Raw genomic sequence first — 105,052 nt, forward strand, 5'->3', positions numbered from 1 at the left:
CAACGAGCGACGACCGCACTCGGCGCTCGGTTACCTTACTCCCGCGGCCTATGCCGCGACCCTGACCGCAACGCACGATCGGCTGCGCAACCCCGACCAGCTCCGCCGATCGTCCGTTGCTCAACCGGCGCACATGCGCCAATCTCAACCATGGACTCCAGCCTCAGCCGGATGACAAAACGGGGTCACAGCAGCATTCTCAGCTCTTTGCTGGTGGCCATCGCTTGTGCCTGGCGCTGTAGCGCAGACGTCAGCGTTTTGTTCGAGAGCCTTGAACACGCTTTCGCCACTAGAGAAGGAGAAGATCTATGATCTTATTTCCGAAAGCGCGACAGACGGCCTTACCGGCACGATTCAATTGTGGGATACTCTGACCATCCCATATATTTCCGACCCGGGACTTTCAGATGACCTAAAAAAACGATTCAAGCAAGCCGCGAAGGAGATTTATGACAAGACAGAAGTTCGCCTAGTAAGCTGCAATCAAGATGCGATAAAAAAGAAAAGTGTCCGAGCTTTCATGTATTTAGGAAAGTTTTCTGATTTTTGTAAAGAGCCTGGAGCAGCGTGTTCCAAGGGCATAGGAATGAAACTCAAGACTGGCCTTGATAAGCTGAGCAAGCCAGATGAGGAAGCAGAAAAGGCGTTTGCAGCGTCTGGAGCTCCCATGGGCTTCAAAGAGTCAAACAACGTTATGGTAATTGCTCACGAATTTCTACACCGCCTCGGTTTAGCTCACCAGCATCAGAGCCCGTATGCCAACAAGTTCATAAAGGTTGACCAAAGTGATAAGGATAACTGTGCGCCTAATGGAATTTACTGGCTTCCTTACTACGACCCTGCGTCGGTAATGCACTACGGACTTCAGGAATGCAACAAAATGGAGTTGGACTGTGAGTCAAGCCCGAAGGGGGGCAATCGGTACAACCTGAAGTGCAAAGCCATCGACGAGCAAATTTCCAAGTATGTTTGCCTCTACGGGACACAATCTAGCGGGAACAAATGCTTCCAGCGGCCGGAGGAGTTGCTAGGTGGCCCCAAGCTGGGGCCCGCCATACGTTACTCTGACAACAAATTTGGGCAGCGGGAATGCTTATCCATGCTGGATCAGGCTTGGCTTCTCTCTCGTTACGCGATCGTTGAAAAGGACGAATACGGATTGGAGAAGATGATAGCTGATGGCCTGTGCGAAGCAAACTAGTGCATCGGTCGAAGGACCGCGCTGTCCCGGGAGAAATGTCCGCACCGGCCGGCGATTACGCTATTCTAGCGCCACCAGTTCGACCCTGCGCGACGGTGGGGCTTGCTTTTCGAGATTTGGGCGTTCGAATTGGCGTTCCCCGCGGGCGCGCGACAGCAGTTTGTGCAAGGGATAACCCAGAGAAATCATATGTTCACGGACAACTTCTGCACGGGCAGTAGTGAGTGCCATATTGAGACCCTCTTCGCCGGCGGGGTCGGCATATGCATCCAGTATGATAGTCGGTTGATTGGCCAATCCAACCAGCGCCTTTTCAATACCTGATTTCGCTTGGGCGCTGAGTTGCGTCGATCCGCTGGCAAAGGCAGCGCTGTACAAAACTCTCGTCATGAAACCATCCCCAAGCCCGGTCAAGATGCCGAGTTTAGCGCGCGTAGGGCCAATCTGACTACATGTCCGCGGTCTTGCCGAGCGATTTTCTCACGAAAATTGCGGATCCTTCTCCGCCCTCGTGACGCGGCATTGTTGTGGGCCTGCCCTAAGCGCGACAGGATCCATTGCAAGCCGCGATTGTTGGACCTGCTGTCAGCAGCCGGCGCTAGAGGATGTCACAGCGGAACTTCGCGATACTCGGCATCCAAGCGGCCGTAGCACGAACGAATGACTGGGCGGTCCGTTCGCACTTCTGCTTGCAATATCGGGTGGCAGCGGAAGAACGAAAACAGAAAGGAATGAGAATCTGCCTGTGCAATTTTTGCACACGCCTATCCGTAAACTCTTGATTTTCTTAGTTAAACGACGCCATCGATCATGGGTGCCACAGCGACTACAGGAGCCCCGAAATACCTGCGATCTTCCTTGTCTTCAGGCTCTTGAGCCACTCAGTTCTCCAAATCTTCCGTCTTCCTCGCGTTCGGCTTAGACCAAATCCGCCAGTTTCAACGCTGGACCCGGTAGAGACATCAAAGGCTTCCCATTTACCAAAGAATGAGGAAAGCAGGCTTTTGGGCGTTTACCGAGCGCAAGTGCGAGCGTGGTACCTCTCCGCATTATGCGGATGGCGCGGCATACCACGAGGCGGCGACATTTGACAGACTGCCGACGGCGGTCGTCCGGGACAGTGCGATGTCTGGGCCATATCCGCGAGAAACTGATGGCGGGAGAAGCGCGCGCCGCAGCTGGCTCGGATATGGTGCCAATACCATTGTCCCCGGCGCCGCAACGGGACGCCCCTGTTCAAAAACTCCAGATCAATGGGACGATGAACACCGACACCACGAAGAACCAGATCAGCAACGGCAGTCCTAGTTTCCAGTAGTCGCTGAACAAATAGCCGCCGGGTCCCATCACCATCAGATTGGTCGGCGTGGCGATCGGCGTCAGGAACGCGGCGGCCGCCGCCACTCCCGTGCTCATCAGGACCGGGCGCGGTGACACGCCCATGCTGGCGGCGGCGGCAACGCCGATCGGGATGACGATCAGCGCAGTCGCCGTGTTGCTGATGAGCTGCCCCATGATGGCCGTGAGCACAAAAAGACCGGCGAGCAGCGCCAACGGCCCGGCGTCGCCAACCAGTCCGACGAGCCACTCGGCCATGAACTTGGCGGCACCGGTCTCCACCATCGCGGTGGAAAGCGGCATCATCGCGCCGACGAGGATCACCGTCGTCCAGCCGATTGCCCGGTAGGACTGCTCTACCGTCATGATACCGGAGAGGATCGTGGCGCCGGCTGCCAGCAGACCGGCAACGGCGGGCGGAACAATCCCGGTAGCGAGCAGCAGGACCATTCCCAACAGGATTGCCACCGCCTGCTTCGCGCCAGGCCCCATCGGCACGGCCTGGCGGCGAACCAATTCGGGCGAACTCACGACCAGCACGTCGGGGTCGTCGAGATGCACGTCGAGGGCTTTCCACGTTCCCTGAAGCAGCATCGTGTCGCCGGCCTGCAGGACAATTCCGCGGACATCGCCCGCGGCTTTCGGAGCTTCGATTTCGACGCCTGCGCGCTGCACGGCGAGAATGATCAGGTCGCCGCTCTCTGTGACCATGCCTGGAAAGACGGCCTGGCCGATCAGGCCGGAACGCGGCGGAATGACCACCTCCGCGAGACCGGACTGGCGGTTGAACAGCGTCTCCTCGCCCTTGCCGGGCGTTGCCCCCTCCTCCCGGAAGGAAAGATGCATGTCGGCGGCAAAGTTAGCGACGGTGTCGGGATCGCCGCGCACCAGCATATGATCGCCGACGGCGATCAGCGCCCGGCGAAGCGGCCCAGCCGATTCGCCCTCCTGCACGCCAACCAGTTGCAGGCCCGGATAGGCGGCAAGGTCGATCGCTGACGGCGCGGCACCCGCGTAGGATGAATTGGGGCGCACGCGCATGCGATAGACCCCGCTGGCGAGGCCGTATTGCTCGACCAGCGTCCTTGCGTGACGGCTGAAGTCGGCAGGCATGGTCGCGCCGTTGCGTTCGGGCAGCAATTTTTGGCCGAAAAGCACGATGATCGCCATCGATCCAACGAGAAGCGGGACGCCCACGAGGGCGAACTCGAAAAAGGCGAAACCGCCGACACCTGCGTCGAACCCCGCTTCGGACACCAGCACGTTCACGGGCGTGCCGGTCAAGGCAAGCATCGAACCGGCATGGGCGGAGAAGACCAGCGGCATGAGCAATTGCGAGGAGTTCCGCTTGAGCCTGACCGCGATGACCACAACAACCGGCAGCAACGCGGCCACGGCGCCATTGACGCTGATCAGCGCGGTCAACAAAGCGACAAGGCTCATCATCAGAAGGAGCAGGCGCGTCCGGCTCTCTTCACCGGCACCACGGATCAGAAGCTGTCCGGCCCAGGCGGTGACCCCGGTGACCTCGAGCCCGGAACTGACGACGAAGAGCGACGCTATGAAGATGACTGCGGGGTCGCCGAAGCCTGCCAGCGATTGACCGAGCGTGAGTATCCCGCTCGCCCAAAGTGCCAATCCCACCATCATGGCGACGACGACGACAGGCAGCTTGTTCCAAACGAACAGAACAACGGCGATGACGATGATGAGTGTGATGGAGGCTATCGGGCTCAATCGTTCGGTTCCTTATCGGGTCGTCCTGTCGATTGTCTTTTCCGATCCAGCCGGCCGCATCTCATTGCCGGCATCGCAAGCGATCGTTGCGAGGTCGATCAGCCGGGAGAGGTGTGATTATAGGTATATGCCAACGTGCGCGGTGAATGTGCCGCTAGTCCTCCATTGTCGCCAACAGCACGCCCAGACGACAGCCCTTCTCGTATTCGGACAGGTTGACATACTCCTTGATCGTATGGATCTCGGCCTGGCCGGCGCCGATGGTGACCGTGGGCACGCCATGTTTGTCGAGCCAGTTGGCATCGAGGCCGCCGTTGGAGAACAGGTATATCGGCTCGATGCCGAGGACATTGAGTGCTTTTGCGGCGCGCTTGACCACCGGTGCGTCCTGGCCGAGTTCGAAGGGCGGATAGGCCGGCTGCCGGAGGAACGTCACTTCGGCGGTTTCGCCCTCGTGATCCCTCACCGCTGCCTTTGCCTTGGCGAAAGCCTTCTCATAGCCGTCGACAATCTTCGTCGCGAAAGCCAATTCGGGGCTGCGCGCCTCGCCCCTGATGAAGGTGAAGTCGGTTACGACATTGGTGGCGTCGCCGGACGGCTTGCCGTCCTTGCCGCCGAAAATGCCGACATTGCTGGTTCCGCGTCCATCCTGCGTGACGATCTTGCCGAACCACCCGGCCTCACGGACCTCGGCCAGCGCTATGGCGCCGACCATGGTCGAGGATATGCCCTTGTCGGGAGCGACGCCGGCGTGGGACGCCTTGCCCTTGATCTCGACCTCCCAATTCTCCTGCCCGACCGCGCCGATGATCAGCTCGGCGGCGAGCTGGCCGTCGACGTTGATGCACATGACCGGGCCTTTGAGATCGGCCGGATCGAGTTCGCGGGCGCCGTGCAGGCCGCTTTCCTCGCGGACGGTGAAGAGCAGGGTGATCGGCGGATGCGGCAGCTTGTTCTTGAGCAGGGTTTCCGCGACCACGATGAGCAGAGCCACGCCGGTGCGAGCGTCGCCGCCCAAAGCGGTCGTGCCGTCCGACACGATCCGGTCGCCCTCGCGTCGCGGCTTGGCGCCGGCGCAGAGGGGCACCGTGTCGAGATGGGTCGAGAACAGCAGGCGCGGTCCCGGCCTGGTGCCGGGCAGGTCGACGATCAGGTTCCCGGTCTCGGTCGGCAGCGGTATGCGTTTGTTGGCGTCGTCGAAGCGGATTGCCGAGGCGGGCACGCCGACATTCCTCAGCGCCTCGCTGACAGCCGCCGCGATGTTTGCCTCGTGGCCGGTGACGCCCTCGACCGACAGAACGTGCATCAGGTGGTCGATTGCAGCTTCGGCGTCGAGGGGAATGGTGGTGCCGTTCATTGTATCCACCCGATCGTTTCCATGACCCATACGAGAACGCGCGGCCCCTTCTACAGCCCCCAAGGCAGGCCCAGAAACTGCCAGACCGCCAGCAGCGCGGTCCACAGAACGAACATCCACACGACATAGGGCAGCATCAGCGATACGATGGTGCCGACGCCGGCGGTCTTGTCGTATTTCTGCGCGAAGCCGACGACCAGCGCGAAATAGGCGTTAAGCGGCGTGATGGCATTCATGGGGGAATCGCCCACCCGGTAGGCCGCCAGAACCGCTTCCGGCTCGACGCCGAGCTTCATGAGCAGAGGGACGAAGATAGGAGCGAAGATCGCCCACTTTGCGATCGCCCCCGTCAGCAGCAGATCGATGATGGCGACGACGACCACGAACCCGAGCAGCAGCGGAAGCGCGCCGATATTGGCGGACTGCAGGGTCCCCGACAGGCTGAGAGCCATGACCGTGCCGATGTTTGTGTAGGTGAAGTAGGCGACGAATTGGCTGAGCACGAAGAACAGGAATATCGTGCCGCCCAGATTCTTGATCGACTTCTCGATCGCCGCGATAACCTCCGGCAAGGTCCGCAATGTGCCCGCGCCGATGCCGTAGGTCCAGCCCGACACCAGAAATACCAGCATGATGAACGCGATCAGCCCATTCATGAAGGGCGAATTGCCTATGAGTTCACCGGTGGTCGGGTTGCGTAGCGGCGCTCCGGAGGGCAGCGTCAGCAATAGGAAGACCGCGATCAAGGCGAGCAGGCCGAACCCCGCGAAGCGCAGGCCGCGCGATTCCTGTTGGGAAAGCGAGGCGTCCTGGCTGGTCGTGGTGCCCTCGGCGGCCAGCTTCGGATCATAAGCGCCCAGGCGCGGCACGATCATCCGATCGGTAATGAAGGCGATGATGACCGTTAGAAACAGCACGGATGCGATCGAAAACCACATATTCGATGCGAGGCCTATCGACCGGTTGGGATCCACCAGATGCGCCGCGTCATTGGTGAATTCGACAAGAACCGCGTCGAGAGGTTTGATCAGCATGTTGACCGTGAAGGCTCCGGCCACCCCTGCGAAGCCGAGCGCAAGGCCGGCAAGCGGGTGGCGCCCGACAGCCAGATAGGCGATGCCTGCGAGCGGGATCAGGACGAGGTAGCCGGCATCCGCCGCAACGCTGGCGAGGATGCCGACAAAGGCCAGGATGTAGGTCAGCGCCCATCCCGGAGAGACGATGACGAGCTTTCGGATCAATGCGGTGACCAGGCCCGATTCTTCGGCGACGCCGGCGCCGATCATGGCGGCGATCATCAATCCGACCGCGGTGAAGCTCATGAAATTGGGGACGAGCGACGAGTAGATGAAACGAATGCCTTCGGTGTTCAGCAGGCTCCGTATCTCGGTGGTCGCTTTCTCGATCTCATGCGTGTCGGCATTGATGCGGTCGAAGGTAACGGCGGCCCCGAACGCGCTCAGCAATGCCGACAGCACGATGACAATGCCGATGAGGATCAGAAAGATGATGACAGGATGGGGAACCATGTTCCCCACTTTCTCGACAGCGTCGAGAAACCTTTGCATGGTCGTTTTCGGAACTGTGCCTGCCGCGGCCATACCCCATTCCCCTCTGCCAAGATGCGTGAGGGCGGCGCTCGACACCGCCAGCCGGTCCCGGCGACTGCGCTCGGAGATTATTCCCCCATGGCGATAAGTCATGAGCGCAGAATCCAAAACCTGGGCTTTCTGTCCCGAAATTGTAGGTTGAACGTGTTTTCCCGTGCGGCACCGGTGACGGCAGGAAAATCCCCTCGCACGTGGCGTCGTGCGCCTTGTTTGATTGGATGGCCGCTACCGGGGAGACGGGACCGCTGATCCACCCCGTGATCATCATGCGAAGGACCCAGATTCACCCAGAATGGGATCAGTGGCGCAGAGTTGGGATTCTAAGCTCATCCGTGTTGTCCGGACAGTTGCTAGCGTCCATCGCGTGCGGCTCCCGGGATCTTGCGTGTCGTATATGGCGCGCCGGTTACCTGACTTTCGACAAGCCGCCCGAGAAAGGCATCGAGGTCTTGGAAAATGACGTGACGATGTCATCGTTCAAGCGTTCTATTGAGATGGGCATACGGGACGCCTGACGAAATTAATCAGTCCCAATAAAAGGAAATTACGATGAGCGATCTTGTTTTCATTGGGTTCCCTACTGAGGAGAAGGCCGAGGAAGTGCGTCAGAAGGTGCTTTCCCTGCAACGCGAATACCTCATCGAACTGGGCGATGCCGTCGTCGTGGTCAAGAACCAGGAGGGCCACGTAAAGCTCAACCAGATGGTCAACCTCACGGCCGCCGGCGCCGCTTCGGGTGCATTGTGGGGCACGCTGATCGGCTTCATCTTCCTGATGCCGCTCGTGGGAGCGGCATTTGGCGCGGCTTCGGGCGCGATCGGAGGGAAGTTCACCGACGTCGGCATCAACGACCAGTTCATGAAGGACGCTGCCAGCGCCCTGCAGCCCAATACGGCCGGCCTCTTCCTTCTGATCCGGAAGATGACGACCGACAAGGTGCTGGCCGACCTCAAGGGCATTGGCGGCGTTTTAATCCAGACCTCCTTCGACGAGACGAAGGAAGCTGCGCTGCGCGAGGCGCTGGCAGCCGTGCAGACTGAGGCGGCGGCGCCCCCGACCACGTGATCGGTATCTGAGCCTGGGTCCAGACGGCGGTTGGGCCTACCGGCCCACCGCAACAGCGCGTCTCGACGATTTCCGGGACGCAGGCGACATCCGGAACGGCGATGTTCGGCGGCTGTGCAAGCGTTCGGAATGCGAAAACTCAAACGGAGAGTGCTTGCAGCAGATGCGCAAGTCGGAGTTTTCGGTCTGCCGAATGCCGGAAATGCTGTCCCGGGAGACTTCCCCCGCCGACCCAACCCTCCTCGCGGGCTTCGCTCGGCGAGATGCCGAATTCATGCCTGAAGGTTCGGCTGTACGCGGAGGGGTCCATGAACCCCCACTCTTCGGCGATGCGGGAGATGGATCGCCTATCCGAACTGTCGGCCAGCGCATCGCGCGTCCTCCGCAGCCGCTGGTGACGGATATAGGTGGAAACGCCGCCAAGCGGCTCGAAGAGCCTGTAGAGGCGGGAGCGCGAGAGACCGAGTTCCGAACACAGCATTTCGGGAGTCAAACTCCGGTCGGCCAGTCTCAGGGCGATGGTCTTCCGGACTTGATCCAGGAGCACCGTATCGATCGGTCTCTGCGCTTCGGCGAACCGATCCCGCGACGGCGTCAGACAGGCGGCGACCAGATGGTGTGTTGCCTCGAAGACATGCGAAGCCTCTGCAAGCGTCAATTCAGGCAGCGAGCGCTGCAGAAGAAGAAGATAATTTGCCATGAGCGACCCACAGCCTCCGTCCACCCGCATGTCCACCATTTCCTCAAGCCCCGGTAGCGAGGACAAAAGGTCGTGCGGCATGAAAAGGGTCAGGAAAGCGTCGTCATCGGTCACGGCTTCGAAAGGCCTGGCCAGACAGTGGATGCTTGGAGTTGCAGGTTTGAGCTCGCGCGCCAAGCGTCGTGAGCCGCGCAACGGCACGCTGACATACCAATGATCGAGCGCGCCTCTCCTCAGATGCCGTCGGCGGTGGGCGTAGCCCGCGCCGGGCAGTTCTGTCGATGTGAAAATCAGCCGGCCAAGGTCCCAGGCCATCTGGCGAGCTGGAAACGAGCCATCCCGGCTCCTCACGAGATCGACCTCCACTACATTCAGGTGTGCATCCCGAAAAACCTCGAATTGTTCGGAGGCTGGAAATTGACCGGTATTGACGTCGACCGCGCATATGAGTCGATCGTCTACGTATATTGCAGAAGAGCCATTCGGCTGCGGACTTCTCTGAGCCATAATTTTAGTCAATTCTATGCTGTATTTTCACCTTCACTTTAGTACAAAACTCAGGATCACAAAGTCCCGTTCACCGAGTCGAACGAGAACATAAGATCGCTATATTGCGGGATGAATTGTGGTATGTCTAAGCCGCATTTGGCAATTCGAAGGCGGAGCGGTGCAGGTCACGACCGACCAATCCCCACGCCCTCATTTGATCCGTTCCTCCGCATGAATTTCTGCGCTCGAACCCGGCCGATCCGGATGGCTGACCATGCCGCCTGATGCTAGCGTGTCCGCAATGCCGTTTCCGCCAGCGTGAGATCGTAACCCATCATGACAGAACGAGCGCTCGTGGCGCCTATCACCATCCTGGCAATCATAGCCGTGGTGTCGGCGCTTCAGATAGGGGCAGCAGTGTTCGCGCCGGTCGCTTGCGCGCTCTTCATCATCGCGATTGTCTGGCCCCTACAGCGCAATTTGCAGCTTTTTGTCCCGAAGCTCGTCGCACTGGCAGCCGTGGTCGGCATGATTGTCCTGGCGTTTTTCGTCGTCGCTTCGATCACCACCTGGGGGTTCGGGAGGATCGGCCGATCGATCATCGCGGACAGCGCGCGATTCCAAGTGCTCTACGATCAACTTGCGGAATGGCTGGAAGGACACGGCATCGTCGTGGCCGGCGTGTGGGCCGAGCATTTTAATGTAGGCTGGCTCGTGCGCATACTACAGGGTTCGGCCGTGCGTCTGAACACCATGATATCGTTCTGGATCGTCGTTGTCGTCTATGTGCTGCTGGGCCTTCTCGATACCGAGGCGGCCGCCCGCAACGCCAAAGTCGCACTGAGCCCGCGTTCGGCGAGCATATTGATCGATGGCAGTGCGCTGACGGCGTCCAAGCTGCGCCGTTACATGGTGGTCCGGACGCTGATGAGCCTTGTGACAGGTTCGATGGTGTGGGCGCTCTCCGCGGCTTTCGGCCTGAGATTTGCCGCCGAATGGGGCATCATCGCTTTCGCGCTGAACTACATTCCGTTCATGGGGCCATTCATAGCAACGCTTTTGCCCACGCTTTACGCCTTCGCCCAATTCGGATCGCCACAATCGGCCATCGTGATCTTTGCGGGTCTCAACGTCATCCAGTTCGTCATCGGCAGCTACATAGAACCGCGCGTGGCGGGTTACGCATTGGCGATCTCACCCTTCGTGGTCTTGTTCTCGGTGTTCTTCTGGTCGTTCCTGTGGGGCGTCTTCGGGGCTTTCATCGGCGTCCCCATAACCATCGCGGTGCTGACCTATTGCGCGCAATCGCCGTCGACAGTTTGGATCGCCCGGCTGATGGGCTCGCCGGCCGGGAGTTCCGAGGCGCAGGTGCAGAACGTGACCCAATAAGGGTCAAAGGCTGCTTCCAAGATAAAAAGGCCGAAAGCAACATCGACCATCCGTTGCCGGGCAATGGCCGGAATTAGACCTGCGCCCTCCATCCGACAGGGGCCGAGGGCACAGGCAACAATCATGGTTCGGAAACCAAGCCTACCGACCAAGCCTACCTTCGAATACGGCGCACGTCCGCCACCCGGCCGGTGCGTGAGTTGAGCGCCACCTCGAAACGGTTGCCGCCGCGGCGGGCGTGATAGACGAAGAACCGCCCCCTGCAATCCACGCGGCGGACATCCCGAAAACCACGGTTGCGAAGCAATCTTTTGCCTTGATTGCATGTGATCGCCCGGCCGTTGTTGAGGCTGGACCCGACCGTAATGTTGATGGTTACCGCCTCGGCCGGCGCGGGTGCCGCCAGCGGCGCGATCAAGCTGATAGCGAGGCCCAAAGCCGCCAATGCATGTTTACGCATGTTGTTCCTCGATCACGAAAGCCTGTAAGCGACATGACCTCACAGACCCACGAATTGTCAAGAAATAGGCAGGGTATACCGATACGTTCGGTACGCGGGGCCCAGATTCTGGATTGCTCGCCTATGCCCGACCGCCTCACGGCTTGGAAGCCTGCGGGTATAGAGGTCGCCGTCGTCGGTCCCGGCTAGCGGAACGTCGCGCCAGTGATAAACCGGCCGCCGCTGCACCGGGGAGCACCGGATACGCCCCGCGGCAAGCCGTTTGCAACCGGAGCGTCAGTGCGAAAGCAAAACCGGCAGCCGCAAATCGCTGACAATGCCTTCCGTTGCGCCGCCCAGCACGAAGTCGCGAAAGCGCGAATGCCCGTAGCCGCCCATGACCAGGAGCTTGCAGCCCCTGTGCAACGCCGTCTGCTGGAGCGTCTCGGCGATCGGGCAGTCCTCGGCGTTGACCGGCACGGCCTCGGCCGGAAGGCGGCGATGGCGCAGTCGCGCCGCGAGCCGCTCGCCGGCGTCTTTCTCCTTCAGCGGCTTCTCGTCAAGGACGGTGATGATCGATATCCGCGATGCCCGCTCCAGCAAGGGCTGGGCGTCGGCGACGGCGCGCGCGGCGACACGGCTGCCGTCCCAAGCGATGGCGACATGGTCGATTGAGGAGATTGTCGGCACGTCCCGCAGGAGGATGGTGGGGCGGCCCGAGCCAAAGATGACGGCTTCCGCCAGCATGCGAACGGTCGGGTTGCCGGCCTCCCACCCGATTAGGCTGAGATCGAAATAACGCGCATGCCTTGCGGCGGCATCTCCGAGCGAGGCAAGCGGCACGGCAATCGCATCCGTGGTTACGTCGACCCCCGCCGCCGACGCCCTTTCCCTCACTGCCGCGAGCAGATGCTCGCCGCTCTTGAGGCTCGCCACTTCGGCTCGTCGGATCATTTCGGGCGTGTCGAGCAACAGCCGCGACAAGGTGTTGGAGACGTCCGGAATGTCGGCGTCGATCGCCAGCGCGTGAAGGCCGGCGCCAATCCCGGCGGCGAACGCGACTGCGTTTGCGGCGGCCACTTCCGTATTCGCCTCGGGATAGGTGGCAAGAGGAAAGAAAGCTTCGAGCTTCATGGCGTTCTCCTTCGTGGGCGAATGTCATTAGCATCTCGAACCAAAAATGCTTTTCAAAGCCTGCCGCTAATTCCTACCTGCGGCCTTGATCTCGCGCAAAATAAAACAGTCGGATCAACCCCTGCGGCTCGAAACAGCGGTGCAGCCGATGGTGGGCGACGATCTCGCTGCTTGCACCGACAACTGCGTGAAAATCGCAGCAATCACTTTGACGCGCATCAAAGCGGCAAAAACCGATCCAGCCGATATTTGCAGGACAAGGATTCAATTCCCCAGCAACCGGACGTGACCAACAGTCGATGCGGATGCGGTCCTCACACATACGCCGTGCCTGAACTGCGCGTTCGCGGTTCGTACGGTGGGCGCCATGGAAGGCGGCAAGACCAAGCGGAGATCCTGTCATGCGTTTCAAGTCGATTCTCGTGAATCTCGATGTCGACGGGCCGGTCGCTCCGCTTTTCAGTTTCGCCATGAAGCTGGCCCGGCGCTTCGAGGCCGTCTTGATCGGATTTTCGGCAGCCGACGCCCCCCTGCCCTTCGTCGGGCCGGAAGGCAGTGTCATTGCCGGAGAAGTGTGGCAGCAGGAAAGAGACGATATCGAACGGCGTCTCAAGGAGTTGCGGGCCGAGGTCGATAAACTGGCATCGGGCTCGCTCCCCGTGGAATGGCAACAGATGGTTGGCGATCCGACCCACACGCTGACTGTTGCCGCGCGGCTTGCCGACCTCATCGTCACCGGTGCTCCGCAAGGCGCCTCGGTCAGCGACGGCTATCGCGCCGCCGATCTGGGCAGCGTGATCCTGCAGGCGGGCCGTCCGGTTCTGGTTGCCGCTGACGGAGCCGAGCAGCTTTCGGCGAACAGGGTCGTGGTCGCCTGGAAGGACACGCGCGAGGCACGGCGAGCCGTGGCCGATGCGGTGCCGTTGCTCCTATCGCCGGCGAAGTCACCGTCGTGACGGTCGACCGCGACCCCGATGACGGTATCCACGCCGGTGTCGCGGACGTCGCTGCATTCCTGGAGCGCCACGGCGTCAAGGCGCGCGCCGAAGTGATAGCGGCGAAGGACGAGAGTGGAACTCTGGCAGAGTTCGTCACGTCCAGCCGCGCCGATCTGATCGTATCGGGCGCATACGGCCATAGCCGTCTGAGGGAATGGGCATTCGGCGGGGTGACCCGTTCGTTGCTGGACGAAGCAAGGTTCAGTCGTTTCATGTCGAGTTGACCGCCGCGAGCGTGCAGCCTTCCGTCACATCGCCATCCCCGCCTGACGCCAGCCGAGAAGAACCTTGACCCCATAGGTGGGAGAGGCGCTCTCCCTCGCCCCTTCGAATGTCAGGATTTCGGGCCGGCCACCGTGCTACACCGGCGATACATTCAACCTGGTGGCCCCGATGCCGGCAAGCGACACAACCGGAAAACAAGACCGTTTCCTGCGGCTGGTCCTTTCTCCCCGTTTTGAAGGCCCTGCCGGCTATTTCCTGGCCTTTGCCGCGGTCGCACTGGTTTTTGCTATTCGGCTCGCCCTGCAAAACGTCATCGATGACCACGCGGCGTTCTTGCTGTTCGTTCCGGCAATCCTCGTGGCGTCGATTGCCGGAGGAATCGGCCCCGGTCTTGTGGCCCTGGGTCTCTCCATCCTGGGAGCGCTTCTCGTCGGCGGACTCGACCAAGCCGCATGGGCTCAGATAGTGATCCTTGCCGCCATCGGGTTGGCAATCGCCTGGTTCGGAGAGGTACTGCGACGCGCGCACCTTGCGGTCGAGAGCACCGAGGCGGCGCTCAATGCGCGCGAAGCGCATCTTCGTTCCATCCTCGATACCGTCCTCGACGCGACGGTGGTCATCCAGTCCGACGGTTCCATCGTCTCCTTCAATGCCGCCGCGGTGCGCCAGTTCGGTTATGCCGAATCGGAGGTCGTCGGCAGGAATGTCCATATTCTGATGCCGGAGCCTTATCACCGCGAGCACGACGGCTACATGCGGCGCTACCTCGAGACCGGCGAAAAACGCATTATCGGGCTGGATCGCGTGGTGGTCGGTCGCCGGAAGGACGGCTCGACCTTTCCGATGAAGCTTGCCGTCGGTGAAATGCAATCGGGCGGCCAAACCTTCTTTACAGGGTTCATTCGCGACCTCACGGAGCGTGAACAATCCGAAGCCAGGCTGCAGGAGATCCAGAGCGAATTGGCGCGGCTCGCCCGCCTCAACGAACTGGGCGAAATGGCTTCGACCCTCGCCCACGAACTCAACCAGCCGCTCGCGGCCATCGCCAACTATGCGCAGGGTTGCGTCCGGCTGCTCCGCGACATGGACGATGCGATCGCCGCGCGCATGAGGGAAGCCCTTGAGGAGACCGCCAAGCAATCGCTGCGCGCCGGCGGCATCATCCGCCACCTGCGCGAATTCGTGACGCGGGGCGAGACCGAAAAGGCGCCGGAGGACATCCGCAATCTGATCGAGGAGGCCGGCGCGCTGGCGCTGGTCGGCTCTCGTGAGCACGGCGTGCGCTCGGTTTTCGATTTTTCGCCGGGAGCCGCAATCGTCATGGTCGACCGCGTGCAGATCCAGCAGGTGCTGATCAATCTCATGCGCAATGCAATGGAGGCGATGCGCGACTGCGAGCGGCGCGAATTGGTTGTGCGCACGGCTGCCGACGGCTCGGGAATGATCATTGTCGAGGTGTCGGATACCGGTCCGGGCATTTCAGACGAAATTGCAGCGCAACTGTTCCAACCCTTCGTGACCAGCAAACGAGGCGGCATGGGGATCGGCTTGTCCATTTCTAAGCGGATCGTCGAGGCCCATGGCGGCGAATTGTCCGCTAGCCGCAACGCCGAGGGTGGCGCAACATTCCGATTCTCGCTGCCCGCCATCGAACCGGCAACGCAGCCCGAAGGCACGAAAGACGCGACGCATGCAGATCGGTGACTATGTCGTCCATATCGTCGATGACGAGGAACCCGTCCGCAAGTCCCTCGCCTTCCTGCTTACGATGGCCGGGTTCACCGTGCGCGTGCACGAATCCGCGACAAGCTTCCTTGCGTTGGCGCCCGGCATCGGCAAGGGATGCCTGGTGACCGATCTACGGATGCCGGACATGAGCGGGGTCGATCTGCTGACGCGGCTCCGCGCCGCCAGGGTGACGATGCCCGCCATCGTCATCACCGGCCACGGCGACGTGCCGATGGCGGTCGCAGCGATGAAATCGGGGGCTTTCGATTTCATCGAAAAGCCGTTCGAGGACACCGTCCTGATCGAGGCGATCGGACGCGCGGCGGAGCGTATCGGCGAAACGCCGGCGGCGGCAGAAGACGGACCCGCGGTCTTGTCTCGCCTCGATCAACTGACGGAGCGCGAGCGGCAAGTGCTTTCCGCGGTCGTCGCGGGCCTGCCCAACAAGACCATAGCCTACGACCTCAACATCAGCCCCCGCACCGTCGAGGTGCACCGCGCCAACGTCATGGCCAAGATGCAAGCGAAGAGCCTGCCCGAACTCGTGCGGATGACGCTCGCGGCGGGGCTGGGAACCTCCTGAAGGGCCGGAGTTGATCTGGCGCAAAGCGCAACGCCCCAAGCCAGGATAGAAATACCGGCTACCCCTTCCCGCATTTTGGAACGGGCTGTCGGGAGAGACTTCGTTGACCACCGCCACCCTTGTTCTCGTCGTCGCGCCCGAAAGGGACTTCCGGCGCTCGCTTGAATTTGCGCTGGAGGCCGAAGGGTTTGCCGTCGAAACCCATGCCCGCACTTCGGACGCCTTCGTCTCGACGCGGGCGCAAGAAGCGGACTGTACGGTCATCGATGATGCAGCGATCGAAGACTGGCGGGCCGCCGAAGAACAATTCCGCCGATTTGGAAGGCCGGTTATCCTGCTCGTTGGCAGGATCCGGCCTGTGCCCGACCTTCCTTTCACGACAATCCTGACCAAGCCATTTCTGGGAACACCCCTAATCGAAACCGTTCGCGAACTCGCAGCCCACGGCGCGTGAGGTCTACGTAGTTTCCCTTAAGGACATGACCGGATTTCGGGCCGCCTCGAATTGCGGGATTGCTGTCCCGTCGGATGGAAGCGGAGACGGTCATGACTTTCCTGGAAACGTCGGGATTGGAACTTCAGTCACAGAATGCCGGCGTTTCCAGCCTCTCCGGGCTACCTGATCGCCCGGCCCCGAACGGACAGGCGCTGAGTTTCTTTCCGGCCGGTGCCGAGATTTATGCGCAGGGCGAGAAATGTGGGGCGCTCTACCGGGTCGAGTTCGGCGCCGTGAGGGTGTATCGCCTGCTTGCCGATGGGCGGCGCCAGATCTCCGCTTTTCACCTGCCAGGCGAGATGTTCGGCTTCGAGGCCGACGACATCCATCATTTCTTTGCCGAAACCCTGTGCGCAACGAGGGTCCGAATCCTGCGCGCCTCCGCGGGCAACGACCTTTCGAGCGAATTGCTGCCCATGGCGCTGAAGGGCCTGGTACGCGCGCAGGAGCATCTTCTCGTCCTGGGCAGGCAGAATGCGGCCGAACGCATCGCCGCCTTCCTCACCGACATGGCCGCGCGCCAAGGCGGGCTGAGGCAGGTCGAGTTGCCGATGTCGCGCACCGATATTGCCGACTACCTCGGGCTGACGATCGAAACCGTGTCGCGCGTCTTCTCGAAACTCAAGCAGAAGGGCGTCATCAAATTGCCCGGCCTTCGTAGCGTCGAGATCGTGAAGTGGCAGGCACTCCACGACATGACCGCCTGAGCAGGGCTTGCCGGCGCCGCCTTCAGACGGCGGCTGAATGCCTCGCCTTTCCATCGGCGAGATAGGCGTCGAACCGCGCGGCGACCGAGCGGACGAACGGTCTTGCCGCCTCGGTGATCTCGAAGAAGTCGCCCCTTCTCACAAAGGCCCGGCCGCCGTCGCCCGCCGCCAGTAACTCCGCCTCTTCATGCACTGCCCGGGCGGCCTGTCCGAACCGCGAAAGCAGTTCGGTGCGCGAGAAGCCGAAGTCGCACATCAGGCGTTCGATGACCCAGCCGCGGGCGCGGTCTTCCGGGCTGAGTTCAATGCCGCGCATGGCGGCCAGTCCGCCCTTGCCGACGAACTGCTCGTATTGGCAGGTGGCCGGCATGTTCTGGACATAGCCCTGCGGCAGGCGGCCGATCGACGACGCGCCCAGCCCGATGAGGATCTCGGCGCCGTCGGCCGTATAGCCCTGAAAGTTCCGCCGGAGATTTCCGTTGGCGGCGGCAATCCCCATGCTGTCCGACGGCTTGGCAAAATGGTCGAGCCCGATCGGGGCGAAGCCGGCGGCCGCGATTTTTGCCGCCGCCCGCACCGACTGGTCGAAGCGGGCTTTCGCATCCGGCAGGGACGCTTCGTCGATCATCTTCTGGTGCTTCTTGAACCAGGGCACGTGCGCATAGCCGAACAATGCGATCCGGTCGGGCGAAAGCGACAAGACCTGGTCCATGGTGGCATCGAGGGATTGCACTGTCTGGTGCGGCAATCCGTAGAGCACGTCGAGATTGACCGATGCGGCGCCGCGCGACCGCACATTGTCGACCACCCATTGGGTCATCTCGAAGCTCTGCTCGCGGTTGATGGCTTTCTGCACCTGCGGATCGAAATCCTGCACGCCGAGGCTCGCCCTCGTCATGCCGATCGCCGCCAACGCATCGAAACGCGCGTCGTCCATATCGCTGGGGTCGATCTCGGCGCTGATCTCGGCGCCGGGAAGGAAGCGGAACGAAGATCGCAGCGCACCATCAAGCCGGACCATGTCGTCCGGCGAAATCAATGTGGGCGATCCGCCGCCGAGATGCAGCGCGCTTACTTCAACCTTCTGGCCGACGATATCGGCGATCGTCTGGATCTCCTTCCGGAGCGCCGCCAGATACCGCCTGACCGGTTCGTAGGACCTCGTATGCTTCGTATGGCAGGCACAGAACCAGCAGAGCCGGTCAAAAGGGAATATGGATGTAGAGAGACAAAGCCGATCCGGCTGGCAGCGCTTCCAGCCAGCCGCGATAGGTGTCGGCCGATATTCCGGTGTGGAAATGCGGTGCCGTCGGATAGCTGGTATAGCGCGGCACCGGCGCACTGAATCGATCAAGGAGCCTGTGTGGCATGCTGCTGTCCCGCGAAACCTGTCGGGACAATCGCAGAACGGTGTCAGCCTTCCTTGATTTCGGTCAACCGCGACCGCGATTTTGCCTCCGGACACGCTATGATTATCCGGGCCATCGCCAGTCCGCCACCATGGGCATGTCGGCTCCATGCTTGCGGATATAGTGGTAGTGCTCGGTCAGCCGGTCGCGGATCGCCTGCTTTGCATAGACGGCGGCCGAACCCAGGCTCGGCACCCGGTCAATGACGTCGGCGACCAGATGGAAGCGGTCGAGGTCGTTGCGCACGACCATATCGAACGGCGTGGTGGTGGACCCCTCCTCCTTGAAACCACGGACATGCATGTTGTCGTGGTTGGTGCGCTTGTAGGCGAGCCGGTGGATGAGCCAGGGATAGCCGTGATAGGCGAAGATCACCGGTCTGTCCTTGGTGAACAACTCGTCGAAATCGGCGTCGGGCAGGCCGTGCGGATGCTCGGTCTTCGGCTGCAGCGTCATAAGGTCGACGACGTTGACGACGCGTACCTTCAGGTCGGGAATATACTCTCGCAGGAGGTCCACGGCCGCCAGCGTCTCCAGTGTGGGAATGTCGCCGCAGCAGGCCATAACCACGTCGGGTTCACTGCCGCGATCGTTACTCGCCCATTCCCAGATACCGATCCCGGCCGAGCAGTGCTTGATCGCCTCGTCCATGGTCAGCCACTGCGGCTGCGGCTGCTTGCCGGCTACGATGACGTTGATGCGGTTCCAACTGCGCAGGCAGTGGTCGGTGACGTAAAGCAGCGTATTGGCATCCGGCGGGAAGTAGACCCGGACGATATCGGCCTTCTTGTTCACGACATGATCGACGAACCCCGGATCCTGATGGCTGAAGCCGTTGTGGTCCTGCCGCCAGACATGGGAAGTCAGCAGATAGTTGAGCGAGGCAATCGGCCGCCGCCAGGCAACCTCCTTCGATGTCTTCAGCCACTTGGCGTGCTGGTTGAACATCGAATCGACGATGTGGATGAAGGCCTCGTAGCAGGAGAAGAAGCCATGCCTGCCGGTGAGCAGGTAACCCTCCAGCCAGCCCTGGCAGGTGTGCTCGCTCAAAATCTCCATCACCCTGCCATCGGGCGACAGGTGGTCGTCATAAGGATACGTCTCGGCATTCCAGGTCCGATTGGTGACTTCGAATAGATCCTGCAGCCGGTTGGACGCTGTCTCGTCCGGGCCGAAGACGCGGAAATTTTGGGTGGCCGCGTTCTGCTTCATCGCGTCGCGCAGGAACAAGCCGCTGACTTTCGTCGATTCGGCATCCGCCCCTCCGGGCCGTTTCACCTCGATTGCGTATTCCTTGAAATCGGGCAGGCGAAGCGGCCGCTTCAGCGCCCCGCCATTGGCATGCGGATTGGCGCTCATCCGCTGCTCGCCGGTCGGCGCCAGCGCGGCAATCTCCGGTTTGAGCCGGCCTGCCTCGTCGAACAGCTCTCCGGGTTCATAGCTGCGCAGCCATTCCTCGAGCAGGCCCAGATGTTCAGGCTTTTCCATGGTGAAGGGCACCTGATGCGACCGCCAGAAATCCTCGGCCTTCTTGCCGTCCACCGTCTTCGGACCGGTCCATCCCTTTGGCGACCGCAGCACGATCATCGGCCAGATCGGCCGTTCCGGCTTGCCGCCGCTTCGCGCTTTCTGCTGGATGGCGCGGATGTCGGCGAAGGCTCCATCCAAGGCAGCCGCCATCTTCTGGTGCATCGCTTCCGGATCGTCGCCTTCGACGAAGACCGGCGCGTAGCCGTAACCGCGGAACAGCGCCTCCAGTTCGCCGTGGGAAATGCGGGCGAGCACGGTGGGGTTAGCGATCTTGTAGCCATTGAGGTGCAGAATCGGCAGCACAACGCCATCGCTCGCCGGATTGAGGAACTTGTTGCCGTGCCAGGAAGTGGCGAGCGGACCGGTTTCGGCCTCGCCGTCACCGACGACACAGGCGACGATCAGGTCCGGATTGTCGAACACCGCCCCGAAAGCATGCGAGAGCGAATAGCCGAGCTCGCCGCCCTCATGGATGGAGCCGGGCGTTTCCGGCGCCGCGTGGCTGGGAATTCCGCCAGGGAACGAGAACTGCCGAAAAAGCCGGCACATTCCGGCCTCGTCCTGCGACACGTCCGGATAGAGTTCGCTGTAGGTGCCTTCGAGCCATGTGGCGGCAACGACACCCGGCGCCCCATGGCCCGGCCCGGCGATATAAAGCACGCTGGCACCGTCCCGCTTTATCACTCGGTTGAGATGGGCATAGATGAAGTTCAGTCCGGGCGTCGTACCCCAATGGCCAAGCAGGCGCGGCTTGATGTGCTCTTTTGTCAGCGGCTGACGCAGCAGCGGGTTGTCGAGCAGATAAATCTGTCCGACGGAGAGATAATTGGCCGCCCGCCACCAGGCATGGATCAGCCCCGACTCCTGCGGCGACAATGGCTGAGGGGCAGCGGCTTTCTTCTCCGAGGACGTCATTTGCGTACTCCGTTGTAAGGCAGCGGGCGGCCCGCCATGGCTTCTGGACAATAGAGCAGTTGAAGGGAAAATCACGCTTCGATCCGCAATTGCTTCGGCCAAACCGGACGTTACCGCCTTGATTTCCATCAAGATGGAAGATCGGCCGGAACGAGCGGGTAACAGTTTGGCAAACCCGCGCTGCCGTTGCCGCGATGGGAACCGGACCTGGCTTAAAAACGGTCGCGCCCTGTGGCCGATCGCGGTTGCTGGCTCTACCGCGAACCCCAGCCGGTCACGCGATAAGCGGCAACCCCATCTGCGTAACGCGCTTGAGGAACGGCGGCGCGGTGCGCACCTTTTTGAACGCCGGGTCGATGATGAAATCGAAGACGTCGCCTTCGTAACGCTCCAGCGCGAGCTGCAGATGGGTGGCCGCGCCGGATGCGTCATTGTTGAGGGCATGGAGGTGAGCCATGCCGTAGGCAGGCACCTCCCCCGCCTCGGCGTGATCTCTTGCGGCGTCAAGCATCGCTTCGGCCATGCCTTCCCTGCCGGATGACGACAGCCCCTTGCGACCCGCCTCGACGATGGCGCGCGCCGACTTGCTCGGATGCAAATTCACCAGCCTGTCCAAAAATTCGAGATAGCGCCCGCCGTCCCCCCGCGCGAGATAGAGATAGGCGAGGCCCTTGTAGGCCATCTGGTAGTCCGGCTCGTTCGAGGCAAGTTTCAGCAGCATCTGCTCGGAGATATCCATCTTGCCGAGCGTGAACAGGATGTAGGCCTTGGCCGATATGATCGATCGCGACTGCGGATCGAGGTGCTGGGCCTGGTCGATTTCGGCGAGCGCCTCGCGCGGATAGCCGGCATAAAGCAAGGCCTCGGCAAACCAGTGGCGTGTCAGCGCCAGGTTCGGGTTCAGCCGGCGCGCATGTTCGAAGCGCCGCAAGGCGCGGTCGTATTGCAGCAGCCAGAAAAACTCGATGTTGGCAAGCACGGTCTGGGCCTGGTCCAGTGCCGGATCGAGCGCGATCGCCCGCTCCACCGCCTCCAGCGCGCCGATGTAACCCAGCTTCTGCGTGGTCGCCCCGTACTCCCCGGCCAGCTTGTGGGCAATCGCCAGAGCCGTATGCGCCTGCGCATAGTCGGGATCGAGGCCGACAGCCTTCTCGAGGATGGCGACCGCTTCGGTCAGGCTTGCCCGCGTCCGCTTCTGCCAGAGATAGGTGCCCTCCAGATAGAGGTCCCGCGCACCCGTCGAGGGTTCGTGAGGTACGCCCGGCAGTCGCGCACCGTTGAGGCCGGAATTCACGCGCGGCAGCACGCGCGCGTCCAGCGCCGGCTGCGTGCCCCGCATGTTGAGCCACGCCGCCAGCGCGTGGCGGTCGGCGAAGACGGTCCCCTTCGTGCCGGGCATGCGCTGCACCGGCATGCCGCGCGATTTCTCCCAGCGTTTGACCGTGCGTTCGTCCTTGCCGAAGAACGCGGCGATGTCCTTCCAGCCGTTCAGCAACTTGTAGTCGCCGCCGGATCGCGCTTGGCCCGGCGGCACCGGGGATGTCCTGTTCTGCCCCATCGTCTCCCGAACCGCTCGCCCCACTGCGCCGGGTCGTCTGCACAATCGAGGCTAGCGTTTTGCAACTTGCAGCGAAAGGGACGACTGTATCGATTTGACTGGCAAAGGGAGGACGGAGAGCTAATCCCTTCAGCCTAGATGGGCCTCGGCCGCCTTAACGTCAGTATCCCCCCGGTGGTCGTTGCCGAACAGATGGTCGAGGATGCGGCCTTCCAAACGGGCCAGTTCAGGCGAGCCGTGGCGGCGTGGGCGCGGCACGGCGACGTCCAAGTCGAGCGCGATGCGGCCGCTGTCGATCACCACCACACGGTCGGCCAGCGCCACCGCCTCGGCCACGTCGTGAGTCACCAGCACGGCTGTGAATTTCTGCTTCAGCCAGATGCGCTCCAGCAGTTGCTGCATCTCGATGCGGGTCAGCGCGTCGAGCGCGCCAAGCGGCTCGTCCAGCGCCAGGATTTTCGGCTGCCCCACCAGTGCCCGGGCCAGCGCCACGCGCTGCCGCTGGCCGCCGGACAGCACGGAAGGCCATTCGCCGGCGCGGTCCGCAAGCCCAACTTCAGCAAGGATGTCAAGCGCCCGGCCGCGCGCTTCGGCGCCCTTGGCGATGCCGGTCAGGCCGACAGCGACATTGTCGGCGACGCGCGCCCAGGGCAGCAGCCGCGGCTCCTGGAACATGATGCGCGTAAGGCCAAAGTCCGCCTGGCCGCCGCCATGGTGGAGCGTGCCGGAACTCGGCCGGTCGAGCCCGGCCAGAAGCCGCAGTAAGGTGGACTTTCCGCAGCCGCTCTTGCCGATGATCGCCAGGAACTGGCCGGTCTTCACTTCAAGATCGATGCCGTCGAGCACGATCTTGTCGCCGAACCTCTTTCCGACGTTTCGGAACGCGAACGCCGTGGGTAGAACCGGGGAAGGCACGAGCCGCGCCACCGAGGCTGCCTCAAAGGCTCTTCGGGCGGCGGTGGTCGCAGCGGTCATGCGAAACTCCTCTGAGACTGTCACTTACGCGGTCTGGAACGCCGGATGCCACTGCAGCGACAGCCGCTCCAGCAGACGGGCAAGACTGTCGGCCAACTTGCCGAGCAGCGCATAGATCAGGATCGACAGCACGACGACATCGATCAGCAGGAATTCGCGCGCCTGCATCGCCATGTAGCCGAGGCCGGACGAGGCCGAGATGGTCTCCGCCACGATCAGCGTCAGCCACATGATGCCCAGCGCATAACGCAGGCCGACGAAGATTGCCGGCAGCGCGCCGGGCAGGATGACGCGCGAAAACAGCTCGAAACGGGTCATGCCGTAGATGCGGCCCATCTCGACCAGTTGCGGGTCGACGCTCTGGATGCCGAGCAGCGTGTTCACATAGATCGGGAAGAACACGCCCAGCGCCACGAGGAAGAGCTTTGCCTCCTCGTCAATGCCGAACCACAGGATGACCAGCGGGATCAGCGCCAGATGTGGTATGTTGCGGATCATCTGCAGCGTGGTGTCGGTCAGCCCGCGCGACAGCGCCGAAACGCCGTTCGCCAGGCCGAGCACAAAACCGATCGAGCCGCCGATGGCGAAGCCGGCAAGCGCGCGGGCGGTGCTGACCCCGATATTCTCGATCAACTCGCCGGTCACCAGCAAACGCCAGAACGCCTCCGCCACAGCCGACGGCGCGGGGAGCACATTGCCGGCAATGAAGCCGATGCGCGATGCCAGTTCCCATACCACGACGATGACGATCGGCAGCAGCCACCCGAGGCCACCCCGTCCAATCCTGCCGAAAGCCCGGTTCATGAAGAAGCCTGCAAGCGGCGGGCGCCATGGTGGCCCACTGCGAACTCGTTGGCGATGCGTTTGCCCACCTGGCGGCGCGAGGTGCCGAGCCCGAGTTCCGGGAACAAAAGTTCGGCGACCCGATATGCTTCCTCCAGATGCGGGTATCCGGAGCCGATGACCGTGTCGATGCCGACCGCCTGGTATTCGCGGATGCGCTCGGCCACCTGAGCCGGCGTGCCGACCAGCGCCGTGCCCGCCCCGCCGCGCACCAGCCCGACGCCGGCCCAAAGGTTGGGGGCGACCACCAGCCGGTCGCGCCGGCCGCCATGCAGTGCGGCCATGCGCCGCTGGCCGACCGAATCCATCTCCTTCAGGAAGCGCGCCTGTGCATTCTCGATCTGCGCGTCGGTGACATGCCTGATCAATTTTTCCGCTGCCGCCCAGGCCTCGTCCTCGGTCTCCCGCACGATGAAGTGGAGCCGGATGCCGAAACTCAGCTTGCGCCCCTTGGACGCGGCCTTGGCCCTGGCGCGCGCCAGCTTCTCGGCGACCGCATGAACCGGCTCGCCCCAGGTCAGATATTTATCGACCTGTTCGGCCGCCAAATCCTGTCCGGCGTCGGATGAGCCGCCGAAATAGACCGGCGGCACCGGCTTCTGCACCGGCAATATGTCCAGCCGCCCGCCCTCTACGCGATAATATTTGCCGTTGAAGTCGACCTGTTCGCCCGACAGCAGGCCGCGCCAAACTCTGAGGAATTCATCGGCTTGCGCGTAGCGCTCGTCATGCGGCGTGAACACGCCATCGCCGGCAAGCTCCACCGGATTGCCGCCGACCACCACGTTGAGCAGCAGTCGCCCGTCGCTCAGCCGGTCGAGTGCGGCCGTCTGGCGCGCGGCGAAGGCCGGCGAAACGACGCCGGGCCGCAGCGCCACGAGGAATTTCAGCCGCTCTGTATAGGTAGCAAGGCCGGTCGCGGTGATCCACGAATCCTCGCAGTTCTGCCCGGTGGGCAATAGCACGCCGGGAAAGCCAAGCCGGTCGACGGCTTGCGCGATCTCCTTGAAGTAACCGAATTCCGGCGGCCGCTGCTGCTTCTCGGAACCAAGATAGCTGCCATCGCCATGCGTCGGGATGAACCAGAAAAAATCGAGCGGCCGTTCCGGCGATACGACATTGACGGTCATGGGCGGGCTTCCTGTAGGTGGCGGGCGCTGTCGGGCCGAAGCGGTCAGTTGATTGGCGCTGCCCAAACGATCTCGCGCACGTTGATCTTGTTGGGGATCAGCTTCAATTCGAGGAATGTGTCGGCAATCGCCTGCTGCTGCGCCACCACCGCGTCGGAGAGCGGACCCACCTCGATCCGGTAGCGGTCGATCGCTGCCTTCTGCGCGGCAAGGTCGATGCCGGTCGCTTCGGACGAGATGCTGGCCAGTTCATCCTTGTGCTCCGCCGCCCAGCGGGCGACACCCGACAATTCCTCGACGGCCGCCTTCAGCACGTCGGGATGCGCTTGCGAAAACGCCTTGCTGGCAAGATAGAACGAATTGCTGTCCAGGCCATCCGCCGTGGTCACCAGCGGCCGCGCATTGTGCTTGGCCTCGGCGATGGCGAAATACGGGTCCCATACCGCCCAGGCGTCGACACTACCGGTGGTGAACGCCGCCACCGCATCGGCGGGCGCGAGAAACGCCGGCACGATGTCGGAATAGGCGAGGCCTGCCTGCTTCAGCGCCTGCACGGTGAAATTATGCGAGCTGCAGCCCTTTCCGAACGCCACCTTCTTGCCCTTGAGATCGGTGACCGACTGGATCGGCGAGCCGTTCGGCACCAGGATGGCGTTCTGCACGGCTGGCGAGCTTGCCGCATAGACCAGCTGCGCGCCGGCCGATTGCGCAAGGATCGGCGGCGTATCGCCGGTCACGCCGAAATCCACGGCGCCGGCGCCCAGCGCCTCCAGCAGCGGCGGGCCGAACTGGAACTCGACCCACTTGACCTCCTCGACTCCGAGCGCCTTCAGCCTGGTCTCGAAGACCTTCTGCTGGCGGGCAGCGACGAGCAGGCTGCTGCTCTTCTGGTAGCCGATGCGAAACTCCTTTGGCGCACCGGCGGCCTTGGTAGGCAAAAGCGACAGGCCGGGCGCCAGCAGCGCCGCGCCCAGGAAACCGGAAAGCAAAAAACGTCTGTTGAGCATGGTCTTGCCTTTGGAGAAGAATTTTCCGGGACAACGGGCCTGCGTCGAAGGCCGATCAGTTGCCGGGCGGAGTCCACACCGCGTCGGCGATCTCGATCGCGCTGGGGATCAGGCCGAGCTTGTAAAACCGGTCGGCGGTCGCCTGCTGGTTGGCGATGATCTCGTCGGTAATCGGAAAAATGCCGAACTCCGCGCGGTTCGCTGCCAGCGTCTGGGCCTCCAGAGGCACGCCGGTCACCTCGTGCAGGGCGGCGGCCACCTTGTCGCGGTTGGCGTCGGCCCATTCCGCGGCGACCTTCAGCGCGCCGACCACGGTTGTGACGACAGCCGGGTTCTCCTGGGCGAAGTCGCGGTTGGCGAGGAAATAGGTGTTGACCTTCAGCACCTCGGGCGAGCGCACCAGCACGGTGGGCGTGTAGCGGGTCTCGGCGATGGCGAGGAAGGGATCCCAGATCGACCAGGCATCGACCTTGTCGCTGGCAAACGCCGCCGCCGCGTCGGCCGGCGCCAGATAGACCGGCTCGATCTGGTCAAAGGCAAGTCCGTTCTTCTCGAGCGCGGCGATCAGCAGGTTATGGGCGCTCGTGCCCTTGCCGACCCCCACCTTCTTGCCTTTCAGATCCGCGACCGACTTGATGCCGGATTCAGCCTTGGCGACGAGCGCCTCGCCGGCGACATTGCCAGGGAGGGCCGCAACATAGACGATCGCCGATCCCGCCGACTGGCCGAAGATCGGCGGCGCGTCGCCGGTCCATCCGACATTTATCGCGCCGACATTCAGCGCCTCGACCAGCGGCGGACCGGCGGTGAATTCCACCCACGACACGGCGATGCCCCGCGGCTCCAGCGCCTTCTCGATCAGTTGCCGCTGGCGGGCGATGACCGGCAGGCCAGTCTTCTGGTACCCGATCTTGAGTTCCTTGAGGTCGGCTGCCAGTGCCGCGCCACCAGCCAGAACAGTGGCCGCCACAAGGCCAGCCGAAAAGACACGCCGTGTGATTGAGAACATTGACCCCTCCGTTTCGCGCAGCAGTTCGTCCCGCCGCGGCCTAATCGAATAAGGTCATGCTAGGTAATTCTACCAAATCTATAGAGCTAAATTATTCCGAAATTTGACTTGGACAGAGAAGCCTTTTGCGCGCCGGGGAGCTTTCCTGTGTCAACTGGGCTGACCGCGCAGCAGAGGCACAGACGCGTTGCCGTGTCGGTGTCTGTCGTGAAACGTTTTACGCTCGTCCGCATCCAAGGCGTTCAGCGGGTGCTATTTTCCCATATATCCGTGATCATGGGATGGATTTTCTAAATTCTTATCCGGGCAAGGCGCGCCGTCTCTCTCATGACGGGCGGCTGCCCGCTATTTTGCCAAACGATATGACAACACCCTTGGGGAGACCTTTCATGAAACGCCTGCTGCTCATCGGCGCCGCCTTGGCCGCGCTCGGCATCGGCCCGGCAAACGCTGAGGACAAGCTGCTCAACGCCTCCTACGACGTGGCGCGCGAGCTTTTCGAGGACGTCAACGCCGCCTTCATCCCGAAATACAAGACCGACACCGGCAAGGACGTCACCATCGACCAGTCGCATGCCGGCACCTCGAAGCAGGCGCGCGCCATCGTCGAGGGTCTGGAGGCCGACGTCGTCACCTTCAACCAGGTCACCGACATCGACTTCCTGGTGAAGAACGGTTTCGTCTCCGACGACTGGCAGGGCGAATTCGCCAACAAGTCCTCTCCCTTCTATTCGCTGCCCTCCTTCCTGGTGCGTGCCGGCAATCCGAAGGGTATCAAGGACTGGAACGACCTCGTCCGCGACGACGTGAAGGTGATCTTCCCCAACCCGAAAACATCTGGAAACGCCCGCTACACCTATCTCGCCGCCACCGCCTATGCCCGCGAAGCCTTCAAGGGCGACGAGGAGAAGGTGAAGACATTCGTCACAAAACTCTTCGACAACGTCCCGGTGTTCGACACCGGCGGCCGCGCGGCGACCACTACCTTTGTCGAGCGCGAGATCGGCGACGTGCTGATCACCTTCGAATCCGAGACGTCCGGTATCCGCAAGGAGTTCGGCGAGGACAAGTTCGAGCAGGTCACACCCTCGGTCAGCCTGCTGGCGGAATTCCCGGTCGCCATCGTCGACAAGGTCGTCGACAAGCATGGCTCGCGCGACCTGGCGAAAGCCTATCTCGACTTCCTCTACACGCCCGAGGGCCAGAAAATTTCCGCCGAGAACGGCAACCGCATCCATGACGAGGCGGTCGCGGCCGAGTTCAAGGACAAGTTCCCGAACGTGCGCCTGGTCACCGTCGAGGACGTATTTGGCGGCTGGCCGGCGGTCCAGAAGGAGCATTTTGCATCCGGCGGCCTGCTCGACCAGATCTACGGCGAGCGTTGACCTGACGCCGCGATTCGGCTTGATGGCCGGCGGGTCTTTTGGACCCGCCGGTTTTTCGTTTTTCTTTGCCCGATGTTGTTGATGCCCGCGCTTCTTCACACCCCCCTCCGTCCTGCCGGACATCTCCCCGGCGTCACCCTCCCCCTTGTGGGGAGGGTCGGCGAGCACGCCGAGCAACGCGAGGCTTGCGAGACGGGGTGGGGGTCGTAAGTATGGAACCTTCACCCCCACCCCGCTCCGCTGCGCGGAGCGACCCTCCCCACAAGGGGGAGGGTAAGAAGCGCCGCCGCGTGCTCCCCGGCCTGCCACTCTCCCTCGGCATCACGCTGTTCTATGTCGGCCTGATCGTCGTGCTGCCGCTCGGCGCGCTTGTCTTCAAGGCCGCCAGCCTCGGCCCGGAAGATTACTGGCGCATCGTTTCCTCGGCGCGCGCCGTCGCCAGCTACCGCGTCACCGTGCTCTCGGCGCTCGCCGCCACCGGCTTCAACCTCGTGTTCGGCCTGGCGCTGGCATGGGTGCTGGTGCGCTATTCCTTCCCCGGCAAACGGCTGGTGGACGCCATCGTCGACCTGCCTTTCGCGCTGCCGACGGCAGTCGCCGGCATCGCGCTGACTACACTGTTCGCGCCCAATGGCTGGTTCGGCGCGATCCTCGGCGAGGCCGGCATAAAGGTCGCTTACGCGCCGCTCGGCATCATGGTCGCCATGTCCTTCACCAGCCTGCCCTTCATCGTGCGCACGGTGCAGCCGGTGCTGGAGGACCTCGATCCGACGCTGGAGGAGGCGGCCCAGACGCTCGGCGGCTCCGACGGCTCGATTTTTCTGCGCGTCATCCTGCCGCTGCTGATGCCAGCGTTGCTTGCCGGCCTGTCGTTGTCCTTCGCCCGCAGCCTTGGAGAATTCGGCGCCATCATCTTCATCGCCGGCAACCAGCCGATGTCGACCGAGATCACCGCGCTGCTCGCCTTCATCCGGCTGGAGGAATATGACTACCAGGCAGCCGCCGCTATTGCCTCGGTGTTGCTCATCACCGCCTTCCTCATGCTGGCCTTCACCAACCTGCTGCAGGCCCGCGCCCTGCGATACACGGTGAGGAACTGACATGCAGCCGGCAAAGAGACGCCCTCCCCGCGTCGGCGACAGTCCCGCGGTGCGCCGCACGCTGATCGGCTTCGTGCTGATCGTGGGCGCGTTGCTCATCCTGGCGCCGCTGCTCGTCATCTTCGCGCAGGCCGCTTCGCTCGGTCTCGACGGTTTTCTGAAAACCATCGGCGAACCCGACACGCGCCATGCCATCATGCTGACGGTCGTCACGGCGCTGATTGCCGTGCCGGTCAACACCGTCTTCGGCATCGCCGCCGCCTGGGCGATCACCAAATTCGACTTTTGGGGCCGCCGCTTCCTGCTGGTCGTCATCGAAATCCCGTTCTCGATCTCGCCCATCGTCGCCGGCGTCGCCTATCTGTTCGTCTACGGCCTGCAAGGCCTGTTCGGCCCGCTGCTCGACGCCTGGGACATCAAGATCCTCTTTGCCCTGCCGGGCATCGTGCTGGCCTCCATGTTCGTCACCGCGCCCTTCGTGGTGCGCGAGCTGGTGCCGCTGATGCAGGCGCAGGGCCGCGACCTCGAGGAGGCCGCCACCTCGCTCGGCGCGTCTGGCTGGCGCACCTTCTTCTCCGTCACGCTGCCCAACATCCGCTGGGCGCTGCTTTACGGCGTGGTGCTGTGCAACGCCCGCGTCATGGGCGAATTCGGGGCGGTCTCCGTCGTGTCCGGCAACATTCGCGGCCAGACCAACACGCTGCCGCTGCATATCGAGCTGCTCTACCACGACTACCAGACGGCCGGCGCGTTCGCCGCCGCCTCCATCCTCACCGTGCTCGCCCTCGTCACCATCGTCGCCAAGGTCCTGCTTGAACGCCAGGGCGCCGGTCGTGCCCGTCGCCCGGCGCTCGCCGCGCCCACTGGAAAATCCGCATGAAGATCCGTCTCGACAAGGTCGTGAAGACATTCGACACGTTCCGCGCGGTGCATGGCGTGTCGCTCGACATCGAGAGCGGCGAACTGCTTGCCCTGCTCGGCCCCTCCGGCTCGGGCAAGACCACGATCCTGCGCATGGTCGCCGGCCTCGAATACGCCGATGGCGGCCAGATCCATTTCGGCGACCAGGACGCGACCGACATTCCCGTGCGCGACCGCGGCGTCGGTTTCGTCTTCCAGCACTACGCGCTGTTCCCGCATATGACGGTTGCCGAAAACATCGCCTTCGGCATGAAGGTGTCGAAGGTGCGCCGCTCGCCCGCCGAGGTTTCCGCGCGGGTCGCCGACCTGCTCCGCCTCGTGCGCCTTGAAGGGCTAGGTGAGCGCTTTCCCACGCAGATATCCGGCGGCCAGCGCCAGCGCGTGGCGCTCGCACGGGCATTGGCGGTCGACCCGAAAGTGCTGCTGCTCGACGAGCCTTTCGGCGCGCTGGATGCCAATGTCCGGCGCGACCTGCGCCGCTGGCTGCGCGAGATCCATGCCGAACTCGGCATCACCACGCTCTTCGTCACCCACGATCAGGAAGAGGCGCTCGACCTTGCCGACCGTGTCGTCATCCTCAACGAAGGCAGGATCGTGCAGCAGGGAACGCCTGAAGAGGTCTGCCGCAATCCTTCCTCCGCCTTCGTCATGAAATTCCTCGGCGACACCAACCGCTTGCCCGGCAGCGTGAAAAACGGCGTCGCCTCGATCGGCGGCATCAAGCTCGACGCAGCCGGCTGCCCGGACGGCGCGGCCGACGTCTACGCCCGCCCCGGCGACCTCGAATGGTCGCGCGAAAGCGGCATTCCGGCCTCAGTTCTTCGTGTCATCGACCGCCCGGACGGCCGCCGCCTCGCAGTGCGTACATCATCCGGCGAGACGATCGAACTCGACGTGCCGCCGGAAACAATCGTGCGCGCCGGCGACCAGGGTTTTCTGCGCATCGTGCGGATGAAGGTTTTTGCGGCTTGATGCGCTGGCGCACACCGAAGGCGTAGCCTCTCGCGCTTGGTGTCGTTGAACCTGGCGACCCGTGCACTTGGATCTGTGTCGGTTATGGGCATCCTGCCCCGCCGGAGCACGTGGTCACGTGTACGGCATGGTTCCTAGGGGCTCCGCACCCGCTCCGCTCCTGCTCAGCTCTAGGATGACGAACGCAGAGGTTCCGCCGCTCGCCGCCGACGCTGGTGATTGGCGGAAACCCCCGTCAATTCGTCATCCTAGGGCGGAGCAGGAGCGGAGCGGACTGCGGAGACCCTGGGATCCATGCCGTAACGGCGGCGAACTGCTTCAAGGACGCAGAAACAAACTCACAAAGTCCACGCGGTGGCCGAGGAAGGCAGGCGCAATCCGTGCGGGGAAAGCCGACGCCGCCGCATCGTCGGGATGGTGCGACAGGCGGCACGCTGCTGCTTCCCTAAATCCTATCTTTTCTATAGACTTTGCTCATAGCTTCAGCCGGTTTGTTCACGCCTATGAGACAGCCTTTGCTAGAAAGTTACCTTCCGCAGCGTCCATTTTCTGCCGCAGGTCGCGAAAATGACGAAAAATCAACGCATTTGCACTTGTTTATAGATTCACTGGAATTTATCCGTGTCGGATGTGGATCATCGATCGGGTATCCGGGGCGGTCGGTTTCTTCCTCAGGCAACACAAAGACAGTTTTCGACGATGCTCACCAAAAAAGGCAAGTACGGGCTGAAGGCTCTGGTCCACTTGTCGCAGATGCCCGAGGGCCAACTGGCATTCGTCAACGACATCGCCACGACGAACAACATCCCAAAGAAATTCTTGGATGCAATCCTCGGCGAGTTGCGCAACGCCGGCTTCGTCCAGAGCCGCAAGGGCAAGGACGGCGGTTACCGCCTGTCGCGGTCGCCGTCGGAGATCAAGATCGGCCACGTCGTGCGCGTGCTGGACGGCCCGCTGGCGCCGATCCCGTGTGCCAGCCACACGCAATACCAGCGCTGCGAGGATTGCGACGAGGCGACCTGTCAGGTCCGGCACATGATGCTGGAGGTTCGCCACGCCATCGCCAATGTGCTGGACAATCGCAGCCTCGCCGAGATGCGCGACGCAGCCAACGACGACGTCGCCGCCCTGTTGAAATATCACGCCTAAGCGGTTTTTCTCCGCGGTCGACGGGACAGGCATTTTTTGGCCTTGGCTGTTCGCGCTGCCGCTCATTCGCCTTCCGGCACCTTCTCCCCGTGAAGAACGGGGAGAAGGACATCATCGCAGCCGCTTTCGCCAAACGCCACATCCAGACTCTGGCGAACGTGGTGACGTGTGCTCTCCTCTTCCCGTTCTTCACAGGGAGAGGACGCCGGAAGGCAAGTGAGCGGCAGGACAGACGGTCGACAATTGTTGCCCTTCCCGCGTCCATCGAAACGGCAGCCGCATCCCACTCCGCACCCAAGACCTCCGCATGACCGCCCGCTCCTCCATTGCCATCATCGGGGCCGGCGCCAGCGGCGTCCTGCTTGCCGCGCATCTGCTCAAATCGGAAAACCCCGACCTGCGCGTCACCCTGATCGAAAAGGCGTCGGCCTTCGGCCGCGGCCGCGCCTATTCGACCGCCCTGCCCGACCATGTGCTCAATGTCAGCGCGATGGGCATGAGCGGTTATGCCGACGATCCCGAGCATTTCTGGCGCTGGGCGCAGGTGACGGGCGTCGTCACCGACGGCAATCCGGCCGTGTACCTGCCACGCGCCGTCTACGGGCGCTACCTCGAAGAACTGCTCCAGGACAATCTGGACCGCGAATGCGCCACCGGACGGCTGCGCCTTGTGCGCGAGACCTGCCTCGGCGTGACACCGACATCGTCCGGCGTCGACGTCAAGCTGGCGAACGGCACCAGCATCGCCTGCCATGCCGTCGTGCTGGCGGTCGGCCATGACGAAGAGCCTTCGCCCGAACATCCGCTCACCGTTCGCATAGATTCAGCGGCCGATACACCCCTCGAAGCGCAAGCGCGGGTCATGATCCTCGGTACGGGGCTAAGCATGGTCGACGCCTGGCTGACGCTGGAGCATCGCGGCCATCGTGGCGAGATCGTTGTCGTGTCGCGGCGCGGCCTGATGCCATCCACCCACCGCAGGGGCAAGCCGATCCGGCTCGACATCGCCGACGTTCCGCTGGGCACCGAACTGTCCTATTTCGTCGGCTGGCTACGCGACCTTATCCGCGCCACGCAAAAGGCCGGCGGCGACTGGCGCGACGTGCTGGATGGTCTGCGCCCCTTCAACCAGCGCATCTGGCAAAGCTGGCCTGCCTCCGCCAAACGCCGCTTCGTCGAGCATACAAAAGCCTGGTGGGATATCCATCGCCACCGCATGGCCCCATCCATCCACGAACGGCTGACCAAGGCCGTGGAAGCAGGCCGCATCCGGCTGTTCGCCGCGCGCGTCGAGGACATGAGCGAACAGGGCGACGGCATCGCGGTCCGGCTCCTGCATCGCCATTCCAAAACACCGGAGACGCTGGTCGTCGACCGCGTCTACGATTGCACCGGCATCACAAAAGATCTTTCGGTCGGTTCGATCGCCGTTATCCGCGACCTGATCGACCGCGGCCTGGCCCGTCCCGATCCGCTGCGGCTCGGGCTGGACGTCACCGAAAACTGCGCCGTCATCGGCGAGAACAACGCTGCTTCCGCGAAACTCTACGCGGTCGGTCCGCTGACCCGAGGCACCTTCTTCGAGATCGAGGCCATCCCCGACATCCGCTCTCAATGCGCCCGGCTGGCGAAAGTGCTAGTGGGCGAATGACGGTGTTGGTCGAACGCTAGGTCAAGCCGGCGCTATTCCAATAGGCGCTTTCATCGTCATTTTGGTGCGCCCCTCGAACTTCCCTCCGGGACGGTCGCGTTCGAAATCGCGGGACTGTCGTAGTGCACTCCGTACGTCAGGTCGCTGGCTGGAAAAGGGCTGAGCCGGCGCGTTGCAAGCGGCTGAAAACGGCGTCAGGGCAAGTCCGCCAGAGGCCCGCGTCAGCGCAAAGTGCGTCGCGTCCGTCCTTCTTCAAGACAAGTCCATGAATTCAATGAATATTCCGGACTTGACGGCGAGGCACACCAGGCAAATTCTACTGCGTAGCGGAACCTCATTGGCGAAACAAAAACCTGAAATATCAGTGCCTTGCGGTTCCAAGCTCGCTTACCGGCCAAGCCGGGGCGGTTTCAGCCGTCTGCGGCCAGACCGCTTCCGCCCGGTCCCGTCTAGCGGCCGAGTTCCTGACGATTGGAATGACCCGTTCACCGAAGTCGGCTATCGCCTCATGCTCGTTCATGCCGCCGATCATGAATTCGCTGACACCGATGGAAACATATGGCAGCAGCGCCAGCGCTAAATGTTCCGGCGAACCGGTGCGGATCGCCTCACCGAGATCGCTCGTCCTGCCCGCATCGCTTCTTTGCCGCGAAATATCGTCAAAGCGCAGCGGCAGGGCGAACTTCGGCCGACCGGCCCGCCCGTACTCCGTTGCCGCCTGGCAGACCCGCTGGACGACATGTCTGATATGGTCCGGTGTCGCGAAGGGCAGTTCAAACACATCGGCATGGCGTCCGGCAACGCGGAAAGCAGTACCGGACAACCCATTCATCCGAAACGGAATTCCGGCGCCGCGCGGTCCTTTTCGCGCGACATATCCATTGCGCAGGCTGTAGGCCGGCCCTTCATGGTCGAACGGCCTGTCGTTCGACCAAAGCCGCTTCAACAGCACCAGATACTCGTCGGTCCTTTGCAGAATTTCGACGTGACTGGCGGGCTCGCTGGCCGCCCCGCCATGCGGCGTGATTATCATTCGGATCGACAGCCGGCCGCGGCTGAACGTGTCGAGCATCGCCAATTGCCGCGCCGCGACGGTCGGTTCGATCCCGCCGGCCCAATGCGTGAGCGAAATATCCAGCGCGCCGGTGGCCCGCATGGCCTGGGCGGCTAGGTCCATATTTGTCAGCAAGCCGGCCGCGTCATCGATCACCACCCGGTCGAAGCCGGCGCGCTCGATCGTCGCCAACCGCTGCCCGGCCTCACCAAGATCGAAAAAGAACGGCGTCGCGGCCTCGCCGGTTTCGGCAAGACAAGGACCGGGAACGTGCGTGAACTCAATATGCATGGAAAGTTCCTCGTCATTTCAACGCCTTGGCGACGCACGACACGCTGAAGAACTGCGAACCAACCCCTCAAAAGGCTCGGGATGCGGGATTTCGGACCAGACCCGGCTCAGGGAACGAGGCCGAGCACCAGGGCAGCGGCGAAGGCTACCGCCGCGATGAAGACGGCATGTGCTGCCAGGGATGCCACCGCGCCGTGGCGCGACGCTGCGGTGCGGGGTGCCGTCTGGGTTCCGCCGATATGTTGGATGTTCGCCATGGCAGCCTCCTCTTTCATTGTTAGTCTATGAAATTGGTAGAATTTGTCGATTCCGAATTTTCGCCACTTTTGAGCATTCTGTACTCACAGTGGCGAAAAAACGGAACATCATTTTAAGCCCTTGCTTCTCCCCGCAGGCGCTCGACGCAGATCGCACGCATCAGGAACGCCGCCTCGGCATAAACCGCATCGTCGGCCAGGTCGGAAGCGCGCTTGCCCAAAACCTCCCTCACAGCGTCGAGCGTTCGCGAGGGGATCATATCGGTGCAGGTGCGCATACGGCCGAAAACCGAGCTTATGGGAACGGCTCTGCCCTCGAACTCCACAGCCGGTTCGTCATGGGTGAGGCCCCATTCCTCATAGGCGTCGAGCGCCTCTTGGAACGCCTGATGCAGGAAAATCGGGGCATGTCCTTCATGCAAAGGGGGAAGAACTCGGGTCATGGTATTCTCCTCGCTCGATTTTTCGCAATCACGATTGGGATCACACGACCTTCCGGTCATGGATAACGCCCCTGCCCGCAAAAGGTTGTTGCCTGCGGAAATCAGAACGGCCTTACCAGTGGCCGTTCATGCAAAAGCCCCAATAGAAGCTTTCATCGCGTGACAGACGGCGATGATCACCGTCGTCCTTGTCTCCTGCTTCGCCGGCCCGCCGCGGTCCGGGTTCAGGAAAAAGAGCTGCCCGCAGTTTGTCCAACAAGGACCTGAGTGGGCTCTGGCTGGTCGGTGTCATCGTCAACTCCTCATCAAGCGGTTGCGGGATGGATGGTTGGCAGAACGGCACTTCCGTCACGAAGTATGACTCGACATTTCACGATGTCAACCAATGTCTACAAGTTTTGTAGAATATTGAATCGGAACAAGGGTTTAGCCGTCCGCAGCATGCCGTTTCCGCGCCGGCTCAGCCGGCTGGCGCGTGAATATCGGACTTAAGGAGAGGCAAATCACTAGTCGCGTCCGGCCCAGGGAACGAGCACGGCCTCGATGCGCCGAATCCCGAATTCAAGGATGAACGCCACGCCCGCGATGACGAAGATGCCCATGATCACGACATCGGTGACCAGGAACTGCGCGGCCGACTGGATCATGAAGCCCAGCCCCCGTGTCGCCGCGATCAGTTCGGCTGCCACCAGCGTCGTCCAGCCGGCGCCGAGCGCGATGCGCAGGCCGGTCAGGATCGACGGCAGTGCGCTGGGCAACACGACGTGGCGGATCACTTGGCTCCTGCTTGCACCCAGCGTGCGCGCCGCGTTCACCCGCTCGCGGCTGACGCCGCGCACGCCGGCCGCCGTCGAAAGCGCGATCGGCGCCAGCATGGCGATAGCGATGACCAGCACCTTCGACGGCTCGCCGATGCCGAACCAGATGATGATCAGCGGCAGATAGGCCAGAGGCGGGATCGGCCGCAAAAATTCGAGCAGCGGGTCGAATATGCCGCGCCCCACCGTGCTTGTGCCGATCGCGATACCCACCGGGACGCCGACAGCGAGTGCCGCGGCCAGCGCGGCGAAAACCCGCCCGAGGCTTGCTGCCAGATGAGCCGCGAGGGTCGCATCGACGAAACCGTGGCGCGCCACAGTGACGAACTTCGTCGCGACCTCGAGCGGCGAAGGCAAGAACACCGGCGAGACCAGTTGCAGATAAGCCGCCGCCGCCCATGCCGCGACGAGCGTGGCGACGGTGAGCAGACTGATCTGACGCGCCGTCCACCCGCGCCGGCGCTGTCCGATGCCCGGCGCTGATACCGGATCGGCTTGCAAAGGAGATAATGCAGCGGGTTTGCCTGCCCCGATGTCGGTCAACGACGCATCCGTGCCCGCGCTCATGCTCAAGCAAATTCTCCGTCGAATATCGCGTCGGCGAGTTCCGCCCGAGCCGCGACAAAATCGGGATCCGCCTTGATCGATCGGGCAGGTTCGCCACCCGCGTAGCGCCGTCCGAAGCCCGCGTCGATCTGCCGGACGACCCGGCCCGGACCGGGTGCCATGACCACGATGCGCGTTCCGAGGAACAGCGCTTCCTCGATGCCGTGCGTGACCATCAGCACGCCGGTCGACCGCACCGACCAGATGTCGAGCAGTAACGTCTGCATTCGTTCCCGCGTCAGTGCGTCGAGCGCTCCCAGCGGTTCGTCCATCAAAAGGAAATCCGGTTCGGCGGCCAACGCCCGGGCAAGGCCCACGCGCTGGCGCATTCCGCCGGACAGTTCCCAGATCGCTTTGCCGCCATAGCCTTCCAGCTTGACCTGCCGCAGCAGTTCGTCGCTCTTTTGGTGGCGCTCGCGCTCCTCCACGCAACGCATTTTTTGCGCGAAGCCGACATTTTCGCGAGCGCTGAGCCATGGAAACAGGGCGTCGTTCTGGAACACCACGGCGCGGTCGGCTCCGGGGCCGTCGATCGGCCGTCCGTCCACTGACGCGCTGCCGAACGTCGGTGCGACCAGGCCGGCCGCCACGTTGAGCAGGGTCGTCTTTCCGCAGCCCGACCTGCCGGTCAATACCACGAACTCGCCCGAAGCCACAGCGATGGAAGCGTCCACCACGGCGGGCTGCACCTGCCGGTCATAGCGGACGCCGACCTTGGCCAGTGTCAGTTTCGTCATGTCATTCCACTTTGCCTCCGCCCTGCCCGCCCCGGCCGAAAAAATGCCAGGACGGGCGCAGGTCGCGCCATTTGGGAGGATGCGCGCGCGGTTGGTGCTAGTTCGAGGCAAGCGCCTCGGTGACGTATTTCGCCGACACGTACTTGCCGTAATCGGGCAGCACCGCGTCGATCTTGCCCTGTTCCTTGAGGAACTCGGACGTGGCGGCGATCGCCTTGACGGTCGCGCCGCCGAGGAGTTTTTCCGACGGCTGGTCGGCGAGCGGCGGGAAAACATAACCCTTGAGCAGCAGCGGAATATCGTCAAGTTTGGCGCCGGTGAGCTTGGCGATCTTTCCGGCCTCGGCCGACGACGTATTCCAGGCCTCGGGATTGGCGAGGAAGGCGTCATAGGCCGCGCCCGTCACCTTGACGAAATCGCGGACCGCCTCCGGATGCGCGGTGGCGAAATCGGTGCGGACGATCCAGGCGTCGAAGGTCGGAGCGCCCCACTCCGCCACTTCAGCGGAATCGACAATGATCTTGCCCCTGGTTTTGATCTGGCCGAGCGCCGGGTCCCACACATAGGCCGCGTCGATGTCGCCGCGTTCCCACGCCGCCGCGATCTCCGGCGGACGCAGGTTCAGGATCTCTACCGCCTTGGGATCGACGCCTTCATGCTTCAGCGCGGCCAGAAGGCTGTAATGGGTGGTCGACACGAACGGCACCGCGACCTTCTTGCCGGCAAGGTCGGCGACCTTTTCGACACTCGCGCCATTGCGGGCGACGAGCGCTTCCGATTCGCCGATCAGGCCGACGATGAAGATGGTCTCGATCGGCAGGTCGCGGCTCGCCGCTGCGGCCAGCGGGCTGGAGCCGACATAGCCGATGTCGACGGAGCCCGAGGCAACCGCCGCGATGACGTCGGCACCCGAATCGAACTTGCGCCAGTCGATGGCGGCGCCGAGCGCCTTTTCATAGTCGCCGTCAGCCTGCGGCACCTTGGAGGGCTCGACGACGGTCTGGAATCCGACGGTGACTTTCAGGTCCTCGGCGCCTGCTGGACCCAGCAAGGCCAGCGCGGAAAATGCCGTTGCCGCTGCAAGCAGCGTCCGGCGGGTGATCGTGCTCATGGGCGTGTTTCCTGTTGCTTGAACGGAATGCCCTTTGATCCTGCTTTTTCCTACAAAATCTGTAGAGTTAATCTATTCCAACTTTGCCTGCACATCGGGAAAATTTCCTTTATCGTTTCATCGAAACGCGAAGTCCCTCCGTCCGGCGAGGATGTTCCCGAAGGTGGACAGGCAAACGCTGCTTACGCCTGCGGCTCGCGCAAACCGATTCCTGAATACCCGCCATAAATGGAGGAATTTACCTTCGGCAGTTCCACATGGCCGTGAGAAGAGAACGTCAGCAACGGGATGCCGGGACGGCGCGTTTGCTGCTACACCATGAGCCGCGGGATGCCGCGGCAGGTCGATCGGATTAGGGAGGCCCGGAATGAGCAACCAAACGCCGCGGTACGATGGAAAGAGCCGGCTGCGGCTGCCCTATCGCTCGGTGCTCGACCTGATCGGCGATACGCCGGTGGTCGAGCTGACACGCTTCGACACCGGCAAATGCCGGCTGTTCATCAAGCTGGAAAGCCAGAATCCGGGCGGTTCGATCAAGGACCGCATCGCGCTGTCGATGATTGCCGATGCCGAGCGCAGCGGCAAGCTGGCGTCAGGCGGCACGATTGTCGAAGCCACCGCGGGCAATACCGGCCTTGGCCTCGCCCAGGTGGGCATCCCGAAAGGCTACCGCATCATCCTCGTCGTTCCCGACAAGATGTCCCGCGAAAAGATCCAGCATCTGCGCGCGCTCGGCGCCGAGGTGCGCATGACCCGTTCGGACGTGGGCAAAGGCCATCCCGAATATTACCAGGATATGGCCGAAAAAATCGCCGCCGGCATCCCAGGCGCCTTCTACGTCAACCAATTCGCCAACCCGGCCAACCCGGTGGCGCATGAGACGACGACCGGACCGGAGATATGGGACCAGCTTGGCGGCGATGTTGACGCGGTGGTTGTCGGCGTCGGCTCAGGCGGCACGCTGACCGGACTTGGGCGTTACTTTGCGCAAGTGTCCCCGAAGACGGAGATGGTGCTGGCCGATCCAGTGGGTTCCGTACTGGCGCCTTACGTCAAGACCGGCAAACTGGGAGAGGCTGGAAGCTGGACGGTGGAAGGCATCGGCGAGGATTTTATTCCGCCCAATGCCGACCTTTCTCTCGTAAAGAAGGCTTACTCCGTCACCGACAAACAGAGCATGCTGGCCGTGCGCGACCTGCTGTCTCGCGAGGGCATCCTCGCCGGATCGTCGTCGGGCACGCTGCTGTCGGCGGCTCTACGCTATTGCCGCGAGCAGACCGTGGCGAAGCGCGTCGTCACCTTCGTCTGCGACAGCGGCAACAAATATCTGTCGAAAGTCTTCGACGATTTCTGGCTTGCCGAACAAGGGCTTGCCGAGCGCGAGCAGCATGGCGACCTGCGCGACCTCGTCGCCCGCTCGCATCGCGAGGGCGGTACCGTGCTGGTCGGGCCGGACGACACGCTGCTCACCGCCTATGGCCGCATGCGCCGTGGCGACGTCTCGCAATTGCCTGTGCTGGAGAACGGCAAGCTGATCGGCATCGTCGACGAAAGCGACATACTGGCGGTGCTGGAAGGCCCCTATGACGGCCGCTGGGACCGGTTCAACGCGCCGGTGCGCTCCGCTATGACCGCCGACCTGCACACGCTGCAGACCACCCAGACGCTGGATGCGCTGCTCCCGGTGTTCGAGCGCAACGAGGTCGCCATCGTCTTCGACGGCGACGAATTCTTCGGCCTGATCACAAGGGTCGACCTGATCAACCATCTGAGGCGCAACCGATGACCGGCAAGAACCGCCTGGCCTTTTCCACCCGCACCATCCATGGCGGCCAGAGCCATGATCCAACGACCGGCGCCGTCATGGTGCCGATCTACGCCACCTCCACCTACGGCCAGCAGAGCCCCGGCGTGCACAAGGGTTTCGAGTATGCCCGCAGCCAGAACCCGACGCGCTTCGCCTTCGAGCGTGCCGTCGCCGATCTGGAAAGCGGTACAGCCGCCTTCGCCTTCGCCTCGGGGCTGGCGGCGATCGCCACGGTGTTCGAATTGCTCGACAACGGTGCCCACATCGTCGCAACCGATGACATCTATGGCGGCACGTTTCGCTTGCTGGAGCGGGTGCGCAAACGCACGGCCGGGCTAAAGGTCGACTTCGTCGACTTCACCGATCTCGCGGCCATTGAAGCCGCCATCCGGCCGGAGACGAAACTCCTGTGGTGCGAAACGCCCACCAACCCGCTGCTCAAGATCGTAGACCTCGAAGGTGTTGCGGCGCTGGCCAACCGACATGGCTTGCTGTCAGCTACCGACAACACGTTTTGCAGCCCCTATATCCAGCGACCCCTGGAACTCGGCATCGACATCGTCGTGCACTCGACGACAAAATATCTGAACGGCCATTCCGACATGGTCGGCGGCGTGGCTGTGGTCGGCGACAACCGCGACCTCGCCGATCGGCTGAAATTTCTGCAAAACGCCGTCGGCGCCATCTCCGGTCCGTTCGACAGTTTTCTTGCGCTGCGCGGCCTGAAGACGCTGGCGCTGCGTCTGGAGCGGCACTCCACGAACGGCCTGAAGATCGCGCAATGGCTTGAGGGACGAAAGGACGTGCGCCGCGTCATCTATCCCGGTCTCGCCAGCCACCCCCAATATGAAATAGCCAGGCGGCAGATGTTTGCTTTCGGCGGCATGATCTCGGTCGAGCTCGACCGCGACCTCGCCGGCACGAAACGGTTCCTGGAGCGCACCCAACTGTTCACGCTGGCCGAAAGCCTCGGCGGCGTCGAAAGCCTGATCGAGCACCCTGCCCTCATGACCCACGGCTCGATCCCGCCCGAGCAGCGCGCAGCGATCGGCATCTCGGATTCGCTTGTGCGGCTGTCCGCCGGAATCGAGGACGGCGACGACCTGATCGCCGATCTGGAGCAGGCGCTGAGGACATAGCAGTCCGCGTTGCTCGCAGGCCGGGCGCGCGCAGCCAAGCACTTGATATCCATGCAAAAAGGCCGCCGGGTTGCCCCGGCGGCCTTTTCGTTTGTCGTGAACGCCGCGCCTTACTCGGCGGCGTTGGTCATTTCCGTCAGCATCGGCGTGGCGACTTCCGCACCGGACGCCTTGCGGCGCTCATCGAGGATGAGTTCGTCGCGCGACGTGGCGATGCGCCGGATCTGGCTCATCGTGCCGCCGGTGCCGGCCGGGATCAGACGGCCGACGATGACGTTTTCCTTCAGGCCCTGCAGCGTGTCGACCTTGCCGGCGACGGCCGCCTCGGTGAGCACGCGCGTGGTCTCCTGGAAGGACGCAGCCGAGATGAAGGACGGCGTCTGCAGCGAGGCCTTGGTGATGCCGAGCAGCACCGGCTGACCTTCGGCAGGCTTCTTGCCTTCCTCGATCAGGCGCTCGTTGATCTCATCGAGTTCGATCGAGTCGACATGATCGCCTGGGATGTAGGTCGAGTCGCCCTGCGCGGTGATCTCGATCTTCTGCAGCATCTGGCGAACGATCACCTCGATATGCTTGTCGTTGATCGACACGCCCTGCAACCGGTAGACTTCCTGGATTTCGTTGACGAGGTAGGAAGCAAGCGCCTCCACGCCCTTGATCGCCAGGATGTCGTGCGGCGCCGGGTTGCCGTCCATGACGTAGTCGCCCTTCTCGATGGCGTCGCCGTCCTGGAGATGGAACGGCTTGCCCTTCGGGATGAGATACTCGACCGGCTCCAGCGTCGAATCATGCGGCTCGATGATGATTCGGCGCTTGTTCTTGTAGTCGCGTCCGAAGCGGATCGTGCCGTCGATCTCGGCGATGATGGCGTGATCCTTCGGACGGCGTGCCTCGAACAGCTCGGCCACACGCGGCAGACCGCCGGTGATGTCCTTGGTCTTGGCAGACTCCATCGGAATACGCGCCAGCACGTCGCCCGGCCTGACCATCGAACCCGGTTCGACCGATAGGATCGCCTCGACCGACAGCAGGAAGCGGGCATCGCCGCCCTTCGACAGCTTTGCCACCTTGCCGCGGGCGTCCTGGATGACGATCGCCGGCTTGAGGTCCGAACCGCGCGGCGTCGAGCGCCAGTCGATGACCTCGCGCTTGGTGATGCCGGTCGATTCGTCGGCCGTTTCCTGCACGGAGATGCCGTCGACCAGGTCCTCGAACGTCACCCTGCCCTCGACCTCGGTGAGGATCGGACGGGTGTAGGGGTCCCACTCGGCGATACGCTGGCCGCGCTTCACCTTGTCGCCCTCATCCACATAGAGGCGGGAACCGTAGGTGATGCGGTGCGTGGCGCGTTCCTTGCCGGCCTCGTCGAGGATCAGCACCGCCATGTTGCGGCCCATGGCCATCAACTGGCCATCGGAGTTGCGCACCACGTTGCGGTTGCGGATCTGCACGGTGCCTTCGTAGGAAGCCTCGAGGAACGAGCTGTCGACCACCTGCGCCGTGCCGCCCATGTGGAACGTGCGCATGGTGAGCTGCGTGCCCGGTTCGCCGATCGACTGCGCCGCGATGACGCCGACGGCCTCGCCCTGGTTGACAGGCGTGCCGCGGGCCAGATCGCGTCCGTAGCAGACCGCGCAGACGCCGACCTTGACCTCGCAGGTCAGCGCCGAGCGGATGCGCACCGACTGGATGCCGGCCTTTTCGATCAGCTCGATGTCGCGCTCGTCCATCAAACGCCCGGCCTTGACGATCATATCGCCGCTGACCGGATGCGTGATGTCGTCGAGCGAGGTGCGCCCGAGGATGCGCTGGCCGAGCGTCGCGACCACCTGGCCGGCGTCGACGATCGGCTGCATGGTCAGGCCTTTATCGGTGCCGCAGTCGACCGCATTGACGATGCAGTCCTGCGCCACGTCGACGAGACGACGGGTCAGGTAGCCCGAGTTCGCGGTCTTCAACGCGGTGTCAGCGAGGCCCTTGCGGGCGCCGTGGGTCGAATTGAAGTATTCGAGAACTGTCAGGCCTTCCTTGAAGTTCGAGATGATCGGCGTCTCGATGATTTCGCCCGACGGCTTTGCCATCAGGCCGCGCATTCCGGCGAGCTGGCGCATTTGCGTGGGCGAACCGCGCGCGCCGGAGTGGCTCATCATGTAGATCGAGTTCATCGGCTTCTGACGGCCATTGTCGTTGAACTCGACCGCGCGGATGCGGCCCATCATCTCCTCGGCGACCTTTTCCGAGCACTTCGCCCAGGCGTCGACGACCTTGTTGTACTTCTCGCCCTGGGTGATCAGGCCGTCATTGTACTGCTGCTCGTATTCCTTCGCGAGCGCCTCGGTCTTGGCGACGAGGTCGGCCTTCGTGTCCGGAATGACCATGTCGTCCTTGCCGAACGAGATGCCGGCGCGGCAGGCATGGGCGAAGCCGAGCTGCATGATGCGGTCGCAGAAGATGACCGTCTCCTTCTGGCCGCAGTGGCGGTAGACGGTGTCGATCATCTTGGAGATGTTCTTCTTGGTCATCTCTTGGTTGGCGGTCTCGTAGGGCACGTTGACGTTCTTCGGCAGAAGCTCGCCGATGATCATGCGTCCGGGCGTCGTGTCGTAAATCTTCGAGACGGGCTTGCCGTCCTTGTCGACGGTCTTGAAGCGGCCCTTGATCTTGGCGTGCAGCGTCACCGCCCTGGTTTCCAGCGCGTGCTGCAACTCGCCCATATCGGCGAACACCATCCCCTCGCCCGGCTCGTTCTGGTTGACGATCGAGAGATAGTAGAGACCGAGAACCATGTCCTGCGACGGCACGATGATCGGCGCACCGGAAGCCGGGTGCAGGATGTTGTTGGTCGACATCATCAGCACGCGGGCTTCGAGCTGCGCTTCCAGCGACAGCGGCACATGGACCGCCATCTGGTCGCCGTCGAAGTCGGCATTGAAGGCCGTGCAGACCAGCGGGTGAAGCTGGATCGCCTTGCCTTCGATCAGGGTGGGCTCGAACGCCTGGATGCCGAGGCGGTGCAGCGTCGGCGCGCGGTTAAGCAGAACCGGATGCTCGCGGATAACCTCGTCGAGGATATCCCAGACTTCCGGCTTTTCCTTCTCGACCAGCTTCTTCGCCTGCTTGACGGTCGAAGAATAACCCTTGGCGTCGAGGCGGGCGTAGATGAACGGCTTGAACAGCTCCAGCGCCATCTTCTTCGGCAGGCCGCATTGGTGCAGCTTCAGTTCCGGACCGGTCACGATGACCGAGCGGCCGGAATAGTCGACGCGCTTGCCGAGCAGGTTCTGGCGGAATCGGCCCTGCTTGCCCTTGAGCATATCCGACAGCGACTTCAGCGGACGCTTGTTGGCGCCGGTGATGACGCGGCCGCGGCGGCCGTTGTCGAACAGCGCGTCGACGGCCTCCTGCAGCATGCGCTTCTCGTTGCGGATAATGATGCCCGGCGCGCGCAGCTCGATCAGCCGCTTCAAACGGTTGTTGCGGTTGATGACGCGGCGGTAGAGGTCATTCAGGTCCGAGGTCGCGAAGCGGCCGCCATCCAGCGGCACCAGCGGACGCAGGTCCGGCGGGATCACCGGGATGACCTTCATGATCATCCATTCCGGACGGTTGCCGGATTCCAGAAAATTCTCGACCACCTTCAGGCGCTTCAAGAGCTTCTTCTGCTTCAGCTCCGAAGTCGTCGAAGCAAGCTCGGTGCGCAGCTCGCCCGCGATGGAATCGAGCTTCATCTCGGCCAGCAGCGCATGGATCGCCTCGGCGCCGATCATGGCGGTGAAGGAATCCTCGCCATACTCGTCGACGGCGATCATGTACTCCTCTTCCGAAAGGAGCTGATGCTCCTTCAGAGCAGTAAGGCCAGGCTCGGTGACGATGTAGTTCTCGAAATAAAGGACGCGTTCGATGTCCTTCAGCGTCATGTCGAGCAGCGTGCCGATGCGCGACGGAAGCGACTTCAGGAACCAGATATGGGCGACGGGAGCGGCGAGCTCGATATGGCCCATGCGCTCGCGCCGCACGCGCGACAGCGTGACTTCCACGCCGCACTTCTCGCAGATGACGCCCTTGTACTTCATGCGCTTGTACTTGCCGCACAGGCACTCGTAGTCCTTGATAGGGCCGAAGATGCGCGCGCAGAACAGACCGTCGCGCTCTGGCTTGAACGTGCGGTAGTTGATCGTCTCGGGCTTCTTGATCTCACCGAACGACCAGGACAGGATCTTGTCCGGGCTGGCGAGCGATATCCTGATGGAATCGAACACCTGGGCCGGAACGTTGTTGTTGAAGAGATTCATGACCTCTTGGTTCATGCCGTTCTCCTTCTCGGGACCGAAATCCCTTTAAAAATCCGTGCGGGCGAAATCGCCCCTTGCGGTCCGTTCGAACGGCGCCACCGCGCGCGCTCAACCGGACAATTCTTCCCGGCCGGACCTCCGGCCGTCTCGATGGCCCGCCGCGGAACCGGATGCTCCGCGGCGAAACCCGTTCCGTTACTCGGCCGCGTCGCGCATGCGTGGCGCGGGCATGTCCTCGACAACGGTGTTCTCCAGCTCGACGTTCAGGCCGAGCGACCGCATTTCCTTGACGAGCACGTTGAAGCTCTCCGGGATGCCGGCCTCGAAGCTGTCGTCGCCGCGGACGATCGCTTCGTAGACCTTGGTGCGGCCGGCCACGTCGTCCGACTTCACCGTCAGCATCTCCTGCAGCGTATAGGCAGCGCCATACGCCTCGAGCGCCCACACCTCCATCTCGCCGAAGCGCTGGCCGCCGAACTGCGCCTTGCCGCCCAGCGGCTGCTGGGTGACCAGCGAATATGGGCCGATCGAACGCGCGTGGATCTTGTCGTCCACCAGGTGGTGCAGCTTGAGCATGTAGATGTAGCCCATCGTCACCTTGCGGTCGAACGGCTCGCCGGTGCGCCCGTCATAGAGCGTCGACTGACCGCTGGAGTGCAAGCCAGCCTGTTCGAGCATCTCGTTGATGTGGGCCTCGTGCGCGCCGTCGAAGACCGGCGTCGCGATCGAGACGCCGCGCTTCATCTGCTCGCCCAGCCGCACGATCGACTCGTCGTCGAAGCGCCGCACCGGCTCGTTGCGGTCGTTGTCCGGGATGATCTGCTCGATCGTCTGGCGCAGCGGCTCGATGTTGCCGCCAGACTTGTAGGCTTCGAGCAGATCGCCGATCCGACGGCCCATTCCGGCGCAGGCCCAGCCAAGATGCGTCTCGAGGATCTGTCCGACATTCATGCGGCTCGGCACGCCGAGCGGGTTGAGCACGATGTCGGCATGCGTGCCGTCCTCCAGGAACGGCATATCCTCGACCGGCACGATGCGGCTGACCACGCCCTTGTTGCCGTGGCGGCCGGCCATCTTGTCGCCGGGCTGCATCTTGCGCTTCACGGCGACGAAGACCTTGACCATCTTCATGACGCCCGGAGGCATCTCGTCGCCGCGCTGCACCTTCTCGACCTTATCCATGAAGCGCTGCTCGAGCGCCTTCTTGGAGTCGTCGTACTGGCCACGCAGAGCCTCGAGCTCGGGCTGGAGCTGCTCGTCCTCGACGGCAAACTGCCACCACTGCGAACGAGGATACTCGGTCAGCAGTTCCCTGGAGAGCGTCGTGCCCTTCTTGAAGCCCTTCGGGCCGGCAATCGCATCCTTGCCGACGAGCATGTCGGAGAGGCGCGAATAGACGTTGCGGTCCAGAATGGCCTGCTCGTCGTCGCGGTCCTTGGCAAGGCGTTCGATTTCCTCGCGCTCGATCGCCATGGCGCGTTCGTCCTTCTCGACGCCGTGACGGTTGAACACGCGGACCTCGACGACCGTGCCGTAGGTGCCCGGAGGCATGCGCATTGAGGTGTCGCGAACGTCGGAAGCCTTCTCGCCGAAGATGGCGCGCAGAAGCTTCTCTTCCGGCGTCATCGGGCTTTCGCCCTTCGGTGTGATCTTGCCGACCAGGATGTCGCCCGGCTGCACTTCCGCGCCGATATAGACGATGCCGGCTTCGTCGAGGTTCTTCAGCGCCTCTTCCGAAACGTTCGGAATGTCGCGCGTGATTTCTTCCGGCCCGAGCTTGGTGTCACGGGCCATAACCTCGAACTCCTCGATATGGATCGAGGTGAAGACGTCGTCCGACACGATCTTCTCGGAGAGAAGGATCGAATCCTCGTAGTTGTAGCCGTTCCACGGCATGAACGCGACGAGCACGTTGCGGCCGAGCGCCAGATCGCCCAGATCGGTCGACGGGCCGTCGGCAATGATGTCGCCCTTCTCGATCCGGTCGCCCATCTTCACCAGCGGGCGCTGGTTGATGCAGGTGTTCTGGTTCGAGCGCTGGAACTTCATGAGCCGATAGATGTCGACGCCCGACTTGCCGGCCTGCAGATCCTCGGTTGCGCGGATAACGATACGGGTCGCATCCACCTGGTCGACGATGCCGGTGCGGCGGGCGGCGATCGCGGCGCCGGAGTCGCGCGCCACGATCGGCTCCATGCCGGTGCCGACGAAAGGCGCCTCGGCACGCACCAGCGGCACGGCCTGACGCTGCATGTTCGAGCCCATCAGAGCGCGGTTGGCGTCGTCGTTTTCCAGGAACGGGATCAGCGCCGCGGCGACCGACACCATCTGCTTCGGCGAGACGTCCATGAGGTCGACATTCTCGCGCGGCGTCATCATCACCTCGCCGGCATGACGGCAGATAACGAATTCTTCCGTGAACGAGCCGTTCTTGTCGAGCTCGGCGTTGGCCTGCGCGACGTAGTGCTTGGCCTCCTCCATCGCCGACAGGTATACGACGTCCAAGGTCACCCTGCCGTCGACGATCTTGCGGTACGGGCTCTCGATGAAACCGTACTTGTTGACGCGGGCGAAAGTGGCCAGCGAGTTGATCAGGCCGATGTTCGGGCCTTCCGGCGTCTCGATCGGGCAGATGCGGCCATAATGCGTGACGTGAACGTCGCGCACCTCGAAGCCGGCGCGTTCGCGGGTCAGGCCGCCCGGTCCAAGCGCCGACAGGCGGCGCTTGTGGGTGATCTCGGACAGCGGGTTGGTCTGGTCCATAAACTGCGAGAGCTGCGAGGAGCCGAAGAACTCGCGCACGGCGGCGGCCGCCGGCTTGGCGTTGATCAGATCCTGCGGCATGACCGTGTCGATCTCGATCGACGACATGCGCTCCTTGATCGCGCGCTCCATGCGCAGCAGGCCGACGCGGTACTGGTTCTCCATGAGCTCGCCGACCGAGCGCACCCGGCGGTTGCCGAGATTGTCGATGTCGTCGATCTCACCCTTGCCATCGCGCAGTTCCACCAGCGTCTTGACGACCGCGATGATGTCTTCCTTGCGCAGCACGCGCACGGTGTCCTCGGCCTTCAGATCGAGGCGCATGTTCATCTTGACGCGGCCGACGGCCGACAGATCGTAACGGTCGGCATCGAAGAACAGCGAGTTGAACATCGCTTCGGCCGTGTCGATCGTCGGCGGCTCGCCGGGACGCATGACGCGGTAGATGTCGAACAGCGCGTCCTGGCGGCTCTCGTTCTTGTCGACGGCGAGCGTGTTGCGGATGTAGCCGCCGATGTTGATGTGGTCGATGTCGAGGATCGCGAACTCTTCCTCGCCCGTCGACAGCAGCACCTTCAGCGTCTTCTCGTCGATCTCGTCGCCGGCCTCGAGATAGATCTCGCCAGTCTGGTAATTGACGATGTCCTCGGCGAGGTAGCTGCCCAGAATGTCCTCGTCGGTGGCCTTGATCGCCTTGAGACCCTTCTCGGCAAGCTGGCGGGCCTGGCGCGCGGTGATCTTCTTTCCAGCCTCGACGACGATTTCGCCGGTATCGGCGTCAACCAGGTCGTTGACCGCCTTCAGCCCGCGGAAGCGGTCGACATTGTACGGAATGCGCCAATGGTCGCCGGAGCGCTGATAGGTGATCTTGTTGTAGAAGGTCGACAGGATCTCCTCGCCGTCCATGCCGAGCGCCATAAGCAGGCTCGTCACCGGCAGCTTGCGGCGGCGGTCGATGCGGGCGTGCACGACGTCCTTGGAATCGAACTCGATGTCGAGCCACGAGCCGCGATACGGGATGACGCGCGCGGCGAACAGCAGCTTGCCCGACGAATGCGACTTGCCCTTGTCATGGTCGAAGAAGACGCCCGGCGAACGGTGCATCTGCGAGACGATGACGCGCTCGGTGCCGTTGATAATGAAGGTGCCGTTCAGCGTCATGAGCGGCATGTCGCCCATGTAGACGTCCTGCTCTTTGATGTCCTTGATGGACTTCGCGCCGGTATCCTCGTCGATATCGAACACGATCAGGCGCAGCGTTACCTTCAGCGGCGCGGCGTAGGTCAGGTCACGCTGCCGGCACTCGTCCACGTCGAACTTCGGCCCTTCGAACTCGTACTTCACGAACTCCAGCATCGATGCGCCGGAAAAATCAGAGATCGGGAACACCGACTTGAAAACGGCCTGCAGCCCCTCGTCCGGACGGCCGCCCTGCGGCTCGTCGACCATGAGAAACTGGTCGTAGGAGGCCTTCTGCACCTCGATCAGGTTCGGCATCTCCGCAACCTCGGGGATGTTCCCGAAGAACTTGCGTACGCGCCTGCGGCCATTGAATGTCGCGGTCTGGGCCATCGTCGCTCCTTGCTCGCTTGGGGCGCGTCCAACCGGCACGCCTTGCATATGGAACCCCGGCGGGCCGGGGTCAGTCCTAAAACGGGAGAAAACCCGTTTCCGGAAAGCCGCTCACGGCCCTCAGGAAAGAGGTTTTCGAAACACATCCCCCAGATACGCGGGGACCGGCGGACGGATTACCGCCCGCCGGCAGCCGCAGTGCTTACTTCAGCTCGACCTTGGCGCCGGCTGCTTCGAGCTGGGCCTTGAACTTCTCGGCATCGGCCTTGGAAACGCCTTCCTTGACCGGCTTCGGAGCAGCTTCGACCAGGTCCTTGGCTTCCTTGAGGCCAAGCGCGGTGATCGCACGCACTTCCTTGATGACGTTGATCTTCTGCGCGCCGGCATCCGTCAGGATGACGTCGAACTCGGTCTTCTCCTCGACGGGAGCGGCGGCAGCGGCGCCACCACCGGCAGCGGCGGCGGCGGCCACCGGAGCGGCGGCGGAAACGCCCCACTTCTCTTCGAGCAGCTTCGACAGTTCGGCGGCCTCGAGGACCGTCAGCTGCGAAAGGTCGTCTACGATTTTGGCGAGATCAGCCATTTTGTTTTTCCTTCAAAAAGTTCGAACACGTGTTGATGAGGATAGCGAGGAACGGCCTCACGCCGCCTCGTCCTTCCGGGCATACGCGCCGATGACGCGGGCAACCGAAGCTGCCGGCGCATTGACGATCTGGGCGATCCGGGTCGCCGGGGCGGCGATGAGCCCCACCAGCTTGCCGCGCAGCTCATCGAGCGACGGAAGCGTGGCCAAGGCCTTCACTCCGTCGGCATTGAGCGTGGTCGACCCCATCGCGCCACCGAGAATGATCAGCTTGTCATTCCCCTTGGCGAAATCGGAGGCGACCTTGGGCGCCGCAACCGGATCCTCCGAATAGGCGATCAGCGTCTGTCCCTTGAACAGGTCGACGATGCCCTCGGATTCCGTACCCTGAAGAGCGATGCGAGCAAGGCGGTTCTTCGCGACTTTGACGGTGCCGCCGGCAGTCCGCATCTTCGTACGAAGATCGTTCATCTGCGCGACGGTGATACCGGCATAGTGGGCCACGACCACTGAACCGGCGCCCTTGAAGGCGTCGTTCAGGCCCGTGACGAGTTCGCGTTTTTCCGCTCTGTCCACTGCCTATCTCCAGTTGACCTCCGACCATTCGCGGTGCGGAGATCGGGTTGCCTTTTGCCACCCGGGTCATCCAAAAGGATCACCCGAGCGACGCTCGAGGATCCTGTCCCCTTTTCGTCACGACGGACGCCTGAGCGGCCGCCATGCGGACAAAAGGCAAACACGGCTCGAACCTTCCATCGGGGCCAAGGAATGCCCCTTTGTCCGGTCTTCACCCGTCTCATGCAGGCCCATGCGAATTAAGGCTGGAGCCGCCTGCAATCTCGGACAGGATAGTCCGGAAGCGATCGTCTGCTTCCGCAGTCCGGGCCGATGGTCAGGCCCGGAATTCGTTGGAAGGTCAACGCTTTCGCCGCCGGCCTTCGCTCAGGTCGTCAAGCGGCGCTGAGGCTCGCCAGGTCGACCTTGAGGCCGGGCCCCATGGTGGAGCTGACCGACATCTTCCTCATGTAGACGCCCTTGGCGCCAGCCGGCTTCGCCTTGTTGACGGCATCGGCCAGTGCACGAACATTCTCTTCCAGCGCGTTGATCTCGAACGAGACCTTGCCGACGCCGGCATGGATGATGCCCGCCTTCTCGACGCGGAACTCGACGGCGCCGCCCTTGGAGGCCTTGACGGCGGCCGCGACGTCCATGGTCACGGTGCCGACCTTCGGGTTCGGCATCATGCCGCGCGGGCCGAGCACCTTGCCGAGACGGCCGACCAGCGGCATCATGTCCGGCGTGGCGATGCAGCGATCGAAGTCGATCGTGCCCTTCTGGACGATCTCGACCAGATCCTCCGCGCCGACGATGTCGGCTCCAGCGGCCTTGGCTTCGTCGGCCTTGGCGCCCTTGGCGAAGACGGCGACGCGGACGTTCTTGCCCGTGCCGTTCGGCAGGTTGACCACGCCGCGGACCATCTGGTCGGCGTGACGCGGATCGACGCCGAGGTTCAGGGCGACTTCGATGGTCTCGTCGAACTTAACCTTGGAGCGGTCCTTCAGCATCTTGATCGCCTCGGCCAGCGAGTACGACTTGTTCGGATCGACGCCCTCGCGGGACTTCTCTACACGCTTTGCAAGCTTTGCCATCGTCTTAGCCCACCACTTCCAGGCCCATCGAACGGGCGGAGCCTTCGACCATGCGCATGGCGGCTTCGACGTCGTTGGCGTTCAAATCCTTCATCTTGGCGGTGGCGATCTCGCGCACCTTGTCGCGGCTGATCTGGCCGACCTTGGTCTTGCCAGGCTCCTTCGAACCGGACGAGAGGTTTGCCGCCTTCTTCAGGAAGTAGCTCACCGGAGCCGTCTTCATGACGAAGGTGAAGGACTTGTCGACATAGTAGGTGATCACGACCGGAACCGGCGATCCCTTTTCCATTTCCTGCGTCTGGGCGTTGAACGCCTTGCAGAATTCCATGATGTTGATGCCACGCTGACCAAGCGCCGGACCGATCGGCGGGGACGGCGTTGCCGATCCCGCCTTGACCTGGAGCTTGAGCTGGCCCGCTACTTTCTTAGCCATCTCTCTACTGCCTTTGTTTCATGCCGGATCCCCGGCGGTTGCAGTCTGGTGGTGCGAAAGCCACGGCCGGCCAGGCCGCTCTTTCTCCCACCGCATGGCGACAACAATTCTCGCCGTCGCCGCTCCAGCCCTTCAAGGGCCGGAACTTTCGGATCAGCCCTTCTCGACCTGACCGAATTCGAGATCGACGGGCACGGCGCGCCCGAAGATCGAAACTTCCACCTTGAGCCGCGCCCGCTCCATGTCAACTTCCTGGACGAAGCCGTTGAACGAGGCGAACGGACCATCGGAGACGCGCACCGCCTCGCCGATCTCGAAGGTGACCGACGGCTTTGGCCGCTCGACCCCCTCCTGAACCTGGTGCAGGATGCGCTCGGCCTCCTTCTCGGTGATGTGCATCGGCTTGGCCGTATGCTTGTCCTCACCGAGGAAGCCGGTGACGCGCGGCGTGTTCTTGACCAGGCTGATCACCGCGTCGTTGAGCTCGGCCTTCATCAGCACGTAACCGGGGAAGAACTTGCGCTCGGCATCGACCTTCTTGCCGCGCCGCACTTCCACGACCTTTTCGGTCGGAACGACGATCTGCTCGATCTTCTCGCTCAGGCCCTTCTGCTTGGCCTTGTTCTCGATGTCCTCCGCGACCTTCTTCTCGAAGTTGGAATAGGCATGGACGATGTACCAGCGCGCCGTCATCAGCAGTTCTCCGTAAACGCCGGTATCAGCGGCCGAGGCCGAGGATCAGGTCGATGCCGAACGCCATCAACTGGTCGGCGGCAAAGAAAAAAATCATCGCGATGACGGCAAATACGACGACCATGACGGTCGAGATCAACGTCTCGCGCCGCGACGGCCACGTCACCTTCGCCGTCTCGGACCTTACCTGCTGGAGGAAGGTAAAAGGATTGGTGGTCTTCGATGCCATCTGCCGCTCTGTCTCGCGGGCCCAAGGAGAGCCCTATTCCGTCCCGTTGGCCGGGATTGCCGCTGCAAGAAACCGAAACGCGACCGAATCGTCAGGCGGCGTTTCAACCATGCAATAATGACGCGCAAAGCCGGATGTCCAGCTCCACGCGCCGCGTGTCTGTCGTCACTACATAAAACCGAATCCCGACACTTGCAAGGGCCGAACCGGTCTTACTTCCAAACACCGGCGTCGGAACCATCCAATCGTCCCGCTCGTCGGCTATGGCTTACACCGCGCCGTTGTGGCACGAAACTGGCAGGGGCAGCAGGGCTCGAACCTGCGACCTGCGGTTTTGGAGACCGCCGCTCTACCAACTGAGCTATACCCCTATTGCGCGCTGCTATTTCACAAAGCGCGGCGGAACTCAAGTGCGGTTTGGAACGACTTGTCATCAGGGCGGGCAGGCAACGATCGAAGACAGCCTCGCTATCGGGAGCCGGGCGGCAAAGGTTGCGTTCAGGTCCTTCGCCGTTCTGAAAGATCCAGAATACCCTAATCTTCCAGGTCCTGCGTCGTGAAAACACGGCAATTGTCCGGCGCCGGGAATGTCTTGCAGATGCTGCTCTCGGTGATGCTCTCGACGCTCCGGGTGCTTGTCACCAGTCCGGCGGCCCGCAGCGCTGCGACGTCGAGATTGGTCTCCGGTTCTGCCTTCAAGGCGTCCACCAGGCTTGGGCCGACACCCATTTCCTTGAGATAAGCGGTCAGCCTGCGTTCGGCGGCTTTGCTCATCTTCTGATTCTTGAGGCGAACATGCAGGATGGCCTGATCCGGGACGAGGCGCTCGACGCCGCCGGCGAGCATCAGCACGCACTCTGCCGCGCAATGACCCCGCGAAATCGCGCGGCCAAGGAAGTCGGAGCCCTTGCCGTCATTCGCCTTGCAGTCCTTCTCCTCCGGTCGGCAGCCTACGAACCATGTCCTGCCGACAGCGACCTCCAGCCCGGCACGACGAATCAGTCGTCCGAGTTCCATTGCGGCCTCGCGGTCGCCGCCCGACGAGAACAGGACGATCGGCAATTTGCGGCCACCGAGCGTCTTCAGCGTTGCCTTCAGAAGCGCCGGCGTCTTGGCGCCGATCGCCCCCTCCGCCGAAATCCATTCCGGGCAGGTCGGTTCGCATGAGGTGTCGTTCGCCCTCACGACCACGAATTGCATGAGCCTCGGCTGCGGCGTGGCGGGTTCAGCCGCCAGCCCGTTCGGGGGAAAAGCCAGGCACAAGGCCAGCAGTGCCAGAATGCCGCGACATATGGGATGACCGGCGAACATCGCCTTCAAAGGAATTCGCGGGAAGCGTGGCAGTTTCTATCCCTCGAGATCCGAAACCGTCACCACGCGGCAATTCGCTGCCGCCGGAACGGTCTTGCAGACGGCGGCCGCGGTCAACAGTTCCGCGCCGTCGAGGCTGGTGACGAGATTCATCTGCAGCATGTTGTAGGCGACGATCTGCCGAAGCGTGCTGGCCGGCGTGTTCTTGATCGTCACAAGCAGATTGGCCCCTACCCCCATTTCCTTGAAATAGGCGTCCAGCCGCTTCTCCAGCGGCTTGTTCATCTCATAGGTCTTGTAGCTGCCGGCATTCTTGCGGCTGACCACCTTCTTTTCGATGATTTTTTTCTTCCCTTTCACGACCTTGTATTTGGTCCGGTAGAGCACCTTGGTCCTGTAGTAGGTCGTCGTGATCTGATGAACGCCGAGATAGGCCCACTGGCCGACGACGCGCCGGACGCCGCCCGCCAGCATCAGCGGACAGGCGGAGGCGCAATAGGCTCCGTTGGCAAATGCGTTGCCGTAATAGGCCGCGGCCTTGCCGTCGTTCAGCTTGCAGCCCTTGAAACCGGGATCACAGCCGTCGAATCGCGTCAGCCCGACCGCGACGTCGAGCTTGTTCTGGCGGATCGTCCGGCCGAGCGTAAGAGCCGCATCGACATCTCCACCCGGTGAACTGACCACAATCGGAAGCCGCCGTCCGCCAAGCGTCTTCAGCACTTTCTTGAACTGCGCCGGCGTGCCGGCGACGATAGCACCTTCGGCCGATATCCATTCCGGACAGGTCGGCTCGCAGCCGGGCGCATTGCTGCGGACAACAGCGAACCGCATAGGCTGGTCTTCCGGGCTCTGGGCGACGGAATTTGCGGCAAGGGCGGGATGCGCATGAAAAATGGCAACCAGAGCAAGGATCAGCCCCAGCAGCCCAAATGCCCAACCACCAAAACGACGTTGCTCAGCCAACCCGAAACCCTCGATCGGGCCTATCCTAATTGAGGCGCAATTCCGCGCAATAGGCGCATCAGGGCGGACTGCCGACAGGCCGCCGCCGTATCTCAACGGCAACGCCCGGCGACACGATACTCATCGCGCCTTGCGCACCGCGCTGCGAGACCGACCGTCGATCGGCCTCAATACCACCCGACCGCGACCTGCGCCTCTTCCGACATGCGGTCAGGGGTCCAGGGCGGATCGAACACCATGGTGACCTCGACTCCTGACACGCCCTCGACGGCGCCGACGGCGTCCTGCACCCAGCCGGGCATTTCGCCAGCCACCGGGCAGCCCGGCGCGGTCAGCGTCATGTCGATCTTCACCGAGCGGTCGTCCTCGATGTCAATCTTGTAGACGAGGCCGAGTTCGTAGATGTCGGCCGGGATTTCCGGATCGTAGACGGTCTTCAGCGCCGAGACGATGTCGTCGGTGATGCGGGCCAGTTCCTCCGCCGGGATGGCGGAGGCCGCGCCGCTGGGGGGCACGTCGGCAGCGGTCTGCGGCTCGGCATCGGCGGGGATCGAAGTTGCAGCGTCTTCCATGGTCGTCACCCGAAGAACTTTCGCGCTTTTTCGAGCGCTTCGGCCAGAATGTCCACCTCCTGGCGCGTATTGTACATGCCGAATGATGCCCTGCATGTGGAGGTGACGCCGAACCGTTTCAACAGCGGCTGGGCGCAATGGGTTCCGGCGCGCACCGCGACACCCTGCCGGTCGATCACCATCGACACGTCGTGCGCGTGGATGCCCTGCAATTCGAACGAGACGATGGCGCCCTTGTCCGGCGCATCGCCAAAAATGCGTAGCGAGTTGATCGCGCGCAGCCGCTCATGCGCGTAGGCCTTCAGGTCGGCCTCGTGGGCGGCGATGCGTTCGCGCCCGACCGAATCCATATAATCCAGCGCCGCGCCCAGCCCGATCGCCTGGACGATCGGCGGCGTGCCGGCCTCGAAACGATGCGGCGGATCGTTGTAGGTGACATTGTCTTCTGTCACATCGAAGATCATCTCGCCGCCGCCCTGGAAGGGCCGCATCGATTCCAGCATGTGTTTCTTGCCGTAGAGCACGCCGATGCCTGAAGGGCCGTAGACCTTGTGGCCGGTGAAGACATAAAAATCGCAGTCGAGGTCGCGCACGTCGACCGGCAGGTGGACGGCCGCCTGGCTGCCGTCGACCAGAACCGGAATGCCGCGCGCGTGGGCGATCCTCACGATCTCCTTGATCGGCGTGATCGTGCCCAGCGCATTCGACATATGCGTGATGGCGACGAGTTTTGTGCGGTCAGTCAGCGATTTTTCGAAATCCTCAAGATGCAACTCGCCGAGATCGTCCACCGGCGCCCAGACGAGTTTCGCGCCCTGCCGTTCGCGGATGAAATGCCAGGGCACGATGTTGGAATGGTGCTCCATGATCGACACGACGATCTCGTCGCCCTCGCCGATGTTCGGCATGCCCCAACCATAAGCGACCGTGTTGATGGCGGCCGTCGTGTTGGAGGTGAAGACGATTTCGTCCACGCTGCCGGCGTTGAGGAAGCGGCGCACGGTCTCGCGCGCCTTTTCATAAGTGTCTGTGGCGGCGTTGGACAGGAAATGCAGGCCGCGATGCACGTTCGCATATTCGTTCGCATAGGCATGCTGGATGGTGTCGAGCACCACCTGCGGCTTCTGCGCGGAAGCCCCGTTGTCGAGATAGACCAGCGGCTTGCCGTAGACTTCGCGCGACAGGATCGGAAAGTCGCGGCGGATCGCCTCGACATCGTAGCCGGTTCTGTTGACCCGCTCATCCATGATAGCTGATGAACTCCATGAGCGACCCGTCCGGATCGCGGAAATAAACGCTGGTGCCGTCGCCTTGCGCGCCGAAACGGCGGACCGGCCCGAGTTCGATGTGGACGCTCTGTTCCTTCAGGTGGGCAACCGCGCCAACGATCGGGCCGTCCCAGCGGAAGCATAGGTCGCTGTTTCCCGGCTGCACCGGCAATCTTGCCACCGGCTCGGCGGTGACGCCTTTTCCGTGGCAGTTCAGCTGCCGGTCGCCCAGCCGGAACATGTAGCCGCCCTGGCGCGAGATCGCCTCGCAGCCGATGACATCGACATAGAATTTCCGCGCCCGCTCCCAGTCGGAGACGTGGATGACGCAGTGGTCGAGCGAAGTCGGCAGGCTAGCCATGATTCTCGAACCAGCCGTCCAGCCGCGCTTCCAGCGCATCGACCAGCGGCTCGCTGTCCAGTTCCTCGATGACCGAGGCGACGAAGGCTTTTACCAGCAGTCCGCGCGCCGTCTTCTCGTCAATGCCGCGTGCCATCAGATAGAACAGATGGTTGCGGTCTATCTCGGTGACGGTGGCGCCGTGCCCGCACTGCACGTCGTCGGCGAAAATCTCCAGTTCCGGCTTGGTCGAGAACTCGGCATCGTCGGACAGCAGCAGCGTGTTGCACGCCATCTTCGCATCGGTCTTCTGTGCCGGCTGATGAACGTTGATGCGTCCCTGGAAGACGCCGCGCGCCTTGCCGGTCACCACGTTGCGGATGAGTTCGCGCGAGCCGGAGTTCGGCGCCACATGGTCGAGCACCATGGTGACGTCGCAATGCGTGTCGTCCGCGAGCAGGCTGACCCCGCGAAGCTGGAAGTCCGAGCCCTGGCCCGCCGCCTTCACCCGCACCTCCTGGCGCACCAGCTTTCCGCCGGCATTCATGACGAACAGCGTCAGCTTGCTGTTCTTGCCGAGTTCGGCGTTGAATTGGGCGAGATGCGTCGCGGTTTCCGGCTGCTCCTGCACGATCAGCCAGACGATCTCCGCGCCGTCGCCGACCAAGAGGTTGGTGACCGAGGTCGAAAGCGCCGAGCCGCTGCCGGACTGGCGCTCGACGATGGTGGCTTTCGCGCCCACGCCGGCACGTACGGCAAATCGCGCATGCACCTGCCCGCCGGCTTGTACGTTCTGGAGTTCGACCGGTTTTTCCGGTGCGGCGCCTGGCGTGATGTCGAGGAACCAGCCGTCGCTGACAAAGGCGATGTTCAGCATGCCCACGGCGTCGTCCGCGTCGCGCGGATCGAGCGCGCGGGCGAAGCTGCCGTCGGTCAGCTTATCGGCAAGCCTCTGGACCGTTGCACCCTCCAGTTCCGGCATTTTTGCGTCGGCAAATCCGTTGAGCACGGGCAGGACCGCCGAGCCCTCCACCACGGGCGACAGTGCCTTCGCGTTCGCCGTCGGGTCGAACGCCGGGACGGAGACCAGCAGGCGGCGCAGGTCCGTATAGTGCCAGGCCTCGACACGGCGGGTCGGCAGGCCGTCCTTGATGGATTCGACTGCCTCGTCGCGCTTGACCATCACCGCGCCGTCGCCAGGCAATTCCGACACGCGCTCGCCGAACGCCTCGATCAGGGCCGTCTCGGCCTGGGTACGCGGTGGCGTTGCATGCATGTTCATGACCGACACCTACGCCGCCTCTTCGATGATGCCGGCATAACCATTGGCTTCAAGCTCGTGCGCCAGCGTCTTGTCGCCCGACTTGATCACCTGGCCGCGATAAAGCACGTGCACCGTATCCGGCACGATGTGTTCCAGAAGCCGCTGGTAATGGGTGATGACCAGGAAGGCGCGGTCGGGCGCACGCAATGAGTTGACGCCGTCGGCGACGATTCGCAGCGCATCGATGTCGAGTCCGGAATCGGTCTCGTCGAGCACGCAGAATTTCGGCTGCAGCAGCTTCATCTGCAAAATTTCGGCGCGCTTCTTCTCGCCACCGGAAAAGCCGACATTCAGCGGACGCTTCAGCATCGCCATGTCCATCTCGAGCGAGCCGGCGGCTTCCTTCACACGCTTCAGGAACTCCGGCACCTTCAGCGGCTCCTCGCCGCGCGCCTTGCGCTGGGCGTTTAGCGCGACCTTCAAAAATTCCATGGTGGCGACACCGGGAATTTCCATCGGATACTGGAAGGCAAGGAAGATGCCGGAAGCGGCGCGCTCGGCCGGATCCATCTCCAGGATCGACTGGCCATTATAAAGCACCTCGCCCTCGGTGACCTCATAGTCGTCGCGGCCGGCCAGCACATAGGACAGCGTCGATTTGCCCGACCCGTTCGGCCCCATGATCGCCGCCACCTCGCCGGCTTTCACCGTCAGGTTCAGGCCGCGGATGATCTCCGTGCCGGTCGAGGCGATGCGGGCATGCAGGTTCTTGATTTCAAGCATTGTTCTGGTCTTTCAGGTAGTCGCTGTAACGTATTGAATAGTCAGTGTGCTTGCGCGCCGTGCCGATGAAGTACCAGGCCGAGGCAGCCATGCCGGCGAGAAAAGCCAGCGCCCACAGCCAGACCGGCCCGATCGACGCCAGAAGCAACGCGACAACAGCCGAAGCCACCACACCGCCGACTAAAAACCAAACCACGCGCCAGCCGTCCGGCGTGACCGGATAGGAACCGGAGCCGCCGTTGGAGCGAACGAACCAGATGTGGGCGGGGAGATCGGCGGCCATGGCGAGCCTCACTCCACGGCCAGATCGTCAGGAACATGGTCATTCGCCGAAAATCGCTGCGTCACCTCGATCCTGCCGACGATATGCCGGTTGAACTCCTCCAGTTCCTCGGCCGGCACCCATAGGTCCTCATGCTCGCGCCCGCCAACGATCTTGCGGTCGAACTTACCCGCATAGGCGGCGTCGACCTCAAAGCGCGTGACGAATCCTTCTTTCGAGCCGAACCGCGTATTCCAGTCGTGTGCAATCTGCGAGGCATAGGCCTCATTAGTCACAGGGTAGAAGATCGGCTGCTCGGGCAAGCGCGGCGGAAACGCTGTCCAGCCGCTGTCGGCTATCAGCTTCAGTTCATTGGCGCCGACGGGGCGGTAGCGGGTGAGGGATGTCATTTTCCGCGCTCCTGCCCATTGTTGGCCGAGCCGCCCCGTACCAGTATGTCGGCCAGGTTGCTCCATGGCGAAAGCAGAATGACAAAGAAAGCCAACGCGCCAAACCCGGAAACCACACCGCCGATCCTCAACAAATCGGCAAAACCTCCAATGGCCCCAATCAAGGCCACGAAAGCGCCGGCAATCGCCAGGAACAGCGCGATGACGTAGGGCGCAGCAATCACGATCGGCAAGATCATCCGCATCGACTACCTGCAAGTTTCAGGAGCAATCGCCATCACCCCACGCTACCCTCGAGGCTGATCCCGATCAGCTTCTGCGCCTCCACCGCGAACTCCATCGGTAGTTGCTGGATCACATCCTTCACAAACCCATTGACGATCAGCGCGATCGCCTCCTCCTCGGGAATGCCGCGCTGCATGACGTAAAACTTCTGGTCGTCCGAGATTTTGGAGGTCGTCGCCTCGTGCTCGAACTGGGCGCTGGCGTTCTTCGCCTCGATGTAAGGCACCGTATGCGCGCCGCAATTGTTGCCGATCAGCAGCGAGTCGCAATTGGTGAAATTGCGCGCGTCGGTCGCCTTGCGGTGCGCCGACACCTGGCCGCGATAGGTGTTTTGGGAAAAACCGGCGGCGATGCCCTTGGAGATGATGCGGCTCGTGGTGTTCTTGCCGAGATGGATCATCTTTGTGCCGCTGTCGACCTGCTGGTAGCCGTTCGACACCGCGATCGAATAGAACTCGCCGTGCGAATCGTCGCCGCGCAGGATGCAGCTTGGATATTTCCAGGTGATCGCCGAGCCGGTCTCGACCTGTGTCCACGAAATCTTCGAGCGGTCGCCGCGGCAGTCGCCCCGCTTGGTGACGAAATTGTAGATGCCGCCCTTGCCCTCGGCGTCGCCGGGATACCAGTTCTGCACCGTCGAATATTTGATCTCGGCGTCGTCCAGCGCCACCAATTCTACCACGGCGGCGTGAAGCTGGTTCTCGTCGCGCTGCGGCGCGGTGCAGCCTTCGAGATAGGAGACATAAGCCCCCTCCTCGGCGATGATCAGCGTGCGCTCGAACTGGCCGGTGTTCTTCTCGTTGATGCGGAAATAGGTCGAAAGCTCCATCGGGCAGCGCACGCCCTTCGGCACGAACACGAAGGAACCATCGGTGAAGACGGCCGAGTTTAGCGTCGCGTAATAATTGTCGGATGTCGGGACGACCGTTCCGAGGTATTTCTTCACCAGTTCCGGATGCTCGCGGATCGCCTCCGACATCGAGCAGAAGATGACGCCCGCCCGGGCAAGCTCTTCCTTGAAGGTGGTGACCACGGAAACCGAATCGAACACGGCATCGACCGCGACGCGGCCGGACTTGTAGACATTGTCGTTGGCCGCGGCGTCGTCATCCTCGTCGGCGACCGGAGCCTTCTGGACGCCGGCCAGAATCTCCTGCTCCTTCAGCGGGATGCCGAGCTTTTCGTAGACCTTCAGCAGTTCCGGATCGACTTCGTCCAGCGACTTCGGGCCGGCCTGGCTCTTCGGCGCGGCGTAGTAATAAAGATCCTGGAAATCGATCTTCGGATAGTGAACGCGCGCCCAGGTCGGCTCGTCCAGCGTCAGCCAGCGGCGATAGGCGCCAAGCCGCCATTCGAGCATCCACTCCGGCTCGTCCTTCTTGGCCGATATGAATCGGATAATGTCCTCGGACAGGCCTTTTGGGGCCTTATCCATCTCGATGATCGATTCGAAGCCGTATTTGTATTGATCGACGTCGATCTTGCGGACCTGCTCGATCGTTTCCTGCACAGCAGGCATCGCGTTCTCCATCCATGTCGGGTTAAAGGCCCGACCGTTTTCAAACTATGGCACCGCCGAGCGGCGTAGCCTCTATATAGTGCGCCTTGAGCCACATTCACGGGCCAAATGCGGCGGGCCGAAAAGCCAGCGCCGTCTTTGGCATCGCTTGGCTCAGGCGGCTTTCGAATCCGCGCTGCGCCGGGCAGCAATGCCCGCCAGCGCCGCGGCGAACCGTTCGATCTCCGCCAAACTCGTTTCCTCGCCGATCGATACGCGCAGCCCGCCCTCGGGCCGCGACACGCCCATTGCTTTCAGCACATGGCTCGGCCCGACCTTGCCCGACGAACAGGCCGACCCGGCCGATACCGCGATGCCCGCGAGGTCGAAGGCGATCTGCGCCGTCTCGGCCTTCACATCGGGAACGGCGAAGAACACCGTGTTGGCCAGCCGCTCGACCGCGGCGCCGAAAATTTGCGCGTCCGGAGCGGCCCGTCGGATGCTCGCCTCGATCAGGCCGCGCTTTGCCCGCGCCGTCTCCAAGCGTTCCAGCGCGGTCAGAGCCTCGCGCGCCGCCGCACCGAATCCGGCGATGCCGACCACGTTTTCCGTTCCCGCCCGAAATCCTTTTTCCTGGCCGCCGCCCGAAACGAGGGGCGCGGGCATCATCAGGTCAGCCTTGCCGACGAAAGCGCCGACGCCCTTCGGGCCGCCGATCTTGTGCGCGGACAGGATCAGAAAATCGCCGGAAGAGCCTGTCATGTCGAGCGGAATGCGTCCCGCCGCCTGTACGGCATCGACCACGAGAACGCCGCCCGCCGCCTTGACGATCTCCGCGATACGGACGACCGGCTGGATCACGCCGGTCTCGTTGTTCGCCGCATGCACGGCCACCAGCGCAAGGCCGCTATCCCCGTCATGCGCCGCAAGCGCGGACTCCAGCGCAGCCACGTCGATGACGCCGTTGCCGTCCACACCGATGCGGGTGACGGCATCGGCCGCAAACCGACCACCGGACAGGATGCACGGGTGATCGGCTGCCGAGACGTAGAGGTGGCCCATGCGCAACGGGCTGCGGCCCATGCGCCAGCCCGGCGTCAGCAAGGTCGTCGCCGCCTCGGTCGCGCCGGAGGTGAAAACGACGTGTTCGGGCCGGCCGCCGACGAGCCCTGCGACATCCGCGCGTGCGCCTTCGACGATCCGCCGCAGCGCCCTGCCCTCGCCATGCACCGACGAGGCGTTGCCAGTCACATCCATCGCGGCAAGCATCGCCGTCCGCGCCGCTGGCAGCAGCGGCGCGCTGGCATTGTAATCGAGATAGACTCGCGGCTCGGCCATCATCCTGCTTCCGGAAAGATCGATGCGCGTCGCAATTTCCTTGAACTTGCGACGCAAGACATCCTATCTACCCGAGAAAATTGCTCGTTCGTCAGTTTTGAACAGTTCTAAACTAGCTTGTAGGTAGACGCACCCCGTGCGTCAAGGCCGAAGCCGGGATTGTCACCGACGCGCGGCCCAAAGATTGAAATGTGGAGTCTAGAATGCCCGAGGTCATTTTTGCCGGTCCGGCTGGCCGCCTGGAAGGCCGTTATCAGCCGTCCCCCGAAAAAAGTGCGCCGATCGCCATCGTCCTGCACCCGCATCCGCAATTCGGCGGGACGATGAACAACAAGATCGTCTACGACCTGTTCTACATGTTCCAGAAGCGCAATTTCACCACGCTGCGTTTCAATTTCCGCGGCATCGGCCGCAGCCAGGGCGAATTCGACCACGGCATGGGCGAATTGTCGGACGCGGCCGCGGCACTCGACTGGATCCAGTCCCTGCATCCCGATTCGAAGAGCTGCTGGGTCGCCGGCTATTCCTTCGGCGCCTGGATCGGCATGCAATTGCTGATGCGCCGCCCGGAGATCGAGGGTTTCATCTCAGTCGCGCCGCAGCCCAACACCTACGATTTTTCGTTCCTGGCGCCCTGCCCGTCGTCGGGCCTGATCATCCACGGCGATTCCGACAAGGTCGCGCCGAGCAAGGACGTTCAGGGCCTGGTCGACAAGCTGCATACCCAGAAGGGCATCACCATCACGCAGAAGACGCTGCCCGGCGCCAATCATTTCTTTTCCAACGATCCGCAGATCCTGCTGGACGAATGCGCCGACTATCTCGACAAGCGCCTCGCCGGCCAACTCGCCGATCCGCGGCCGAAGCGGCTGCGGTAGGTCCCTTCGGTCGCAGCGAGGTCAGGGATGGCTCATGGGTGGGTCCTTCGAGGCTCGCCCACCGGAGTTTTTCATAATCTTCAGCGCCGTGCGGGGTCGCACCTCAGGATGAGGGCGGTAGGTGCTTGGCACGCCAATCCCGCAAGGTTTCGCCAAATGCAGGTCACCTTCAGGTGCGGCTCAAGCATTGAAGCTTGGCGTTCAGCCGCAACCTCCCTCATCCTGAGGTGCGAGCCCGCACGGCGCTGAAGACTGGCGATAACTTTCGCGGGCGAGCCTCGAAGGACGCACCCATGAGCAAACAGCCCCGTTCGTTCCCGAACGGGGCTGTTTCAGTTCAACGGCCCTCACTTCGCCTTCAGGAATTCACCGACCTCGATCAGCACGAACTCGTTGTCGTCGGCCTTGTCCAGCGCGCGGCCGGCCGAGAACGGCAGGTTGTTGTCGTCGCCCACCACGATGTGCGTATCGTCGACGAGGTCCACATTCTCGATCGTGTTGAACGGCATGTCGTAAAACCCTTCGCCGCCGCCCTGGCGCTTCTTGTTGTCCGGGTCGGAGATCTTGAGCAGATCGATGTAGCCGATCTTGCGCACGGCGCCGCCGGCATTGGCGTCGGTCATCTCGATCTTGTAGATGCGCTTGAATTTCGCCGGCATGGCGAAGCAGTCGGCCGCCGGGTTCTTGGGATCGGCGCAGGCCTTGTCGACCGTTCCGGCGCCCTGGTCGCGCTCGATGACGAGGGCGGTCGTGCCATCGATCATGTTGAAGTCGCCAATGGCATCGCCGCCTTCGGCCGACAGCGGATAGAGCCAGCTACGGCCGGTCCAGGCCTTGCTGGCGACGTCCAACTCGATGATGCGCAGCGCCCGCTCGCCGTCCTTCTGCTCGGACACATGCTCCATCTTGCCGTCCTCCTTGAACAGCGCGCCCTCGAGCAGGGCATAAAGTTTGGTGCCGTCCTTGGACTGTGCGAGGCCCTCATAGCCGCCGGAGCGCTTGACGTTGAAGGACGGCATCGGCAGCGACGGATTGGCCTGCAGCGTGAGCGTCGGATGGTCCGGCGACTTCACCGGCTTGCCGTCGACGACGGTATCGATCACGTCGGTCAGCCGGCCCTCTAGGTCGAACTTCAAGAGATAAGGGCCGAATTCCTCGCCGACCCAAAAACCGTCCGCGACCGGCTGGATCGATTCGACATCGAAGTCGCCGCCGGTCAGGAAGCGGTTGTCGGTGCCTTCCAACACGATCGGGAACGGCGCCCTCTTGTCAGGATCGGTCAGGAAGATGGTCTGCATGCGCTCGACAGTGCCCGCGTCCCAGTCGAACTTGACTTGGTGGATCATCAGGGCGGCGTCCGTCGAGTTCAGCTTGTTGCCGAAACCGTTGTCGGAAAGCGTCCAGAAGGTTCCGTCACCGGCGTTCTTGATGCCGGAAAAGCCCTGCACGGGCTGGCCGTCGAAAGGCAGCGACAGGCCGGTCAGGCGTACGCCGTCCTTGCCAGGCACGCTGCCGAGTTCGGTTGCGCGCTTGCGGTCGGGCGTCGTGAATTTTCCCGAGGTCTGCAGATGTTCCGGCGCGTTTTCCGGCGCCTTGATGATCGTGTTGGCCGGCAGGATGGCATGGCCTGCGAGCTTCGACGGGAATACGGTTTCGTCGGCGAATGCCGCCGTCGTGGTCAGGGCGAGCGCGGCAACAGCCGCGAGAACAGAGTGTCGCATGATTTGCAATCCGTCTTGAGAGGAATAACGGATCATGCGCTATGGCCGCCGGATGTCGGGCGGTTGAAGGTTCGATGAAACTTCCATGAAGGGCACAGCTTCGCACGCGGGCGGCATTCCGCCGACGCATGACAACGACGCTCAGCCCGGTTTCCCGGAGATCACGCCGCCGCTCACCGCCTCCCGGCATCCCGTCGTGGTCGGGAATGTCAGCGGAAGCCCTTTTAGCGAGCGCACCGCCAGATAAGCCCAGGCCTCGGCCTCCGTCGCGTCGCCGTCGAGCCCGGCATCCTCCGCCAGCGCCACCTCCGCGCCGGCTCGCTCGGCGCCTTTGCGCAGATCGCCGACGATGTGCGGGTTTTTTCGCCCGCCGCCGCAGACGATCCACAGCCTCGGCTTTTCCGGCATGTGCTCCACGCTTTTCAGGATCGCCTCGGCGGAGACGGCGGCCAGCGTGCGGGCGCCGTCGGCGAGTTCCATCCCGCTGGCCTTCTCCAGCGTGAAATCATTGCGGTCGAGCGATTTCGGACCGGCCTTTTGGAAGAACGGATTGTCGAGATAGGCGTCGACCACCCTGCGGAGCACGCCGCCCTCGCTGGCGATGGCGCCGCCGGCGTCGTAGGGCACGCCGCCCTCGCGCGACACCCACTGGTCGATCAGCGTGTTGCCGGGACCGGTGTCGAAGGCGACCGGATCGCCCTTCTCCGGCACGTAGGTGACGTTGGAGATGCCGCCGATATTGACGAAGACCATCGGATATTTTCGCGGAAAATCCGCCGGCAGCGAGCGCGCCAGCGCCGCGTGGTAAGCCGGCACCAGCGGCGCGCCCTGGCCGCCGAAAACCATGTCGTTGGCGCGCATGTCGTAGACGACCGGAATGCCGGTGCGCGCCGAAAGCAACTGCCCGTCGCCGATCTGCACGGTCAGGCCGAGATGCGGGCGGTGCAGCACCGTCTGGCCGTGGAAGCCGAGAACGTCCGGCTTGCCCCAGTCATTGGCGGCGTTGCGCAGAAACAGTTGGACCGCGTCGGCATGCCGCCCGGTGATGTCGCGCTCCAGCTCGGCCAGGTCGCCGGGCCGCTCCGCGCGGCGGATGATGGCCTTGGCCTCCTCCAGCCCGGCCTCGATGCGCCGGCGGAACACGGCATCGTAGGCCACGAAGAGCGACGGCCCGCGCTCGACACGATTCTCGCCGTCAGTGCGCAGCATGGCAAGGTCGATGCCGTCCATCGACGTGCCGCTCATCAGGCCGATCGCGGTGACAAGGTTCATTTCGACGCCGTCCTTGTGATTCCCAACCCGCCGATGCTAAAGCCCCGCAGCCGCGCGCGCCATGCGCGGCTCTCCCGTATCGTCTTCCGGAACGCCGTCATGCCCGCCTTCAAGTCCGACTACCTGCGCATCCTCTCCGAGCGCGGTTTCATCCACCAGATCTCCGACGAGACCGGGCTGGACGAGCTTTTCGCCAAGCAGGCGGTGACCGCCTATGTCGGCTACGACGCGACCGCGACCAGCCTGCACATCGGCAACCTGATCTCGGCGACCATGCTCTACTGGATGCAGGAGACCGGCCACCGGCCGATCGCACTCATGGGCGGCGGCACCTCGATGATCGGCGACCCGTCGTTCCGCGACGAGCAGCGCGGCCTGCTGACGGCGGAAAAAATCGCGGAGAACATCGAGGGCATCAAGAAGATCTTCGGCCGCATCCTGCGTTTCGGCGATGGCCCGAACGACGCGATCATGGTCAACAATGCCGACTGGTTGATGAAACTCAACTATGTCGAGTTCCTGCGCGATGTCGGCAGGCATTTCTCGGTCAACCGCATGCTGACCTTCGACAGCGTGAAGCTCAGGCTCGACCGCGAGCAGTCGCTGTCCTTCCTCGAATTCAACTACATGATCCTGCAAGGCTACGACTTCGTCGAGCTCAGCCGCCGCTACGACTGCCGGCTGCAGATGGGCGGCTCCGACCAATGGGGCAACATCATCAACGGCGTCGATTTGAGCCATCGCATGGGCGGCCAGCAGCTTTTCGCGCTGACCACGCCGCTGCTAACGACCTCCTCCGGCGCAAAGATGGGCAAGTCGGCCAAGGGCGCGGTCTGGCTGAACGGCGACCTCTTCAGCCCCTATGATTTCTGGCAATACTGGCGCAACACCGAGGACGCCGATGTCGAGCGTTTCCTGAAAATCTTCACGCGCCTGCCGCTCGACGAGATAGCAAAGCTCGCGTCGCTCGGCGGCAACGAGATCAACGAAGCGAAGAAGGTGCTCGCCACCGAGGCCACCGCCATCGTGCATGGCCGCGAGGCCGCCGATGAAGCAGCGGAGACGGCGCGCAAAACTTTTGAGGAAGGCGCGCTTGCCGACACGCTCCCGACCATCGAGGTCGCGGGATCGGAGCTTCAGGCAGGCGTCGGTCTGCTTTCCCTGCTCGTCAAGGCCGGGCTGGCAGCCTCCAATGGCGAGGCCCGTAGGCACGTTCAGGGCGGCGCGGTGCGTCTCAACGACCTGCCGGTCCAGGACGAGCGCCGCGCGGTCACCGCGACTGATGTCACCTCCGACGGCGTGGCAAAGCTGTCGGTCGGCAAGAAGAAACACGTGCTGGTGCGGCCCATCTAGGCTGTATGGGCCGGCTTTGCCCAGGGAAGGTGGCCGGCAGATACAACTGATGTCCTCGTTGGGCAGGACGCAACTGTCTGCATCCTGCCGGCGTCATTTCCGTCCGCGCTCTGCTCGTCCGGCAACACTGATCTCTCCGCCAATCGCCAGCCGCGCCGGCTGGCGAGGTTTTCATCTCCCTGCCCGCCTGTGGCAATGGAAACGCGTTGTCGATGGGCAGCACGGGAAGCCAATTGCCTGGGGCAGGCTCTGGCTTCAGCGCCGTCGAGGCACGACGTCAAAACTCTGACGGAACAAGCGCAGTAGCCGGCGCCGCCCGTCCTGCGGACTGTCCTGCCGGATCCTCTCCACGCATGCTGGGAGAACGTAGCCGTCCGCAAGGTAGGAGACTGGCGAAGGTGGCCGTCCTAGCGTCCTTTTTCCTCATTTTGCGGGGAAAACATGGCGGCAGGCAAATGAGGGGCGGCGTGAATCCTTCAATTCAGATTTCCCTTCTATAATACTGAAATAGCAAGAGAAAATGGCCAATTAACGTGCCTCGACAGCCGCCTTTGGCAGCGCCCGTCAGCCCTGTCTTCTTGAAAGCAGTCCCCGTCCCCTCCGACCTCAGCGATAATTCCTGCGCCCATGTTGGGAAAGGGAACGGCTGTGTTGGCGATGGACTGGAATGCGGCGATCGACAAGAACCGGGAAGCGCTGAAGCGCATCCTCGCCATGCTCGTCGCCATGGCCGGGCTGGCTGCCGGAGCCAAGCTGGGCGCCGGTGCCGTACATGGCGCCGGTGCCGGGTTGGGTGCTGGCGAACTTGGCGCTGGGGAGCTTGGCGCTGGCGAGCCTGGCGCTGGGGGACAGTTTTTTTTCTTTCCGCGGAAGGGCGCGGCCGCTTCAAGGCTGGCGCGGGCGGAAAAAAATAAACTGTCCCCGGCACTTACCCTTCCCCGCCGTCTCCACCGCGCCATATGTAAGCTGCTGCGTCCGGCGGAAGCAGCAGCGCGAAGGCTGATCATCGTGGCGGCGCGCGGGCTGGTGGTGGCCCTGCCGCCGCGGCGCCCGCGACTACCGAAACCGAAAAACCCGGAACCGCTGTTGCGCAGCTTCGGCATCGCCGTCACCCTGTCGCGCGACGATCTCAGGCGTGCCGCGGCGGCCAGGCGGGCCGCGGAAATCCGTGCCGCCCGCCCGAAACGGCTCAGCCTGCCGCTGCTCGATCCGCTTCACAATCCGTTCCGCGTTCGCCGTCGCTACGTGCCGCCCCATGAGGCTCCGCGCATCGTTTTTCCCGGGATCGCCGATCCATCTTCCTTCCCGCGACCGCCGTCACCGCGCGATCCGATCGATGCGGAGCGTCTGGCGCTCCGCCTCGAGGCGCTGGGCCGGGCGCTCGACGATCTGCCCGGCCAGGCAAAACGTTTTGCCCGCTGGAAGGCGCGGCGCGACGCCGCGCTCGCGCAAAGGAAGCAAGGTGGCGACGCCGCGATTGCGCGAGACAGCGCGGCCGGCGGCGCGGATACGCACATTGGAGGTCACGCCGCCGCGGGCTCGAGAACCAAACAAGCTCGCGGCAAAATCCGGTTCCACCGGATAGAACCGCTGAAACCCGGCCGGCCGCCCGGCTGGAGCCGAAAACCCACCCACGAGGTTCACGAAGTCTTGGATGTCGTGCACGGGCTTGCCTGCTGGATATTGCAGTCTCCCGACACGTCATGACGGCGCCTGCCGGGACGCCACACGCTAAGATCGACGGCCGGCGCGAAATTTTCGCGGCCTGGCAGCCATCCGTGCTGACCGGAACCGTGGCCATCCCGCTGGCAAATCTGCCGGACCCGCCAAGGCGCGTTCAATTGAACTCGAAAATCTGCCGGAAAACCCCAGGCGCCATCACCGACAGCGGATTGACCTGGAGGCGCGGCGCCTTGGCATCGCCATCCAGCTTAAAGGTTACGCCGATCAGCCCGCGGTCGCGGCCGTTGCCCAGGAGACCGCCGATCAGCGGCAATTCGCTGACCAGGCGGTTCAGGCCATAGGCCGGCATGAAGGTGCCGGTCATGTCCATCCTGCCGCGTTCGTCATAGAGCGTGCCCTGGAAAGTCGCGCCGATCTGCGGGCCGCGCACCACGCCGTTGGCCAGCCGCAAATATCCGTCGCCCCTGGTAAGCTGCGCGTAGCCGCGCTCGAACGAGATGCTGGACACGTCGATTTCCCTGCGCACGGCGTCGCTGAGACTGCGGTCTCCGCCGGCCGGCGGCGTCGACAGGATCGAGGCCAGCCTCGGCTCGTCGACAACCTGGAAATTGCGCGCGTCAACCTGTCCGGACATGCCGCCGTCGCCGCTTCCGGCCAGCGACACCTTGATCGTGCCGCCCTGCACGTTCTTATAGAGGTCGAGGAAGCGCAGGATCGCGCCGGCATCGGCCGCCTGCAGTTGCAGTTGCTTGCGGCCGCCGTCCGCGCCGTTGGAAAAACTGACGGCGCCGCCCGACCCGGAAGCCGCGCGCACCGACATGCGCGAGCCGTTCGAGTCCAGCTTCAACCCGGACAGCACCTCGCCGTTGAAGCCGGTCACACGGTCGACATCGGCATCGAGCGAGAAACTGGAACGGCCCGCTCCTCCACCCCTTCCGCTGGAATCCGACAGGAAGGTCTTGATCACCGACCGCGCATCGAAGCTGCTGCCGGTAATCCCGATCTTGTAGCTCTTGCCGGAGCGGTCGATTGCAACCTTGACCTGGTCGTCCCGGTTCAGGCGCACCGTGTCGAACCGCGCCGATGCCAATTGGCCACCCGCGAGCGTAACGTCGCCGGTGATCGAAAACGAATTGCCCGTCAGTTCGAAGCCGGAGAGCCGGGTGCCCTTGTCGGTCGCCTGCATCGCGAACTCCGCGGTCGCCGCGATGCCTGCGCCCTTGCTCCAGCCGGCCCACGGTATGTCCAGCCTGGCTTTGGTCAGGTCTGCCGCAATGTTTCGCGTTTCGCCATCGTCGTCGACCTCCAGCGTGATCGGCCCGGAAATCATCGAGTCCAGGCCGGGCGCGACTTTCCTGCGGGCTGCGTCGTCGAGCGTCAGTTCGATTTTCCTGTCGCGCGCCGGCCCGCCCGGGCGCAGCGGCTCGACCATGGAGATGGTAGCCGGAATGCCGTTCAGCATGCCCTGCGCCGACATCGTCGCCTGCGCCGGCTCAACCGTCAGATGGCCGTCCGCGTCCGTCAGCGTCTGGCCGGAGAAAGGCTTTGCGATCGAAAGGTCCTTGTAGTCGAGGTCGACGATCCACTGGAGCGTCTTCGCATCGACGCCTTTCTGAAGCGGTATGTCGGCGATCACGTGTCCCGTCACCTGCCCGGACAGGTCTCCGGGTTCGATCGGCAGGAAACGCATGGCATTAATCGGCTCGAACGAGGCGAATTCGGCCACCGCTGCCGCGTCGCCCTCCACATCGATATCCAGCTTGCCGATCACCGGCGGCCGATTGGATTTTTTGAACGACAGCGTGCCGTTCCTGCCCGCGACGGAGCGCCCGCTCGGCAGATAGACAGAGCCCGACGAGAGGGTGACGTCGACGTCGTAACCGTGGACCTCGACCACGCCATTCGCATCGCGGATGGGCGGCAGCTTTCCGAACGTATCGAACCGTGTGTCCTCCACCGCGAAGCGTCCGACGATCTCCTCATTGGAAAGCGGCACGCCGTTGCCGAGCCGCCCGGGCAGGACGCGGAATTCGATCGTCGCTTCCTGAAGCTTGCCGCCGAACATGTGGTCCAAGACCCAGGTGCGTGCCTTGCTGGCCGCGAACCATGGCCACAGTTGCTTGGCTCCGGCTATCTGCATGTCGCGCGCGGACAGGGCGAGTGCCACCCCTGGTGCGAGGCCCTTGGCGAGTTCAACCTTGGCCGTTCCCAGCACCTCGCCCTCGCCGCTCTTGACGAAAATTCGATCCGCCGAGGCGATGCGCGTCGCAGGATCCAGGGTGCCTTCGATCTGCGACTGGAAATCGAGAGCCGGTTCCGGCGAATCGGATGGCTGGACGACCGTTTTGCTGCTCACCAGTTCGTAACGATAGACAGGCACGTCTCCGGCATCGCCGCTTGGCGGCCGAGGACCAAAGGCGCCGTTGAATTCGAGCGAATTGCGACCGGTCTGGATGAGCAGCTTGTCGATCTCGACCTTGCCAGTGCCGCTCGCCAACGTCACGTCAACCTGCATGTTGCCGGTAAAGACACCACGGGCACCGAAATCGACCTGCGATCTCTCGATCACGCCGGACAGTTTCAGTTCCTGGCCTTGCCCCAAGGCCTGTTCGCTTCCGGTTACCGACAGGGTCATCGCCCCCAGGCGGCCCGCACTTTGCGGCTGCCCATCGCCGAGAGGTTCCGGCGCGGCCGCGCTCATCACCGACAGGTCGACCAGACTGATACGTCCCGACTGCAATTCGCGGGTTGCCGTTCCGGCGAGCACGATGCGCCTGCCGTCGACATCCGCCTCGACCGAAATCTGCAACGTATCGTCGGAAATGCGATCGAGCGTGCCCTCTATGAGTTTTACGGCGCGCAGCCTCTCGCCCTCGGGCAGGATGACGCTGATGTTTTGCAGATCGACCTCCGAGAGCATCCCCGAGTCGATCAGGTCGAACGCCGTGTGCAGCGGCTTGAACGCGGCGGCGACCACGAGGTCCGGTTCGATCAGCCCGCGCCCGTCCCGCAAGGCATCGGTCCAGTCGGAGCTCGCCGCCGGCATCGCCGCCGCGGTGATGGTGGCGTCGGATATGGAGGCGCTGCCCAGCTTGAGCTTGCCCGTCAGCAGCGGCAGCAGCCTTATGCCGAAGTCGACCGTCCCGACATCCGCTATCGCCGTCTGGCTGCCGGCGTTCTTGAGGCTGATGTTATCCAGTTGAAGGGCAACCGGATGATCCAAGCCGAAGGCGATGCGGGCCGGACCGACAGCCGCGGTCGCCCGCTCCCCGGCAATGGCCTGGACCGCCCTTTCCGCCTGGGCGCGCAGCGTCTCCGTGCCCCAGTCGGAATTGACGAGGAACACGACAGCGGCCACGCACAGCAACAGAAGAGAGCCCGTGCCCGCCGCCACGAAAAGGCAAGCGCGCAAAGCGCCGCGGCGGGTCCGTTCGCGGCGCCAATGCGATTGCTGCCCGTGCGCCGAAGGCAACGCGGAAAGGTTGGTGATCTCGTGGCGCCGAAAGCGGACTTTCTGGTGCTTTGGCTGCTCGTGGTGCAACGCGTGACTCGTGGTGGTTTCCTGACGTGGGCGGATCGGAACAAGTTCCAGAATGCAATGCCGGCATGGACGAATCCCACGCCGGATAATAAGCCCACTTCCATACACATAATCGCGAAAGAAGGGCATCTGTATGGCTGAATTGGCGGAAGGGGATGTGGCGCCGGAGGTGTCGCTGCCGCTGGGTGGAGGCGGAACGCTTGCGCTGGCCGATCTGCGCGGCAGAACGGTGGTCCTCTATTTCTACCCGAAGGACAATACGGAGGCCTGCACTGCCGAGGCAATCGACTTCTCAGGCTTGAAGAAGGACTTCGAGGCGGCAGGCGCGTCGATCGTCGGCGTATCTCCCGACAATCCGAAGAAGCACGCCAATTTCGCGTCCAAGCACGCGCTTTCCATCGACCTCCTGTCAGACGAGGAACTGAAGGCGGCAAATGCCTATGGCGTCTGGGTGGAAAAGAGCATGTACGGACGCAAATACATGGGCGTCGAGCGCACCACCTTCCTCATCGATGGCGACGGCCGCATCCGGCGCATCTGGCGCAAGGTTCGCGTCAAGGGGCACGCGGCCGAAGTCTTGCAGGCCGTCCGCGACCTCGCCGTCTGATCGCGATCCGGCGCAAATAGCGTGCCGGCCGGTCACAGGCCCGGAACTCTTTTCACGATCCCGCATTCTAGGGAAGGAACAACGAATGCGGGAGCAAATATCATGCGCAGTATCGTCCTCTGGCTGCTAGGGGTGCCAATCCCGATCATTATCCTTCTTTGGTTCTTCATGAGATGAAATTCGTCTCTACAGATTGAAGAAAGAAGACAACCCGCCGCTCTGGCGGGTTTATTCTTTTTCGGGACACATGGCTCTATTCCGCCGACTTGATATCCATCCGCGTCGACGGCCCTGATGCCTAAGGGATGGCGCCCGTATTTGTCTGATTCGCAGGCAGTCATGGACCGCGACCGGCCTCCGCAAAGGCATGGATTTCCAAGCGTCGACATTCGACGTTAACCCTACGCCCGCCTCTGTAAGCCTCCGTTAACCCTAACGATGTGTAATGATGCCATCGATCGTACGGGTGTCGGAGCGGAGTGCGGCGCGAGATGACGGCTTCATCGACTGTTTTCGGCAAGCGTCGCGAACCCCACACCGTCATCATCGCGCGCGGCAATTCCGTCAGTCATTTCACCGTCAGGCCCTGGATCGCAGCGCTTGCCGGTTCGGTCGTTGCCGCAATCACGCTGGGTTATTTCGCCGCCACCTCCTACCTCGTTTTCCGAGACGATTTGATCGGCGCGGCGATCGCCCGTCAGGCGCGCATGCAGCATGCCTACGAGGACCGTATCTCGGCCCTGCGCGCGCAGGTCGACCGTATCACCAGCCGCCAGTTGCTCGACCAGCAATTGATGGAAACAAAAGTCACAGAGCTGCTGAACCGGCAGTCGAAGCTCAGCGAACGCCATGGCCGTCTCGGCCCGATTCTTGAAAAGGCGAACGCGGAAGTCGCTCCCGAATCGGAACCCGTGCCCGATGGACGGCCCGACGAGCGCGCTGACGCGGCTTCCAATTCCCCCGCCCTCGCCTATGCCGGCGCGGCCGGCAGCACCCCGTTCTCCTTGTGGACGACACGCGAAGGCCACGATCCGTCCGAATCGGCTGCCGACCGCGCCGACAAACTGTTCGTCTCGATCAACCAGTCGCTGCGCAGCATCGAGAACGAGCAGATCACCAAGATTTCCACGCTGGCCGACGACGCCTACCAGACGGCCGACCAGATCGCCGATGTCCTGCAGGAAGCCGGCCTGCCGGTGGACCCCGACTTCGGCAAAACCGCGATGGGCGGCCCGCTGATCGCCATCGACAATGCCCAGGCCTTCGACACCAAGGTCAGGGAACTCGACGTCGCGCTCGACCGGCTCGACCGGGTCAAGAAGCAGGCCAAGAGCCTGCCCATCGCCAATCCTGCTCCGGGCCTCTCCATCTCCAGCACCTTCGGCGTCCGCAAGGATCCGATCCTCGGCACGCCCGCTCTCCATTCCGGAATGGATTTTCGGGCGCCTATTGGTTCTCCAGCGAGCGCCACCGCAGCTGGGACAGTGACCATTGCCGGCTGGAACGGCGGTTATGGGCGGATGGTCGAAATCGATCACGGCAATGGCCTGGCGACACGTTTCGCTCACCTCAGCCGCATATCCGTCAGGGAAGGCGACAAGGTGCAGATTGGCGATATCGTCGGCCTGACCGGCAACAGCGGACGCTCGACCGGACCGCATCTCCACTATGAAGTTAGGCGTGACGGCCATGCCGTCGATCCGCTGCGCTTCATCAAGATCGGCAAGAAACTCAGCCAACTGCTCTGACGCAAGGTCATTTCGGCACTGCGGTTCGAACTGGATTTGGCCGTCCGCGCCGCCCCTTGTAGGGCTGCTTTACCCTTGGCCGACGAAAGGTCGGGCAAATCGAACAACGTATCGCTATCGCGCTTGACACTCTCCGGCGAACCCCGTAATCGGACGCCACAACGCGGCTCTGGCCGACGTTGGATGCGCGGGTGTAGCTCAGTTGGTTAGAGTGCCGGCCTGTCACGCCGGAGGTCGCGGGTTCGAGCCCCGTCACTCGCGCCATTCGTTTTCAATGCCTTAGGGCATTTTTCTCAGCGAATGTCGTGTATGAAGGCAATGCGTCTTCAGCCATCCGCATTCATGGTATTTGGTTCGACGGTCGGATGGTCCTGACGGTCTCAAGCAATCTGGTGACGGATGCTTCGCTCACCGCGATTCCCCGCTGTTCGACATAAGCGGCGAACGTATCGATGAACTCGTCTCCTCGCCCTTCGTAGAACAGCCGGTTCAACGCCAATCCGGTTCGTGCTTTGGTATCGCTCACATCGCCCCCTCACCAACGCTATTTCTCTATGTAACCGAACGGTTGGCTTTTGTCGACGAGGCGGGCAGATGCTCGTGCCTATCCGACGATCTCATCCACTGAAGCCATCGACAGCGCGGAGAATGTCTCCCGATTCGATCTGGGACACCTTCGCGCTGAGGCGAACCCTGTGTTTGCACGACCACCGGTCAACCGCGCGAGCGGCGAAGCGCCGCCTCGCCTTTTCATAAAAACTTAACTCTAACGGGAAGACTGGTTATAGTCCGCCCGACATCCGCCACGAGGTCGGGCAACGCTGCGCCTCGGGTGGGGTGGTTTTTGCCGGTGGCGCGAAGGGCATTGGGGAAAGCGATGACGTCGAGGCAGGCCTGGATATCGATCGTGCCGCTGACGGCGTTCGCGCTGGCGCTTTCGATCGGCGCGCCCGAAGCCAAGGCGCAGTCTCTGTTCGAGACGCTGTTCGGCGGCGGGATGAAGAAGACGCGCCCGACGAATTTTCCACCCCCGCCGCCTGCGAAACGACGCAGCGAGGTGGGACAGACGAAGGCCGCGGCGGCGCCGAAAATCACCGGGCCGGGTTACAATACCTATAGAGCCGACCGGCTGGTACGGGTGGATTTTTCGCCGCTCACCCGCGCTGCCGTTCCGATCGCCTACCAGCCGGGCGCGCAGACGATCAGCTTCGACGACGCCGTCGGCGGCTTGGACAATTTCGAACTGTTCGCGGAAAAGGATATCGGCGCGGCGCTCACCGGCTACTACGCCCGGAACCGAAATTTCATCTGGGTCGACCAGGCAGCGCCGAACGCGCGCGCCGCGGAGGCGATCCGCGTGCTTGGCGAGGCCGGGCGCTACGGGCTCGATCCTCGCGACTATCTGGTCGCGGTTCCGCCTTCGGACAGCGCCGGCCTCGACCCGCAGGCAAGGCAGCGCGATCTGATCCGCTTCGAGATGGCGCTGTCGGCACGCCTCCTGCGTTACGTCCACGACGCCACGATGGGCCGCATCGATCCGAACCGGATCTCCGGCTACTACGACTTTCCTGCCAAGCCGCTCGACCTCGCGGGAGTGCTCGACACGCTGTCACATACCTCCGAGATACGCACCTATCTGGAAACCCGCCACCCGCAGAATCCGGAATACCAGGCGCTGCGCGTCGAACTCGAATCGCTGGAGGCCAGCGGCGCCGGCGACGAAATCCGGGTCGACCCGAAACTCGTGCTGAAACCCGGCCAGTCGAGCCCCGAACTGCCCAAGCTGATCAGCCTAGTGTCGCGCGATCTGGATGACGAGCTTGGCGGCGAATATGGCGAGACCTTGTGGCGCATGGGGCAAAGCGAGATCTATTCGGACGACCTCGTACCGGTATTCAAGGCAGTCCAGGAGCGCGCCGGCCTCAAGTCGGACGGTGTGGTCGGCCCGCGTACCGTCAATGCCGTCGCCGGCACGTCGAATGCGGACAAGATCGAGAAGGTGCGCATCGCACTGGAACAGATGCGCTGGCTGCCTTCGGATCTCGGCAGTCCTCGCATTTTCGTCAACCAGCCGGCCTTCACGGCGAGCTTCATCGAGGGGGACACCGAAAAGCTCAACATGCGTGTCGTCATCGGCGCGCCGTCCACCCAGACCAGTTTCTTCTATGACGAAATCGAGCAGGTCGACTACAATCCCTATTGGGGCGTGCCGCAGTCGATCATCGTCAACGAGATGCTGCCGCGCCTGCGCCGCGACCCGGGTTATCTCGACCGCGCCGGCTATGAAGTGACGGACGCCAAGGGGCGGCGGATTCCCTCGTCGGAGGTCGATTGGGGACGGTATGGCGCCAAGGTGCCCTATAGCGTCCGCCAGACGCCGAGCGAGGCCAATGCGCTGGGCGAGTTGAAGATCCTGTTCCCGAACGAACATGCGATCTACATGCACGACACGCCGGTTAAGAACCTGTTCCAGCGCGATATGCGCGCTTTCAGCCATGGATGCATCCGGCTGCAGGATCCGCGCGGCATGGCCGCCGCCGTTCTCGGCACCACCGTCGACCACATCGCCGAGAAGCTGACGCATGGTCACTCGACCGAGAAGGTGCCAGCCAAGATTCCGGTCTACATCGCCTATTTCACCGCCTGGCCGACAGTCGGCGGCAAGGTCGAATATTTCGGCGACGTCTATGACCGCGATGCGAAGCTCAAGCTGGCGCTCGCTGCGACCGAGGCGGCACGCGCGCCGGGTAGCTGAACGATCGCTGTTTCGGCTGCATAAAGGACCGCCGTCTGTCTTCCATTGGCTACCGCGGAAAACCGGCGATTGGGGACGGGATCGTCGCTTGCCGCCTGAACCCGGCATTGCGCCCGGCGATCAGCCAATAGACCAGGCCGCCGATCATGCCGCTGGCGGCGAATATCGCGACCTCGGCATGGAGGCTTCGTGCCGTCAGGTCTTCGAGCGTATCGCTGATCAGCGCAAAACCGGTCGCCGACACGATCGCACCGAACAGCATGTGGACCCACATAGCGCGCAGGGAAAACAGTTCCGAGACCAATATAGTCAGCAGCGCCTGCATCACGGTCGCCGCGAAGGCAACGATCGATATGAACATGCCGATCGGCGGCGCCATCAACATGAAAAAGGCGCCGAGCGACATGACGGCGAAGTAGTCGGGCGCACCGGGAAGCGTCGACGCCAGACCGTAGAAAATCGCAGCCGCCAGCAGCCCGACGATCAGGGCGGCGACATAACCGCAGATCGCCAGAAGCAACCGCTTCAGCACATGAACGAAAGTCGACAACGCCGCCCCCTGCCCCAGCGCCAACCAGGCGCCGGCCGCATCAAAGCCCCGGTTCGGCCAGCGATCAAGAGCCGGCTTCGGTCGTCGGCCGCCGACCATTGTGTTGCCGAATGGCAAGCCTGTTAAGCATCCGGTGTCGCGGGTCTTGCAGGCCCATGCATTGCGGTGGATAGTTCAAAAATGTCGGCGAATCGAGGAACGCCGCACATGGTAGGCTTTTGCGGGGACATCCAATGCGCGCATTTGTTACGCTGAGCGGCCTGCTGGCGATCGTGATCGGATTGTCGGCTTGCCAGGGCAGCGGCTCCGCGCAGAATTTCCAGCCAAGCTGCACGCCGCGCGCCGAGGATGCCGGCCATTGCTACGGCATCGCGCTGCCGGCCGGAGCCAACTTCAACTAAAAAGCTCTCTTAACTGCCTGGCGGACGGCGACCCTGTTCCTCGTGATCACGCACAGCCGCTGGCGCATCCAGCGGTTTCTCGTGCATTAAAAAAGCCTGGCTTTCGCGCACTTGGCCGAGACCAACCGTCGTTCGTCGGAATTCTGGTGGGCGATGACGGGCTCGAACCGCCGACATCTTCGGTGTAAACGAAGTGGTCGGAGGTCCCGCAGCGTCCCAACATGTCTCTAAGTGACTGATATTGCTTTATATGATGTCCCCACGGAGCCTTGCAAATCTCGGAAATTCCCGCCATCATCGTAGCTAATCTGTAGCTAGGAGGCGCAATGCCAATCACCAAGATGGAGGTTGAGAGGTTACATCCCAATTCGATCCTCTGGGATGCGGGTCGTGGAAGTGTCGCAGGCTTTGGTGCACGACGGCAGCGGCGCAACCCAGTTTTCATTCTAAAGTATGCAATTGGCGGCCGGCAGCGATGGCACACCATCGGCAGGTTCGGATCACCTTGGACTGTGGAGAATGCGCGCAGCGAGGCAAAAAGGTTGCTTGGCGAACTAGCAGCAGGCAAGGACCCTAAAGAGCAGCGCCGCGACGCTGAGCCCGTGGCAGCTGGTATCACAGTTGCCGAGCTGTGCGATCAGTATCTCGAGGCCGCCAAAGGTGGGGGAGTTCTCACCAGATTCAACCGTCCAAAAAGGTCATCAACTCTTGCGATCGATGTCGGTCGTATCGATCGTCACATCAAACCCTTGATTGGAACAATGGCTGTTACTGCCGTCGATTCACGAGCGGTAAAGAAGATCATACAAGACATCACCATTGGAAAGACAGCCGCTGACATCAAGACGAAGCAACGTGGAAGGGCGTTAGTCAAAGGGGGCCCTGCCACCGCGGCGAGGGTAGCTGATCTTTTGTCCGGCATCATGACTTGGGCGGTCGACGAAGAGATTGTTAGTGTTAACCCTGTTCATGGAATTCGACGCTATCGAGGTGAGCCCCGAGATCGGTTTCTCAGCGAAGTCGAAATGGCTGCCCTAGGAAGTCGACTAAACTCCGGGATTGACGATTCTGGTCGTCCGTTCCATCCGTTCACATCTGCAATCGTTAGTTTGTTGTGCGTTACGGGCTGCCGGTACAGCGAAATCGCTTCCCTCCATTGGTCTGAGGTCGATTTCGAACAGGGCTGCCTGCGGCTGGTCGAGACGAAATCAGGGAAGAGCCTTCGAGCCATCGGCGAAATTGCGTTGGGAATCTTGATGTGTCAGCAGAGACGCCTAGGGTCACAATTCGTGTTCCCCGGCGCTAAAGGCAATTCGCCTTACCAGGGTCTCAACAAAGAAGCCCCCCGTCTTTTCAGATCTGCAGGACTAGAGGGGGTCAGTTGTCACGTGCTCCGTCACACATTCGCTTCAGTAGCTTCGGGCCTAGGGTATTCGGACGGCACAATTGCCGGTCTACTGGGCCACAAAGGCAGGGGCGTCACATCGAGGTATATTCATCGCCCTGATGCGGCATTGGCATCAGCGGCACAGATCGTTTCATCCGAGATATGGAAATTATTGAAGCTGCAGACACCTACCCCTGGCGGATCGGACAACAGAGTCTGACTTAAACGAAAGAGACAATGTCGAGGCGAGAAGTGGCTTGGGTAATCTGAAGAGCGCGAATGCCTGGGTTTTCGCCTAAATGCGGCCGATGGTGGCCGACAGCTGGAGAAATCATGGGGAGACAATCGAAGCGGAATTAAACGCAGGCCTTCAAGGCGAAACTGGCACTGGCGGTTGTCAAGCGCGAGAAGACGCTGAGCGATTGGGCGCAGTAGCTCGACATTCATCGAAACCAGTCAAGCAGTTTAGCCGGTCGCTGAAGGTCGTCGGGGAGTTCGGCGGTATGGCCAAGCCGGAGGCTGCGCCGGCGGTCGACCTGAAGGACGTTGACGTTCACCCCGAGACCGAGCAGTTAGCGCTGGATCAGTGTCTACTATAGGCGGCGCGCTTTCAGCGACGCAGATTTATGAGGTCCGTAACACAATCGAGCGAAGCATCAAGCGGCTTAGATGATTCTGCCGCATCGCAACCCGCTTCTATCGATGAGCCGCATATCGCCTCGGCTTTCTCAGACTCGCTGCTGCCATGACTAGCTTTGGGTTCATTACACTCCTGCGCGTTGTGTCGAGCAGGAAAGCCGCGCCATTGGAGGGGGGCTCAAGTGGCAGGCGGCAGGCGGCAGTTAGCCGATAACGCCATCACGTCATACGCCTTCCCGGCCCTCAACTTGATGCGATGCTTTCAACTCCGCTGGTCGCGACTAGCGATGGCGGCTTCCCGTTCAACCGCGTCAATGACTTAAGGTGATGCAACTCGTTAACGGCATCTCGTCAACGCGACCCGGTAGGCGAGTGCCGATACTCGAGCGCACCGAACAGTACTTAAAATTAAACTACCCGTGGCGTGTTTTCGAGTTTTGGATGCAGCAGCTTGTCCGAAAACAAGGACACCCGACATGAATGTGAGCGACCAACTGCTTACCGACTCCGACCTCGCTGCACGATGGCAGGTCTCTTCTAAAACACTGCGGAACGCCAGAGTATCGGGGCACCTTCACTTGCCATACATAAAAATTGGCCGGGCGGTACGATACCGCTTGTCGGACGTGAAGGCCTATGAATCCGGCAGGTTGCGTACGTCCACCTCGGACCGGGGCTCCGATTAATTTCAACCCGTCAAGGATATTCCTCAGGTCTCGGTAATATCGGAGCAATGCGCTGAGGTCGTCAGTATTTTATGCAGGCAGTCAATCCACCTTTCCAACAAGTGAACGGATGTATCAAAATGTCAACAAAAATTCGTCTTCTCACGTCGGCTTCAAGTCTCCAAAAACAACTTCTCGAAATCGAAAAAAATGCAACCCGGGAGCTGAATGATTTATGCGTTCAAATCTTTATGCTAGCTACCGCTTTCGACGCCAACATGCTCGCATGGACCGCATTCGCACAGATGGAATGCTGGGACCAATGCAAAAGGAAAACTCCAAAAAATGACTGCACCCTTCAGCAGAAAATATCGTGGCTGACGCGATACGTCTATCGGGCCTTCGACACCGATTCGCCCCGGTACAACAGAGCCTTCAAAGTGTCGAAATCACTTTGCCTTTACGCTGAAAAGGGATTGTCCGAGAAAAAGTTGGCGAAGGCACTTTCTAGGCGCGGCGTTGACCATGCGTACCTTAAATCGCTCGAGAACAAGGCAAAATTGAGGGCCAAATGCCGTTCGGAGGCACAAGAGAAGACATCCGGGCGCGACCCGAGGCTCGTAAGCAAAGGGCATAAACGCGTTAAAAATGCGGCAACGCCAGAGACGTTATCGATCGAGATCGATCCGCAACGCTTTCGGCGTGTCTACGAGATGCAAGAGAACACTTCCGGGGTCCTTACCTTTGTACGCGGCGCTTCTAACGATGGATGGTTCGCACTCACCGCAACGAAGCTGAAGGTCAAGGCCTAGATGCCGAATGATGCATCCTCCTCCGCACCGTTTTGCAAACGGTTTAATTTCCGCGTCATCTTGTCTCAAGCCAGATTTCTTGAGACCAATTTCGCATGAAGAGACCGAAATATTTCAGGGGTATGGACCGTCGTGGTCGCCACGAACATAGGCATTTGTTAATAGCGCTACCCCGCTATTGCCGCGCCCGGGATGGCCTATCTGCGCCGGATAAATACGCCATCGTCAGCGCCCATTCCGGATAAGGCAATATTATGGCAACCACATATCGTAAATTTGCACAAACTCGGCGCACAGAGCGCCGAACAATGCGGCGTTTGCGGAAGGCTATGAAGCGCCAACATGCGCGCGAACCTCGCAATCGGCCCTTGCTGGACGAACTTCGGGGGCGCCTTTCCTCGCTGGCTCAGGAGGAGGCCTTTGGTCACAATCTTTTCGCAAGGTACCGACTTCGAGACTCGATTTTCCGTCAACTACGGTCCGAAATGCGTGACCCTGCATCACAGGGCAACGCCGACGGTTACTTTGTGACGATCTGCGACAGACGCACGACTTCCGATTTTGATGGGCCCATCGATTTTCGAGAGATAAGGAAGATTTACCATGGCCACCTTCTGAACATGAACTTCATCGGAATGATCGAGCCAGCGCTGTACGTTTCGTGCCAGAAAGTCTTCGGCGTGGACCGGCGATTGCATTATCACCTGCACGCCATCGTCTGGAACTGCACAGATAGGCTCATTCAAGACCGATGTGCAAACATTAATGACGAACTCCTTCCAATGGTGTCGTACACGGAAACCGCCAATTGGAAACCAATCAGCCCCGGCACTCTTCGGACAGTCATCGAATACATTGGAAAACTACCTGCGGAACAGACCCAGATTTGGAAGCGGCCATCCGAGCGGTTGAAGCAGCAGTCGAGGCAGATCAATGGGATCAATTCGGTCCGAGTCCTGCGTGAAATGGCGAACTTTAAGCTCGATGATCTGCTGCTCTCAGGAAGGCGGGGGTTGGACATTGCTCGTCGCGCCCTTCGGGATGTGCGCGAGGATTGAGGCACAGCGGGCAATGGATAAGGGTGAAAACCAATCGTATCGGATCAATCCGGATACCACGGGCACGTGCACGACATGCTATAGCGGACCGTTCTCATAAGGCGCTTGGATGCCTAGTCGATCCAGTTGGCTGTAGTCGATCAAGGAATGGGTCACGGCGATGCCGCATATCAGCTTTGCCGGGCGGAGTTTTCGATGCCGGCCCAGTCCCCCTAGGGCCCGGTCCATGACACATTCCACAGGCTCACGGTCGCAGTGTGACCAGCTACGATCAAGCCGCAATGCCGGTATGGTCTAGCCGTAGCTGCGGTCATCGGGATCGGTAAAGTGAGATGTCGAAGTGGCCCGCGGAAAACGCAGTGCTTGTCCCTTCAGTAAGACCGAATGCTTGGCCGACCTGCCCCTGTGCGCCGCGCCTTTCCGTGCCGAGGAATTGCACTTTTCAACGGCCACAGCCAGTCCGCGCGGTGTTCGACGTGGAAGAACAAGTCAATAAGCGGGGGTGAAGCCGGTGAAGCCGGCGTGACCACGTGGATCGAGCCTTAACAGACTGCGGAAGAATATGCCCACTCGGCTCCCTAGCGCATTGATGCGAGGCATTTTCGGGACCCACATTTTTTTGGGGCCGCTGTCGACGGTCTGTGCCGGGTTGAGGCGGAGTCCAGGTGTCGTGAGGCGGCAGGCATAAGCTTCGGCAGCCTAACAAGGTTGTAGGCGGCGGCGGTCAGGTTGAACGGCCAGCCGACGCGGTCGGTGCCTTTGTGGCGGGTCTTGCGCAAGCCGCCGATGGTCGTCTTCGGCCAGCCAAACACCTCTTCGATACGCTTGCGGCTGCGCAGGCTGACATCATAGCCGGGGTGACGGGTGGTGCGGCCGTTGATGGCGCTGCTGCGTCGCAGTCTGCCGGTCTCGGTCACCTGCTCGTTGCGGGCGATATGAGGCGTGACCTTGCGCTCGCGAAGGTCGACGACGTAGGCGGGTGCGTCATGGTCCTTGTCGGTCCCGAACGTGATGCTGCGCTTGGCCTTCAGCACATTGACCAAGGCGAGCGCCGCCTCGCGCTCGGCAACGCCGGTGGCCTGGGTGACCATGGCGCCGACCTCCAGACCGTTGCGGTTCTCCATCAGCAGATGGCCCATGAAAGCAAGGCGTGACGCCTGACCATTGGCCTTGCGGTAGAGCTTTGCCTCGGGATCGGTGCTGGATGCGTAGCTCTGGTTCGACCGCTTCTGGCCGCGAAAGTCCCGTTCGCTGTTGCGCCCCGGACCGGGCGGCTCATCACCTCCGGTTTGGGACGGAAGCTCTTCATCGACGCCCAGGCGTCGATCAGCGTGCCGTCGACCGAGAAATGCTCTTCGGACAGAAGACTGCGGCTGCGTGCCTGCGCCACAACCGCTTCCAGGAACTTTGCCGCGACGTCGCCCCAGCAAGCAGTTGCGGTTCTTGGTTAAAACTGTGGCGTCCCATACTGCCGCATCCATCGACAGGCCCACGAACAAGCCGAACAACAGATTGTAGTGATCTGCTCCATCAATTGCCGTTCAGAGCGGATCGAATAGAAGGCTTACAGTAGACCCGCGAAGCAGCTTTTCTGGTGGGATCGGGGACGGCCGACCTTCGAATAATCCCTTCGAACTCCGGCGACAGGACCTTGTGGACCTCCTCCACCATCGCCCGGATCGCCCGCAACGGATGCGTTGCCAACACCCGAGCCTCGCAACTCTCATGGGAAAACACACCGTCAGTTCGAACGTCATCACCACCCGTCGCCGATCTCCTGACTGCCTGTGGGTCGAATCATACGATGGCAGCGTTGGCAAGGGTTTTTCCGCAGCCTGTTAAGGCGCGGTACTGGCAGTCTGTGCGTTAAGGATCTGAGGTCCTGTAAGACGCTCGCCATCCACGATACCCCATGATGGCGTCGCTGGCCAACGCAGTTGATGTGTTTGCGAGCTCGGTTCTGCCACTCGTGACACTTCGCCGATTATGTCGCGAGTGAGAGCGTACCAGACCTTAACCATGGATGGGGTCGCGTGTTCGAGTCAGGCAAGCTGCACCACCTAGTTCTCCCTCAACTGTGCCGTCTCAACCGTCTCGGAATAGCCTCGACATTTCCGTGACTTAGCAGGGTTCAGCATGTAATGTAGGCCCAAGAGACGTAGCTTTTGACGCGATTTCGGGACGTTTCGCGCCCCCGTCTCTTTTGCGCCCTCCGCGCGTCCCCTTTTTTGCAAGAATGATGGTCGTTGCATCTTTGTGGATGCAGCGCTGACGGGGTTCGCGTCAGAAGCCGAGCTGAGCCCGCTGCTCGTTCCAGGCGAATGACAGGTCTTCGAAGCGAGTCAGCATTCGCGCGGTGAGGTGCGGTGGCTGGCGGCCGGAAAAGATGTCGTCGACGATCGACGGCGCGAGGAAGGCAAGGCGCAAAATCCTGCGAACATCTGATCTGTCGATGGCGAACGAATTGGCGAGCTCTCCGATGCTCCGTGCCGATCCATCGGTGAGTCTTTTCAACAAGCGATTCGCAGTGACGATGACATCGATCAGCTTCTGATCCCGCTTTCGGCCATCGGAGCCTGGCAGCACGATCCGTGCCTCGTTGCCGCGTCGCCGGACAATGATGGGGATTGCCTCGGAGAGTTGCTCGGTCGAGTTGCTTCGCAGAGCATCGGGTCCCGCATTGTCGCCGGGCAACAATATGTCGATCATCGCCGCGGCATCGATTTGGAAGATGATTGCCTCCGATGTCAGGGTGATCCTCGCGAACACTCGACGGACGAGGTCGGCACAACCATCCGAGACAAGTCGTTTCCGTCCTGCAGCGCTGTCCAGCAGTTCAGTCGCTGCTTTGAGCGCCTCTGGCACCCGCTCCTTGCCGCGATGGATCGTTGTCCATTCCGCGATGCGGGGCTGGTCGCTTAGCAGCGAGCGATAGCGCTGCAAAACTGCCGCTTCAATCTCCGCTGCCGGAAGCCGCCACCCACTGGGATCGCGCTGCTTCGACTTCACCAGGCGGTTGGAAACATAATAGCGATAGCGCCTGCCATGGTTGGCGGTCGAGGTCGGCGTCAATCGATCACCCGTCTCGTCGAACAGGATTCCCGTCAGAAGATGCAGGTCGGGTGTCGATGTCTGAGATCGCCGATCTGGCGAAAGTTGTTTGAGAAGGCTCTGGGTCGCCTCGAAGGTCATCTCGTCGATGATCGCGGCATGCTCTCCGTCATGAAGCTGACCCTTGTGTCGGGCCTTGCCGATGTAAACCGGATTGGAAAGCACGTGATAAAGCTGGCCATAGCGATAGTGCCTTTGCCTGCCGGCAGAGGTCGGCGCTGAATCTCCTGGCCACTCTCCTGTGGCGTCTGCGAACCGCCCCTCCCCTCTGTTGAGTTCTCTGACCAAAGCCGGCACCGACTTGAGTTCGAGATATCGGTCGAAGATCGCCCTGACCGTGCCAGCTTCTTGATCGTTGATCAGCAGCTTCTTGCCTTCGATCCGGTAGCCGAAGGGAACACGGCCTCCCATCCACATGCCTTTCCTGCGTGAGGCAGCGATCTTGTCGCGGATGCGCTCGGCCGTCACCTCCCGCTCGAACTGGGCAAAGGAAAGAAGCACGTTGAGCGTCAATCTACCCATCGAGGTGGTGGTGTTGAACTGCTGGGTGACCGACACAAACGACGCATTGCTGGCATCGAAGATCTCGACGATCTTGGAGAAGTCCATCAATGATCGGGTCAGCCGGTCGATCTTATAGACGACCACTACGTCGACCTTGCGACTGCGTATATCCTGGAGCAGTCGCTGCAGCGCCGGCCGCTCCATCGTTCCACCGGAGATGCCGCCATCATCATAACGATCGGGCACCAGCTTCCAACCGAGGCCGACCTGCGAGGCGATGAAGGCAACACAGGCTTCTCGCTGGGCATCGAGCGAGCTGAACTCCTGGTCGAGGCCCTCATCGGTGGACTTGCGGGTATAGACCGCACATCGGAGTTTTGGGACCGCACTCATAGCCCAAAAAACCTCGGACCGGACCAGCGAGCCCCGGTGATAACAAAGGCGATGGCCGTCAGCGATGAATAGAGCTTGCCGTCATAGACATAGCCGCGATCAATCACATCGACGACATAGGCACGGCCATTCCAATCGCGGATGAGCCGAGCCCCTTGCGAAAGGCGGCGCCGGGGCTTGCTGACAGGCCCAGTCATATCCAAAGCCACACTGGGCGAAACAGCAGGCGCAGCGTTCGCCGTGCCCGTGATGATATCAGAATCGCGTCGAGCCGATTCCGGTTCTCGTACTCCCCTCGCCTTCTTCGACCCGCCTCCACGCTCGGCCCGTTCGATCAACTGTTTCAAAAGCTGGCGAGTTCCCGCAGATAAACCGCCTAGCCGCTTTGCCTGCAGATGCCAGGATACGGCCCGAGCCAGCAAATCATGGCTGAGGCTTCTCGGTGGCGCATGCCGATAGATCCGCTGCCATTCGCGAGCCAGGTCTTCTCGCGGAAGAGCGCCGACCGCAGCGATCTCCCTCTCCAGTTCATTCGTTGTCGACATCGGTGTCACCGAGCCTTGGCTGGCGTCTCGATACGATAGCGGCGAGCGCCATCCTTGCCGACCTCGCTGACGACGGTAAGGCCGAGCTTTTTCCTCACCGTCCCCGACAAGAACCGGCGCACCGAATGCGCCTGCCAGCCGGTCGTCTCCATAAGTGTATCGATCGTAACCCCTTTCGCGCTCCGCAGCTTCTTCAGCAACATCTCGGTCTTGGAGGTTGGCGGCTTCGGTTTGGCGGAGCTGACCAAGTCCGAGTCGCCAGGTCGCCGGTCTGGGGCAACCTCGCCAGACGTTGCCTCAATCTGAAGTTTCGGGGCCTTACGGCCGCGCCTCCCGCGCCCTTTCGCAGCATTGAAAGCAGGCAGATCCGCCGCAACGCATGGGTTGGCGCCGTTGCCGGCCGAAGAGGCAAAACCCTCGGCCACAATCAGTTCAGGGATGTTCATCGTAGTCTCCGTCAGTCGCCGCCCGACCATTCGGGCCGCAGTACTGACGAAAGCCCGCAGGGCGGGCATAGAGACTGGCGGCGTGCGATCAACGGTGCCCAGCCTCGATAACAGCAATGCTTGCCTACACGAGGAAGTCCAGTCGTTTGCGATTGCCGGGCGATCGTTCTTGACCGGGCGCCAACATCCCGACGCGCGGGCTTCGATCTAGATCGGAATGGCAGCTTTGCGCCCCCATGCACGAACCCGCTTCGCGGGAGGGGCGCCTTGGCCTGATATGGCGTAGTATTCATAGCCTTTGAGCGTGTAGCGGCGAACGAGCCGACCATGGAGTTCCCTTCAACGAGAGGAACTCTCCATGGCTACTCCGTCGACCGATGTACCGATCTCGCCGCTTCGCCAGCGCATGCAGCACGACATGCTTATGCGGGGCCTCGGCTCCCATACGCGGCAGGACTACGTTCGTCATGTCCGATGCTTCGCCGCGTTCCTCGGGCGCTCGCCCGACACCGCGACGCAGGACGATATCCGCCGCTTTCAGCTCGACCAGCATGAGAACGGCGTTGGACCTGCGACCATCAACGGCACGGTGTCAGCGCTGCGGTTCCTGTTTCTGGTGACACTGCGGCGCCGGGATCTTTCGCGCGCACTGGTGATCACCCGCTATCACCGCAAGCCGCCGGATGTGCTCAGCGTGGAGGAAGCGGCGCGGCTGCTCGAAGCCGCACCTGGCCTGAAGTACAAGGCAGCGCTCGGGGTCGCCTATGGCGCAGGCCTGCGGGTCTCCGAGGTCGCGCACCTCAAGGTCGATGATGTCGACTCGGCGCGCATGCTCCTTCGCGTCGAGCAGGGCAAGGGCCGCAAGGATCGCAATGCGATGCTCTCGCCGCAGCTCCTGGAACTCTTGCGGCTGTGGTGGCGCGAAGGCAGGCGGCGCGGGGTGATGCTTCCGCATGGCTGGCTCTTCCCCGGCCGCTGCCGCACCGATCCGATATCCTCGAGGCAACTGCATCGGGCGGTCCAGGAGGCCGCCGAGGTCGCGGGCATCCGCAAGCGCGTCAGCCCGCATACTCTGCGTCACAGCTTCGCTACTCACCTGCTCGAACAGGATGTCGACATCCGCGTCATCCAGGTCCTGCTCGGGCACAGCAAGCTTGAGACGACCGCGCTCTACGCCAAAGTCTCGACCCGGACGATCCACGCTGTCACCGGGCCGCTCGATCGGCTGATGGCGCTGATGGAGGGCAAGACGCCGCCCGGCTGATCCGTGCGCGCGTCCATCGAGGTCGCCGACATCTTCCGCGCAGCAGGGTCTGCATACCGGGCCGCCCATGCAGGGCACCTGAGCTTCGCCCAGCTCAAGGTCATGTCGGCGATCGAGAACTGCCGCACCGCAGCCCTCGGCGGTCACGTCGAGGCCTGCGAGGATTGCGGCCAGTGGCGCATCGCCTACAACTCCTGCCGCAACCGGCACTGCCCGAAGTGTCAGGGCGCGGCGGCGCGGACGTGGCTGGCCGAGCGCGAGGCGGACCTCTTGCCTGTCGGCTACTTCCATGTCGTGTTCACGTTGCCCGCCGCGATCGCCGACATCGCCTTCCAGAACAAGGCGCTCGTCACAGGATCCGTCGAATTTGAGGGTGTCTTATTCAAAACAGTCATGGATTATGTCGGTGCCGAGGGGACGGAGGTAACCGCCATCGCATTGAACGACTACAGGACTGCGATTCCCAGCGAAGATTATGAAAAATATGGAGTCATCTTAGCTCTCAAGTGGGACAAGCAATATATGCCAATCAGCGACAAGGGACCCCTGTTTGTGGTATATCCCTATGACAGTGCGCCGGAATTGCAGTCACAGAAGTTCTACGCGCGATCCATTTGGCAACTGACGCGGCTCATCGTAAAATAAAGGTTAGAAGATGATTGCGCCGTCGCGGGTGGTCGCGCTTGGTAGGGTAAAGATCCTTCTCATCGCGGCAATAATCATTCTCGCCCTCGGTGCGGTGTACCTGTCGGCGGCCATTTCTGCGCGTCAGAATGTCCTCGCGAAAGTCTCGCGTTACAACGTCGCATGGAGTGCAAGTCAAGGCGCGAACGAGCTATTGCGGCTACGTCAGCGAATTAGCGATCTGGTGCATGCGGAGGGCTCAAAACAGGAAGCGCAGCTTCGTTTCGCGATCCTCAAAAACCGACTCGAGCTGTTTCGCAGTGGTGAATTTCAGCCCTTTGTCATGGAAGCAGACGGGCGACGAGCAACGGTTGAGGCGCTGTCCGCCTTCATACAGCGCAACGAGACGTTGATGGAGGATGTAGGAAACCCCCAAAATGCCCGGGCAATTTTGTCCGACATAACGCCGCTAGAAGGCGATCTAATCGGGCTGGCTGCTGAAGCAAACAATTACGGGGGCGATCGAGTCGCTCGGGACCAGGGTGAACTTCTTCAGTTGCATTGGACGTTCTCGGGCCTGGCGTGGGGCCTGGTACTGTGCACTTTCGTACTGATTTTGCTTTTGGCCAAGCAAAACCGCTTGCTCGTCCAGGCTCATCAAAGCCTCCATATGCTGAATGCGCAATTGGTAAAAACGACTCACGATCTGGAGAGCGCGAATCAGATAGCCCTCGAAGCGAATGGCGAATTGATTACCCAGAATCGCCTATTTGATAATGCGTTGCACAACATGTCGCAGGGATTATGCATGTTTGGCGATGACCAAAGGTTGATTGTAAGTAATCGTAGGTTGTCATCTTTGTTTCGGCTTCCTCCCCATTTTCTTGTCCCGGGAGTTAGTTTGGAGAATATTATAGAATCGTTGGTAACCACTGGAATTTGCTCACGTGAAGTTGCCAAGGCTGTCTACTCACGTCACGCGACTCTAATTGCTCGCAAGGAGCCGGGAACAATCTCGCAGGAGCTGAGCGACGGTCGGGTGATCTCCATTTTACATCAGCCGATGGATGATGAAGGCTGGGTCGCAACATATGACGATATTACGGAGCGGCATTATGCTGAGCAGCAGGTAGCGCACATGGCGTCTCACGACGCGCTCACAGGTTTGCCAAACCGAGTGTTGCTTCGCGAAAGGATGGCGATCGAACTAAACCGGTGTGATAGGCATGATCGGTTGGCTGCGGTTCTTTGCCTCGATCTCGACTATTTCAAGAATGTGAATGACACCCTCGGCCATCCGGTCGGGGATCAGCTACTTCGGGAAGCTGCGCACAGGATTAAAACGCTCGTTCGCAAGGAGGATACCGTCGCTAGGCTAGGTGGCGATGAATTCGTCGTCCTTCAAACCAACGTCAAGCGGGCCGAAGATGTGGATCAACTTGCCCGACGTATCATTGAGGTCCTTAGTGAGCCATATCACCTGGACGGGCACCAGGTGGTGATTGGGGTGAGTGTGGGGGTAGCAATCACAACTGGCATCTCTGACGACCCGGACACGCTTCTTAAGAATGCGGACCTAGCTCTGTATGGAGCAAAGGAAGAAGGCCGTGGCACGCACCGACTTTTTCAGGCCGAGATGGATGCCCGCCTTCAGCGCCGAAGGATGATTGAACTTGAGTTGCGGTCCGTTGATTTCGATGAGCAGTTCGACGTCCTCTATCAGCCAATTCTCAATGCTCGCACTCTGCGTGTTACAGCGCTTGAAGCGCTGTTGCGGTGGCCGGGTTGCAGGCTCGGGCCTATCGAGACACAGGAATTGATCTCCGCCGCCGAAGATACAGGCTTGATAGTCAGCTTGGGTGAGTGGGTGTTGGAGAGAGCGTGTGTAGCGGCAGTTAGTTGGCCGATCGATCTGCATTTAGCTGTGAACTTGTCGGCGAGGCAATTTGCGCGCAGTGATGTGGTCGAGATGGTGCGGAGGGTGCTTTCGAAGTCACAGTTCCCGGCCAATCGCCTCGAGCTGGAGGTGACAGAAACCCTACTCTTGGAAGACAGCCAAAGAACTTCCCATGCGCTGCGTGATCTACGTTCGATCGGTGTGCAAATTTCGCTCGATGATTTTGGAACGGGTTATTCATCGTTAGGCTATCTCCGAAAGTATATTGTTGACAAGATTAAAATCGATCGATGCTTTGTGGAGAGTATTTCCACTAATCACGATCATATGGCGATTGTGCATGCCATTGTTAGTTTGGCCCATGCGCTCGGGATGAAGACGACCGCTGAGGGAATTGAGAACGAGGATCAGCTGAACATCGTGCAGGCGACAGGGTGCGACGAAGTACAGGGGTATTTTTTTAGTCAACCCAAAGCAATCACTGATCTATCAGAACTTCTGGGATCCAGCGGCCAAGTCGCTGCTGCGGGATGATCCCGTGTGCGCCTTTTGCCCCTTTGCTCGGTATGCTCGACCGGCGTAACTCACCAACCCCTGCATCACATTGTTTGCAAAATATCTAGATCACCACAAAATCCGCAGCAGTGAGCGCAAGGCCGGCCGCCAGCGAAGCGAACTTCACGGGGCCGGCACTACCGAGCCCGTCCGCATCGTAGAAAAGCGAACCGGTGTCGGAATTGTATATGATGCGGTCGTCGGCATCGCGCGGCGCGAGCGCGTTGTCCTTGAAGGCAGACGCGTCGATCGCACCGACCCCGAGGGCGGTGAAGATGGCGTTATCCAGCCGTATCGTGTCGTCGGCCACGTCGAAGTCCATGATCCGGTCGACGTTGCCGGCGCCTAAGGCGGTGGAAAATACAAAGACATCCTTGCCGCCGCCGCCCCGCATCACATCGGCGTCGGCGCCCCCGTCCAGCACGTCGTCGCCGCCGCCGCCAAAAAGCGTGTCGTTGCCGCTGTCGCCGAACAGCGTGTCGTTGCTCAACTCGATGCCGGCCGGCGGGACTTCCGCCACGGAGACATGCAACTGATAGTCCTGACCCAGCGGGATCGGCGACAGCCCGTCGCCCACGGCGATTATGATGGTGTAGACGCCGCCGTTATCCATGGTGTGTGTCAGAAAGGAATCGAGCGTGCTGGCCGAGCCACCTGCACCTTGCGTCAGCAGACTGTTGTCATTGCTGGCGACGACGTCAAGGCGGTCATTGTAAAGCCAGATGCCGGTGTCCAGGCCACCGGTCGTATTGTCGATGTCTAGGGTAAGCGTGGCCGGGCCGGACAGATAGACCCGGTACCAATGATACTGACCGTTGCCTGTCGCATCGACGGTCACATGCGGGACCGTCTCGGAATCGACAATGTCCGGATCGGCCGCCAGGCTGAACGCGTTGTCGAGGTTTATCGTATTGCTACCGGGCGGCTTGGTGATGCTGCCGCTGCCAAGCCCCACGACCCAAGCCGGCGCAAGCTCGCCATAAATCGTGTCGTTGCCCGCGCCGCCATGCAGAACATCGTTGCCCAGGGCGCCTTGTATCGTATCGTTGCCGCCCTTGCCGTCGATCCGGTTGACACCGTTGTTGCCTATGATCTCCTGGCCGAACTCGTTGCCGGTCAGGTCGCGATTGTAGGTTGCATTCTGGCTGGTCGTGCGCAGCGACTCGACCTCGACGCCTTGCGCCAGCACATAGTCGACACTGGTGGACACACGGTCGTAGCCTTGCCCCTTGGCCTCGACGATCACCGCGGACGAATTGTGGATCGTGTAAAAGTCGTTGCCGCCTTTGCCGACCAGTGTGTCGATGCCTTTCGCGCCGCCGTCACCCAGCCTGTTGCCGCCGTCATTGCCGATGATGGTCTGGGCAAACTCATTGCCGGTGAGGGCGATGGCATCGGTGCGATTCGGGTCGGCTGTCGTCAGCAGTTCGATCTCCTGCCCGGCGGCGAGCGTGAAGTCGGCCCGCGCTGAAACCTGGTCGTCGCCGCCGCCAATCGCTTCGGACACCGTGTCGCCCGTATCGACGAAATAGACGTCGTTACCATCGCCGCCACGCATCGTGTCGGTGCCGCCGCCGCCGTCCAGCGTGTCGTTGCCGTCGCCGCCGGCGATGGTGTCGTCGCCTTCACCGCCGTAAAGCGTATCGTTGCCGCCGCCGCCGTTCAGTATGTCGTTGCCGCCGCCGCCACTCAGGATATTGGCCCCGGCATTACCGACGATGGACTGCGCGAACTCGTTGCCGGTGAGATTGATGGCAGCAGTGCCCGCGAACGACGTGGTCGTCAGCAACTCGATCTCGGTGCCGGCCTGCAACGCGTAGCTTGCCCGCGCGGAAACACGATCGGCCGTGCCTTCGCCGGCTGCTTCGATCACGACATCGCCGGCATTGTCGACGATGAACATGTCGTTCCCGGTTCCGCCATGCATCGTGTCGGCGCCGGCTCCGCCGTCCAGCAGGTCATCGCCGCCGCCGCCCCACAGGGTATCGTCGCCGCTGTCGCCATAGAGACTGTCATTGTCGGATTCGACCGGCCGGATGCCGGCTGCGGAGATGTGCAACTGGTAGTTCTGACCAGGCCAGGCCGGCGTGTCCTTGCCCAGGACCGCGATGTAATACGTGCCACCGGTCGTGACGGTATAGGTGAGAAAGGAGTCGAAATCGCTCGTCGAGCCGCTGTCACCGTTTATGAAGCCGCTGTCGTCATTGCTGGCAAGCAGATCGAGATTGCTCCTGAGCAGGGAGATTCTGGTGTTCAGCCCACCGGTCGTGGCGTCGATGTCCAGGGTCAGCACTGCTCCTGCAGTCAGATCGACCCTGTACATATGGGGATTGTCGTCGCCCCTCGCATTGATCGTGACGTGCGGTGTGTAGGTCGAATCGATGATATCCGGGTTGGCAGCCAGGTTGAACGCGTTGCTGACGTCCAGGGTGTCGAGATTACCGGCAGGTCTCGTGACGCTGCCGCTGCCCTTCGCGCTCACCGGGTAAGCCGCCGCCCTTCCGCCGTAGCCGCCGTAAATCGTGTCGTTGCCCGCGCCGCCATGCAGCGTGTCGGCGCCCAGGCCTCCCTCTATCGTATCCGCGCCGCCCTTGCCGTCGATCCGGTTGACGCCATCGTTGCCGACGACCTCCTGGCCGAACTCGTTGCCGGTCAGGTCGATGCTATAGGTTGCATACTGGTTGGTGGTGCGAATCGATTCGATCTCCACCCCTTTTGCCAGCTCATAGTCGACGCCGGCGGCGAGACGGTCGTAGTCGCCCTGTCCTTTGGACTCGATGATGACAGCGCCCGCGTTGTACACCGTGTAGTAGTCGTTGCCGCCGCCGCCCCGCAGCGTGTCGGCTCCTCCCACCCCGCCATCGTGCAGCCAGTTGTTGCCCTCGTTGCCGACGATGGTCTGGGCCAATTCGTTGCCCCTGATGTCGATGGATCCCTTCCCCTGAGAATTGGTCGTCGTCAGAAGTTCGATTTCCTGCCCGGCGCCGAGCACGAAGTCGGACTGCACGGAAACGCGGTCGTTGCCGCCGCCCACCGCCTCGGTCACGATGTCGCCGGTCGTCACGTAGTAGGTGTCGTTACCGGCGCCGCCCGACAGTTTATCCGCACCGCCGCCGCCGTTCAGTATGTCGTCGCCGCTGCCGCCCGTCAGATGGTCGGCGCGCAGTCCGCCGCCAACGCTCACGCCCACGGTATTCTTGGAGAAGTCGACGGTGAGGCTGTGATTGAACGCGGCCGCTTTGATGACCTGGGCGGCCGTCGAACTGCTCGCGGTCGTGTCGATCGTCACGCCGAAACCGGTCGACGCAACGCCACCGAAAGCCTGTGACGCAATGCGGCCGAGCGTCAGGTTGACGGCCTGTGCACCCAGCGCGATCCCTTCCATGTCGGACACGCGGCGGAAATTGCTGTCGATCAGTGTCATCGCGCCGGCAAGCACAAGCGTATCCGAGCCGTTGCCGCCATCGAGATGGACAAAGTTTGCGTCGCTGATGATCAGCCTATCGCCACCCTCGCCGCCCCGCAGCGAGTCGGCTCCGCCTCCTCCCGAAAGCGTGTCGTCGCCGCGGCCGCCTACCAGCACATCGGCAGCGCCCACGGCGCCGGCGAGCGTATCGGCTGCGTCCCCGCCGGCCGGCTGGGTGAGTTGGCTGGCCGAGCCCCCGATCGTCGCGGAACCGAAGATGACATAGGTCTCGCCCGCCCCGACTGCCGCCGAAGGAGCGCCGACCATCAGGTCATCAAAACCGTCGCCGTTGACGTCTCCGGCCGAGGACACCGAAGAGCCCGCTCCGTCCAGGATGTTCCGGCCGTAGATAATGAAGCCTTTGCTGCCATTGCCGGCGGCAATGTCGGCAAGATCGAGGGTTGCGTCGAAGGCGCCCGCCTTGCCGAACACCACATAGGCAGCGCCGGAGTTCTCACGCGCTCCGCCCGGACCGTCGATCTGGGCCGCCCCGACGATCAGGTCGTCGATGCCGTCGCCATTGACGTCTCCCGCCGAGGACACTGAAAGGCCGGACGCGTCTTCCGCCTTTGCGCCGTGAAGCACGAAGCCGCGGCTGCCGTCGCCGGCTGTGATGGTGGCAAGATCGAAGGTCGGCGCGAATCCACCCTGCCTGCCGAACACCACATAGCTGTCGCCGGCATTTGCACGGCCGTCCGCCGGTCCGTCGCCATCCTTGGCGCCGACGATCAGGTCGTCGATGCCGTCCCCGTTCACGTCCCCCACGGATGCGACGGAAAAGCCGGAGTGATCGCCGGCCGTCTCGCCCCGCAGGACGAAGCCCGCGCTGCCGTCACCCGTGGCGATGTCGGCGAGATCGAGTGTGCCACCAAATCCGCCCGCCTTGCCGAACACGATGTAGCTGTCGCCGGCAGCGTCACGACTGTCGCCTGGGCCGTCGCCGAACCTTGCTCCGACGATCAGGTCGTCAAAACCGTCGCCGTTGACGTCGCCCGCCGATGCGACGGAGAATCCGGATTGATCGCCCGCCTGTTCGCCCTTGATGGCAAAGCCGTTGACACCGCCACCGGCGGACATGGACTCAAGCAGGAAGCTTGGCCCTAATCCGCCGGCTTTGCCGAACAACACATAGCTGACGCCGACCCCTGCTCCCCTTTCCTGCGCGAAACCCACGATCACGTCGTCGAAGCCGTCGCCATTGACGTCCCCGGCCAGGGAGACCGACGGACCCAGACTGGTAGCGTTGTCCCCTCCGAGCGTAAAACCTTGGCTGCCATTGCCTTTCGTGATGGTGGCCAGATCAATGCTTTTGTCGAAGCCCGAGCCTTTGCCGAAGATCACATAGCTGAAGGCGCCGGCAGGTGTGCCATTGATCACGCCATTTCCGCCGGGCGCCCCAACGATAAGGTCGCTGTAGCCGTCACCGTTCAAGTCGCCGGCCGAGGAAACCGAATAGCCAGCCCCGTCGCTGACATCTTCGCCAAGGATGGCGAAGCCCTGCGTGCCATCGCCCGTGGCAATGGCTCCGAGATCAAGTGTGGCCGCGAAATCGCCCGCCTTGCCGAACACCACATAGCTCGTGCCGACATCGGCCAAACCCCCGAAAGGCGCACCGACGATCATGTCATCGAAACCGTCGCCGTTCACGTCGCCGGCCGAGGATATCGAGGAGCCCGACTGGTCGAGTTTCGTACCGCCGCGAAGCACGCAGCCCTGACTGCCGTCGCCGTTCGTGATGTCGGTAAGATCAATCGGCATGGCTGGTCTTTCATCAATGCGTGCGGAGCGCGCCTTGCGTTCGTCAATGGCGCTTGCCCAACCGTAGGTGGTATTTGAGAAGGAGGGCGCTGGATATCACCACAGGCTGGAAACGCCATGGAATTCTTTGTCTTTTCCTGGAAGATCAGCCTGGAAATCCGGCGAAGACTTTGAAACGGAGGGGGATTGGTCAGCCTCTGAACGATCGATGTTGGCTGCCCCTCTCGCGAATTTGGGACGACATCACGATACCCGACAAAGCTTGATGCGGACGCCAGTGGATGGTCGCTTGCCGCTACCTCTGTCTCAATAGCGGACAGACCGCTTGCGGCCCCCAACCTGCCGGGCCGCAATGCGCCCCAATATCCGTCAGACAAGCCACGTCAACCATTTCGCTAAAGCGGACATTGCTAAATGCCAAGCCGGAGGACAGTCTCGCGCCGCCAATCGGTCGTTTAGCCCGAAGAGAGGTGAGCGCAACCTGCCGTTCGTTCATCGCTCGCCGCTTGGCGAGCGGAACGGCAGGCTGTGGGGACCTACTCGCCGGGCCGCTTCGCGGACGGTTAGTCGAAAGCGGTTGTTCAAGGCGGTGCTACCTGGGGACGGCATTAAACAGCTCTCGCAAGCCTGTGCGGTCAAAGGAAACAATTCGCTTCAATCGGAGGCCACCTCGTCCACTCGGCGTTGCTCAACGCGCGACGCGGTGTAGCAGTTTTCGCTGCTGGAACAGATCAGAGATGAACGTCATATCGGAGGCAGAAGCACCCCGGCGACAAGCTACACAGGAAGTGCAAGTCGCTCCTAGCGACGGCTAAAAGGACTGATCGATGATTGATCTAAATGGCAAGAGGGCATTGGTGACCGGTGGCTCGCGGGGCATCGGTGCCGCGATCGCGCTCGCCTTGGCGGAGAACGGTGCCGACGTCGCATTCACCTACCAGCGCTCCACCGAGAAGGCGGATGAGTTGGTCAGGGCGATCCACAGTGCGGGTCGCCGCGCCGTTTCCATCCAAGCCGACAGCGCCGACCCGAAGGCCATCTTGCGTTCGGTGGACGAGGCCGTTTCTAAACTCGGCGGGATCGACATCCTGGTGAACAGCGCGGCGATCGGCCTCAGTGGGATGATCGTCGACATAGACCTGAACGACTATCAAACCCTGATGGACGTCAATGTGCGCGCACCTGTGCTATTTGCGAAGGCCGTTATCCCGCATCTACGCAGAGGCGGGCGCATCATATCGATCGGTTCCGGTTTGGGGGAGCGAGTTCCTTTCCCGGGCGTGACTGTTTATGCGATGTCCAAGACTGCGCTCACCTCCTTCACGCGAGGCCTCTCACGCGAGCTTGGTCCGAGCGGCATCACCGTGAACCTCGTGCAGCCCGGATCGACCGATACGGATTCAAACCCGGCCGACGGAGAGGCCGCAGAATTCCAGCGGAGCTTGAGTTCGTTGGGGCGCTACGGCGAACCGCGCGAGGTGGCGAACGCCGTGGTGTTCCTGGCGAGCCCGGCTGCAAGCGTGATTACAGGCGCGATCTTGACGGCCGACGGGGGCGCCATCGCGTAATCCGCAACTGTCCTTGCAAGCGGGCCATGCTCGCTTGCAACGCCCTTGGCCTCACCGTGCATGCAATGTCCAGCGAACCGCAGCTGTCTGGTTGAATGCAATCTCAGGCTCCGGGAACTTCCGCTACGCGACATCGGTCCGATTGATCCAACGAAACGGCAGTGATGGGCGACCCAGCCTGCCTTGCTGCGTCGCCCCCTATGTTCCTTCCGGTCGGGTCAGCCGGCGGTCGACACACGCATATTGAGCAACTGCCGCTCCCAGAGAAATGCGATGCCGCTGCCAGCGGCATGATCCCTCATGACGCACCCCTCCGGTGAAGGCCGAGCCTGGCGTATCGGTGTCGGAAGTCGCGCGATCGGCGGGCATTCACGTCAGCCAGCTTTTTCGATGGCGCAAGGATCTGCGCGAGCGGGTCGATGCCGGTCCCTCGCAACTGGTCCCGGTCGAGATCGTTCCTGCCGCCGCCATGCCGCCCGCCATTGAGGCGCCGGCGACATCGGCGTCTCCCGGCCGACGTCGCCGCAAGAGCGGCATCATCGAGATGGAGCTTGGCAGCGGGAGCCGCGTGCGTGTCGACCGCGACGTTGATGCCGAGGCGCTGCGGCGCGTGCTGGACGCGCTCGGGTCGCGATGATCCCGGTTCCAAGCGGCGTGCGGATGTGGCTGGCGACCGGCCACACCGACATGGGGAAGGGCTTCCCGGGCCTGGCGCTGGGGTGCAGAGACGCTGAAGCGGCAGGATGTTTCAACTGCTTTCTCTAGGGCAGTGGTGACAGGGGAGTACCCGACTTATCGGCGAATTTATCGCCGCGTGGGGAATTCGACAGTTTGGCCCACAACATCGATCGCCACCTTACCTCGAAGTCCAAGGGAGCTTCCGGCTTCGAGCAATTCATGGGCTTCGCCGACACGAGCCAAAGGCAGCACGGCCCCGATGACTGGCTTGATCAGGCCGCGTTCGACAAGGTTTGTCAGCGCGTCGAGCTTGCCGCGGTTCTGCCGCGTGAACACGAAATGGTAGGCTGCATTCTTGCCCCACGCCTCGATCAGGTTTTGCGGTTGTGCGATGTCGACGATGCTGACCACCCGTCCGGCATCCGCGAGGGCGAGCGGGCTTTTCGTCAGGGTGTCGCCGCCGATGGTGTCGAACACGACGTTCACCCCCTGCCCATGCGTCAGGTCCGCCACGGCTGACACATAGTCATCGGAGGTGTAGTCGATTACCTCGTCCGCTCCCAGCGAACGTACGAATTCATGGTTGCTGGAGCGCGCCGTCGTGATGACCCGCGCACCCATCGCCTTGGCAAGCTGGATTGCCACTGTACCTACACCGCCGGCGCCACCGTGGATCAGGATTGTTTCATGGACGGCAAGCTGGGCACGGGTCACCAGAGCTTCCCAAATCGTGCCGCCGACCAGCGTCAAGCTGGCAGCCTCCAGATGGCTGATATTGCGCGGCTTGCGGGCCACCAGATCGACATCCACAACGTGCTGCTCCGCATATGAGCCGGGGCCGCCGAAGATCTTTGGCGTGTAGTAAACCTCGTCGTCTATCTCGAACTCACTCACGTCCGCCCCCTTCTCTTCCACGACGCCGGAAACGTCATGACCGATGATGGCGGGGAGCGGAACGTAATCGACATAGTCGCCACGGCGAATCTGATAGTCTAAGGGATTGATGGCAGTGGCGTGGATGCGCACCCGGACCTGTCGCGGCCCTACAGCCGGTACGGCAACATCGCGCAGCTGGAAGGCGTCGTAGCCGCCGAACTTTTCGAGGACGATCGCCTTCATGGTGTCGGTCATGATCTTAGCTCTCGAACCTGGTGGATCGTAGGACTTGTTTGCAAGGGCCACATCATTGCTGCGATTTGCTTCGCGGCGGCTCGGGAGCAGCGGGCGGGCCGATCAGGCCCCGGCCGACGCCATGATCCGCCGCCACCCTCCTGTCACGGGCGCAGCACGTCCTGCCATTCCGGGTGGCGGCCGATCTGCGCCTTTGCGAACGGGCAGAGCGGCATGACGGCGATTCCGTCGCGGCGGGCGTCCTCGATCGCCTGGCGCACCAGTCGCTCGCCGACCTTGCGGCCGCGCAAGGCGGCGGGGACCTCGGTGTGGTCGATGATGATCAACCCCTTGTATCTGCACGAGAGTGATTTTGTGCGATTGCAGCGACTGAACCTCGAACCGGATGGCCATCCGGTTCGAGGTTTGGCGAAGTCGCCCGTACCCCCTTCGGCCACAACCGTCGGTGAGCCTGGGATCTTCGCCTTTGTCACGCACGACCGAATAGTCGCTTGGCTCCAATCGCACGCACAAGGCAGGTT

83 protein-coding genes, 2 tRNA genes and 4 pseudogenes are annotated in these 105,052 nt (G+C 62.3%); 35 read left to right on the forward strand and 54 right to left on the reverse strand.

The window, feature by feature from the left end; translation table 11 throughout:
* Together ABMA59_RS27025 and ABMA59_RS27030 are read left to right on the forward strand one after the other, a co-directional pair.
* Positions 1 to 175: pseudogene (locus ABMA59_RS27025) on the forward strand (IS3 family transposase); the annotation flags it as partial.
* 96 nt (positions 176 to 271) lie between these two features.
* Complete coding sequence (locus tag ABMA59_RS27030) at positions 272 to 1,201, forward strand: M12 family metallopeptidase (protein ID WP_349008477.1); 930 nt, start codon at positions 272 to 274, stop codon at positions 1,199 to 1,201.
* A 60-nt stretch (positions 1,202 to 1,261) separates the two neighbouring features.
* Here ABMA59_RS27030 and ABMA59_RS27035 read toward each other — a convergent pair whose 3' ends face one another.
* The 4 genes from ABMA59_RS27035 to ABMA59_RS27050 all read right to left on the reverse strand — a co-directional run bounded on the left by ABMA59_RS27035 (position 1,262) and on the right by ABMA59_RS27050 (position 7,234).
* Positions 1,262 to 1,591, reverse strand: a complete 330-nt coding sequence (locus ABMA59_RS27035; RefSeq protein WP_349008478.1) for an OmpA family protein — start codon at positions 1,589 to 1,591, stop codon at positions 1,262 to 1,264.
* An 846-nt stretch (positions 1,592 to 2,437) separates the two neighbouring features.
* Entirely contained in the window at positions 2,438 to 4,276 is a 1,839-nt protein-coding gene (locus ABMA59_RS27040; protein WP_349008479.1) for an SLC13 family permease, read from the reverse strand.
* Between the two features lie 154 nt (positions 4,277 to 4,430).
* Positions 4,431 to 5,633 (reverse strand): M20/M25/M40 family metallo-hydrolase, encoded by a 1,203-nt coding sequence (locus ABMA59_RS27045; protein ID WP_349008557.1) that lies wholly within the window; start codon positions 5,631 to 5,633, stop codon positions 4,431 to 4,433.
* A gap of 50 nt (positions 5,634 to 5,683) precedes the next feature.
* A complete protein-coding gene (locus ABMA59_RS27050; RefSeq protein WP_349008480.1) occupies positions 5,684 to 7,234 on the reverse strand; it encodes an AbgT family transporter in 1,551 nt (516 codons plus the stop codon).
* 558 nt (positions 7,235 to 7,792) lie between these two features.
* On the opposite strand from ABMA59_RS27050, the gene ABMA59_RS27055 reads away from it, so the two are divergent.
* Positions 7,793 to 8,308 carry a DUF1269 domain-containing protein gene (locus ABMA59_RS27055; RefSeq protein ID WP_349008481.1) on the forward strand — a complete coding sequence of 172 codons (516 nt, stop codon included), beginning with the start codon at positions 7,793 to 7,795 and terminating at the stop codon, positions 8,306 to 8,308.
* A 139-nt stretch (positions 8,309 to 8,447) separates the two neighbouring features.
* Here ABMA59_RS27055 and ABMA59_RS27060 read toward each other — a convergent pair whose 3' ends face one another.
* Complete coding sequence (locus ABMA59_RS27060; RefSeq protein WP_349008482.1) at positions 8,448 to 9,527, reverse strand: helix-turn-helix domain-containing protein; 1,080 nt, start codon at positions 9,525 to 9,527, stop codon at positions 8,448 to 8,450.
* A gap of 306 nt (positions 9,528 to 9,833) precedes the next feature.
* Between ABMA59_RS27060 and ABMA59_RS27065 the strand changes: the two genes are divergently transcribed.
* On the forward strand, positions 9,834 to 10,886 hold the full coding sequence (locus ABMA59_RS27065) for an AI-2E family transporter (protein WP_349008483.1): 1,053 nt from the start codon (positions 9,834 to 9,836) through the stop codon (positions 10,884 to 10,886).
* Between the two features lie 154 nt (positions 10,887 to 11,040).
* Here ABMA59_RS27065 and ABMA59_RS27070 read toward each other — a convergent pair whose 3' ends face one another.
* The 3 genes from ABMA59_RS27070 to ABMA59_RS27080 form a co-directional block, all read right to left on the reverse strand.
* Positions 11,041 to 11,304 (reverse strand): hypothetical protein, encoded by a 264-nt coding sequence (locus ABMA59_RS27070; RefSeq protein ID WP_349008484.1) that lies wholly within the window; start codon positions 11,302 to 11,304, stop codon positions 11,041 to 11,043.
* Between the two features lie 318 nt (positions 11,305 to 11,622).
* Positions 11,623 to 12,459, reverse strand: a complete 837-nt coding sequence (locus ABMA59_RS27075) for a universal stress protein (protein ID WP_349008485.1) — start codon at positions 12,457 to 12,459, stop codon at positions 11,623 to 11,625.
* Between the two features lie 73 nt (positions 12,460 to 12,532).
* Positions 12,533 to 12,871: a hypothetical protein gene (locus ABMA59_RS27080; RefSeq protein ID WP_349008486.1), complete on the reverse strand. Its 339-nt coding sequence runs from the start codon at positions 12,869 to 12,871 to the stop codon at positions 12,533 to 12,535.
* On the opposite strand from ABMA59_RS27080, the gene ABMA59_RS27085 reads away from it, so the two are divergent.
* The 6 genes from ABMA59_RS27085 (at position 12,861) to ABMA59_RS27110 (ending at position 17,196) form a co-directional block, all read left to right on the forward strand.
* Positions 12,861 to 13,415, forward strand: a complete 555-nt coding sequence (locus ABMA59_RS27085) for a universal stress protein (RefSeq protein WP_349008487.1) — start codon at positions 12,861 to 12,863, stop codon at positions 13,413 to 13,415. The genes ABMA59_RS27080 and ABMA59_RS27085 overlap by 11 nt on opposite strands.
* Entirely contained in the window at positions 13,412 to 13,681 is a 270-nt protein-coding gene (locus tag ABMA59_RS27090; protein WP_349008488.1) for a universal stress protein, read from the forward strand. The genes ABMA59_RS27085 and ABMA59_RS27090 overlap by 4 nt, the downstream gene beginning before the upstream one ends.
* 169 nt (positions 13,682 to 13,850) lie before the next feature.
* Entirely contained in the window at positions 13,851 to 15,386 is a 1,536-nt protein-coding gene (locus ABMA59_RS27095) for a PAS domain S-box protein (RefSeq protein ID WP_349008489.1), read from the forward strand.
* The gene (gene fixJ, locus ABMA59_RS27100; RefSeq protein ID WP_349008558.1) at positions 15,379 to 15,993 is read left to right on the forward strand and encodes a response regulator FixJ; all 615 of its coding nucleotides are present in this window, start codon (positions 15,379 to 15,381) and stop codon (positions 15,991 to 15,993) included. Before ABMA59_RS27095 ends, fixJ begins: the two co-directional genes overlap by 8 nt.
* A gap of 103 nt (positions 15,994 to 16,096) precedes the next feature.
* Entirely contained in the window at positions 16,097 to 16,447 is a 351-nt protein-coding gene (locus ABMA59_RS27105) for a hypothetical protein (RefSeq protein ID WP_349008490.1), read from the forward strand.
* Between the two features lie 92 nt (positions 16,448 to 16,539).
* Positions 16,540 to 17,196 (forward strand): helix-turn-helix domain-containing protein, encoded by a 657-nt coding sequence (locus ABMA59_RS27110; RefSeq protein WP_349008491.1) that lies wholly within the window; start codon positions 16,540 to 16,542, stop codon positions 17,194 to 17,196.
* 22 nt (positions 17,197 to 17,218) lie between these two features.
* Here the strand turns inward: ABMA59_RS27110 and hemN are convergent.
* The 8 genes and pseudogenes from hemN to ABMA59_RS27150 form a co-directional block, all read right to left on the reverse strand.
* Positions 17,219 to 18,566, reverse strand: a pseudogene (hemN, locus tag ABMA59_RS27115) (oxygen-independent coproporphyrinogen III oxidase).
* Positions 18,567 to 18,668: 102 nt separating this feature from the next.
* Positions 18,669 to 21,050 (reverse strand): phosphoketolase family protein, encoded by a 2,382-nt coding sequence (locus ABMA59_RS27120; protein WP_349008492.1) that lies wholly within the window; start codon positions 21,048 to 21,050, stop codon positions 18,669 to 18,671.
* 274 nt (positions 21,051 to 21,324) lie between these two features.
* On the reverse strand, positions 21,325 to 22,584 hold the full coding sequence (locus ABMA59_RS27125; protein ID WP_349008493.1) for a tetratricopeptide repeat protein: 1,260 nt from the start codon (positions 22,582 to 22,584) through the stop codon (positions 21,325 to 21,327).
* Between the two features lie 153 nt (positions 22,585 to 22,737).
* Positions 22,738 to 23,583 carry an ATP-binding cassette domain-containing protein gene (locus ABMA59_RS27130; protein ID WP_349008494.1) on the reverse strand — a complete coding sequence of 282 codons (846 nt, stop codon included), beginning with the start codon at positions 23,581 to 23,583 and terminating at the stop codon, positions 22,738 to 22,740.
* A gap of 24 nt (positions 23,584 to 23,607) precedes the next feature.
* A complete protein-coding gene (locus ABMA59_RS27135; protein ID WP_349008495.1) occupies positions 23,608 to 24,387 on the reverse strand; it encodes an ABC transporter permease subunit in 780 nt (259 codons plus the stop codon).
* Positions 24,384 to 25,556, reverse strand: coding sequence for an FMNH2-dependent alkanesulfonate monooxygenase (gene ssuD, locus ABMA59_RS27140; RefSeq protein WP_349008496.1), 1,173 nt, complete (start codon positions 25,554 to 25,556; stop codon positions 24,384 to 24,386). The genes ABMA59_RS27135 and ssuD overlap by 4 nt, the downstream gene beginning before the upstream one ends.
* 44 nt (positions 25,557 to 25,600) lie before the next feature.
* The gene (locus ABMA59_RS27145) at positions 25,601 to 26,563 is read right to left on the reverse strand and encodes an aliphatic sulfonate ABC transporter substrate-binding protein (RefSeq protein WP_349008497.1); all 963 of its coding nucleotides are present in this window, start codon (positions 26,561 to 26,563) and stop codon (positions 25,601 to 25,603) included.
* Between the two features lie 55 nt (positions 26,564 to 26,618).
* Complete coding sequence (locus ABMA59_RS27150; RefSeq protein ID WP_349008498.1) at positions 26,619 to 27,572, reverse strand: aliphatic sulfonate ABC transporter substrate-binding protein; 954 nt, start codon at positions 27,570 to 27,572, stop codon at positions 26,619 to 26,621.
* A 389-nt stretch (positions 27,573 to 27,961) separates the two neighbouring features.
* Between ABMA59_RS27150 and ABMA59_RS27155 the strand changes: the two genes are divergently transcribed.
* From ABMA59_RS27155 to ABMA59_RS27180, 6 genes are all read left to right on the forward strand, one after another.
* Positions 27,962 to 28,957: a sulfate ABC transporter substrate-binding protein gene (locus ABMA59_RS27155; protein ID WP_349008499.1), complete on the forward strand. Its 996-nt coding sequence runs from the start codon at positions 27,962 to 27,964 to the stop codon at positions 28,955 to 28,957.
* A 212-nt stretch (positions 28,958 to 29,169) separates the two neighbouring features.
* Positions 29,170 to 30,057, forward strand: a complete 888-nt coding sequence (cysT, locus tag ABMA59_RS27160; protein ID WP_349008500.1) for a sulfate ABC transporter permease subunit CysT — start codon at positions 29,170 to 29,172, stop codon at positions 30,055 to 30,057.
* 1 nt (position 30,058) lies between these two features.
* Positions 30,059 to 30,937 carry a sulfate ABC transporter permease subunit CysW gene (gene cysW / locus ABMA59_RS27165; protein WP_349008501.1) on the forward strand — a complete coding sequence of 293 codons (879 nt, stop codon included), beginning with the start codon at positions 30,059 to 30,061 and terminating at the stop codon, positions 30,935 to 30,937.
* On the forward strand, positions 30,934 to 31,950 hold the full coding sequence (locus ABMA59_RS27170; RefSeq protein ID WP_349008502.1) for a sulfate/molybdate ABC transporter ATP-binding protein: 1,017 nt from the start codon (positions 30,934 to 30,936) through the stop codon (positions 31,948 to 31,950). Before cysW ends, ABMA59_RS27170 begins: the two co-directional genes overlap by 4 nt.
* Positions 31,951 to 32,649: 699 nt before the next feature.
* Complete coding sequence (locus ABMA59_RS27175) at positions 32,650 to 33,099, forward strand: RrF2 family transcriptional regulator (RefSeq protein ID WP_349008503.1); 450 nt, start codon at positions 32,650 to 32,652, stop codon at positions 33,097 to 33,099.
* A 307-nt stretch (positions 33,100 to 33,406) separates the two neighbouring features.
* Positions 33,407 to 34,750, forward strand: a complete 1,344-nt coding sequence (locus ABMA59_RS27180; protein ID WP_349008504.1) for an FAD/NAD(P)-binding protein — start codon at positions 33,407 to 33,409, stop codon at positions 34,748 to 34,750.
* Positions 34,751 to 35,111: 361 nt separating this feature from the next.
* On the opposite strand, the gene ABMA59_RS27185 is transcribed toward ABMA59_RS27180, so the two are convergent.
* The 6 genes from ABMA59_RS27185 to tauA form a co-directional block, all read right to left on the reverse strand.
* Positions 35,112 to 36,095 (reverse strand): LLM class flavin-dependent oxidoreductase, encoded by a 984-nt coding sequence (locus ABMA59_RS27185; RefSeq protein ID WP_349008505.1) that lies wholly within the window; start codon positions 36,093 to 36,095, stop codon positions 35,112 to 35,114.
* 107 nt (positions 36,096 to 36,202) lie between these two features.
* Complete coding sequence (locus ABMA59_RS27190) at positions 36,203 to 36,352, reverse strand: hypothetical protein (RefSeq protein ID WP_349008506.1); 150 nt, start codon at positions 36,350 to 36,352, stop codon at positions 36,203 to 36,205.
* A gap of 113 nt (positions 36,353 to 36,465) precedes the next feature.
* Complete coding sequence (locus tag ABMA59_RS27195; protein ID WP_349008507.1) at positions 36,466 to 36,795, reverse strand: BRA0787 family protein; 330 nt, start codon at positions 36,793 to 36,795, stop codon at positions 36,466 to 36,468.
* Positions 36,796 to 37,301: 506 nt separating this feature from the next.
* Positions 37,302 to 38,180, reverse strand: coding sequence for an ABC transporter permease subunit (locus tag ABMA59_RS27200; RefSeq protein WP_349008559.1), 879 nt, complete (start codon positions 38,178 to 38,180; stop codon positions 37,302 to 37,304).
* A 2-nt stretch (positions 38,181 to 38,182) separates the two neighbouring features.
* On the reverse strand, positions 38,183 to 38,956 hold the full coding sequence (locus ABMA59_RS27205) for a taurine ABC transporter ATP-binding protein (RefSeq protein ID WP_349008508.1): 774 nt from the start codon (positions 38,954 to 38,956) through the stop codon (positions 38,183 to 38,185).
* A gap of 97 nt (positions 38,957 to 39,053) precedes the next feature.
* Positions 39,054 to 40,067, reverse strand: coding sequence for a taurine ABC transporter substrate-binding protein (gene tauA / locus ABMA59_RS27210; protein WP_349008509.1), 1,014 nt, complete (start codon positions 40,065 to 40,067; stop codon positions 39,054 to 39,056).
* 367 nt (positions 40,068 to 40,434) lie between these two features.
* On the opposite strand from tauA, the gene ABMA59_RS27215 reads away from it, so the two are divergent.
* Together ABMA59_RS27215 and ABMA59_RS27220 are read left to right on the forward strand one after the other, a co-directional pair.
* Complete coding sequence (locus ABMA59_RS27215) at positions 40,435 to 41,853, forward strand: pyridoxal-phosphate dependent enzyme (protein ID WP_349008510.1); 1,419 nt, start codon at positions 40,435 to 40,437, stop codon at positions 41,851 to 41,853.
* The gene (locus tag ABMA59_RS27220; RefSeq protein ID WP_349008511.1) at positions 41,850 to 43,013 is read left to right on the forward strand and encodes a trans-sulfuration enzyme family protein; all 1,164 of its coding nucleotides are present in this window, start codon (positions 41,850 to 41,852) and stop codon (positions 43,011 to 43,013) included. Before ABMA59_RS27215 ends, ABMA59_RS27220 begins: the two co-directional genes overlap by 4 nt.
* Before the next feature lie 110 nt (positions 43,014 to 43,123).
* On the opposite strand, the gene rpoC is transcribed toward ABMA59_RS27220, so the two are convergent.
* The 21 genes from rpoC to ABMA59_RS27325 all read right to left on the reverse strand — a co-directional run bounded on the left by rpoC (position 43,124) and on the right by ABMA59_RS27325 (position 65,521).
* Positions 43,124 to 47,320, reverse strand: a complete 4,197-nt coding sequence (gene rpoC, locus ABMA59_RS27225; protein ID WP_349008512.1) for a DNA-directed RNA polymerase subunit beta' — start codon at positions 47,318 to 47,320, stop codon at positions 43,124 to 43,126.
* Positions 47,321 to 47,500: 180 nt separating this feature from the next.
* Complete coding sequence (gene rpoB / locus ABMA59_RS27230) at positions 47,501 to 51,640, reverse strand: DNA-directed RNA polymerase subunit beta (protein WP_349008513.1); 4,140 nt, start codon at positions 51,638 to 51,640, stop codon at positions 47,501 to 47,503.
* A gap of 202 nt (positions 51,641 to 51,842) precedes the next feature.
* On the reverse strand, positions 51,843 to 52,223 hold the full coding sequence (rplL, locus tag ABMA59_RS27235; RefSeq protein WP_349008514.1) for a 50S ribosomal protein L7/L12: 381 nt from the start codon (positions 52,221 to 52,223) through the stop codon (positions 51,843 to 51,845).
* A 57-nt stretch (positions 52,224 to 52,280) separates the two neighbouring features.
* Entirely contained in the window at positions 52,281 to 52,799 is a 519-nt protein-coding gene (gene rplJ / locus ABMA59_RS27240; protein WP_349008515.1) for a 50S ribosomal protein L10, read from the reverse strand.
* 374 nt (positions 52,800 to 53,173) lie between these two features.
* The gene (gene rplA / locus ABMA59_RS27245; protein ID WP_349008516.1) at positions 53,174 to 53,872 is read right to left on the reverse strand and encodes a 50S ribosomal protein L1; all 699 of its coding nucleotides are present in this window, start codon (positions 53,870 to 53,872) and stop codon (positions 53,174 to 53,176) included.
* 4 nt (positions 53,873 to 53,876) lie between these two features.
* Positions 53,877 to 54,305, reverse strand: coding sequence for a 50S ribosomal protein L11 (rplK, locus tag ABMA59_RS27250; protein ID WP_349008517.1), 429 nt, complete (start codon positions 54,303 to 54,305; stop codon positions 53,877 to 53,879).
* Positions 54,306 to 54,458: 153 nt separating this feature from the next.
* Positions 54,459 to 54,998, reverse strand: coding sequence for a transcription termination/antitermination protein NusG (nusG, locus tag ABMA59_RS27255; protein WP_349008518.1), 540 nt, complete (start codon positions 54,996 to 54,998; stop codon positions 54,459 to 54,461).
* A 25-nt stretch (positions 54,999 to 55,023) separates the two neighbouring features.
* On the reverse strand, positions 55,024 to 55,227 hold the full coding sequence (gene secE, locus ABMA59_RS27260) for a preprotein translocase subunit SecE (RefSeq protein ID WP_349008519.1): 204 nt from the start codon (positions 55,225 to 55,227) through the stop codon (positions 55,024 to 55,026).
* Positions 55,228 to 55,522: 295 nt separating this feature from the next.
* Positions 55,523 to 55,598, reverse strand: a tRNA-Trp gene (locus ABMA59_RS27265).
* Positions 55,599 to 55,761: 163 nt separating this feature from the next.
* Positions 55,762 to 56,427, reverse strand: coding sequence for a hypothetical protein (locus tag ABMA59_RS27270; protein WP_349008520.1), 666 nt, complete (start codon positions 56,425 to 56,427; stop codon positions 55,762 to 55,764).
* Positions 56,428 to 56,574: 147 nt separating this feature from the next.
* Positions 56,575 to 57,501 (reverse strand): COG3904 family protein, encoded by a 927-nt coding sequence (locus tag ABMA59_RS27275; protein WP_349008521.1) that lies wholly within the window; start codon positions 57,499 to 57,501, stop codon positions 56,575 to 56,577.
* Positions 57,502 to 57,668: 167 nt separating this feature from the next.
* Positions 57,669 to 58,073 carry an SUF system Fe-S cluster assembly protein gene (locus ABMA59_RS27280; RefSeq protein WP_349008522.1) on the reverse strand — a complete coding sequence of 135 codons (405 nt, stop codon included), beginning with the start codon at positions 58,071 to 58,073 and terminating at the stop codon, positions 57,669 to 57,671.
* A gap of 5 nt (positions 58,074 to 58,078) precedes the next feature.
* Entirely contained in the window at positions 58,079 to 59,320 is a 1,242-nt protein-coding gene (locus ABMA59_RS27285) for a cysteine desulfurase (RefSeq protein ID WP_349008523.1), read from the reverse strand.
* On the reverse strand, positions 59,313 to 59,702 hold the full coding sequence (locus ABMA59_RS27290) for a VOC family protein (RefSeq protein ID WP_349008524.1): 390 nt from the start codon (positions 59,700 to 59,702) through the stop codon (positions 59,313 to 59,315). Before ABMA59_RS27290 ends, ABMA59_RS27285 begins: the two co-directional genes overlap by 8 nt.
* Positions 59,695 to 60,963, reverse strand: coding sequence for a Fe-S cluster assembly protein SufD (sufD, locus tag ABMA59_RS27295; protein ID WP_349008525.1), 1,269 nt, complete (start codon positions 60,961 to 60,963; stop codon positions 59,695 to 59,697). Before sufD ends, ABMA59_RS27290 begins: the two co-directional genes overlap by 8 nt.
* Before the next feature lie 9 nt (positions 60,964 to 60,972).
* Positions 60,973 to 61,728, reverse strand: coding sequence for a Fe-S cluster assembly ATPase SufC (sufC, locus tag ABMA59_RS27300; protein WP_349008526.1), 756 nt, complete (start codon positions 61,726 to 61,728; stop codon positions 60,973 to 60,975).
* Positions 61,721 to 62,011 carry a hypothetical protein gene (locus tag ABMA59_RS27305; protein ID WP_349008527.1) on the reverse strand — a complete coding sequence of 97 codons (291 nt, stop codon included), beginning with the start codon at positions 62,009 to 62,011 and terminating at the stop codon, positions 61,721 to 61,723. Before ABMA59_RS27305 ends, sufC begins: the two co-directional genes overlap by 8 nt.
* An 8-nt stretch (positions 62,012 to 62,019) precedes the next feature.
* Positions 62,020 to 62,400, reverse strand: coding sequence for an ADP-ribosylation/crystallin J1 (locus tag ABMA59_RS27310; RefSeq protein WP_349008528.1), 381 nt, complete (start codon positions 62,398 to 62,400; stop codon positions 62,020 to 62,022).
* Positions 62,397 to 62,645, reverse strand: a complete 249-nt coding sequence (locus tag ABMA59_RS27315; RefSeq protein ID WP_349008529.1) for a hypothetical protein — start codon at positions 62,643 to 62,645, stop codon at positions 62,397 to 62,399. Before ABMA59_RS27315 ends, ABMA59_RS27310 begins: the two co-directional genes overlap by 4 nt.
* A gap of 32 nt (positions 62,646 to 62,677) precedes the next feature.
* Positions 62,678 to 64,204, reverse strand: a complete 1,527-nt coding sequence (sufB, locus tag ABMA59_RS27320; RefSeq protein ID WP_349008530.1) for a Fe-S cluster assembly protein SufB — start codon at positions 64,202 to 64,204, stop codon at positions 62,678 to 62,680.
* 153 nt (positions 64,205 to 64,357) lie between these two features.
* On the reverse strand, positions 64,358 to 65,521 hold the full coding sequence (locus ABMA59_RS27325) for a cysteine desulfurase family protein (protein WP_349008531.1): 1,164 nt from the start codon (positions 65,519 to 65,521) through the stop codon (positions 64,358 to 64,360).
* Between the two features lie 203 nt (positions 65,522 to 65,724).
* On the opposite strand from ABMA59_RS27325, the gene ABMA59_RS27330 reads away from it, so the two are divergent.
* The gene (locus ABMA59_RS27330) at positions 65,725 to 66,399 is read left to right on the forward strand and encodes an alpha/beta hydrolase (protein ID WP_349008532.1); all 675 of its coding nucleotides are present in this window, start codon (positions 65,725 to 65,727) and stop codon (positions 66,397 to 66,399) included.
* 347 nt (positions 66,400 to 66,746) lie between these two features.
* Here ABMA59_RS27330 and ABMA59_RS27335 read toward each other — a convergent pair whose 3' ends face one another.
* Together ABMA59_RS27335 and ABMA59_RS27340 are read right to left on the reverse strand one after the other, a co-directional pair.
* Complete coding sequence (locus ABMA59_RS27335; RefSeq protein WP_349008533.1) at positions 66,747 to 68,120, reverse strand: esterase-like activity of phytase family protein; 1,374 nt, start codon at positions 68,118 to 68,120, stop codon at positions 66,747 to 66,749.
* A gap of 141 nt (positions 68,121 to 68,261) precedes the next feature.
* The gene (locus ABMA59_RS27340; RefSeq protein ID WP_349008534.1) at positions 68,262 to 69,392 is read right to left on the reverse strand and encodes an anhydro-N-acetylmuramic acid kinase; all 1,131 of its coding nucleotides are present in this window, start codon (positions 69,390 to 69,392) and stop codon (positions 68,262 to 68,264) included.
* A 99-nt stretch (positions 69,393 to 69,491) separates the two neighbouring features.
* On the opposite strand from ABMA59_RS27340, the gene tyrS reads away from it, so the two are divergent.
* Entirely contained in the window at positions 69,492 to 70,745 is a 1,254-nt protein-coding gene (gene tyrS / locus ABMA59_RS27345; RefSeq protein WP_349008535.1) for a tyrosine--tRNA ligase, read from the forward strand.
* A 657-nt stretch (positions 70,746 to 71,402) separates the two neighbouring features.
* On the forward strand, positions 71,403 to 72,452 hold the full coding sequence (locus tag ABMA59_RS27350; protein ID WP_349008536.1) for a hypothetical protein: 1,050 nt from the start codon (positions 71,403 to 71,405) through the stop codon (positions 72,450 to 72,452).
* A gap of 130 nt (positions 72,453 to 72,582) precedes the next feature.
* Here ABMA59_RS27350 and ABMA59_RS27355 read toward each other — a convergent pair whose 3' ends face one another.
* A complete protein-coding gene (locus ABMA59_RS27355; protein WP_349008537.1) occupies positions 72,583 to 75,786 on the reverse strand; it encodes a YhdP family protein in 3,204 nt (1,067 codons plus the stop codon).
* A gap of 316 nt (positions 75,787 to 76,102) precedes the next feature.
* Between ABMA59_RS27355 and ABMA59_RS27360 the strand changes: the two genes are divergently transcribed.
* The 4 genes from ABMA59_RS27360 to ABMA59_RS27375 all read left to right on the forward strand — a co-directional run bounded on the left by ABMA59_RS27360 (position 76,103) and on the right by ABMA59_RS27375 (position 81,079).
* The gene (locus tag ABMA59_RS27360; protein ID WP_349008538.1) at positions 76,103 to 76,576 is read left to right on the forward strand and encodes a peroxiredoxin; all 474 of its coding nucleotides are present in this window, start codon (positions 76,103 to 76,105) and stop codon (positions 76,574 to 76,576) included.
* A gap of 491 nt (positions 76,577 to 77,067) precedes the next feature.
* Positions 77,068 to 78,324: a M23 family metallopeptidase gene (locus ABMA59_RS27365; RefSeq protein WP_349008539.1), complete on the forward strand. Its 1,257-nt coding sequence runs from the start codon at positions 77,068 to 77,070 to the stop codon at positions 78,322 to 78,324.
* Positions 78,325 to 78,511: 187 nt separating this feature from the next.
* Positions 78,512 to 78,588: transfer RNA gene (locus tag ABMA59_RS27370), tRNA-Asp, on the forward strand.
* Between the two features lie 613 nt (positions 78,589 to 79,201).
* Positions 79,202 to 81,079, forward strand: a complete 1,878-nt coding sequence (locus tag ABMA59_RS27375; protein ID WP_349008540.1) for a L,D-transpeptidase family protein — start codon at positions 79,202 to 79,204, stop codon at positions 81,077 to 81,079.
* A 49-nt stretch (positions 81,080 to 81,128) separates the two neighbouring features.
* Here the strand turns inward: ABMA59_RS27375 and ABMA59_RS27380 are convergent, their stop codons facing one another.
* Entirely contained in the window at positions 81,129 to 81,629 is a 501-nt protein-coding gene (locus ABMA59_RS27380) for a hypothetical protein (RefSeq protein ID WP_349008541.1), read from the reverse strand.
* Positions 81,630 to 81,862: 233 nt separating this feature from the next.
* On the opposite strand from ABMA59_RS27380, the gene ABMA59_RS27385 reads away from it, so the two are divergent.
* The 4 genes from ABMA59_RS27385 (at position 81,863) to ABMA59_RS27400 (ending at position 86,591) form a co-directional block, all read left to right on the forward strand.
* Positions 81,863 to 82,030, forward strand: coding sequence for a hypothetical protein (locus ABMA59_RS27385; RefSeq protein WP_349008542.1), 168 nt, complete (start codon positions 81,863 to 81,865; stop codon positions 82,028 to 82,030).
* Positions 82,031 to 82,356: 326 nt separating this feature from the next.
* Positions 82,357 to 83,637, forward strand: coding sequence for a tyrosine-type recombinase/integrase (locus ABMA59_RS27390; RefSeq protein WP_349008543.1), 1,281 nt, complete (start codon positions 82,357 to 82,359; stop codon positions 83,635 to 83,637).
* A gap of 1,224 nt (positions 83,638 to 84,861) precedes the next feature.
* Positions 84,862 to 85,533: a hypothetical protein gene (locus ABMA59_RS27395; RefSeq protein WP_349008544.1), complete on the forward strand. Its 672-nt coding sequence runs from the start codon at positions 84,862 to 84,864 to the stop codon at positions 85,531 to 85,533.
* Between the two features lie 329 nt (positions 85,534 to 85,862).
* Complete coding sequence (locus ABMA59_RS27400; RefSeq protein ID WP_349008545.1) at positions 85,863 to 86,591, forward strand: hypothetical protein; 729 nt, start codon at positions 85,863 to 85,865, stop codon at positions 86,589 to 86,591.
* A 674-nt stretch (positions 86,592 to 87,265) separates the two neighbouring features.
* On the opposite strand, the pseudogene ABMA59_RS27405 reads toward ABMA59_RS27400, so the two are convergent.
* The 4 genes and pseudogenes from ABMA59_RS27405 to ABMA59_RS27420 all read right to left on the reverse strand — a co-directional run.
* Positions 87,266 to 88,328, reverse strand: a pseudogene (locus ABMA59_RS27405) (IS5 family transposase); the annotation flags it as partial.
* Between the two features lie 546 nt (positions 88,329 to 88,874).
* Positions 88,875 to 90,599: a recombinase family protein gene (locus ABMA59_RS27410; protein ID WP_349008546.1), complete on the reverse strand. Its 1,725-nt coding sequence runs from the start codon at positions 90,597 to 90,599 to the stop codon at positions 88,875 to 88,877.
* Positions 90,596 to 91,144: a DUF2924 domain-containing protein gene (locus ABMA59_RS27415; RefSeq protein ID WP_349008547.1), complete on the reverse strand. Its 549-nt coding sequence runs from the start codon at positions 91,142 to 91,144 to the stop codon at positions 90,596 to 90,598. Before ABMA59_RS27415 ends, ABMA59_RS27410 begins: the two co-directional genes overlap by 4 nt.
* A gap of 5 nt (positions 91,145 to 91,149) precedes the next feature.
* The gene (locus ABMA59_RS27420; RefSeq protein WP_349008548.1) at positions 91,150 to 91,392 is read right to left on the reverse strand and encodes a DUF3489 domain-containing protein; all 243 of its coding nucleotides are present in this window, start codon (positions 91,390 to 91,392) and stop codon (positions 91,150 to 91,152) included.
* Positions 91,393 to 91,948: 556 nt separating this feature from the next.
* Here ABMA59_RS27420 and ABMA59_RS27425 point away from each other — a divergent pair.
* The 3 genes and pseudogenes from ABMA59_RS27425 to ABMA59_RS27435 all read left to right on the forward strand — a co-directional run bounded on the left by ABMA59_RS27425 (position 91,949) and on the right by ABMA59_RS27435 (position 95,909).
* Positions 91,949 to 92,854 carry a tyrosine-type recombinase/integrase gene (locus tag ABMA59_RS27425; protein ID WP_349008549.1) on the forward strand — a complete coding sequence of 302 codons (906 nt, stop codon included), beginning with the start codon at positions 91,949 to 91,951 and terminating at the stop codon, positions 92,852 to 92,854.
* Between the two features lie 3 nt (positions 92,855 to 92,857).
* Positions 92,858 to 93,205, forward strand: a pseudogene (locus ABMA59_RS27430) (IS91 family transposase); the annotation flags it as partial.
* A 304-nt stretch (positions 93,206 to 93,509) separates the two neighbouring features.
* On the forward strand, positions 93,510 to 95,909 hold the full coding sequence (locus tag ABMA59_RS27435) for a putative bifunctional diguanylate cyclase/phosphodiesterase (protein ID WP_349008550.1): 2,400 nt from the start codon (positions 93,510 to 93,512) through the stop codon (positions 95,907 to 95,909).
* 85 nt (positions 95,910 to 95,994) lie between these two features.
* On the opposite strand, the gene ABMA59_RS27440 is transcribed toward ABMA59_RS27435, so the two are convergent.
* A complete protein-coding gene (locus ABMA59_RS27440) occupies positions 95,995 to 101,154 on the reverse strand; it encodes a beta strand repeat-containing protein (RefSeq protein WP_349008551.1) in 5,160 nt (1,719 codons plus the stop codon).
* Positions 101,155 to 101,981: 827 nt separating this feature from the next.
* Between ABMA59_RS27440 and ABMA59_RS27445 the strand changes: the two genes are divergently transcribed.
* The gene (locus ABMA59_RS27445) at positions 101,982 to 102,722 is read left to right on the forward strand and encodes an SDR family NAD(P)-dependent oxidoreductase (protein WP_349008552.1); all 741 of its coding nucleotides are present in this window, start codon (positions 101,982 to 101,984) and stop codon (positions 102,720 to 102,722) included.
* A 316-nt stretch (positions 102,723 to 103,038) separates the two neighbouring features.
* Positions 103,039 to 103,359, forward strand: coding sequence for an IS66-like element accessory protein TnpA (gene tnpA, locus ABMA59_RS27450; RefSeq protein WP_349008553.1), 321 nt, complete (start codon positions 103,039 to 103,041; stop codon positions 103,357 to 103,359).
* A gap of 167 nt (positions 103,360 to 103,526) precedes the next feature.
* Here tnpA and ABMA59_RS27455 read toward each other — a convergent pair whose 3' ends face one another.
* Both ABMA59_RS27455 and ABMA59_RS27460 read right to left on the reverse strand, forming a co-directional pair.
* Positions 103,527 to 104,531, reverse strand: a complete 1,005-nt coding sequence (locus tag ABMA59_RS27455; RefSeq protein WP_349008554.1) for a zinc-dependent alcohol dehydrogenase family protein — start codon at positions 104,529 to 104,531, stop codon at positions 103,527 to 103,529.
* A 143-nt stretch (positions 104,532 to 104,674) separates the two neighbouring features.
* A complete protein-coding gene (locus ABMA59_RS27460; protein ID WP_349008555.1) occupies positions 104,675 to 104,857 on the reverse strand; it encodes a GNAT family N-acetyltransferase in 183 nt (60 codons plus the stop codon).
* Here ABMA59_RS27460 and ABMA59_RS27465 point away from each other — a divergent pair.
* Positions 104,847 to 105,052 (forward strand): hypothetical protein (locus tag ABMA59_RS27465; protein ID WP_349008556.1); only part of this gene is annotated, 206 nt, incomplete at its 3' end. The genes ABMA59_RS27460 and ABMA59_RS27465 overlap by 11 nt on opposite strands.

The organism is Mesorhizobium yinganensis, assembly GCF_040081985.1.
Taxonomy (GTDB): domain Bacteria; phylum Pseudomonadota; class Alphaproteobacteria; order Rhizobiales; family Rhizobiaceae; genus Kumtagia; species Kumtagia yinganensis.

What these genes read in the sequence shown, in the direction of transcription:
- ABMA59_RS27175 (WP_349008503.1), top strand. Translation starts at nt 32,650, where the DNA reads ATGCTCACCAAAAAAGGCAAGTACGGGCTGAAGGCTCTGGTCCACTTG.
- cysW (WP_349008501.1), top strand. Translation starts at nt 30,059, where the DNA reads ATGCAGCCGGCAAAGAGACGCCCTCCCCGCGTCGGCGACAGTCCCGCG.
- ABMA59_RS27270 (WP_349008520.1), bottom strand. Translation starts at nt 56,427, where the DNA reads ATGCAATTCGTGGTCGTGAGGGCGAACGACACCTCATGCGAACCGACC.
- ABMA59_RS27285 (WP_349008523.1), bottom strand. Translation starts at nt 59,320, where the DNA reads ATGGATGAGCGGGTCAACAGAACCGGCTACGATGTCGAGGCGATCCGC.
- sufC (WP_349008526.1), bottom strand. Translation starts at nt 61,728, where the DNA reads ATGCTTGAAATCAAGAACCTGCATGCCCGCATCGCCTCGACCGGCACG.
- ABMA59_RS27200 (WP_349008559.1), bottom strand. Translation starts at nt 38,180, where the DNA reads ATGAGCGCGGGCACGGATGCGTCGTTGACCGACATCGGGGCAGGCAAA.
- ABMA59_RS27155 (WP_349008499.1), top strand. Translation starts at nt 27,962, where the DNA reads ATGAAACGCCTGCTGCTCATCGGCGCCGCCTTGGCCGCGCTCGGCATC.
- ABMA59_RS27455 (WP_349008554.1), bottom strand. Translation starts at nt 104,531, where the DNA reads ATGACCGACACCATGAAGGCGATCGTCCTCGAAAAGTTCGGCGGCTAC.
- ABMA59_RS27195 (WP_349008507.1), bottom strand. Translation starts at nt 36,795, where the DNA reads ATGACCCGAGTTCTTCCCCCTTTGCATGAAGGACATGCCCCGATTTTC.
- cysT (WP_349008500.1), top strand. Translation starts at nt 29,170, where the DNA reads ATGGAACCTTCACCCCCACCCCGCTCCGCTGCGCGGAGCGACCCTCCC.
- tauA (WP_349008509.1), bottom strand. Translation starts at nt 40,067, where the DNA reads ATGAGCACGATCACCCGCCGGACGCTGCTTGCAGCGGCAACGGCATTT.
- ABMA59_RS27220 (WP_349008511.1), top strand. Translation starts at nt 41,850, where the DNA reads ATGACCGGCAAGAACCGCCTGGCCTTTTCCACCCGCACCATCCATGGC.
- ABMA59_RS27135 (WP_349008495.1), bottom strand. Translation starts at nt 24,387, where the DNA reads ATGAACCGGGCTTTCGGCAGGATTGGACGGGGTGGCCTCGGGTGGCTG.
- ABMA59_RS27055 (WP_349008481.1), top strand. Translation starts at nt 7,793, where the DNA reads ATGAGCGATCTTGTTTTCATTGGGTTCCCTACTGAGGAGAAGGCCGAG.
- ABMA59_RS27045 (WP_349008557.1), bottom strand. Translation starts at nt 5,633, where the DNA reads ATGAACGGCACCACCATTCCCCTCGACGCCGAAGCTGCAATCGACCAC.
- ABMA59_RS27365 (WP_349008539.1), top strand. Translation starts at nt 77,068, where the DNA reads ATGACGGCTTCATCGACTGTTTTCGGCAAGCGTCGCGAACCCCACACC.
- ABMA59_RS27425 (WP_349008549.1), top strand. Translation starts at nt 91,949, where the DNA reads ATGGCTACTCCGTCGACCGATGTACCGATCTCGCCGCTTCGCCAGCGC.
- ABMA59_RS27310 (WP_349008528.1), bottom strand. Translation starts at nt 62,400, where the DNA reads ATGACATCCCTCACCCGCTACCGCCCCGTCGGCGCCAATGAACTGAAG.
- secE (WP_349008519.1), bottom strand. Translation starts at nt 55,227, where the DNA reads ATGGCATCGAAGACCACCAATCCTTTTACCTTCCTCCAGCAGGTAAGG.
- rplK (WP_349008517.1), bottom strand. Translation starts at nt 54,305, where the DNA reads ATGGCTAAGAAAGTAGCGGGCCAGCTCAAGCTCCAGGTCAAGGCGGGA.
- ABMA59_RS27190 (WP_349008506.1), bottom strand. Translation starts at nt 36,352, where the DNA reads ATGGCGAACATCCAACATATCGGCGGAACCCAGACGGCACCCCGCACC.
- ABMA59_RS27185 (WP_349008505.1), bottom strand. Translation starts at nt 36,095, where the DNA reads ATGCATATTGAGTTCACGCACGTTCCCGGTCCTTGTCTTGCCGAAACC.
- ssuD (WP_349008496.1), bottom strand. Translation starts at nt 25,556, where the DNA reads ATGACCGTCAATGTCGTATCGCCGGAACGGCCGCTCGATTTTTTCTGG.
- ABMA59_RS27435 (WP_349008550.1), top strand. Translation starts at nt 93,510, where the DNA reads ATGATTGCGCCGTCGCGGGTGGTCGCGCTTGGTAGGGTAAAGATCCTT.
- ABMA59_RS27325 (WP_349008531.1), bottom strand. Translation starts at nt 65,521, where the DNA reads ATGGCCGAGCCGCGAGTCTATCTCGATTACAATGCCAGCGCGCCGCTG.
- ABMA59_RS27215 (WP_349008510.1), top strand. Translation starts at nt 40,435, where the DNA reads ATGAGCAACCAAACGCCGCGGTACGATGGAAAGAGCCGGCTGCGGCTG.
- ABMA59_RS27075 (WP_349008485.1), bottom strand. Translation starts at nt 12,459, where the DNA reads ATGAAGCTCGAAGCTTTCTTTCCTCTTGCCACCTATCCCGAGGCGAAT.
- ABMA59_RS27290 (WP_349008524.1), bottom strand. Translation starts at nt 59,702, where the DNA reads ATGGCTAGCCTGCCGACTTCGCTCGACCACTGCGTCATCCACGTCTCC.
- ABMA59_RS27280 (WP_349008522.1), bottom strand. Translation starts at nt 58,073, where the DNA reads ATGGAAGACGCTGCAACTTCGATCCCCGCCGATGCCGAGCCGCAGACC.
- ABMA59_RS27445 (WP_349008552.1), top strand. Translation starts at nt 101,982, where the DNA reads ATGATTGATCTAAATGGCAAGAGGGCATTGGTGACCGGTGGCTCGCGG.
- tyrS (WP_349008535.1), top strand. Translation starts at nt 69,492, where the DNA reads ATGCCCGCCTTCAAGTCCGACTACCTGCGCATCCTCTCCGAGCGCGGT.
- ABMA59_RS27085 (WP_349008487.1), top strand. Translation starts at nt 12,861, where the DNA reads ATGCGTTTCAAGTCGATTCTCGTGAATCTCGATGTCGACGGGCCGGTC.
- ABMA59_RS27205 (WP_349008508.1), bottom strand. Translation starts at nt 38,956, where the DNA reads ATGACGAAACTGACACTGGCCAAGGTCGGCGTCCGCTATGACCGGCAG.
- ABMA59_RS27340 (WP_349008534.1), bottom strand. Translation starts at nt 69,392, where the DNA reads ATGAACCTTGTCACCGCGATCGGCCTGATGAGCGGCACGTCGATGGAC.
- ABMA59_RS27350 (WP_349008536.1), top strand. Translation starts at nt 71,403, where the DNA reads ATGGACTGGAATGCGGCGATCGACAAGAACCGGGAAGCGCTGAAGCGC.
- ABMA59_RS27410 (WP_349008546.1), bottom strand. Translation starts at nt 90,599, where the DNA reads ATGAGTGCGGTCCCAAAACTCCGATGTGCGGTCTATACCCGCAAGTCC.
- ABMA59_RS27150 (WP_349008498.1), bottom strand. Translation starts at nt 27,572, where the DNA reads ATGTTCTCAATCACACGGCGTGTCTTTTCGGCTGGCCTTGTGGCGGCC.
- nusG (WP_349008518.1), bottom strand. Translation starts at nt 54,998, where the DNA reads ATGACGGCGCGCTGGTACATCGTCCATGCCTATTCCAACTTCGAGAAG.
- ABMA59_RS27315 (WP_349008529.1), bottom strand. Translation starts at nt 62,645, where the DNA reads ATGCGGATGATCTTGCCGATCGTGATTGCTGCGCCCTACGTCATCGCG.
- ABMA59_RS27065 (WP_349008483.1), top strand. Translation starts at nt 9,834, where the DNA reads ATGACAGAACGAGCGCTCGTGGCGCCTATCACCATCCTGGCAATCATA.
- ABMA59_RS27335 (WP_349008533.1), bottom strand. Translation starts at nt 68,120, where the DNA reads ATGCGACACTCTGTTCTCGCGGCTGTTGCCGCGCTCGCCCTGACCACG.
- ABMA59_RS27385 (WP_349008542.1), top strand. Translation starts at nt 81,863, where the DNA reads ATGCGCGCATTTGTTACGCTGAGCGGCCTGCTGGCGATCGTGATCGGA.
- ABMA59_RS27095 (WP_349008489.1), top strand. Translation starts at nt 13,851, where the DNA reads ATGCCGGCAAGCGACACAACCGGAAAACAAGACCGTTTCCTGCGGCTG.
- ABMA59_RS27130 (WP_349008494.1), bottom strand. Translation starts at nt 23,583, where the DNA reads ATGACCGCTGCGACCACCGCCGCCCGAAGAGCCTTTGAGGCAGCCTCG.
- ABMA59_RS27180 (WP_349008504.1), top strand. Translation starts at nt 33,407, where the DNA reads ATGACCGCCCGCTCCTCCATTGCCATCATCGGGGCCGGCGCCAGCGGC.
- ABMA59_RS27415 (WP_349008547.1), bottom strand. Translation starts at nt 91,144, where the DNA reads ATGTCGACAACGAATGAACTGGAGAGGGAGATCGCTGCGGTCGGCGCT.
- rplA (WP_349008516.1), bottom strand. Translation starts at nt 53,872, where the DNA reads ATGGCAAAGCTTGCAAAGCGTGTAGAGAAGTCCCGCGAGGGCGTCGAT.
- sufB (WP_349008530.1), bottom strand. Translation starts at nt 64,204, where the DNA reads ATGCCTGCTGTGCAGGAAACGATCGAGCAGGTCCGCAAGATCGACGTC.
- ABMA59_RS27375 (WP_349008540.1), top strand. Translation starts at nt 79,202, where the DNA reads ATGACGTCGAGGCAGGCCTGGATATCGATCGTGCCGCTGACGGCGTTC.
- ABMA59_RS27035 (WP_349008478.1), bottom strand. Translation starts at nt 1,591, where the DNA reads ATGACGAGAGTTTTGTACAGCGCTGCCTTTGCCAGCGGATCGACGCAA.
- rpoB (WP_349008513.1), bottom strand. Translation starts at nt 51,640, where the DNA reads ATGGCCCAGACCGCGACATTCAATGGCCGCAGGCGCGTACGCAAGTTC.
- ABMA59_RS27170 (WP_349008502.1), top strand. Translation starts at nt 30,934, where the DNA reads ATGAAGATCCGTCTCGACAAGGTCGTGAAGACATTCGACACGTTCCGC.
- ABMA59_RS27400 (WP_349008545.1), top strand. Translation starts at nt 85,863, where the DNA reads ATGAAGCGCCAACATGCGCGCGAACCTCGCAATCGGCCCTTGCTGGAC.
- rpoC (WP_349008512.1), bottom strand. Translation starts at nt 47,320, where the DNA reads ATGAACCAAGAGGTCATGAATCTCTTCAACAACAACGTTCCGGCCCAG.
- ABMA59_RS27110 (WP_349008491.1), top strand. Translation starts at nt 16,540, where the DNA reads ATGACTTTCCTGGAAACGTCGGGATTGGAACTTCAGTCACAGAATGCC.
- ABMA59_RS27050 (WP_349008480.1), bottom strand. Translation starts at nt 7,234, where the DNA reads ATGGCCGCGGCAGGCACAGTTCCGAAAACGACCATGCAAAGGTTTCTC.
- ABMA59_RS27305 (WP_349008527.1), bottom strand. Translation starts at nt 62,011, where the DNA reads ATGGCCGCCGATCTCCCCGCCCACATCTGGTTCGTTCGCTCCAACGGC.
- ABMA59_RS27440 (WP_349008551.1), bottom strand. Translation starts at nt 101,154, where the DNA reads ATGCCGATTGATCTTACCGACATCACGAACGGCGACGGCAGTCAGGGC.
- ABMA59_RS27330 (WP_349008532.1), top strand. Translation starts at nt 65,725, where the DNA reads ATGCCCGAGGTCATTTTTGCCGGTCCGGCTGGCCGCCTGGAAGGCCGT.
- rplL (WP_349008514.1), bottom strand. Translation starts at nt 52,223, where the DNA reads ATGGCTGATCTCGCCAAAATCGTAGACGACCTTTCGCAGCTGACGGTC.
- ABMA59_RS27120 (WP_349008492.1), bottom strand. Translation starts at nt 21,050, where the DNA reads ATGACGTCCTCGGAGAAGAAAGCCGCTGCCCCTCAGCCATTGTCGCCG.
- ABMA59_RS27360 (WP_349008538.1), top strand. Translation starts at nt 76,103, where the DNA reads ATGGCTGAATTGGCGGAAGGGGATGTGGCGCCGGAGGTGTCGCTGCCG.
- ABMA59_RS27395 (WP_349008544.1), top strand. Translation starts at nt 84,862, where the DNA reads ATGTCAACAAAAATTCGTCTTCTCACGTCGGCTTCAAGTCTCCAAAAA.
- sufD (WP_349008525.1), bottom strand. Translation starts at nt 60,963, where the DNA reads ATGAACATGCATGCAACGCCACCGCGTACCCAGGCCGAGACGGCCCTG.
- ABMA59_RS27390 (WP_349008543.1), top strand. Translation starts at nt 82,357, where the DNA reads ATGCCAATCACCAAGATGGAGGTTGAGAGGTTACATCCCAATTCGATC.
- ABMA59_RS27145 (WP_349008497.1), bottom strand. Translation starts at nt 26,563, where the DNA reads ATGCTCAACAGACGTTTTTTGCTTTCCGGTTTCCTGGGCGCGGCGCTG.